Annotated in this window: 106 protein-coding genes and 4 pseudogenes (2 of these 110 cut by a window edge); 44 read left to right on the plus strand and 66 right to left on the minus strand. The window is 55.7% G+C overall.

From position 1 onward, the window contains the following. Positions 1 to 59, minus strand: partial view of a PepSY-associated TM helix domain-containing protein gene (locus tag ACVWXD_RS13820; protein ID WP_183701858.1) — the beginning only. It extends 1,330 nt beyond the left edge of the window; the window shows 59 of its 1,389 coding nt (coding positions 1–59); its start codon is at positions 57 to 59; its stop codon lies off the left edge, out of view. 779 nt (positions 60 to 838) lie between these two features. Next, positions 839 to 1,678: an IclR family transcriptional regulator gene (locus ACVWXD_RS13825; protein ID WP_183701860.1), complete on the minus strand. Its 840-nt coding sequence runs from the start codon at positions 1,676 to 1,678 to the stop codon at positions 839 to 841. A gap of 1,052 nt (positions 1,679 to 2,730) precedes the next feature. Between ACVWXD_RS13825 and ACVWXD_RS13830 the strand changes: the two genes are divergently transcribed. The 3 genes from ACVWXD_RS13830 to ACVWXD_RS13840 all read left to right on the plus strand — a co-directional run bounded on the left by ACVWXD_RS13830 (position 2,731) and on the right by ACVWXD_RS13840 (position 6,628). After that, positions 2,731 to 4,122: an MFS transporter gene (locus ACVWXD_RS13830; protein ID WP_068580949.1), complete on the plus strand. Its 1,392-nt coding sequence runs from the start codon at positions 2,731 to 2,733 to the stop codon at positions 4,120 to 4,122. Positions 4,123 to 4,246: 124 nt separating this feature from the next. Beyond that, positions 4,247 to 5,176, plus strand: a complete 930-nt coding sequence (locus tag ACVWXD_RS13835) for a dihydrodipicolinate synthase family protein (protein ID WP_183701862.1) — start codon at positions 4,247 to 4,249, stop codon at positions 5,174 to 5,176. 210 nt (positions 5,177 to 5,386) lie between these two features. Then, entirely contained in the window at positions 5,387 to 6,628 is a 1,242-nt protein-coding gene (locus ACVWXD_RS13840; RefSeq protein WP_183701864.1) for an OprD family porin, read from the plus strand. Between the two features lie 159 nt (positions 6,629 to 6,787). Here ACVWXD_RS13840 and ACVWXD_RS13845 read toward each other — a convergent pair. Then, positions 6,788 to 7,063 (minus strand): annotated as a pseudogene (locus ACVWXD_RS13845) (methyl-accepting chemotaxis protein); the annotation flags it as partial. Positions 7,064 to 7,116: 53 nt separating this feature from the next. Between ACVWXD_RS13845 and ACVWXD_RS13850 the strand changes: the two are divergent. The 4 genes and pseudogenes from ACVWXD_RS13850 (at position 7,117) to ACVWXD_RS13865 (ending at position 12,857) form a co-directional block, all read left to right on the plus strand. After that, positions 7,117 to 7,278, plus strand: a complete 162-nt coding sequence (locus ACVWXD_RS13850; protein WP_241526806.1) for an aldehyde dehydrogenase family protein — start codon at positions 7,117 to 7,119, stop codon at positions 7,276 to 7,278. Positions 7,279 to 8,508: 1,230 nt separating this feature from the next. Beyond that, entirely contained in the window at positions 8,509 to 9,942 is a 1,434-nt protein-coding gene (locus ACVWXD_RS13855) for an APC family permease (protein WP_183701866.1), read from the plus strand. A gap of 1,049 nt (positions 9,943 to 10,991) precedes the next feature. Continuing rightward, a pseudogene (locus tag ACVWXD_RS13860) lies at positions 10,992 to 11,999 on the plus strand (PDC sensor domain-containing protein); the annotation flags it as partial. Between the two features lie 102 nt (positions 12,000 to 12,101). Then, positions 12,102 to 12,857, plus strand: a complete 756-nt coding sequence (locus tag ACVWXD_RS13865) for a methyl-accepting chemotaxis protein (protein ID WP_416220681.1) — start codon at positions 12,102 to 12,104, stop codon at positions 12,855 to 12,857. A 75-nt stretch (positions 12,858 to 12,932) separates the two neighbouring features. Here the strand turns inward: ACVWXD_RS13865 and ACVWXD_RS13870 are convergent, their stop codons facing one another. Both ACVWXD_RS13870 and ACVWXD_RS13875 read right to left on the minus strand, forming a co-directional pair. Then, positions 12,933 to 13,073 (minus strand): transposase, encoded by a 141-nt coding sequence (locus ACVWXD_RS13870; protein ID WP_183701872.1) that lies wholly within the window; start codon positions 13,071 to 13,073, stop codon positions 12,933 to 12,935. Positions 13,074 to 13,279: 206 nt separating this feature from the next. Then, positions 13,280 to 13,468 carry a hypothetical protein gene (locus ACVWXD_RS13875; protein ID WP_221214865.1) on the minus strand — a complete coding sequence of 63 codons (189 nt, stop codon included), beginning with the start codon at positions 13,466 to 13,468 and terminating at the stop codon, positions 13,280 to 13,282. 1,076 nt (positions 13,469 to 14,544) lie between these two features. Here ACVWXD_RS13875 and ACVWXD_RS13880 point away from each other — a divergent pair. Then, positions 14,545 to 16,032 carry an aldehyde dehydrogenase family protein gene (locus ACVWXD_RS13880; protein WP_183701876.1) on the plus strand — a complete coding sequence of 496 codons (1,488 nt, stop codon included), beginning with the start codon at positions 14,545 to 14,547 and terminating at the stop codon, positions 16,030 to 16,032. A 148-nt stretch (positions 16,033 to 16,180) separates the two neighbouring features. On the opposite strand, the gene hpaR (ACVWXD_RS13885) is transcribed toward ACVWXD_RS13880, so the two are convergent. Together hpaR (ACVWXD_RS13885) and hpaA are read right to left on the minus strand one after the other, a co-directional pair. Beyond that, positions 16,181 to 16,603, minus strand: coding sequence for a homoprotocatechuate degradation operon regulator HpaR (gene hpaR, locus ACVWXD_RS13885; protein WP_183701878.1), 423 nt, complete (start codon positions 16,601 to 16,603; stop codon positions 16,181 to 16,183). Positions 16,604 to 16,853: 250 nt separating this feature from the next. Continuing rightward, the gene (gene hpaA, locus ACVWXD_RS13890) at positions 16,854 to 17,759 is read right to left on the minus strand and encodes a 4-hydroxyphenylacetate catabolism regulatory protein HpaA (protein WP_183701880.1); all 906 of its coding nucleotides are present in this window, start codon (positions 17,757 to 17,759) and stop codon (positions 16,854 to 16,856) included. A gap of 176 nt (positions 17,760 to 17,935) precedes the next feature. Between hpaA and ACVWXD_RS13895 the strand changes: the two genes are divergently transcribed. The 9 genes and pseudogenes from ACVWXD_RS13895 (at position 17,936) to ACVWXD_RS13935 (ending at position 26,707) form a co-directional block, all read left to right on the plus strand. After that, positions 17,936 to 18,595 (plus strand): fumarylacetoacetate hydrolase family protein, encoded by a 660-nt coding sequence (locus ACVWXD_RS13895; protein WP_183701882.1) that lies wholly within the window; start codon positions 17,936 to 17,938, stop codon positions 18,593 to 18,595. Positions 18,596 to 18,606: 11 nt separating this feature from the next. Beyond that, entirely contained in the window at positions 18,607 to 19,377 is a 771-nt protein-coding gene (locus tag ACVWXD_RS13900) for a fumarylacetoacetate hydrolase family protein (protein WP_183701884.1), read from the plus strand. 5 nt (positions 19,378 to 19,382) lie between these two features. Continuing rightward, the gene (gene hpaE, locus ACVWXD_RS13905; RefSeq protein WP_068579007.1) at positions 19,383 to 20,843 is read left to right on the plus strand and encodes a 5-carboxymethyl-2-hydroxymuconate semialdehyde dehydrogenase; all 1,461 of its coding nucleotides are present in this window, start codon (positions 19,383 to 19,385) and stop codon (positions 20,841 to 20,843) included. A gap of 104 nt (positions 20,844 to 20,947) precedes the next feature. Then, positions 20,948 to 21,806 (plus strand): annotated as a pseudogene (gene hpaD, locus ACVWXD_RS13910) (3,4-dihydroxyphenylacetate 2,3-dioxygenase). A 45-nt stretch (positions 21,807 to 21,851) separates the two neighbouring features. Then, a complete protein-coding gene (locus tag ACVWXD_RS13915; RefSeq protein WP_183701889.1) occupies positions 21,852 to 22,244 on the plus strand; it encodes a 5-carboxymethyl-2-hydroxymuconate Delta-isomerase in 393 nt (130 codons plus the stop codon). Between the two features lie 50 nt (positions 22,245 to 22,294). Further along, positions 22,295 to 23,599 (plus strand): MFS transporter, encoded by a 1,305-nt coding sequence (locus ACVWXD_RS13920; protein WP_183701892.1) that lies wholly within the window; start codon positions 22,295 to 22,297, stop codon positions 23,597 to 23,599. Positions 23,600 to 23,610: 11 nt separating this feature from the next. Next, on the plus strand, positions 23,611 to 24,414 hold the full coding sequence (gene hpaH, locus ACVWXD_RS13925; RefSeq protein WP_068578999.1) for a 2-oxo-hept-4-ene-1,7-dioate hydratase: 804 nt from the start codon (positions 23,611 to 23,613) through the stop codon (positions 24,412 to 24,414). A 15-nt stretch (positions 24,415 to 24,429) separates the two neighbouring features. After that, positions 24,430 to 25,230 (plus strand): 4-hydroxy-2-oxoheptanedioate aldolase, encoded by an 801-nt coding sequence (gene hpaI / locus ACVWXD_RS13930; protein ID WP_183701896.1) that lies wholly within the window; start codon positions 24,430 to 24,432, stop codon positions 25,228 to 25,230. Between the two features lie 16 nt (positions 25,231 to 25,246). Beyond that, on the plus strand, positions 25,247 to 26,707 hold the full coding sequence (locus ACVWXD_RS13935; protein WP_183701899.1) for an NAD-dependent succinate-semialdehyde dehydrogenase: 1,461 nt from the start codon (positions 25,247 to 25,249) through the stop codon (positions 26,705 to 26,707). A gap of 71 nt (positions 26,708 to 26,778) precedes the next feature. On the opposite strand, the gene hpaR (ACVWXD_RS13940) is transcribed toward ACVWXD_RS13935, so the two are convergent. The 3 genes from hpaR (ACVWXD_RS13940) to ACVWXD_RS13950 all read right to left on the minus strand — a co-directional run bounded on the left by hpaR (ACVWXD_RS13940) (position 26,779) and on the right by ACVWXD_RS13950 (position 29,558). Next, positions 26,779 to 27,201 carry a homoprotocatechuate degradation operon regulator HpaR gene (gene hpaR / locus ACVWXD_RS13940; RefSeq protein ID WP_068578992.1) on the minus strand — a complete coding sequence of 141 codons (423 nt, stop codon included), beginning with the start codon at positions 27,199 to 27,201 and terminating at the stop codon, positions 26,779 to 26,781. A gap of 169 nt (positions 27,202 to 27,370) precedes the next feature. Next, a complete protein-coding gene (locus tag ACVWXD_RS13945) occupies positions 27,371 to 28,312 on the minus strand; it encodes a p-hydroxyphenylacetate 3-hydroxylase reductase component (protein ID WP_183701902.1) in 942 nt (313 codons plus the stop codon). Between the two features lie 76 nt (positions 28,313 to 28,388). Next, a complete protein-coding gene (locus ACVWXD_RS13950; RefSeq protein WP_183701905.1) occupies positions 28,389 to 29,558 on the minus strand; it encodes a p-hydroxyphenylacetate 3-hydroxylase oxygenase component in 1,170 nt (389 codons plus the stop codon). A gap of 322 nt (positions 29,559 to 29,880) precedes the next feature. On the opposite strand from ACVWXD_RS13950, the gene ACVWXD_RS13955 reads away from it, so the two are divergent. Together ACVWXD_RS13955 and ACVWXD_RS13960 are read left to right on the plus strand one after the other, a co-directional pair. Then, a complete protein-coding gene (locus ACVWXD_RS13955; RefSeq protein WP_183701909.1) occupies positions 29,881 to 30,897 on the plus strand; it encodes an MsnO8 family LLM class oxidoreductase in 1,017 nt (338 codons plus the stop codon). 395 nt (positions 30,898 to 31,292) lie between these two features. Then, positions 31,293 to 32,111 (plus strand): molybdenum cofactor biosynthesis F family protein, encoded by an 819-nt coding sequence (locus ACVWXD_RS13960; protein ID WP_183701912.1) that lies wholly within the window; start codon positions 31,293 to 31,295, stop codon positions 32,109 to 32,111. 53 nt (positions 32,112 to 32,164) lie between these two features. Here the strand turns inward: ACVWXD_RS13960 and ACVWXD_RS13965 are convergent, their stop codons facing one another. The 3 genes from ACVWXD_RS13965 to ACVWXD_RS13975 all read right to left on the minus strand — a co-directional run bounded on the left by ACVWXD_RS13965 (position 32,165) and on the right by ACVWXD_RS13975 (position 34,573). Beyond that, positions 32,165 to 32,803: a PAS domain-containing protein gene (locus tag ACVWXD_RS13965; RefSeq protein ID WP_164823657.1), complete on the minus strand. Its 639-nt coding sequence runs from the start codon at positions 32,801 to 32,803 to the stop codon at positions 32,165 to 32,167. A 103-nt stretch (positions 32,804 to 32,906) separates the two neighbouring features. Then, a complete protein-coding gene (locus ACVWXD_RS13970) occupies positions 32,907 to 33,587 on the minus strand; it encodes a response regulator (protein WP_183701915.1) in 681 nt (226 codons plus the stop codon). Beyond that, positions 33,584 to 34,573, minus strand: coding sequence for an ATP-binding protein (locus ACVWXD_RS13975; protein ID WP_183701918.1), 990 nt, complete (start codon positions 34,571 to 34,573; stop codon positions 33,584 to 33,586). The genes ACVWXD_RS13970 and ACVWXD_RS13975 overlap by 4 nt, the downstream gene beginning before the upstream one ends. Positions 34,574 to 34,898: 325 nt before the next feature. Between ACVWXD_RS13975 and ACVWXD_RS13980 the strand changes: the two genes are divergently transcribed. The 5 genes from ACVWXD_RS13980 (at position 34,899) to purU (ACVWXD_RS14000) (ending at position 39,502) form a co-directional block, all read left to right on the plus strand. Next, complete coding sequence (locus ACVWXD_RS13980) at positions 34,899 to 35,447, plus strand: dimethylamine monooxygenase subunit DmmA family protein (protein ID WP_183701921.1); 549 nt, start codon at positions 34,899 to 34,901, stop codon at positions 35,445 to 35,447. Beyond that, on the plus strand, positions 35,444 to 36,382 hold the full coding sequence (locus ACVWXD_RS13985) for a PDR/VanB family oxidoreductase (RefSeq protein WP_183701924.1): 939 nt from the start codon (positions 35,444 to 35,446) through the stop codon (positions 36,380 to 36,382). Before ACVWXD_RS13980 ends, ACVWXD_RS13985 begins: the two co-directional genes overlap by 4 nt. Before the next feature lie 20 nt (positions 36,383 to 36,402). Further along, positions 36,403 to 37,419 carry a heme-dependent oxidative N-demethylase family protein gene (locus ACVWXD_RS13990; RefSeq protein WP_068578973.1) on the plus strand — a complete coding sequence of 339 codons (1,017 nt, stop codon included), beginning with the start codon at positions 36,403 to 36,405 and terminating at the stop codon, positions 37,417 to 37,419. A gap of 31 nt (positions 37,420 to 37,450) precedes the next feature. Continuing rightward, positions 37,451 to 38,581, plus strand: a complete 1,131-nt coding sequence (locus tag ACVWXD_RS13995) for an aminomethyltransferase family protein (RefSeq protein ID WP_183701927.1) — start codon at positions 37,451 to 37,453, stop codon at positions 38,579 to 38,581. A gap of 66 nt (positions 38,582 to 38,647) precedes the next feature. After that, positions 38,648 to 39,502, plus strand: a complete 855-nt coding sequence (gene purU, locus ACVWXD_RS14000; protein ID WP_183701930.1) for a formyltetrahydrofolate deformylase — start codon at positions 38,648 to 38,650, stop codon at positions 39,500 to 39,502. A gap of 166 nt (positions 39,503 to 39,668) precedes the next feature. On the opposite strand, the gene folK is transcribed toward purU (ACVWXD_RS14000), so the two are convergent. From folK to glnT, 5 genes are all read right to left on the minus strand, one after another. Beyond that, positions 39,669 to 40,172, minus strand: a complete 504-nt coding sequence (gene folK / locus ACVWXD_RS14005) for a 2-amino-4-hydroxy-6-hydroxymethyldihydropteridine diphosphokinase (RefSeq protein WP_183701933.1) — start codon at positions 40,170 to 40,172, stop codon at positions 39,669 to 39,671. Between the two features lie 65 nt (positions 40,173 to 40,237). Then, positions 40,238 to 41,560, minus strand: a complete 1,323-nt coding sequence (locus tag ACVWXD_RS14010) for an FMN-binding glutamate synthase family protein (protein ID WP_068578966.1) — start codon at positions 41,558 to 41,560, stop codon at positions 40,238 to 40,240. A gap of 20 nt (positions 41,561 to 41,580) precedes the next feature. Continuing rightward, a complete protein-coding gene (locus ACVWXD_RS14015) occupies positions 41,581 to 42,264 on the minus strand; it encodes a GltB/FmdC/FwdC-like GXGXG domain-containing protein (RefSeq protein WP_068578964.1) in 684 nt (227 codons plus the stop codon). 11 nt (positions 42,265 to 42,275) lie between these two features. Then, the gene (locus tag ACVWXD_RS14020; protein WP_183701935.1) at positions 42,276 to 43,181 is read right to left on the minus strand and encodes a class II glutamine amidotransferase; all 906 of its coding nucleotides are present in this window, start codon (positions 43,179 to 43,181) and stop codon (positions 42,276 to 42,278) included. A 64-nt stretch (positions 43,182 to 43,245) separates the two neighbouring features. After that, positions 43,246 to 44,580: a type III glutamate--ammonia ligase gene (glnT, locus tag ACVWXD_RS14025; protein ID WP_183701937.1), complete on the minus strand. Its 1,335-nt coding sequence runs from the start codon at positions 44,578 to 44,580 to the stop codon at positions 43,246 to 43,248. 339 nt (positions 44,581 to 44,919) lie between these two features. Here glnT and ACVWXD_RS14030 point away from each other — a divergent pair, with 339 nt between their 5' ends. From ACVWXD_RS14030 to ACVWXD_RS14065, 8 genes are all read left to right on the plus strand, one after another. Then, entirely contained in the window at positions 44,920 to 45,525 is a 606-nt protein-coding gene (locus tag ACVWXD_RS14030) for a helix-turn-helix domain-containing protein (RefSeq protein WP_183701939.1), read from the plus strand. Between the two features lie 232 nt (positions 45,526 to 45,757). Beyond that, the gene (purU, locus tag ACVWXD_RS14035) at positions 45,758 to 46,624 is read left to right on the plus strand and encodes a formyltetrahydrofolate deformylase (protein ID WP_183701942.1); all 867 of its coding nucleotides are present in this window, start codon (positions 45,758 to 45,760) and stop codon (positions 46,622 to 46,624) included. Further along, entirely contained in the window at positions 46,621 to 47,523 is a 903-nt protein-coding gene (gene folD, locus ACVWXD_RS14040) for a bifunctional methylenetetrahydrofolate dehydrogenase/methenyltetrahydrofolate cyclohydrolase FolD (protein ID WP_183701945.1), read from the plus strand. The genes purU (ACVWXD_RS14035) and folD overlap by 4 nt, the downstream gene beginning before the upstream one ends. Then, positions 47,505 to 48,746: an FAD-dependent oxidoreductase gene (locus tag ACVWXD_RS14045; RefSeq protein ID WP_183701948.1), complete on the plus strand. Its 1,242-nt coding sequence runs from the start codon at positions 47,505 to 47,507 to the stop codon at positions 48,744 to 48,746. The genes folD and ACVWXD_RS14045 overlap by 19 nt, the downstream gene beginning before the upstream one ends. 12 nt (positions 48,747 to 48,758) lie before the next feature. After that, entirely contained in the window at positions 48,759 to 49,061 is a 303-nt protein-coding gene (locus ACVWXD_RS14050; RefSeq protein WP_183701953.1) for a sarcosine oxidase subunit delta, read from the plus strand. Then, complete coding sequence (locus ACVWXD_RS14055) at positions 49,058 to 51,955, plus strand: 2Fe-2S iron-sulfur cluster-binding protein (RefSeq protein WP_183701956.1); 2,898 nt, start codon at positions 49,058 to 49,060, stop codon at positions 51,953 to 51,955. The genes ACVWXD_RS14050 and ACVWXD_RS14055 overlap by 4 nt, the downstream gene beginning before the upstream one ends. A 2-nt stretch (positions 51,956 to 51,957) precedes the next feature. Then, positions 51,958 to 52,560 (plus strand): sarcosine oxidase, encoded by a 603-nt coding sequence (locus ACVWXD_RS14060; RefSeq protein ID WP_183701957.1) that lies wholly within the window; start codon positions 51,958 to 51,960, stop codon positions 52,558 to 52,560. Positions 52,561 to 52,627: 67 nt separating this feature from the next. After that, a complete protein-coding gene (locus ACVWXD_RS14065) occupies positions 52,628 to 53,416 on the plus strand; it encodes an IclR family transcriptional regulator (protein WP_183701959.1) in 789 nt (262 codons plus the stop codon). Positions 53,417 to 53,579: 163 nt separating this feature from the next. On the opposite strand, the gene ACVWXD_RS14070 is transcribed toward ACVWXD_RS14065, so the two are convergent. From ACVWXD_RS14070 to ACVWXD_RS14085, 4 genes are all read right to left on the minus strand, one after another. After that, positions 53,580 to 54,809, minus strand: coding sequence for an ammonium transporter (locus tag ACVWXD_RS14070; RefSeq protein WP_457371592.1), 1,230 nt, complete (start codon positions 54,807 to 54,809; stop codon positions 53,580 to 53,582). 865 nt (positions 54,810 to 55,674) lie between these two features. Beyond that, on the minus strand, positions 55,675 to 56,898 hold the full coding sequence (locus tag ACVWXD_RS14075; RefSeq protein ID WP_183701963.1) for a multidrug effflux MFS transporter: 1,224 nt from the start codon (positions 56,896 to 56,898) through the stop codon (positions 55,675 to 55,677). A gap of 741 nt (positions 56,899 to 57,639) precedes the next feature. After that, complete coding sequence (locus ACVWXD_RS14080; protein ID WP_183701965.1) at positions 57,640 to 58,032, minus strand: nuclear transport factor 2 family protein; 393 nt, start codon at positions 58,030 to 58,032, stop codon at positions 57,640 to 57,642. Between the two features lie 38 nt (positions 58,033 to 58,070). Further along, positions 58,071 to 59,372, minus strand: coding sequence for an NAD(P)/FAD-dependent oxidoreductase (locus ACVWXD_RS14085; RefSeq protein WP_068578942.1), 1,302 nt, complete (start codon positions 59,370 to 59,372; stop codon positions 58,071 to 58,073). A gap of 692 nt (positions 59,373 to 60,064) precedes the next feature. Between ACVWXD_RS14085 and feaR (ACVWXD_RS14090) the strand changes: the two genes are divergently transcribed. Continuing rightward, positions 60,065 to 61,021, plus strand: a complete 957-nt coding sequence (gene feaR / locus ACVWXD_RS14090; RefSeq protein ID WP_183701967.1) for a transcriptional regulator FeaR — start codon at positions 60,065 to 60,067, stop codon at positions 61,019 to 61,021. 341 nt (positions 61,022 to 61,362) lie between these two features. Here feaR (ACVWXD_RS14090) and feaR (ACVWXD_RS14095) read toward each other — a convergent pair whose 3' ends face one another. Further along, positions 61,363 to 62,304 (minus strand): transcriptional regulator FeaR, encoded by a 942-nt coding sequence (feaR, locus tag ACVWXD_RS14095; protein ID WP_183701969.1) that lies wholly within the window; start codon positions 62,302 to 62,304, stop codon positions 61,363 to 61,365. Positions 62,305 to 62,493: 189 nt separating this feature from the next. Then, positions 62,494 to 63,933 (minus strand): APC family permease, encoded by a 1,440-nt coding sequence (locus tag ACVWXD_RS14100; RefSeq protein ID WP_183702315.1) that lies wholly within the window; start codon positions 63,931 to 63,933, stop codon positions 62,494 to 62,496. Between the two features lie 302 nt (positions 63,934 to 64,235). On the opposite strand from ACVWXD_RS14100, the gene ACVWXD_RS14105 reads away from it, so the two are divergent. After that, positions 64,236 to 65,558 (plus strand): hypothetical protein, encoded by a 1,323-nt coding sequence (locus ACVWXD_RS14105; protein ID WP_183702318.1) that lies wholly within the window; start codon positions 64,236 to 64,238, stop codon positions 65,556 to 65,558. A gap of 105 nt (positions 65,559 to 65,663) precedes the next feature. On the opposite strand, the gene ACVWXD_RS14110 is transcribed toward ACVWXD_RS14105, so the two are convergent. After that, a complete protein-coding gene (locus ACVWXD_RS14110) occupies positions 65,664 to 66,644 on the minus strand; it encodes a methyl-accepting chemotaxis protein (RefSeq protein WP_183701971.1) in 981 nt (326 codons plus the stop codon). 354 nt (positions 66,645 to 66,998) lie between these two features. On the opposite strand from ACVWXD_RS14110, the gene ACVWXD_RS14115 reads away from it, so the two are divergent. Next, positions 66,999 to 67,379, plus strand: coding sequence for an AraC-like ligand-binding domain-containing protein (locus ACVWXD_RS14115; RefSeq protein WP_183701973.1), 381 nt, complete (start codon positions 66,999 to 67,001; stop codon positions 67,377 to 67,379). 155 nt (positions 67,380 to 67,534) lie between these two features. Here ACVWXD_RS14115 and ACVWXD_RS14120 read toward each other — a convergent pair. Further along, positions 67,535 to 67,798 (minus strand): annotated as a pseudogene (locus tag ACVWXD_RS14120) (IS21 family transposase); the annotation flags it as partial. Between the two features lie 205 nt (positions 67,799 to 68,003). Then, positions 68,004 to 68,777 (minus strand): glucose 1-dehydrogenase, encoded by a 774-nt coding sequence (locus ACVWXD_RS14125; protein WP_183701975.1) that lies wholly within the window; start codon positions 68,775 to 68,777, stop codon positions 68,004 to 68,006. Between the two features lie 116 nt (positions 68,778 to 68,893). On the opposite strand from ACVWXD_RS14125, the gene ACVWXD_RS14130 reads away from it, so the two are divergent. From ACVWXD_RS14130 to ACVWXD_RS14145, 4 genes are all read left to right on the plus strand, one after another. Then, positions 68,894 to 69,625 (plus strand): IclR family transcriptional regulator, encoded by a 732-nt coding sequence (locus ACVWXD_RS14130; protein WP_457371129.1) that lies wholly within the window; start codon positions 68,894 to 68,896, stop codon positions 69,623 to 69,625. 64 nt (positions 69,626 to 69,689) lie between these two features. Then, on the plus strand, positions 69,690 to 70,604 hold the full coding sequence (locus ACVWXD_RS14135; protein WP_457371130.1) for an NmrA/HSCARG family protein: 915 nt from the start codon (positions 69,690 to 69,692) through the stop codon (positions 70,602 to 70,604). A gap of 48 nt (positions 70,605 to 70,652) precedes the next feature. Then, positions 70,653 to 71,453 carry an enoyl-CoA hydratase/isomerase family protein gene (locus ACVWXD_RS14140; protein WP_183701982.1) on the plus strand — a complete coding sequence of 267 codons (801 nt, stop codon included), beginning with the start codon at positions 70,653 to 70,655 and terminating at the stop codon, positions 71,451 to 71,453. A gap of 229 nt (positions 71,454 to 71,682) precedes the next feature. Continuing rightward, the gene (locus tag ACVWXD_RS14145; protein WP_183701984.1) at positions 71,683 to 72,663 is read left to right on the plus strand and encodes a nitronate monooxygenase; all 981 of its coding nucleotides are present in this window, start codon (positions 71,683 to 71,685) and stop codon (positions 72,661 to 72,663) included. Between the two features lie 199 nt (positions 72,664 to 72,862). Here the strand turns inward: ACVWXD_RS14145 and ACVWXD_RS14150 are convergent, their stop codons facing one another. The 5 genes from ACVWXD_RS14150 to ACVWXD_RS14170 form a co-directional block, all read right to left on the minus strand. Then, positions 72,863 to 73,555 (minus strand): SDR family NAD(P)-dependent oxidoreductase, encoded by a 693-nt coding sequence (locus tag ACVWXD_RS14150; protein ID WP_183701986.1) that lies wholly within the window; start codon positions 73,553 to 73,555, stop codon positions 72,863 to 72,865. Positions 73,556 to 73,585: 30 nt separating this feature from the next. Then, positions 73,586 to 74,383, minus strand: coding sequence for an enoyl-CoA hydratase-related protein (locus ACVWXD_RS14155; RefSeq protein ID WP_183701988.1), 798 nt, complete (start codon positions 74,381 to 74,383; stop codon positions 73,586 to 73,588). 63 nt (positions 74,384 to 74,446) lie between these two features. Next, positions 74,447 to 74,611, minus strand: a complete 165-nt coding sequence (locus ACVWXD_RS14160; protein WP_053136117.1) for a rubredoxin — start codon at positions 74,609 to 74,611, stop codon at positions 74,447 to 74,449. Positions 74,612 to 74,620: 9 nt separating this feature from the next. Further along, positions 74,621 to 75,820 carry a cytochrome P450 gene (locus ACVWXD_RS14165; protein ID WP_183701990.1) on the minus strand — a complete coding sequence of 400 codons (1,200 nt, stop codon included), beginning with the start codon at positions 75,818 to 75,820 and terminating at the stop codon, positions 74,621 to 74,623. A gap of 106 nt (positions 75,821 to 75,926) precedes the next feature. Continuing rightward, entirely contained in the window at positions 75,927 to 76,841 is a 915-nt protein-coding gene (locus tag ACVWXD_RS14170; protein ID WP_221214849.1) for an SDR family NAD(P)-dependent oxidoreductase, read from the minus strand. Positions 76,842 to 77,206: 365 nt separating this feature from the next. On the opposite strand from ACVWXD_RS14170, the gene ACVWXD_RS14175 reads away from it, so the two are divergent. Next, positions 77,207 to 77,983, plus strand: coding sequence for an IclR family transcriptional regulator (locus tag ACVWXD_RS14175; protein ID WP_457371131.1), 777 nt, complete (start codon positions 77,207 to 77,209; stop codon positions 77,981 to 77,983). 55 nt (positions 77,984 to 78,038) lie between these two features. On the opposite strand, the gene ACVWXD_RS14180 is transcribed toward ACVWXD_RS14175, so the two are convergent. The 7 genes from ACVWXD_RS14180 to ACVWXD_RS14210 form a co-directional block, all read right to left on the minus strand. Further along, positions 78,039 to 78,830, minus strand: a complete 792-nt coding sequence (locus tag ACVWXD_RS14180; RefSeq protein ID WP_183701994.1) for an HpcH/HpaI aldolase/citrate lyase family protein — start codon at positions 78,828 to 78,830, stop codon at positions 78,039 to 78,041. Between the two features lie 41 nt (positions 78,831 to 78,871). Further along, entirely contained in the window at positions 78,872 to 79,723 is an 852-nt protein-coding gene (locus ACVWXD_RS14185; RefSeq protein ID WP_183701996.1) for an FAS1-like dehydratase domain-containing protein, read from the minus strand. Beyond that, positions 79,724 to 80,881 (minus strand): serine hydrolase domain-containing protein, encoded by a 1,158-nt coding sequence (locus ACVWXD_RS14190; RefSeq protein ID WP_183701998.1) that lies wholly within the window; start codon positions 80,879 to 80,881, stop codon positions 79,724 to 79,726. A gap of 21 nt (positions 80,882 to 80,902) precedes the next feature. Beyond that, positions 80,903 to 81,664, minus strand: a complete 762-nt coding sequence (locus tag ACVWXD_RS14195; RefSeq protein WP_183702000.1) for an enoyl-CoA hydratase/isomerase family protein — start codon at positions 81,662 to 81,664, stop codon at positions 80,903 to 80,905. Continuing rightward, positions 81,661 to 83,262, minus strand: a complete 1,602-nt coding sequence (locus ACVWXD_RS14200; protein ID WP_183702002.1) for a GMC family oxidoreductase N-terminal domain-containing protein — start codon at positions 83,260 to 83,262, stop codon at positions 81,661 to 81,663. The genes ACVWXD_RS14195 and ACVWXD_RS14200 overlap by 4 nt, the downstream gene beginning before the upstream one ends. 73 nt (positions 83,263 to 83,335) lie before the next feature. Beyond that, entirely contained in the window at positions 83,336 to 84,583 is a 1,248-nt protein-coding gene (locus tag ACVWXD_RS14205) for a cytochrome P450 (RefSeq protein ID WP_183702004.1), read from the minus strand. A 242-nt stretch (positions 84,584 to 84,825) separates the two neighbouring features. After that, the gene (locus tag ACVWXD_RS14210; protein WP_221214850.1) at positions 84,826 to 85,605 is read right to left on the minus strand and encodes an SDR family oxidoreductase; all 780 of its coding nucleotides are present in this window, start codon (positions 85,603 to 85,605) and stop codon (positions 84,826 to 84,828) included. A 136-nt stretch (positions 85,606 to 85,741) separates the two neighbouring features. On the opposite strand from ACVWXD_RS14210, the gene ACVWXD_RS14215 reads away from it, so the two are divergent. The 3 genes from ACVWXD_RS14215 (at position 85,742) to ACVWXD_RS14225 (ending at position 88,409) form a co-directional block, all read left to right on the plus strand. Then, complete coding sequence (locus tag ACVWXD_RS14215; RefSeq protein ID WP_457371132.1) at positions 85,742 to 86,647, plus strand: LysR family transcriptional regulator; 906 nt, start codon at positions 85,742 to 85,744, stop codon at positions 86,645 to 86,647. Positions 86,648 to 86,806: 159 nt separating this feature from the next. Further along, positions 86,807 to 88,063, plus strand: a complete 1,257-nt coding sequence (locus tag ACVWXD_RS14220; RefSeq protein ID WP_183702010.1) for an FAD-dependent oxidoreductase — start codon at positions 86,807 to 86,809, stop codon at positions 88,061 to 88,063. A gap of 25 nt (positions 88,064 to 88,088) precedes the next feature. Continuing rightward, a complete protein-coding gene (locus ACVWXD_RS14225; RefSeq protein ID WP_183702012.1) occupies positions 88,089 to 88,409 on the plus strand; it encodes a 2Fe-2S iron-sulfur cluster-binding protein in 321 nt (106 codons plus the stop codon). A gap of 49 nt (positions 88,410 to 88,458) precedes the next feature. Here ACVWXD_RS14225 and ACVWXD_RS14230 read toward each other — a convergent pair whose 3' ends face one another. The 10 genes from ACVWXD_RS14230 to ACVWXD_RS14275 form a co-directional block, all read right to left on the minus strand. After that, entirely contained in the window at positions 88,459 to 88,878 is a 420-nt protein-coding gene (locus tag ACVWXD_RS14230) for a carboxymuconolactone decarboxylase family protein (protein WP_053136158.1), read from the minus strand. Positions 88,879 to 88,906: 28 nt separating this feature from the next. Continuing rightward, entirely contained in the window at positions 88,907 to 89,731 is an 825-nt protein-coding gene (locus tag ACVWXD_RS14235) for a glucose 1-dehydrogenase (RefSeq protein WP_183702015.1), read from the minus strand. Between the two features lie 10 nt (positions 89,732 to 89,741). Then, positions 89,742 to 90,758, minus strand: coding sequence for a phytanoyl-CoA dioxygenase family protein (locus tag ACVWXD_RS14240; RefSeq protein WP_183702018.1), 1,017 nt, complete (start codon positions 90,756 to 90,758; stop codon positions 89,742 to 89,744). 126 nt (positions 90,759 to 90,884) lie between these two features. Then, a complete protein-coding gene (locus ACVWXD_RS14245; RefSeq protein WP_183702020.1) occupies positions 90,885 to 91,637 on the minus strand; it encodes a pteridine reductase in 753 nt (250 codons plus the stop codon). 15 nt (positions 91,638 to 91,652) lie between these two features. Beyond that, positions 91,653 to 92,276, minus strand: a complete 624-nt coding sequence (gene folE / locus ACVWXD_RS14250; RefSeq protein WP_183702023.1) for a GTP cyclohydrolase I FolE — start codon at positions 92,274 to 92,276, stop codon at positions 91,653 to 91,655. 55 nt (positions 92,277 to 92,331) lie between these two features. Continuing rightward, on the minus strand, positions 92,332 to 93,504 hold the full coding sequence (locus ACVWXD_RS14255) for an NADH:flavin oxidoreductase (protein ID WP_183702026.1): 1,173 nt from the start codon (positions 93,502 to 93,504) through the stop codon (positions 92,332 to 92,334). A gap of 20 nt (positions 93,505 to 93,524) precedes the next feature. Beyond that, complete coding sequence (locus tag ACVWXD_RS14260) at positions 93,525 to 94,103, minus strand: nuclear transport factor 2 family protein (RefSeq protein ID WP_183702029.1); 579 nt, start codon at positions 94,101 to 94,103, stop codon at positions 93,525 to 93,527. A gap of 7 nt (positions 94,104 to 94,110) precedes the next feature. Then, the gene (locus ACVWXD_RS14265) at positions 94,111 to 94,923 is read right to left on the minus strand and encodes an SDR family oxidoreductase (protein WP_183702032.1); all 813 of its coding nucleotides are present in this window, start codon (positions 94,921 to 94,923) and stop codon (positions 94,111 to 94,113) included. An 18-nt stretch (positions 94,924 to 94,941) separates the two neighbouring features. Then, complete coding sequence (locus tag ACVWXD_RS14270) at positions 94,942 to 95,724, minus strand: SDR family oxidoreductase (protein ID WP_183702035.1); 783 nt, start codon at positions 95,722 to 95,724, stop codon at positions 94,942 to 94,944. Next, positions 95,721 to 96,473, minus strand: a complete 753-nt coding sequence (locus ACVWXD_RS14275; protein ID WP_457371133.1) for an SDR family oxidoreductase — start codon at positions 96,471 to 96,473, stop codon at positions 95,721 to 95,723. The genes ACVWXD_RS14270 and ACVWXD_RS14275 overlap by 4 nt, the downstream gene beginning before the upstream one ends. A gap of 172 nt (positions 96,474 to 96,645) precedes the next feature. Here ACVWXD_RS14275 and ACVWXD_RS14280 point away from each other — a divergent pair, with 172 nt between their 5' ends. Further along, positions 96,646 to 98,064 (plus strand): MFS transporter, encoded by a 1,419-nt coding sequence (locus ACVWXD_RS14280; RefSeq protein WP_183702042.1) that lies wholly within the window; start codon positions 96,646 to 96,648, stop codon positions 98,062 to 98,064. A gap of 71 nt (positions 98,065 to 98,135) precedes the next feature. On the opposite strand, the gene ACVWXD_RS14285 is transcribed toward ACVWXD_RS14280, so the two are convergent. From ACVWXD_RS14285 to ACVWXD_RS14365, 17 genes are all read right to left on the minus strand, one after another. After that, complete coding sequence (locus ACVWXD_RS14285; RefSeq protein ID WP_183702045.1) at positions 98,136 to 99,146, minus strand: zinc-dependent alcohol dehydrogenase family protein; 1,011 nt, start codon at positions 99,144 to 99,146, stop codon at positions 98,136 to 98,138. A gap of 33 nt (positions 99,147 to 99,179) precedes the next feature. Beyond that, entirely contained in the window at positions 99,180 to 99,722 is a 543-nt protein-coding gene (locus ACVWXD_RS14290) for a nuclear transport factor 2 family protein (RefSeq protein WP_183702048.1), read from the minus strand. A gap of 66 nt (positions 99,723 to 99,788) precedes the next feature. Then, positions 99,789 to 100,910: an acyl-CoA dehydrogenase family protein gene (locus ACVWXD_RS14295; protein ID WP_183702051.1), complete on the minus strand. Its 1,122-nt coding sequence runs from the start codon at positions 100,908 to 100,910 to the stop codon at positions 99,789 to 99,791. 9 nt (positions 100,911 to 100,919) lie between these two features. Next, positions 100,920 to 102,137: an acyl-CoA dehydrogenase family protein gene (locus ACVWXD_RS14300; protein ID WP_183702054.1), complete on the minus strand. Its 1,218-nt coding sequence runs from the start codon at positions 102,135 to 102,137 to the stop codon at positions 100,920 to 100,922. A 40-nt stretch (positions 102,138 to 102,177) separates the two neighbouring features. After that, on the minus strand, positions 102,178 to 102,957 hold the full coding sequence (locus ACVWXD_RS14305; RefSeq protein WP_053136202.1) for an enoyl-CoA hydratase/isomerase family protein: 780 nt from the start codon (positions 102,955 to 102,957) through the stop codon (positions 102,178 to 102,180). 16 nt (positions 102,958 to 102,973) lie between these two features. Continuing rightward, complete coding sequence (locus tag ACVWXD_RS14310; protein ID WP_183702057.1) at positions 102,974 to 103,864, minus strand: crotonase/enoyl-CoA hydratase family protein; 891 nt, start codon at positions 103,862 to 103,864, stop codon at positions 102,974 to 102,976. 21 nt (positions 103,865 to 103,885) lie between these two features. Continuing rightward, positions 103,886 to 105,421, minus strand: coding sequence for a long-chain-fatty-acid--CoA ligase (locus ACVWXD_RS14315; protein WP_183702060.1), 1,536 nt, complete (start codon positions 105,419 to 105,421; stop codon positions 103,886 to 103,888). A 111-nt stretch (positions 105,422 to 105,532) separates the two neighbouring features. Further along, positions 105,533 to 106,315 (minus strand): 2-oxo acid dehydrogenase subunit E2, encoded by a 783-nt coding sequence (locus ACVWXD_RS14320; RefSeq protein WP_183702063.1) that lies wholly within the window; start codon positions 106,313 to 106,315, stop codon positions 105,533 to 105,535. 29 nt (positions 106,316 to 106,344) lie between these two features. After that, the gene (locus ACVWXD_RS14325; protein WP_053136215.1) at positions 106,345 to 106,575 is read right to left on the minus strand and encodes a biotin/lipoyl-containing protein; all 231 of its coding nucleotides are present in this window, start codon (positions 106,573 to 106,575) and stop codon (positions 106,345 to 106,347) included. Between the two features lie 22 nt (positions 106,576 to 106,597). After that, entirely contained in the window at positions 106,598 to 107,593 is a 996-nt protein-coding gene (locus tag ACVWXD_RS14330) for an alpha-ketoacid dehydrogenase subunit beta (protein WP_183702066.1), read from the minus strand. Continuing rightward, positions 107,590 to 108,573: a thiamine pyrophosphate-dependent dehydrogenase E1 component subunit alpha gene (locus ACVWXD_RS14335; protein WP_183702069.1), complete on the minus strand. Its 984-nt coding sequence runs from the start codon at positions 108,571 to 108,573 to the stop codon at positions 107,590 to 107,592. The genes ACVWXD_RS14330 and ACVWXD_RS14335 overlap by 4 nt, the downstream gene beginning before the upstream one ends. A gap of 43 nt (positions 108,574 to 108,616) precedes the next feature. Next, positions 108,617 to 110,323, minus strand: coding sequence for an FAD-binding protein (locus tag ACVWXD_RS14340; RefSeq protein WP_183702071.1), 1,707 nt, complete (start codon positions 110,321 to 110,323; stop codon positions 108,617 to 108,619). Next, a complete protein-coding gene (locus ACVWXD_RS14345; RefSeq protein ID WP_183702074.1) occupies positions 110,320 to 111,681 on the minus strand; it encodes an aromatic ring-hydroxylating dioxygenase subunit alpha in 1,362 nt (453 codons plus the stop codon). The genes ACVWXD_RS14340 and ACVWXD_RS14345 overlap by 4 nt, the downstream gene beginning before the upstream one ends. Before the next feature lie 190 nt (positions 111,682 to 111,871). Beyond that, a complete protein-coding gene (locus ACVWXD_RS14350) occupies positions 111,872 to 113,413 on the minus strand; it encodes a long-chain-fatty-acid--CoA ligase (protein WP_183702077.1) in 1,542 nt (513 codons plus the stop codon). Between the two features lie 120 nt (positions 113,414 to 113,533). Continuing rightward, entirely contained in the window at positions 113,534 to 114,463 is a 930-nt protein-coding gene (locus ACVWXD_RS14355) for an FAD-binding protein (RefSeq protein WP_183702080.1), read from the minus strand. Between the two features lies 1 nt (position 114,464). Then, a complete protein-coding gene (locus ACVWXD_RS14360) occupies positions 114,465 to 115,214 on the minus strand; it encodes an electron transfer flavoprotein subunit beta/FixA family protein (RefSeq protein WP_457371134.1) in 750 nt (249 codons plus the stop codon). A gap of 82 nt (positions 115,215 to 115,296) precedes the next feature. Continuing rightward, a protein-coding gene (locus tag ACVWXD_RS14365; RefSeq protein ID WP_183702085.1) for an alpha/beta hydrolase crosses the window boundary here: on the minus strand, positions 115,297 to 115,343 show its 3' end. The gene runs 964 nt beyond the window's last position; 47 of the gene's 1,011 nt are visible here — the last part of the coding sequence; its start codon lies beyond the right edge, outside the window; it ends in the stop codon at positions 115,297 to 115,299.

Here is a 115,343-nt window from a genome sequence, read left to right on the forward strand (position 1 = left end):
AGAAAGGCGGCAAACGCCATGGACGGCTTTGGCTCCGGGCTTGAAGATGATGCAGACATAGGGACTCACCAACGTGTAAACGCGGCCGACCGGGATCACATCCCAGAAGACTATAAATTCAGTATTGGATGCTCTTGCGAGCGATACTCAAAGTTCCACGAAAGGCGTTAAGGGGCCTGTGGATTGAGTGCCGGGAGCGTGTGCCTTGATAACTTCCCGTGCCAGAGGCCAGGCAACACAAAACGGGGGCTGCGGGTCCGGATCAGCCAGCCCAGTGCAACGAAAAAAATCATTGCCAGCGTCAGTGTTCCGGCAAACGAACAGTCTCCCGACTGCGCCTTCATGCTTCCTGACGCGCCCATTTTTTTTGAAGATCCGTCCATGGGCATGTGCATCTCGTGATCACCTGCATGATGGCCTCGATGCATGTCCGACATCCCAAGGCCGTCGTGGGAACCTGAGGCCACAGCGTTACCGGTAAAAGCGGCCATCATCTGACCGTGACCGATACTGCACGCAAGACCATTGAACAAGATAACTGCGTACAGTATCCAGGCGATGGGCGAGCAGTGGGTTCGGAATAAATTCATGGCGAGTAATTTAGCATCTCTAACTGTGTCAAAACACAGCTGTGTGATGACCCGTATGAGAGTGGCAGCAAACCAACCAAAGATCTTCCGGCCCCAGCGACTGCTCGAGCTGGAAGTCGGTACTGCGCCGTCTGGCGCCGTATTGTTCGAACACACCATCAATCCCGTGACGTTGCAATTCGCAAAGCAAAAAGTAGTCTTTTCACGCCAAGGTGGCTTCGATGGAAAACCACCTCGTTTCGAGTTAATCACGGACTAGAATTCACGCTGCCACTAGCCAGGAGGGCTCGACCGATATTCTTCGCTGCTGTCAATGTGACGGACAACGCTCTGCGTTCGAGTTCCTCGGTTGTGCAGCGCACCGCAGGGGCTGCGATACTGATGGCGCCTACAGGATAACCATCGATATCCAATACCGGGACGGCCAAAATCCGTAGTCCCTCAGCGAAAAGTGAATCGGTAATGATGTATCCATCCGTTCGAATTTTCTCGAGTACCTCGGAAAGCGGTCGAGATAGTGCTTTGCTCTTAAAGGATGCGGATAAGGAAAGCGCCTCAATGCGCTCGACTTCGTGCTCAGGCAGAAACGCAAGGATCGATTGGCCAATTGCTGTTTGGCAAGCGGGGACGGTTGTACCGATACGGATATCTACTCCCAGGCGAGTGATGCCCGCCCTGACACGCTCAAGATAGAGCACATCGGCCCCTTGAAGAACGGCAAAGCTCGCAGCTTCGCTTATTTCGCTGACGAGCCCTTTAAGAACAGGACGAACCAGGCTGCGCAGATCTGTATGCGCAATTGCGTGGAAGCCTAGATTGAGAATCTTGAGTGTGAGGGAAAAACGCTTGCTTTCAGGGATACGAGAAACATATCCGAGATCCACCAACGTATTGAGCATACGGTAGGTTGTGCCAGGGTCGAGGTCGGCCTTGGCTGCGATCTGGCTCAATGTAAGCTCGTCTTTTTCCGCAGTGAAGGCCTCCAAGACTCGAAATCCTTTGGCAAGTGACTGAACAGTGCTGCGCTGGCTTTTGTCTTCGTCAGCAGAGTTCGTCGGTTCGCTTTTTGTTGAGTTTCTGGGAGCCATGGGCGATATCCATCTGGGGTAGTTCTTGTTTTCGGAATGCGAAAAACCGTTAAAAAGAATAGCACCTGGCGGTGCGTTGGCCTACTCGGTTATCCACCGCCCGGTTTCCGAGTTGCGAAATGATCACTTATTGCCTTCCCTCGTCTTCAGCTTTCCCGCCTCACTGGACGTACAGACTCAGGGATCCAGCGAAGAAGCCAACCGCAGATCCGCAATCTGAACGGCTAAAGCGAATTCGTCGAACTTTTGGATTTGCGGCTTCAAAAACTCATCCGTTTCCACCTCGCTTCAATGTGTCTGGTATAGCTTAAATCCAGAGAGTGTCAGGGTGGCGTGGATATTCAGCGCGTTCTTAAGTGCTCTACAACCCCCATGTGATCGGCGCAATAGATGGCACTTTGCAACCGTGGCCGGCCTAAATCTGCAAAGCCTTTATAAAACCTAATGGAATTTCATGGGCAGCAAACATGACATAAAAGAATAAAAAAGCAGTTGGATCGTCAAAAAAAGTGTGGGCCCTGCAAACTGATGGTGGTAGTCTGAATACAAGAAAGAAAAAACTTTCGCATTCCGAAAAACAAAAAAGGCGCGACGAAAGATGAAACAGACCGCTAACCAAGATGCCTACCCCGAACATTCCGTCGTCTATGACCAAGGCAATTGCATAAATGCCCGTCTTCCCGCGATTGGCTCATGCCGCCCGCATGCTGTGCCCGGTTTGCATACCAGGTCAGCCTTTATTCGCACTCAGTTCAACAGCGCCCGCTCTGTATATGACGTGCGCCGCTTCCGTAATAGTGTCGAAATACAATCAGTGCCGTCGACATCGCTCTCGAACGACACTTTCAGTACCTCAGCTAAAAAAGTCCTCGCGTTTTTTCCTTCGCCGTGAACACGGTCATGAAGTAGTAATTTCTGAAAAGCTGATCACCCAGCATTAGCCAGTAATGCTAAATAAGATTAGCTTGGGAATAAACTACACCACTGCACTGTGTTTACGACGGTAAGTTTTTTATCGCTCTGAAAAGCGCAAAAACAATAAAGGAAGTGCTATGTTGATGCATCACGTTGAAACTGAGCCCTTGCCAGAAAAAGTTAGAAGTCAGGCGAATATTAGTGCCAGGTTAGAAAGGCTTCCCATCACCAGACAAGTATTTTGGGCCAGGAATATTATTGGTGCCGCGACTTTCTTCGACGGTTATACAGTCATTGCCATTGCCTATGCGATGCCGGTTCTGGCCAAAGAGTGGAGCCTCAGCGGCACCCAAATCGGCATGATTCTCTCTGCCGGTTATCTGGGGCAGCTGTTCGGCGCATTGATCTTTGGATGGCTGGCCGAGAGAATTGGGCGTATGAAGGTGCTGACATTTACCATCCTGTTGTTCGTATCGATGGACGTCGCCTGCCTGTTTGCGTCCAGCGCAGCGATGATGATTGCTTTCAGGTTCATACAGGGCATCGGTACGGGAGGAGAAGTCCCGGTCGCGAGCGCCTATATCAACGAATTGATCGGCTCCAAAAAACGAGGAAAATTCTTCCTTCTGTACGAAGTCATGTTTCTGCTTGGTCTGGTAGGGGCCGGGATAATTGGCTACTTCCTCGTTCCGATCTACGGCTGGAAAGCAATGTTCGCAGTGGGGTTGGTACCCGCGATGCTGCTGATTCCCCTTCGTTTCTTCCTATTCGAATCGCCGCGTTGGCTTGCTTCCAAGGGGCGCCTTGAGGAGGCTGACCGGATTGTCACTCGCCTGGAAAATAGCGCGGTCAAAGCAGGCAAGACACTGCAACCTCCAGTAGAAGTGCCGCAGATGCATGCGATAAATAACAGAGGGGGTTGGAAAGAGCTTTTCAAAGGCATCTACTTTAAGCGCTCACTCGTTATTTGGGCCATGTGGTTTGGCTCCTACATGGTCGCTAATGGACTTATTACCTGGCTGCCGACACTTTATCGTCAACACTTCCATTTGCCGCTCGAAACCAGCCTGGCTTATGGTTTCATGACATCAGCAGCGGGTGTAGTTGCTGCAGTAATTTGTGCACTATTGATTGATAAGGTCGGTCGTCGCCGCTGGTACATGGGTGCCTTGTTTCTCGCCGCAATACCTCTCGCGATACTGGCCACCACAGGCGCAACGGCACCAATAAAGATACTGGTACTGGCCGGATTGGGATATGCGCTGGTCCAGACAGTTACTTTTTCGCTGTATTTGTACTCGGCGGAACTTTATCCCACTCGGCTACGCGCGTTAGGTACGGGTGTAGGTAGCGCCTGGCTAAGATTGGGTTCGGCATTGGGTCCAATAATTGTAGGTTTTACCGTCTCCGGCGTGGGTGTTCAATATGTGTTCGGTATTTTTGCGGCGGTGTTATTGATGACAGCCGTTATCACCGCATTATTCGCTATTGAAACCAAAGGCCGAATTCTGGAAGAGCTATCGCCATAAATTTCAACTGCATAAATTTCAAACCGCAACAACTGAATTAGTTTCAAACTCAGAGCACATAAGTATGTGTTTTGCGCCCGCGCATGCGTTATTTGCGAAATTTAACCAAACCAGAGGTAATGAAATGAGCACTAAAAACACTATCGACCTTAAAGGCCTCGTTCCTGCTCCTGTCACGCCGTTCACTCGTGAAGGTGAAGTTGATTATGCCGCTATCCAGAAACTGGGTGCCTGGCTCGGCAGCTTTGAAGGCGTGAAGGGACTGGTTGTTCTGGGCCACGCGGGTGAAGGTACCTTCCTGACTCAGGAGGAACAGGGTCGTGTGATCCAGGCTTTCAAGGAATCGGTAGGCGGCCGTCTGCCAATCATCGCTGGCATCACTGGCGAAGGGACTCAAGTAGCCGCTGAAGAGGCCAAGCGTGCCGTAGCTAATGGTGCAGCAGCAGGCCTGGTTTATCCATCCCACGGCTGGCTGCGTTTCGGCTATCAGAAAGGTGCTGCGCAGGACCGCTATAAGACGATCTACGAAGAAAGTGGCCTGCCACTGATCCTGTTCCAATACCCAGACGTGACCAAGGCGACCTACGACCTGGAAACTCAACTGGAAATTGCCAAGCAACCTGGCGTGTTCGCCATGAAAAACGGTGTTCGCAACATGCGTCGCTGGGACACCGAGATCCCGGTAGTCCGTCGTGAAGTTCCCGATCTGCAGATCCTGACCTGCCATGACGAATACCTGTTGCACACCATGTTCGACGTAGACGGCGCATTGGTCGGCTACGGCAGCCTGACCCCAGAGCCGCTGATTGAGCTGATCGCTGCTGGTAAGCGTCGCGACTACCCCGCTGCTCGCGCCATCCACGACAAACTGCTGCCAGTTACTCGCAACGTCTACCACCGCGGTTCCCACATGGAAGGCACAGTAGCCCTGAAACATGGTCTGGTTGCCCGTGGCATCTTGGACCATGCCACCGTGCGCTCGCCGCTACTGCCACTGGCAGAAGGCGCCGACAAGGAAATCGCAGACGCATTGCGCAGCGCTGGTCTGATCTGACCACGAGCCAAATTGATGCCGTACTCCAAAGGTGCGGCTTTGAGGTGAACCACATGCCAAAGGCCTGCACATCAGGCCCTTGGCATCACTCGATCCGGATACTTCTCCACCTACATTCGAGCCGTTTTCCCGGAAGTGCGGCGTTGAGCCCGCTCAACTGGTGATGACAGGCCGACATTGCCCTTCAATAAAAACAACAGGGGACAGGTCTTGAACATTCAGAATAATCGCGCAACTCGTGTGTTTTTCATTCCCGCTTTGGTTTTACCTTTCAACGCACTGGCTCAGGGTTTTGTGGATGACACAACCGCTACTCTGAACTTCAGAAATTTCTTCTTTGATCGCAACTTCACAGCGCCTGGTGTTGCACAAAGCCAGGCTCGTGAGTGGACGCAAGGTTTTATCTTCGACCTCAAATCCGGCTTTACCCAAGGCACCGTGGGAGTTGGGGTTGACGTGCTGGGGAAATACGCAGTGAAGCTCGATGGAGGCGCAGGAAGGTATGGTGCGCTGCTGTTGCCAAAGGACGCCGACGGGGAGCCTGCGGGGAGTTTTGGGAGACTCGGCGTCGCGGTCAAAGCAAAGTTCTCGAATACGGAGTTGAAGGTAGGCGAGTGGATGCCCAATTTCCCGATTGTTACAGCGGATGATTTTCGCGCCTTGCCGCAGACTTTTCGCGGTGCCCAGATTGCTTCGCAAGAACTCAAAAACTGGTCCTTCTATGCAGGCGACCTGAAAAAAACCAGTCTGCGCAATGACTCCTCGATGGAAGACCTCACCTTTGGCTCGGCTCGATCAGACTCTTTCGAGTTTCTCGGCGCCGACTATCGCTCCCCCTCCAAAAATACAACGGTCAGGCTTTGGTCTGGTGAGCTGAAAGACATCTATGAACAGCACTACCTCGGGCTGAACCAGAAATGGCAACTGACTGAAGGGGTATCGGTGAACTCCAACCTTGGTTTTTTCTGGGGTAAAGACTCAGGAAGTGCGAAAGCCGGTCAGTTGGATAACCGTACTGTGTCAGCGCTATTTAGCCTCAACATGGCTGAACATGCGATCAGCCTAGGACTGCAAAATGTCTCGGGGGATACCGGTTGGATGCGTATTGGAGGAACCGGCGGTATCTATTTGGCCAACAACACCTTTAACCATGCGTTCGACAATCCCCGGGAACGGTCCTGGCAAGTTCGCTATGACCTCAATTTCGCCGGCTACGGAATTCCTGGTTTGAATTTCATGACACGCTACGTTCACGGTGACAACGTGGAACTAAAAAATGTTGATGATGGTTCAGAGTGGGTACGAGAATCGGAGTTGGGCTACGTAGTCCAGAGCGGAAAGCTCAAATTTCTATCTGTTCGCTTGAGGAATTCAAGCATCAGGCGGAATTTCAACGCCAGTGATTACGATGAAAATCGGTTGATCGTCAGTTACCCGTTAGACGTTTTCTAATAGATAATTATCCAATTACGGATTAACACTAATAGTGTACGAATGATAGAACAGCAGGATCAAATATCGTCCAATTAGTCAAACTGGTCGCCGACGCTGCCACATGCCCGTAATCCAGGGGTGGGAGAACCAGTAAATGGAGCGTCCCCCAGTGTCGCCTTAAAGCTTAAAACGCGAAACGACAGTACGCATTTCACCCGCCAACAATGAAAGCTCTTCTGCCGTCAAAGCGTAACCTTCTATGCCCTCCATCAGCGAAAGGCTACCGTTGCGAATCTCGGTCACATTGCCGTTGATATCCTCAGAGACGGCGTGCTGCGTCGGTCGTCGCTAGTTGCAGCTCTTGGATAATCCGGCGGATCTCTTCAGTAGAGTTTTGTGTCCGCGAGGCGCGGGTTCGACCTCGTCCGCGACCACCGCGAAGCACCGACCCCGTTAAAAAAGTCCGCTCCATTCGCTGCGGGGACCCTGCGGACCCCACTAAGATAGTGGGCCCACTGATAAGCGCCAACCAGTGCGAATTCATCCGTGGCCAGATCGACGACGCCGTCGCAAAAGGTGCACGTCTGCTAACGGGTGGCGAATACCAGGGTAACCTGTTCCAACCCGCCGTCGTGACCGACGTCACGCCCCCCATGGCCCAATCTTAACCTCGCTTTCGAAAGCGATTTTAGACGCTATACGCGATGGTGAATTGCCGTATGGCTGCCTCGAGATTTCTGTTCCTTTAGGAAGCTATATAGAGCCCTATCAACTGACCATCCGCCATTCACGGATGAATTCGTCTGGCTTAAGCCTACTACTTTATAGTTGCCCGGACCGCACACCAACGGGAAAGGCGACCTTATCAAGCACGTCCCCCCGATGCCCAACGTAAGGAGACTGTAATTCAAGCAAAAAAAGCTGCCCTCCTCCTGCCGCCTGGCTTCCGGCGGGCGCGACCAATCTTGGTAGCTATCTCGCTGATGCTGATTGCGCACTCAGCATCTGCATTGCGCGTCAGACTGGTGTTGCGTGCCGACGCAGCGTGGCGGCCACCTGCCAGGGGGTAGCGCCAGCATACTCGAAGTCAAAGTTGCAATTGTGCTGCACGAAATTCAGTGCTTGGCCGCAATTGATCAGGTCGGTCTGCGCAGTGGAAAGGTGCGGAAAAGCATGGAGCGAGTTGCGCCGACGACTTATGCTCTTCGCCGAGCAGCAGAAGCTCTCTGATCAAGCACGGCTGATATTCGATTGCATCCCGAAGATGATTCGCTCAACGCGCGTACCGGGTAAGCCGACCTATTTGTTAGAGGACAGCGCGACGCACCGACACACACAACTGCGTCACGACTGGCGTCAGCGTCAACATCAACGCCGACGCGCAGGCAATACGTAAACTTGCTGTTCGCCGTCAGATCGAACGGAGGCATATTTCAGCGGTAGCAGTCTAACGGCGTAACATCGGAATGCCCGCACAAAAAATAGATGCGCAACATGGTCTCGAGGTTGGAGCTTCCTGCCGACGAGGCCTTAAGGTACAACCCGTCGTTTAGGCCCGGCAGACCAGTCCGGGATAACATCTGTCGAAACCTCCGCGGCGAGTTTGCTTGCACCCACGGTGTTTTCCAGAAAGACTCCTACCTACCGTGCTGGTCGACGTACAGTTGAATCTTGATGCCGTTCATCAAGACGATGTTTACGCTGAAATGTAGCCATTTTTTTAAATTATCCAGAGTCAATCTAGTTCTTTCTTAATACCAACATCTTTTGCGATGGCCGAACTGCATGAGTCGCAACAATGGCGCTGGTCAACAATAAGTGGTCACGGTGAGTCATGTACTGGACCCCGACGCTGTGTCGTAATTGACGTACCATTAAATTATCCAGGACTCCTGCCGATGGCCAATAATGAAAATAATGCCTCACACCTGTCCCAAACGCTTAGATGGACTGATGCGTTTGCCCTCTCCATGGCGGTATCGGGCTCCATATTCGCTTCTTTTGGATTCGCGCTAGGGGCGCTAGGTCCGATCGGAGCACTGCTTCTATGGGTAGGATCAGCAGCAATTGGTGCGTGTCAAAACTGGATATTTCTTGAAGTCAGCGCCATGTTCCCAAACAAACCAGGCGGCGTTGCAATGATAGCCACTGAAGGTTGGAGACGCCGTTGCGCTCTGGTGGGCCCGATCGCTTCTTTCGGTTACTGGTTGGGCTGGTCAGCAGTACTCGCAATTGTAGGCGTCAGCGCTGGTTCGCTGATTCAAGCACAATGGTTCCCAGAGCAGATCTGGAGCTACCAACTCGGATCAGTGAACATTGGACTTGCACAGTTTATCGGCGTAGGTCTGATAGTGCTTTTCTGGCAGTTCAACCGCTTGGGCGTACAGATGGCAGCGTCCGCCTCAAAATATATGGGCGCCCTGCTATTGGTTCCAATTTTAGTCCTAGCATTTGCTCCGCTCTACAGTGACGCTTGGAAGTTCGAACACTTTCAGAACGCTTGGAATAATTTGCCTGTTGCAGATTGGAATACAGGTCGTACCGCACTGATGTGGCTTTTCCTCATTGCGTGGAGTGCCTACGGCACAGAAATGTGCGCTGCGTTTGGCCCTGAATACCGCAGCAAGAAAGACATGCGTCTGGCCCTAATAACATCTGGTGGTTATACAGTTGCTGTGTTCGCTGCAGTGGCTTTCAGCCTCGGAGGCTTGGCCGATCAGCAGGCAGCAATTGACAATCCGAATGGTTTCTTTATCGGAGCTTTCGATGCAATCTTGGGTAGCGAATACAGCAGCTTCTTCATTAGCACGCTGCTAGTCGGACTATTCATGGGACTGAATGCCTCCCTCGCGGACGGATCGCGTGCCCTATATGGCATGGCACTTGACGGTTTGACGATTCGCCAACTGGGTGTGCTTAACAAGCATCAAGTACCGGGCCGGTGTATGGCTGTCGCAGTCGTAATTAACATTGCAATGGTCTTTCTGCTCTCCTCTCCTCTCGCCATCTTGGTGACTGCTAATATCGGCTATGTGGTATCGATTTTCTTTGCCCTTACTGGGTTTCTGTGGCTCAGGAAAGATGCTGCTGACATTGAAAGACCTGTAAAACTTAGAGCTGGGTGGATTCCGATCGCATGGGTCTTTAGCTTACTGACCGGCCTGATAGTGCTTGTGGGGGCAGCCTCAACGGAACTCGTAGGATACGGTGGGACGAAAGAGCTTTTGATGGGCATAGGTATTCTACTTCTTTCCGTAGTGCTTTATGGTTTACGGAAACTGCAAGACCGCTTTCAACCCGGTGATCCAAAAACTCATCAAAGCGGTCACTGACAATTATGGCATCCGACGGCCAGACCCACTGGCCTTCTCAATTCAAATTCTAGCGCCCGATTTTCGCGATACGGCCCTACTCATTGCTTATTTAAAACACTGAGTAAGCAACATTAGACTCCGCACATTGAGTTTTAGAGCCCCATCTATTCGAAACGAGGATGGGGCTCGTCAACGTGTACGAACCTTAGCTCTGACCGCCAGCAGTAACTGCCGGCACTATAAATACTGTCGAGTGTCATCGCGCTTTCCATTGGCCTGGTCGGCGCACTTTTCATTTACTTGATGCCAGGGCGCCGCCGCTACGTAAGCGTCCGGCCAATTCACCTACCGTATCAGTGGATGCCTGCCGATCGCTACAAGGTGTATTCGCTGGCATAACATAAATAGAACGATCCTTTTCTCATGGCGCTTGGCTCTATCTGACTCAGTGGGGTGGTGACGCTTAGACGCTTAAATGCATAAAGAAACGTTTCAGTCGGCGCGTCACGATGAGAATGACAAACCTTTTTATTTGTGTGTGGGTTTGGAGCACGAAGCACCAGATAATGCCAAAGAGACATTCTGGCGGAAAGAGCGATCATGAAGCGCAGCACTGCTGCCTGCTCGAGGTTAATTGACCGGGCAATCGATGTTGGTACGCATACAAAAACTCGTTACAGATCTGGCTTATTAAAATTGGATCTCGGCCGATGAAGGTACATACACAATAAGAAGTCAGTGGCTCAGGCCAACTGATGGTCAACCCGCACATTGCTCCCAAGCGAGATAACCCAATGCTCGACACTCTCTCCATCCGCTTAAAGATCACCCTTCTCTCCGGATTGTGCCTCTTGGGCGTGATTGGCCTGATCGTCAGCCTGAATCTCTACCAAAGCAGTCAGAACAATCTATTGATCAGTACGTCGAGCAGCAAGATGCTGACGGAAAGCGGGGACGACCTGCTGCAGGCCAAGGCCGCAGAGCAGGCGAGTAAGCTGCAAAGGGCCTTCGGCGATAGTCTGCTGATGCTCACCGTTCTTTCCGACCAAGCCTCCAACTTGCGCACTATGGCCACCCAGCGCGGATTGGCTGCCGCCACGCTGCGTGAAGAACTGACCCAGAGCCTCAAGACCACCTTTGATCACAATCCGCAGATATTGGGGCTTTGGGTGATTTACGAGCCCAATGCGCTGGAAGGTAAAGACAGTGAGTTCATCAACGACGCCGCGCGTGCCTCCAATGAAAAAGGACGTTTTACCAGCGGCTGGAATCGGGGGGCCGGTCAGTCGATCAATATCGTGATTCCCGAAGACGATTTGCAAAAGACCGAGCTGAGTATCAGCGGCGTCCCATATAACAGTTGGTACACCTGTCCGCGAGACACGCGACACACCTGCCTGATGGCACCCTTTATCGATACCCAGGCGGGAATGGCACAACTGATGACCACCCTCTCCATGCCCTTGATTGCCGATGGCAAGGTCATCGGCGTCATTGGCGTGGACCTCGCACTCGGGGCTTTGCAAGCGACCGCCAGTGATGCACAGCAGACGCTGTTCAACGGCTCGGGCCATATGCTGATTGTCTCCGACAGCGGTGTCCTCGCCGCTTACAGCAAGGATGCCAGTCAGATCGGCAAACACATCAGCGTCCCTTTGGGAGATGAAAGCAAGGCAGTGCTCAGCGCATTGCAACTCAAAAAGCCGGTGGTGTTGAGTCAGGACGAATTGATCCGCGCGGTCTACCCCGTTGCGCCCATCCCTGGCGCCGCGGCGTGGGGGGTGGTGATTGACCTGCCCAGGGACGTACTGCTGGCCGACTCATTGGAACTTCAAACATTGCTTAACCAGGCGCAAACCCGGGACACCCTGAAGTCGCTGCTGGTCGCAACAGGCGCTGGACTGCTGGGCCTGCTGCTCATCTGGTTCACCGCCTCTGGCGTAACGCGCCCCATCAACAGGGTCGCTCAGATGCTCAAGGCAATTGCCAGCGGCGACGGCGACCTTACACAGCGGCTGAACTACAGCAAGAAAGACGAACTGGGCGAGTTGGTGAAATGGTTCAACCGTTTCCTCGACAAACTGCAACCTACCATCGCACAGATCAAACAGAGCATTAATGACGCTCGCGGCACTGCCGACCAGTCCTCGGAAATCTCGAGGCAGACCAGTGAAGGGATGCAGGTGCAATTTCGCGAGATCGATCAGTTGGCAACAGCCTCTAACGAAATGAGCGCGACGGCCCATGAAGTCGCGCACAGCGCATCGAGCGCCGCCCAGGCTGCGCAAGGTGCCGACGAAGCGTCAAGAGAAGGCATTACCATCATCGAAAGAAGCACTCGCGACATCAACGCCTTGGCTAGCGAGGTCAGCAAGGCCGTCGCGGAAGTCGAAGCTTTGGCGGTCAACAGCGAGCAAATCGGCTCGGTACTCGAAGTCATCCGCAGCATTGCCGAACAAACCAACCTGTTGGCCCTCAATGCTGCGATTGAGGCGGCGCGGGCCGGGGAAAGCGGTCGTGGTTTTGCGGTGGTCGCCGATGAAGTGCGCAATCTTGCCAAAAGAACCCAGGACTCCGTCGAACAAATCCGACTGGTCATTGAGCGTATCCAGACTGGCACGCGTGGCGTGGTGGCAACCATGCATTCAAGCCAGACGCTGGCCCAGGAGAACGCAGAGCAGATCCAACAAGCAGTGCAGGCATTAGGCAAAATCAGCGATGCGGTGACAGTGATCAGCGATATGAACCTGCAGATTGCAAGTGCGGCGGAGGAACAAAGCTCTGTGGCCGAAGAGGTCAATCGCAATGTCTCAACCATCCGCGGCGTGACCGAAGCGCTGACTGAACAAGCGGCTGAGTCGGCGCAGGTCAGTAGTCAGCTCAATGCACGAGCCAATCAACAAATGAAGCTGATGGATCAGTTCCGCGTATGACGCAAACAGGCTTCGATTACGCGATACGGCCGCAAAAAGGATTTTTCGCAAGGCGTGCTCTGCGCACCGATTTGTTCAGAGCTGCATCCATTTATGTATGAAGTCGGCGTTGATGCCATGGCTCATGACAACACTGGACACGGTTGCGCTAGGTTGCAGGCATTCCTGAACGACCTGGGCCTTGAACAGTTTGGGATAAGAGCTTCGTTGGCGCATGGAAATTCCGGCGATAAGGGCGATCGCGTCCGCTTAAAAATACGCGGACACGATCGTCCTTAATGCTGGGATTTTGAAGGTGTGTTCGCCGGGCGCTTATGCCGCTACGAAACGTCAATCAAATGGACGCCTGTTTCCAAACCAACTGGCAGTGGTGCCAGACTGCACAGGCAGTAGGCCACGTAGTGGCAACGGGTATCAAGACGCTAGTTCAAGTCGAGACCTTCCTCAAGTATGGACTTCTGCACGGCTTCACGACTCTTCACACGCTCGTACCAACCAGCAGATGGGTCGCGGCGCAGGGCATAGAAACTCTGCGCTAATAGCTTCGGTGTGATGCGATGCAGCAATGCCATGAACTGCATGCCCTTGTTTCTGCGGGCTGCTTCACCCACACCTTCAAGCCCCATCGAAGCGCAAACAAGCAATCCTTGGTGTCAAAAGCCACCGTGCCGTAACTCTGCGGGCCGCGGAACTGCGCCATCCACCCAGCCGCTTGGCTCTCGGATATCGCCAAACCTGAGGTAGCTAGAAGGCTCACTGATATTAATTGCCGACTGGAGACTCACCGCCCTTATTGCAGTGTTAGACGTAGCGTCGAAATCCCCTGGGAAGACCTCAGTGGCGTGAACGTTTATTTTCTTCGGAATCGCGAACAAAAGAAGGCGCGAGCCGAATCGGTTTTCTGAAACGTTTCCAGCAGATGCCTATGACTAAGAACGTGATTGGAAGGTTTTGGACATCCAATCAGCCCAGAAATCAGTGGCGCGATATCGATCAGTGCCCTAGGGGATGATGTCGTTTTTCATTCCGGGTGAGCATTTGACTTGGCAAAACGGGTAAGGCCACCGAACAATTAGGTACTTGGCCGGCGAAGGGCTCGGTGACGATCCCCTCCAAAAGAGACAGCGCTACATGTGCAGCTGAGTTATCGTTCTGTCATTCGCCAGTATTCCCCAGGTGCGGGCGTCAATTTCAATAAAATAGAATATTGGGCGCTATACTAAATGCCTTTCGAAACGCATAACTGAAGTGGGAAGAGCCGGGAAAGCCAAACTCCAAGGCCACCTACGACACACCAAGTACCTGCGCTTTCTTAAGCCATTAAAATAAGTTTTTTCATCGTAAAACAACTCTCTTCTGTAAGCATCAATATAGAATTCTATTTAAACGCGAATAGTGAGCCGGTACGACGACGAATCGCATGCTTCCCATTACTCACAGCCCCCACCCAACAGTTACAGTATCGGTTAAGGTGGGAAGAACCATCTATAATGGTTTGTTCACTACCGTTCTTGATTGCCAGTGTACGGATAAGTCCGATGCAAATGGTTGGTGCCAGGGCGACGTCGGAAGCGAACCTTCAATAATCCTGGCAGGCACAGACATGTGCGCGGCAGCCACAGCCAAGCGAATTAATTCTGCAAGGAATACCCTCATCCCTTTCCCTTATTTGCGACTAGGAAAACCCATGAGCGATATTCCACTGCTGCCTCAAGTTGAGGCCTTTCTCAACCGGAGTCATGCGCTGTTCATCGACGGCGATTACGTTCAGAGCAATTCAAGTCAGACGCTGGATGTGATCAATCCAGCCACCGGCCAAGTCATCGCCCGCGTCGCGGATGCTGACTCTGCGGATATCGATGCAGCCGTGGAGTCGGCTAATCGCGGCTTCAAGCAATGGTCTCAGTCCACACCAGCGACTCGCGGCAATGTACTACTAAAATTGGCGGATCTGCTTGAGCAAAACCGCGAAGAGCTAGCGCAGATCGAAACCTGCCAGTCTGGCAAAATTATCCAGATATCCCGAGCTTTTGAAGTCGACCAAGCTGCGCACTTCCTTCGTTATTACGCTGGCTGGGCGACCAAGATCAGCGGCCAGACTATCACTCCGTCGCTGCCCTCCTTTGCTGGCGAACGCTACACCGCTTTCACTCTGCGCGAACCCGTCGGGGTGGTCGTCGGTATCGTGCCGTGGAACTTCTCGACCATGATCGCCATCTGGAAACTTGCTTCGGCGCTGGTGACCGGCTGCAGCATCATAATCAAACCTAGCGAATTCACGCCGCTGACCATCCTGCGCATCGCCGAGTTGGCCATTGACGCAGGACTCCCTGCTGGCGCGCTGAACGTGTTGACGGGTGGTGGACTGGTAGGCAAAGGACTGATCGAACACCCAGGCACGGACAAGGTTTCATTTACCGGTTCTGTACCTACCGGTATCGCCGTCGGCCAAAGTGCCATGGGCGCCGGCTTAACACGTGCCACGCTTGAATTGGGCGGGAAAAACTCTGCGGGTTTTCTGCGCGATGTGAACCTGGACAAAGCTGTCAACGGCATTATTGAAGCCGGCTTTCTGCACTCCGGACAAATCTGTGCCGCCGCCGAACGTTTCTTCTTTCATCGGTCACAAATCGAACCGGTCATGGATAAACTGGCTCAACGCCTAAGCAAACTAAACATTGGCTCGCCGTTGGATGAGCAGACTGAATTTGGTCCCGTCACCAACCGTCAGCATCAACGCAAACTTGGCGAGTTTTTCGCCAAGGCACGGGCAGAAAATAACACCATTATCTACGGCGGTAATCTGATTGACGGCCCAGGCTGTTACGTCGAACCGACGGTGATTCTTGCTAACACCGTTAACGACACGCTGCTCAATGAAGAAACCTTCGGCCCAATAGCAACTTTCTTTCCTTACGACACCGAAGAAGAATTACTGGAGCTGATGAACAATACACCTTACGGCTTGAGTGCCAGCCTCTGGACCAACGACCTGAGTAAAGCGCTGCGCATGGTCCCAGCCATCGAAGCCGGCACCGTATGGGTAAACATGCACACCATGCTCGATCCGGCGGTGCCTTTTGGCGGCAACAAATCCTCTGGCGTAGGCCGTGAATTTGGCGGGGCGTTTATTGACGATTACACCGAGTTGAAGTCGGTGATGATTCGTTACTGAAAACGATACGCGAACTTCGCGCGGCGTTTCTAAAACTCTGCTGAACAAGGAACAAACCGAACGCTATCCGCGCATCTGAAAAGGTGCGCGGGGACGTTGCAGTTAATTGCCCACCCGAAGCGTGGACACATATGTACCCTTCGAGCTTTCAGGGTTTGATATTTTTAAGCTCGTTAAGCAAAGACAACAACGTCTCCATCTTCTCCGCGCCAAACTGCTCCTGGATCCTTTGATAGTTGCGCTCCATACCTTCGCTCATCGAAACGAAGCATTGCTGGCCTTGCTCAGTCAGCGCCACGAAAACCCGCCGCTGATCCTGGGAAGACTTCTGCCGCCGCACCAGGCCATCGCGTTCCAGTCGAGTGAGCACCCCCGTCATGCTTGGCTTGAGAATGCAGGCTTGGAGCGCCAGCTGATGACTTTCAAGTTCGCCTTGCTGACGCAGTATTCGAATGACCCGCCACTGTTGTTCTGTCAGATCATGCTTGTTAAGCGCCGGGCGAAAAAATGCCATCGCGGCTTCGCGGGCTTGCAATAGGGTCAGCGTCAGTGAAGGTCTCGGATTAGCCATAGTCAAAAATACATGAATGGACGAGTCGGCAGCTTAGTGTTGCCAGCAGGCCGGTGCAAGCCACAGGGCAATGGTCGAATGTTCCTGGTCAACCGTCTACGAATGGCTAATAAACAACCGCACCACCGCGCAGAGACCCTGTGAAAAGTGCAATCGGTTCACCGTAAAAGCCATTCTGCCGTGCCAGTTCGGCGGCCATGATGATCACCACAAGATCAACAAAACCACAGCCAGTAAACCTATGCACTGCTCAACGCAAACCCGGCTGCCGCTGGCGGTACTCCCCCGGAGTGACCTGAGCGTAACGCTGGAAAAACCGACTGAAATAAGCCGGATCCTTAAACCCGAGCTGATAGCATATTTCGTTGGCCGAACTGCCGGTGAACAGCAGCAAGCGTTTGGCCTCCTGCATCAGGCGTTCCATGATCAGGCGTTTGGACGGCAGGTCGGCGATCCGTCGACAAACATCGTTGAGTCGTGCCTCCGTAACCCCGATACCGTCGGCGTAACGCGACAGCGGCCAATGCTGCAGATAGTGAGCTTCAATCAGCTCATTGAAACGGTGGAAGATTTTCAGATCTTCATGCCTAGCAGGCCTCGCCTTCAACGAGTTGGAGCACAAGCGCAACAGGCTGATCATGATCAGTCGCGTCAGGCTGTCCAAGGCAGCGCTACGGCCCGGATGATCGCTCACCACCTCTACGCTCAACTCCTCGAACAGATAATCAAGGCGACGCACCTCTCCCGCGTACTCCGGCCTCAGATGCGCCAACGCGACACACGCCGCCGGAAGTTGAGCGCCGGTGGGCACCAGGCTGGAATCTGCTTCGATCAACTGCCACACCAATTGCTGACGCACCGTCAGTACGTGCCCGTCACTATCGGCCTCTGTCACAAACGAGTGCGGGACGGTGGGCGGCGTGAGGAAGAACATCGGCCCCGACTCGACGTACTGCTGATCGTCCAGATACACCCGCACCGTTCCGCTCTTTACGTAGTGCACCTGGAAGAATCTGTCGTGGCGGTGTACGGGCATGTTCCGACCAAAAAAATCGGCCAGGTTACGGAGCTTGTCGTAATGGACTTCCGCATCGCTGTAGCGCTGGTCGTAGACCTGGCCAATGTTGATGTTGGGAATCGGTTGACGATCGATCATAGCGGTTTACTCAGTTTTTTTGCCTCAGGACCTGCGGTCGCTTTCATCCTGCACCTAATTTTAGATGGCAACCACTACCGGGTATACCGCCGCGCTTGACGGTCATTAACATATTAACTATAACTGTTAACACATTAACGATAAAAGAGCCTGCCAGCTCTGTCAGGAGAAATGCAATGAGCCGTGCCTTGCATGACGTCGCGACCGGCACCCTTTTGGGTGTCGCGCTCAACTACCAGGGTCTGTTGAAGCAGCACCTCGCCGAATTCGAACAACCGCCCTATCAAAAGCCGCCGGTCAAACCTGTGCTCTTCATCAAGACGCCCAACACGCGCAATGAGCATGACGCCGAGGTTGTGCATCCAGGCAACGGCCTGCGTTTACAACCCGGTCCGGCACTGGGTGTGGTGATCGGTAAAGACATCAGCAGGGTCAGCGCGGCCGAGGCACTCGATTACGTGGCCGGTTACACCATCGTCAATGAATTCAGCCTGCCGGAAGACAGCTATTACCGCCCCGCCGTCAAAGCCAAATGCCGTGATGGATTCTGTGCTGTCGGGCCTGAGCTGGTGCCGACCGCGCAGATCGCCAACCCGCACAGCCTCACCATCACGCTGTACGTCAATGGCGAGGTTCGTCAGCAAAACAGCACCGCCAACTTCGTTCGCGACGTTCCACGACTGATTGCCGAAATCAGCGAATTCATGACGCTGCATGCCGGCGATGTGCTGATCACGGGCACCCCTGAAGGCCGCGTCGACGTGGCACCAGGCGACCGCGTAGAAGTTGAAATCAGCGGCTTGGGCCGCCTCGTCAATCACATCGCGGCCCAGTAACAGGAGCTCCCATGAAACACGCACGTGTTCGTTTTGAAGGCGAAATCCACGCCGTCACCGTTGAAAACAATAATCAGGTCCGTCTGGCCGATGGCCGCCTGCTTGCCGAGCAGCAAGTGGAGTGGCTGCCACCGGTGACCGGCAACATGTTCGCGCTGGGCTTGAATTATGCCGACCACGCCGCCGAGCTGGCTTTCAAGCCACCGACCGAGCCGCTGGCCTTCATTAAATCCCCAGGGACTTACACCGGCCACAATCAGGTGACCTGGCGCCCGGATAACGTCGCCTACATGCACTACGAGTGCGAATTGGTGGCCGTCATCGGCAAGCTGGCACGCAACGTCAAACGTGAAGATGCCCTGGACTACCTTGCCGGCTACACGGTTTGCAACGACTACGCGATCCGCGACTACCTGGAAAATTACTACCGGCCCAATCTGCGCGTGAAGAACCGCGACGCCACGACGCCCGTCGGTCCGTGGTTGGTCGACGTCGCCGATGTGCCGGACCCAAGCAACCTGAAACTGCGCACCTGGATCAACGGTGAGTTGCGTCAGGAAGGCAGCACCAAGGACATGATTTTCGACATCCCTTACCTGATCGAATACCTGTCCGGCTTCATGACCCTGCAACCCGGCGACATGATTGCCACGGGCACGCCGGAAGGACTGGCCGATGTCGTGCCGGGCGATGAGGTCATTGTGGAGGTGGAAGGCGTAGGCCGCCTGGTTAATCGAATTGTCAGCGAAGCGGAATTCTTCTCCGCCCGAAAAGAGGCTTGAGTAGCATGATCAAACATTGGATCAACGGCCGTGAGGTCGAAAGCAAAGACGTGTTCGTCAACTACAACCCGGCCACCGGCGAAGCCATCGGTGAAGTCGCCAGTGGTGGCGCTGAAGAAGTCGCGCAGGCGGTGGCGGCGGCCAAGGAAGCTTTTCCGAAGTGGGCCGGCACACCAGCCAAGGAACGTGCACGCCTGATGCGCAAGCTCGGCGAGCTGATCGAACAGAACGTCCCGCGCCTGGCTGAACTCGAAACCCTGGACACGGGCCTGCCGATTCACCAGACCAAAAACGTGTTGATTCCACGCGCATCACACAACTTCGATTTCTTCGCCGAAGTCTGCACGCGCATGGACGGTCACAGCTATCCGGTCGACGACCAGATGCTCAATTACACCTTGTACCAACCGGTGGGCGTATGTGCGCTGGTGTCGCCATGGAACGTGCCGTTCATGACCGCCACCTGGAAGACCGCGCCATGCCTGGCGCTGGGCAATACCGCCGTGCTGAAAATGTCCGAGCTGTCGCCACTGACCGCCAACGAACTGGGTCGCCTGGCCGTCGAAGCCGGCATCCCCAACGGCGTGTTGAACGTGATCCAGGGTTACGGCGCCACTGCCGGCGATGCGCTGGTACGCCATCCGGACGTGCGCGCGATTTCCTTCACCGGTGGCACCGCAACCGGCAAGAAGATCATGCAGACCGCCGGCCTTAAAAAATACTCCATGGAACTGGGCGGTAAGTCGCCGGTGCTGATCTTCGAAGACGCCGACCTAGAGCGCGCCCTCGACGCGGCGCTGTTCACCATCTTCTCGCTCAACGGCGAACGCTGCACCGCCGGCAGCCGGATCTTTATCCAGGAAAGCGTTTACCCGCAGTTCGTCGCTGAGTTTGCCGCACGCGCCAAACGCCTGATTGTTGGCGACCCACAAGACCCGAAGACCCAGGTCGGCTCGATGATCACCCAGGCCCACTACGACAAGGTCACCGGCTACATCAAGATCGGCCTCGAAGAAGGCGCCACCCTCCTCGCCGGTGGCCTGGAGCGCCCGGCCAACCTGGCGGCGCACTTAAGCAAAGGGCAGTTCATCCAACCGACGGTATTTGCCGACGTGAACAACAACATGCGCATCGCCCAGGAAGAAATTTTTGGCCCGGTGGTGTGCCTGATTCCGTTCAAGGACGAGGCCGAAGCCCTGCAACTGGCCAACGATACCGAATACGGCCTGGCGTCCTACATCTGGACCCAGGACATCGGCAAGGCGCATCGTCTGGCCTATGGCATCGAAGCCGGAATGGTGTTCATCAACAGCCAGAACGTGCGCGATCTGCGCCAGCCGTTCGGCGGAGTGAAAGGTTCCGGTACCGGCCGTGAAGGCGGCCAGTACAGCTTCGAGGTGTTTGCCGAAATCAAGAACGTGTGCATCTCGATGGGCAGTCATCACATCCCTCGATGGGGTCTCTGAGCAGTCGCTAGGGGCTGTTGAAGGCTGCGATGTATCGCGCATCGGTACATCGCAGCCTTCGCTGTTCGCTAGCTGGAATCTACAACAACTTCAGGAGCATAATCATGGGCGAAGTCGTTCTGGCCGCAAAAATCTGCCATGTACCCTCAATGTATCTGTCGGAACTCCCCGGCAAGCACCACGGCTGCCGTGAAGCGGCGATTGCCGGCCACAAGGAAATCGGCCGGCGCGCCCGCGAACTCGGCGCCGACACCGCCGTGGTGTTCGATGTGCACTGCGCTGGTCAACAGCGCCTATCACGTCAACAGCGGCGAGCACTTCAAGGGCATCTACACCAGCAACGAGCTGCCGCACTTCATCAAGAATATGGAGTACGAGTATCCGGGCTGCCCGGAGCTGGGCGAGCTGATCGCGCTTGAGGCCAACGCGGCCGACGTGCGCACACTGGCTCACAACATTCCGAGCCTGGAGCTGGAATACGGCACCCTGGTGCCGATGCGCTACATGCACATGGACGTGCCGGACGATCAAAAACTCAACGTGGTATCGATTGCCGCCTGGTGCGCCTGGCATCGCCTGCAAGACAGCTTCACCTTCGGCGCCGCCGTGCGCCGCGCCATTGAAAAGAGCGACCGCAAAGTCGTGGTGCTGGCCTCGGGGTCGCTGTCGCACCGCTTCTCGGACGATCGCAACGCCGAAGCCAATATCCATAACTGGACGCGCGAGTTCGACAAACAGGTCGACCTGCATGTGGTGGAACTGTGGCGCCAAGGCCGCTGGAAAGAGTTCTGCGCCATGCTTCCCGACTACGCCGAGCACTGCTTTGGCGAAGGCAAGATGCACGACACTGCCATGCTCCTGGGTTTGCTCGGTGGACCGGACTACAACAAGCCCGCCGAGATCATCACCGACCCCTTCGGCAGCTCGGGCACCGGGCAGATCAACGCCATTTTCCCTGTTTGACAGTATGGCCGCACGGCATTCCCGCGCGGCCTGAAGGAGCCGTTCATGCCTCATTTCATTGCTGAATACACCGACAATATTGAACAGCAAGCCGACCTGCCTGGCCTGTTCAAAAAAATCCACCAGACACTGGGCGACAGCGGCGTGTTTCCCCTCGGAGGAATCCGCAGCCGAGGCGTGCGCCTGGATACCTGGCGCATGGCTGACGGCAAGCATGACTACGCCTTCGTGCACATGACCTTGAAGGTCGGCCATGGCCGCGACCTGGCCACCCGGCAGAAAGTCGCGGAGACGCTCTTCGACGTCATTACCCGGCATTTCGCCGACCTTCAGGCCCAGCGTCTGTTGGCCTTGTCGTTCGAAATGATCGAGCTGCACGAGCAACTCAACTTCAAGGAAAACAACGTTCACGCCTTTCTCAAGGCTCAGGCCAGTTAAGGCCCCTGCCCGTTCGTTTCATCGGCCTCTCAGACAAAAAGTATAAAACCATGAGCACAGCCAATACCGCCGACGCCCTCACCGCCGTCGCCCGCGACAAAACTCACAGCACCGTCACCTGGCGGCTGATGCCGTTGCTGTTGATCTGCTACCTCTTCGCCCACCTCGACAGGATCAACATCGGCTTCGCCAAGATGCAGATGAGCGCCGATTTGAATTTCAGCGACACTGTCTATGGCTTCGGTGCCGGGCTGTTCTTCATTGCCTACGCGCTGTTCGGGGTGCCGAGCAATATGGCGCTGGATCGCGTCGGCCCGCGGCGCTGGATCGCCACGCTGATGGTGGTGTGGGGCGCGCTGTCGGCGAGCATGTTCCTGGTCGACAGCGCGACCGGTTTCTACGTCTTGCGCTTTCTGCTGGGCGTCGCCGAGGCCGGTTTCTTCCCGGGCATTCTGGTGTTTCTGAATCGCTGGTACCCGGCCGGTCGCCGCGCACAGATCACCGCATTGTTTGCCATCGCGGTACCGATGGCGGGCGTGATTGGCGGCCCACTCTCCGGTGGCATCCTCGAAAGCTTGCATGATGTGGGTGGCCTGCGCGGTTGGCAGTGGATGTTCGTCATCGAGGGCGTGCCAGTAATCCTGCTAGGGCTGGTGGTGCTCAAGTGTCTGCCGGACAGCTTCGAAACAATCAACTGGCTGACATCGCAGCAGAAGCAACAGTTGCGCGAACAGTTGAACCACGAAGAACAGCGCAAATCGATCACCTCGTTCTCCGCGATCCTCAAGAACCCACAGATCTGGTTGCTGGTCGCGGTGTATTTCGCGGTGATGCTGGCGGTCAACACGCTGGCGTTCTGGATGCCGACGCTGATCCACGGTGCCGGTATCGGAAGTGACGGCAAGGTCGGCCTGCTCAGCGCCATCCCTTATCTGGCCGGTTGTTTTTTCATGATCGGCTGCGGGCGCTCGTCCGATCGGCTCCGTGAACGTCGCTGGCACCTTTGCGTTCCGCTACTGATGGCGGCTGTCGGCATTGCGATTGCCGGGCTCATACCCACCAACCCGACCATGGTTTTGGGCGGTCTGATCCTCGCCGGCATGGGCGCCAGTGCGGCGCTGCCGATGTTCTGGCAACTGCCTCCCGCGTTTTTGTCCAACGGCACCCAGGCTGCCGGGATTGCCCTGATCAGCTCCTTCGGCAGCATCGCCTCGTTCTTCGCGCCCTATCTGATTGGCTGGATGCGCGACACCACCCACAGCGCCAGCCTTGCCCTTTATGTCCTCGCACTGCTGATCGCGCTCGGCGGTTTTCTAGTACTGCGCACCCACGCCTCCATCGTCAACCCTCAATAGAGATCATTGTCATGCTTGATCCACAACTCATTCAGCAAGCCGCAGCCCGCCTCGACCACGCCGAGCGTTCACGCGAGCAAGTACGTCAGTTTTCCCTGGACCATCCAGAGATCACCATCGAGGACGCCTATGCCATTCAACGCGCCTGGGTGGAACAGAAAATCAAGGACGGCCGCAAGTTGGTCGGGCATAAAATCGGCTTGACCTCCCGGGCCATGCAAGTGTCATCGAACATCACCGAGCCGGATTTTGGCGCGCTGCTCGATGACATGTTTTTCGACGAAGGCACCGACATTCCGTTCGAACGTTTCATCGTGCCACGGGTTGAAGTCGAGCTCGCGTTCATCCTGGGCAAGCCTTTGAAAGGCCCGAACGTGACGATTTTTGACGTGCTGGACGCCACCGAATGGGTGATCCCGGCACTGGAAATCATCGATGCGCGCATCCAGCAGGTCGACCCGCACAGCAAAGCCACCCGCAAGGTGTTCGATACCATTTCCGACAACGCAGCCAACGCTGGCGTGGTCATGGGCGGCCGTGCCGTACGCCCGACGGAAATCGATCTGCGCAAGGTCCCCGCTGTGCTCTATCGCAATGGTGTGATCGAAGAATCCGGCGTCTCCGCAGCGGTGCTCAATCACCCGGCCAAAGGCGTGGCCTGGCTCGCGAATAAACTCGCGGCCTATGACGTCGGCCTGCTGCCAGGGCAAATCATTCTGGGTGGTTCTTTCACACGTCCTGTGGCGGCAAATCCTGGCGATACCTTCCATGTCGATTACGACATGCTCGGCTCCATCGCCTGTCGTTTCGTTTGATCGGAGGTCTTCCCCATGGATATGCCTGTTAACACCTTCAAGCTGCGTTTGAAAAGCGGTGAAGCACAGATCGGTCTATGGCTGGGTCTGGCCGATCCCTACTGCGCAGAACTGGCCGCCAACGCCGGCTTCGACTGGCTGCTGATCGACGGCGAACATGCACCCAATGATCTACGCGGGATGCTCGGTCAGCTCCAAGCCGTGGCGCCCTACCCGAGCCATCCGATCATTCGCCCGGTCATCGGCGACACGGCGCTGATCAAACAGGTACTGGATATCGGTGTGCAGACGTTGTTGGTGCCGATGGTGGAGAGCTCGGACCAGGCGCGGGAACTGGTGAAAGCCATCCACTACCCGCCCTACGGTGTTCGCGGTGTCGGCAGTGCGCTGGCACGTGCCTCGCGCTGGAACAGCATTCCCGGCTACCTCGACAAGGCCGATGAACAAATGTGCCTACTGGTGCAGATTGAGAACAGCGAAGGTCTGGCCAATCTGGATGCCATTGCAGCGGTCGACGGTGTGGACGGAGTCTTTATCGGGCCGGCGGATTTGAGTGCCTCAATGGGGCACCGCGGTAACCCGGGACACCCCGACGTGCAGGCGGCTATAGAGGATGCGATAGCACGCATTCAGAGAGCCGGCAAAGCGGCCGGCATTCTCAGCGCGGACCAAAAACTGGCCAGGCGCTACATCGAATTGGGCGCGGCATTCGTTGCCGTTGGCGTTGACACCACGGTCTTGATGCGCGGCCTTCAAACCCTCGCCGCGACCTTCAAAGATGCTCCGGCGCCCACCAGCTCCGGCGGCGTGTACTGATTTTTCGAGAAGTCCGATGAAACTCAATGATCTGAAACTGCTGCGCGAACAGGCTTACATCAATGGCCAATGGATCGAAGCCGATGACGGCAATCGTTTCCAGGTAACCAACCCAGCGAATGGAGAGGTCATTGCCGAAGTCAGTTCCCTCGGCCAGGCCGAGACCGCTCGTGCCATTGCCGCGGCCCAGGCTGCACTGCCCGCCTGGCGCGGAAAGACCGCCAAGGAGCGCAGCACCATCCTGCGCAAATGGTTTGACTTGATCATGGTCAACCAGGAGGACCTCGCCCGCTTGCTCAGCCTGGAGCAAGGCAAACCATTGGCCGAGAGCCGTGGCGAAATTGCCTACGGTGCGAGTTTCATTGAGTGGTTCGCCGAGGAAGCCAAGCGCATCTACGGTGACGTGATCCCGCATGACAAGCAGGGCCGACGTTTGGTGGTGATCAAGCAAGCCATCGGTGTGGTGGCAGCCATCACGCCGTGGAATTTCCCGAATGCAATGATCACTCGCAAAGTTGGCCCGGCACTGGCCGCCGGTTGTACCGTGGTGGTGAAGCCCGCGTCAGAAACGCCGCTATCAGCACTGGCCTTGGCTGAACTGGGTGAACGTGCAGGTATTCCCGCCGGCGTGCTGAACATCGTCACTGGCAACCGGGCCCGTGAAATCGGCGCCGAATTGACCGGCAATCCGAGTGTTCAAAAGGTTTCGTTCACCGGGTCTACCGGAATCGGAAAAATCTTAATGGCGCAGTGTGCCGAGACCATCAAGAAAGTCAGCCTGGAGCTGGGCGGTAATGCCCCCTTCATCGTGTTCGACGATGCCGACCTGGATGCAGCAGTAGAGGGGGCCATGGGTTCGAAGTTTCGCAACAGCGGGCAAACGTGCGTCTGCACCAATCGAATCTTGGTACAAAACAGCGTCTACGATGAATTCACACGACGCTTGGTGATCGCGGTCAACCAACTGAAAGTCGGCGCCGCTGACATGGATAACGCCCAGCAAGGGCCGCTGATCAATGACAAAGCTGTAGCCAAGATCGAGGAACATATCAGCGATGCATTGGCCAACGGTGCCACTCTGCTAGCAGGCGGTAAAACTCACGCACTGGGCGGCAACTTTTTCCAGCCGACGGTGCTCGGTGAAGTGACCTCTGAAATGTTGGTCGCCCGCGACGAAACATTCGGCCCATTGGCGCCGGTATTTCGCTTCGAGACCGAAGCCGAAGCAATTTCGATGGCCAACGACACCGAGTTCGGACTGGCGTCTTATCTCTATACACGCGACTTGGGGCGCGCGTGGCGCGTGAGCGAGGCGTTGGAGTACGGAATGGTCGGCGTCAACGAAGGATTGATCTCGACCGAAGTGGCGCCTTTCGGCGGGATCAAGCAATCGGGCCTGGGACGCGAGGGGTCGAAGTACGGCATTGATGATTACATCGAGCAGAAATACATGTGCGTGGGCATTGGTACGGCCTGACAGCGTCGTTACGATGGGCCAGAGGCTCTGGCTCATCGTTTTCTGAGACCCTAATGACTGGGATCAATCGATCAGCGCTTAAGCGTTTTCAAATCGTTGAGTAATGAAAGAAGTGTCTGCAGCTTCTCCTCTCCCAATTGCGCTTGAAGACGTAGATAGTTTTCCTCCATGTTCTGGCTCATCGAGCTGAAGCACGCCTCCCCTTTTTCCGCCAGTCGCACTAGAACCCGCCGCTGATCTTGCTCAACTTTGCGACGTACCACCATACCTGCAGCTTCCATACGTGCGAGTACACCGGTCATGCTCGGTTTAAGGATGCATGCGAGCTCGGCCAGGCGGTTGATCTCCAGTTCTCTATGTTGACTTAGAATTCTGATAACCCGCCATTGCTGCTCGGTCAATCCATGCTGATTCAGGGAGGGACGGAAAAACCCCATAGCCGCTTCGCGAGCTTGGAGCAGTGTCAGAGTCAGTGATTGGCGCGGCTGAAGCATAGGAAACCGTCGAGACCATGGTTAGTTAATTTATTAACTAAAATTCTATCATCGTAGTTCGTTTAATGCTCGCTTCATGATGTATTCGTTTACAACTGCTTCATCACCTGTCGCTACACGCAAAAACGGCACCTTATGGTGCCGTCACTGCATTCCAATAAGGCGCCGTTCAAGCCCCTTTAATAATTCCTTGTAGTACAACTTTGAAGTGATCGACCTGTTCGTCGCTGAACTGACCAAACACCTTTTCCTGCTGCTCTTTCGCGATCGACCACAACCCTTCCGTTTCCTCGACGCCTTTGACGGTGAGGCGCACGCGATCGCCGTCATCGTTGACTAGACCCTTGCGCTTTAGATTTGCGACCGCTTCTTCAATTTCACGCGCTGGCATCGCAACTTCTCGCTGCAAATCCGCAATGTTCAAACCTGCGTCATTCTCCAACACCATCAGCATTCGCGCTTCACTGGTGCGAAGGCCGGTGGACAATTGCCGTGGCTGATAACTGGCTTGGTAAATACGCAGAGCCTGAGTCATTAGGTAGTAAAGGTTGTGGCTAAGACGCCCCTGGAAATGACTGCTCGGCGCCTGGCCTTCTTCCCGTTTGGTCATGCGCGTATGCGGCAGCACCATCGAATAGGCGCCTTGGTGATACAGCAGCGGTGAACGTCCAAAATCATCAAATGCGACAACTTTACCGATCATGATCCAGTGATCACCTCCATCAACCTGCTGGAATTTTTCGCAATGAAAGCGTGCCGAGCAATCGGCGAACACCGGCGAACCGCCCTCGCCCGGGTCGTATTCGATACCGGCGAAGCGGTCATCCTTGGGGCGAGCAAAGTTATTGGACAGGTCAATCTGATCGGCCGCCAGCACGTTCACTGCGAAGTGACTCGCCTCTTCAAATACTTCATGGCTGCTGGAGCGTTTGTCGATGCTCCAAAGAACCAAAGGAGGGTCCAGAGACACCGAATTGAAGCTGTTGGCGGTCACACCCACTTTGCGCCCGCTGGCTGTGGCGGCGGTGACAACGGTCACCCCGGTGGCAAAGTTACCCAGTGCGCGGCGAAAGGCACGGGTGTCGAAGGTGGTTTCGAGTTCTGCGGACATGTGAATCTCCCGGGTCGCGCTGAACGGCAACCCTGATTGTTGTTATGTAAGTAGCGCGATGCTTTTTGAAGACCGATCAGACCATGGTCGGATCAGGTTCCAGGCCCATCAGCTCGCGGCCAAGGATTTGTGCGCAGACGTCGTAGTCGGTGTAGGCATGAGCGCCGGTCAAATGCGAATCACGGAACAAGCGCTGCAGCTCGTTGGTTTTAAACCAGGCACCACCGCCAGCCGCTTCCATCAGCCGATCGACAGCTTGGATACACATCTTGGTGGCATAGCCTTGGTTAGTGCGCCAGAACGCCAAGGTTTCAGAATTCGGATACACGTGCGCCTCGCTGTGCTCGGCGTGTTCCTGCCAGGTTTTTTCCAGGAACGCGCGCGCCGCAGCCACCTGATGAGTGGATTCCGCCAAGCGCATCAACGCCGGGGTGGCCGCGCCCACCGCCGCACCGGTGTATGCGCGAACGCGGTTTTTGGTCTTCTCGCGGAACACATCGAGCATGCGCTCAGCTACACCTAGGCTCACGGTGGCGAAACCACTGGCGAAATACGGACGGTACGGGGAGTAGAAAATTTGGCTGTCCGGGTACAAGCCGAACCCGGCGGACTTGCCCTCCATCATGTCCTTGGCTTTCTGGATACGGTGCTCTGGAACGAAGACCTTGTCGATGATCAGCGTTTTGCTGCCACTGCCGCACATACCGATGGCGTACCAGTCATCGCGGATCTCATAGTCGCTGCGAGGCAGCACTGCAAAACAGTAATCCTGAGTACCTTCAGCGTTTTTGCGACGAAAGCCCACGATCGCCCATTCGGCGTGATCGCAGCCACTGCTCCAACCCATCTCACCACTGAACGTGACACCGCCTTCGACCTCTTCTGTACGACCAAAGGGAGCAATGCTGCTGCTGGCGGTTGCATCCGGATCATCGCCCCAGATCTCATCCTGCAGCTGGGCAGAGAACATCGCGAGTTGGTGGCTATGGGTGCACAAAAGGCTCATGGCCCAAGCAGTACTTGCGCAAGAGCCCGCGAGCAAAGCAATGCAATCAGCGAACTGCGGCAAGGAGATTTCCATGCCACCAAATTTCTTCGGTTGAAAGGCGCGATGCATGCCGATAGTTTTCAACAGCGCGATATTTTCGGCCGGAACTTGGCGGTCCTCTTCCGCCTGGAAGGCGTTGGCGGCGATAGTCGGCAGAAGGGACTTGAGGTCTTCGAGCAAGGGATTAGGCTTTTTCATGGTTCGACTCTGCTTATTATTGGATGCGTTGCGGTCGTTCATGACAAACACAGGCGTGACGAACTGAGCAAGGTGAGCCCCTAGTCAACTTGGTATTGCAAGACAACCACTAAAAGAATACGAGCCCAGTATGAAAGCCAACGCCGATGAGAAAAATGCACCTTCCAGATGGAAGATTGCACTTTTCATAGTGTATGCCTCCAAAGCTTGCAGCGCTGAGTAACGCCTGTGAACATGCCGATCTCGAGAATGTCACGAAACGGCGCGGTGACGAACTTCACCTCACGCGAGTCATCCCAGTCTGGATAAAGAGGCAACAACCATGTCAGTGCAACTCACTGTGATCGACCAAACACCGATACATGGCGATCGCCCCCCAACCCATGCCCCGCACACTTCGCTGGAGCTAGCGAAAGCCTGTGACGCATTGGGCTACCATCGATATTGGCTCGCTGAACATCACAGCAGCATTCAGTTTGCCGGTCCGGCGCCCGAAATTCTTCTGACTCACATCGCCAGCCATACAAAACACATGCGCATAGGCAGTGGCGGAGTAATGCTGACTCATTACAGCCCTTACAAAGTCGCAGAAGTCTTCCGTCTTCTGACATCGCTTTTTCCTGGACGCATTGACCTTGGAGTTGGACGCGCGCCAGGAGGCAGTCAGTTGAGCAGTGCCGCCCTTGCATTCCCCGCGCATCTAAGTGACGTGGATCACTTTCCAGAGCAAGCAGCACAACTATGCGCGTACTTGAGAAACAGCTTTCCGGCCGCCCACCCTTTTTCGCAATTGCATTTTCCGCCCAATGACGGCGCGTGTCCTTCACTCTGGATGTTGGGATCCGGCGGAGGCAGCGCCGGCCTGGCCGGGCAGTTGGGAATGGGTTTGGCGTTGGCTCGGTTCATTGCCCCACAAACATGCACGCCGGCAATTTTTGATCATCACAATCAAGCGCTGGTCAACGCGGGGCATGATCAGAAGCCCCAGCGGCTACTGGCACTTGCGGTTGTCTGTGCTGAAACGGATGAACAAGCCCGATTCATCGCAGGCACGGCTGTTTATCGTAAACTGATGACTGGCCGCGGCCCGCGAGAACCGCTTTTAAGTCCAGAGGAAGTCGAGCGCCGCAGGCAGCGAATGACAGCAGCTTTGCGTGCCGAATTTGATGAGATGCTGGAGAGTATGATCGTCGGCTCGGCCTCATTTTGCCGTGCGGAAATCCTCCGACTCTGCAAATCATTTGGCACGCATGAAGCAGGAATTGTCACCGTGACCCATGGGTTTGAAGACAGGCTCGCCAGCTATGAACATCTCGCTCAAGCACTCCTTGCGAAATAGCGCTGTCGAGAACTGTGCGGGGCCTAAGCATGAACGAGTTGCTCTGTCAGCACCCCGCCCTTTCTAATTCTTCGCTGCCTTTAAAAACCTGCGCATCTGGCATCGCGAATAGTGATGGTTGAGAATCTGTCACGGGCTCGGAATAATTAATCTCCATGTTCCGTGATCGGTGGAGAAAGTGAGCACCTTTAAGCAACGGCCACCAACTTCAATTGTCTTGTTAAGAACACCTGCCCCCCCCCCTGCTCGGCGGCATAGGAATGCAACGGCGCGCCTGATTTCACGAGATTGTCACTAGCAGCCAAGCCATGGCATGGATATCCAAGACTTTATCGCGGCGTGTTCATAGCATCGAGTTTTCGAAAGCCTCCATCGTCTTAATCAGGAGACCCCCCATGAGTTATCAAATTGAAGAAGAACTCAAACTTCAGCGCTACGTGCCTGAAGAGCAATGGCCAACTCTAGCGGAAATGGCCGACGGTTTTGGCGAGCACAAATACCCGGCAACAGCTGCACTGGCGGGGAAAATCGTCAATTTGCAATTCGACAACGGTTGGGTGATTGAACATAATTTTGTTGATGCCACCACTTTGAAGTGGACCATTCTTGAAGGCGAAGGTACTGGTTTCACGTCGACCGACACGTATGAAGCGGTCGAAGTGCGCACCGGAATATTCTTCGTCGAATTCTTGAAACCGGCTTATCAAGAGTCGGCAACGCTCATTTGGAAACTTGAAACCGGCGATGTGCTCGCAGCCGTTTCATCTTTTTATGATCGAGAGGGCGAAAAGCGCACCCGTACTGATTTTGCGACGGCCGTAGTTCAGGGCCTACCTGGAGGCGCTCCGATTCTGCAGTCGTCCAGTTTAGTCGGCAAGCGCGTGCTGTACCGCTACAGCTCGGACGATTGGTACGAACATGTGTATTTCGGTCCCGAAACCATGGCTTGGCACTGTGTGAACGGCGCTGAAAAAGGTCTCGCGGATGTGGAAAAGTGTGCGTATTTCGACGTAGCTGAAGACCTCTACGTTTTGTTCTGGACCGAGACGATTATGCCAGTCGAGTCGGTGATCGCTGTGGACTTGAAACAAATGCGCTCGATCGGCCGTTTCTTTTGCTGGGATCCCAAGCCCGCCAAGCTGATTCACCTGATGTTCGGCTCCAAGGCGACGCCTCTTAATGCAACCCGGTATCCGACCGTTTTTGAAGAATGAAACAGAAGATCATGTGCATTATCCCGTCAGAGCCTTGAGGCGGAAAAACTCCTTCATTCTCTCGACCAAAGAGCGGATGAAGGGGGTGCAGTTTCAAGAATCAGGCCTTCTATCCCGAGTAGTTCGCCACTGTCAGTGAATATACCGGTTCCCTTCTCCAGTACCCACTTCACCTCCCCATTCTCGCAGCGGATTCTGTAGGTCAGAGCATAAGGCTCTTTTCGCATGAGGGCACTCTGTACACCTTCCCAAATATAATCCGCGTATTCAGGGAGGATAAGCTGACCATAGGTTCCGTTTATGCCGTCGCGAATAGACTGTGCGCTATACCCCGTCAGTGCCTCGCATCCGTTACTTGCGAATTCCATCGTCCACTCACGGTTGATTCTCCCTCGATACACCAGGGCAGGGAGACTATGAAGCAGGTCTGTGGCACTTCGATAGTCGGCCTGCATCTGGATGGCCTGCTGGCGGCTCGCTGTTCGATCAATAAAGGTCAGATAGAGCTGCCCCTCATGACACTGGCAGCTGACCTCGCCCCAAAGCAGCTTGCTCGCTCGGTCAATGAAACGAAGCTCGAGGGTCTGCGGTGCACCAGGCATAAGCCGAGCGCTCACTAGCAAGTCCAGCCACCTCCCCTTGTCTTCGTGGTGAACCGCCGATTCAAAAAAATCGCCAACGGTGCAGTGCATTCGCCCATTCCAATGACGGTTGTGACGCACTATTCGACCGTCCTCTCCCACCACTATCACAGGAACAGGGAGGGCATCCAACCACTCTGGCTCGCGCATAGATTCAGTGAGAGACATTGGGTTTTCCACCTGACGGAGGCGAGTTTTGGATCATCCAAGTTGCGAGCTCCAGACGGGAGCGCATTTTGAGTTTGCGCATCAGGCTTTTTACATAGACCTTCACCGTTGCTTCACTGATCTGCATATCGCGCGCAATCAGTTTATTGCTCCGGCCATGGGCGATTAGCATCAACGTCTGCCTTTCGCGATTAGTGAGTGACGAGTTCAGTTGCTCGACAGCATTAGTATCAACAGTACCCGTCTCAAAATTATGTTCGGCGACCAAAGCCACCAGACTTTCGCTCAAGGTAGCGTTGCCGGTAGCGCAAGAGCGAACGTATTCAAGCAAAATCTCCGGGTCGGTATCCTTCAATATGAATCCCTCAGCCCCCAGCCGAAGTGCACACAGAAGTTCAGTTCGATTGAGTTCCGCAGTCAGTACGATTATCTGGGCGGTAACCTTCAACCTTTTGAGCTCTTCCAACACGTGCAATCCATTCATGCCGGGCATGTGCAGATCCAGCAGCACAAAATCCGGCTTGAGCCTGAGCACCAGCTCAATGCCTTGTTGCCCATCCCCTGCTTGTCCAATCACATCGAGGTCGCAGGTGTCGGCAAACATTTCGGCCAGCCCTCGACGCAGCAGCGGATGATCATCGATGAGTACAATTGATGTCTGGCTCAATGGCTAGCTTCTTCTGCGTGAGTGGTGATTGGAAAGAACAGACGGATGCGTGTCCCGCCTTCCTCCCTGATGGCGATTGCGAAGTCAGCGCCAATCGAGGCAGCGCGCTCTTCCATGATGGTGATGCCGTAGTGTCCGGAGCCTTGCACGCTCGGCGGCAAACCCACGCCGTCATCCTCGACCTTGATGAGCACATAGCCGGGGGAGTTGGCGCGTAACTCAATGCTGACGGTCTTCGCGCGGGAATGGCGAATTGCATTGACAAGCGCCTCCCTAACGATGTGCATTAACTGTAGTTCCACCTCGGCACCCAAGAGGCCATCCGGAAGACGATTGTCCAGATTGAAGACTATGTCACTGCGCGGTGAAAGTTCGTGCACCAGTTCGCTGAGGGACTGTCGCAACGATTTTCCGCTAAGGCTTAATCGAGCATGGCTGATCAACTCTCTGACCCGCCGCTGAAGTCGGCTCAGCCCAGCCCTCAACTCTTCAGCGAGCGGCCTGGCCTTTTCAGGCTGGCGGATTTTGCGTACTAACAAGCCCATTTGCAGAGATAGGTAGGCAAGTTCCTGAGCAACTCCATCATGCAGGTCGCGAGCGATCATCGATGCCGGCGCCGACGTCGACGTTACCGCGGCCGATGCTGAGGCAAACCCATGCGCGGTCCCTAACGCCTTGTCTATAAACTGCGCTATTTCGATCAGCCACGGTCGGACATTCGGCAAATTAGCGCCCTTGGCTGCCAGGCTCAAAACACCGTTTCCAGAAAGCGGGATACGCACTGCGGTGTCCTCAGACTCTAGCGACTGATCGACGAACTCGAGCTCAAGTTCAATTGGCGGGATCAAGCCTGAAATGGCATCCACGAATGTCTGTACCGCGTCCAACGGGTCGACGCGATTCATCAACGCGAACAGCAACTCGATCTGTAACCGATATTGCGCCTGCTGATCCAGAGGGCAATCGTTCGCCATGCAAGTAGTCAAGCGCCCTCCTAAAAATTATCACGCGATCAAAGTTTTGGAAGAACAGAGCAATTTTCGTACCCCATCCGCGCCTCTACCTCTTTAGCGGTACTGCCAAGGAGTAGCTTGCAGGGCAATTCCTGGCAGGAAACTATATATCCCATCAGGAAATTTCATCGTGCGGAGTGATGACTGGTTGGCTCAGCATTTCAGGCAGCACCAATAGAAGGCGGCAAACGCCTCACACGTTCGATCACTGCACACTTTTAAGACTGCCCATGACGAAACCATAGCCGGAATGCGCGCCTTTCCTATTCCGGCGCAGAGTTGATCACGGAGAGCAGCTATGGCTGATTCAAATGTATGTCCTCATGCTCCATTCAAAAGCGTTCCGCTGTATTCCCCTGTGGTTTTTAACAGGTATGCCACACGACACGTATTCGTGAGTGATGGGACGGATAGCGATGTCCGCGACCGGATGATTATGGAAGTCGGCGCTGAAACCGATCTAATTTCGCTAAGCATCGGATCACCCGCCATTGCAGATAAGAACGAACTGCACCAAGCACTGTTCAATTTGCTACGAGATGCCAGGATCGGAATCCATCTTTACCTGTTCGGCGATGAATCATTCATATGGACGTTGCACGCGCTTGCGGTTGCCCAAGGGCTTTCAAATGAAGAAATAACCCTTGGCCATTCCGGAAGTAGAACCCATCAACTGATTTATTGCGTTCATTGCGCAGACCTTCAAACGCAGCCGGTACGACACACAGTGACCTGCCAAAACTGTGGAGTCGAACTCGAAGTGCGAGCGCACTTCTCACGCAGGTTAGGTGCTTATCTGGGTGTATGTCTGAACGCCGACGAGCCTTACGGGCGGGATGTTGCATGAACAATTTCATCAATGTCCGGGTCAATGATGTGCGCGTCATCACGCCGGTCATCCGTGAGTTCACTTTCGAACCCACAGAATCGAAACTACCGACTTACTCGGCGGGAAGTCACATCCAGGTGCACATTCCTCTGGAGGAAAGATCGCTTCGAAATGCTTACTCGCTCGTGGGCGATCCTGCCCAATGTGACACTTACCGCATCGCAGTTCGATTGCAGTCCCCCACTCGAGGTGGCTCAGCTTACATGCACAGCGAGGTGAAGGTGGGCGATATGCTTCGACTCACCAAGCCAGCCAACCTGTTTCCTATTCACTCACAAGGTAGACATCACGTCCTGATTGCTGGCGGCATCGGAATAACCCCGTTTCTATCCTACATCGAACATCTGCTAGCCCAGCACGCCTCCTTCGAGCTGCATTACGCCTACCGAAAAGGTCTTACGGATGCTTACCTGGATCATCTCCAAGGGCGCCTGGGTAACAAGCTGAATCTATATGAAAGCCTGGAACGCCCTCTCGATGTAGCGACCATCCTGCGCGACCGCCCACTGGGTTGTCACCTCTACACATGTGGTCCGGAGCGGCTTATCAACAGTGTTCAGGAACAGGCCAGCAACATCGGCTGGCCTTCTGGTCGGATCCATTGGGAGGCGTTCTCCAGCGCAGAAGCTGGCCAGCCCTTCAGTGTGAAGTTGGCCCGTGGGGGACAAATCCTGGAAGTGAAAGGTGACGAAAGTCTCCTCGAAGCGCTTGAAGCCCAAGGGTTTGAGATCCCCAACATGTGCCGCGGCGGCGTTTGCGGGCAATGCGTAACCCGTTTTCTAGACGGCGATGTTGATCATAGAGACAACTTCCTGACCTCCATCGAACGCAGCGGCAGCCTGATGCCCTGTGTCTCGCGCGGCTGTGGCAACTCACTCGTTATCGACCTCTGAACGGCAGTTGGAGCTTTACCATGACTTTGAAAATGAAACCCATCGAGACATTTCGAGGCGATTTCACTTACCGCAACAGTCCAGAGGCAATCGCTCGGTTTCCGTTCCCGTTTCCTGAAGACCAGTACATGTACTCAGTGAACATTGAGCCTGCCACGTCAAAGGATCCAGGCTCCGTTTACGAGCATTGGTTTGATATCGACGAGCACTACAGGTCTGAAATGTCCGAGCGTGCGCTCGTGCTGCAGAATGATCCGCGTCGCTATCTTGTGATGCCTCATATGCAAACCGCGGCGTGGGATGCCCTGCAGATGTACATGGAGCATTTGAGCAGTGACTACCCGCAATTGTTTACCCTCAACCAAACGGGTAATCGTTGGCATTGGCAAAACCATGTACTAGACATTGATCAGCATTTTACCTTCGGCGACGCGACGACTCTGCCCTATGAGCCACTCGAGTTCATTAGTCGCCAAGTGCAAGGCGATGTCGCCCTCTTGGACCAGCGTGACGGTGATCTGTTCATGGACGCAGGAATGATTACCTGCCCGGCCGACTGGTCGCTGGCATTCGACGCGGGCATGAGTTTCAAACAATGGCACACCCCGGTGCCGCTGGCCCACGATCTGGGTATTTTCGATCGAGCGCTCAAGTACCTGCTCAATATTCAAGTCGACAAGCCAGTACGGAGATTGAACTGGACACTGACTATCAACCCACGCATGGACACCTCACCCGAGACTTTCCACGAGTGGGGAAAGGATCGAAGCAGTGTCACGACTGAAAATGCTGGCGAGCTTGTGCATTTGCGCGTCGAACAGCAATTCATTGCAAGGCTGCCTCGTAGTAACGCAATGATGTTCGGGATCCGCACCTATCTGGCCAGTATGAACGAACTGACCACCAATCCGGCTTGGGCCACGCGACTGCATCGCGTTCTACGCGATCTGCCGCAGCCGATTGCCGAGTACAAGGGGATGAACAACTACCGCGAACCGCTCGTTGAGTGGTTGAGCCAGTTCGACGTCCAAGTTTGACCCTTCCCACCACTCTCTGAAGGAAACGATCATGGCAAACTCTTGGCGCATTAGCGCTCTTCGTGAGCGCCATCTGGCGCTCGGTTCAAATCTTGAAGATTGGAACGGCATGGGCACTGCCTGGACCTATGCAACGGATCTGGCTGACCATCACGAGGCGATCCGCACGCGTGCGGGCCTGATGGATGTGTCAGGCCTCAAGAAAGTCCACTACGTGGGGCCGCATGCAGAAAGCCTGCTGAGTTACGCCACCACTCGCGACATCAGCAAAGTCTATCCGGGTAAATCCGTCTATGCCTGCATGCTCAACGATGAAGGCAAGTTTGCCGACGACTGCGTGATCTACCGCACTGGACCCAACTCGTTCATGGTGGTACATGGCGCGGGGAATGGTCACGAAATCCTGGTTCGTCAGGCTCAAGGTCGTCAAGTCGCCGTACTGTTCGACGATGACCTCCACGACCTGTCCCTTCAAGGCCCGCTAGCCGTCGACTTCCTGGCTGAGCATGTGCCAGGTATCCGCGACTTGCCGTACTTTCATCACCTACAGACCAAGCTGTTCGATCGTCCGGTGATGATCTCGCGTACCGGCTATACGGGTGAGCGCGGTTATGAAATTTTCTGCAAGGCTGCCGATGCTCCGTTGATCTGGGACAGCATCCTTGAACAGGGCAAGGATCGAGGCATCATTCCCTGCGCATTTACCGCGTTGGACTGGCTGCGTACCGAAAGCTACTTGCTGTTTTTCCCCTACGACAACTCCGAAATGTATCCGTTTGCCGACCAGAAGGCGGGCGACACGCTGTGGGAATTGGGACTCGATTTCACCGTGTCGCCAGGCAAGCAGGATTTCCGCGGTGCGACGGAACACTATCGCTTGCAAAATCAGGAACGCTTCAAGATTTTTGGCGTATTACTCGACGCGGATGTTGCCGCTGAGCCTGGCGACACGTTATGGCAGGACGGGCAGTACGTCGGCGTGATCACTTGCCCCATGTACTCGCGTCTCACTAAACGCTCCTTGGCAATTGCACGAATGAATAAATCTGTAGCCGTGCATGGGTCACCGCTACGTGTGAAAGGCAGCCTCGAAGTCGGTGCCATCGCACACAACATGCCGTTCGATGATCCCGAAAAGAAAAAGCGTATCGCTAAAGGCTGATGACTCAGGGCGCCTCTCGCAGGCGCCTTGGATACCCTGTTAACCGTTCGTAAAGAAATCCAATCCATGACCCAATACATCTTGAAAATCAGCTGCCCAGCGCGTTCGGGCATCGTAGCCGCCGTTACCACTTACCTTGCTGAAAAACAGTGCTACATCAGCGAACTGTCTCAATTTGATGATGAGTTCACTGGCAACTTTTTCATGCGCGCCGTATTTCGCTTCAATGATGGCTGCGAGCCTAACATTGAAAGTGTGCGCGCGGGCTTCGATGAAAATGCCACTCCGTTTAACATGACTTGGGAGCTTTTTTCTTCGGATCAGCCACCCAAGGTGCTGATCATGGTCAGCAAGTTTGATCATTGCCTCGTCGACTTGTTGTATCGCCATCATAAAGGTGAGCTGGATATGCAAATCACGGCCATCGTCTCCAATCATCTGGATCTGCGTCCAATGGCGGAACGCCAAGGTATCCGCTTCGTTTATTTGCCGGTCACCAAAGACACCAAGGCGCAACAAGAAGCCGAACTGATGAAGATCGTCGACGATACTGGTACTGAGCTAGTTGTGCTGGCTCGCTACATGCAGATTCTGTCGGACGATCTGTGCAGGAAACTGTCGGGGCGCGCGATCAATATCCATCACTCCTTCTTGCCAGGATTCAAGGGCGCCAAGCCTTATCACCAAGCTTATGATCGAGGCGTGAAATTGATTGGCGCCACCGCCCACTATGTTACCAGCGACCTGGACGAAGGCCCGATCATCGAGCAGGAAGTACAACGTGTCGACCACGGATACCATCCTGATGCGCTTGTTGCAATTGGTCGCGATACCGAAACTATTGCCCTTTCCAAAGCCCTGAAATATCACTTGCAACACCGCGTATTCATCAACCGTGACAAGACTGTCATCTTCTCCTGACTCCACTCGGGAAAAGCGCCCCTGAATTGTTGGTACCAGACAACAATGTCTGATCAGGAGCGGCTTTGCGGGCTGAACTGTCGATGGTTCGGCCCGCTTTTTTATTGGATATCAAAATATCCCCACCGGCGCTCAAGACCTGAGCGTTCCGCCAGAGCAGGCCAATTCAGTCTTTGAGTTCAAATTCTGCCCACAGGCTTGCATAAGACAAACCAGTCAGCGGATGCAGCTTTTCCGGGACTAGTTGGGACATTGGTTTGAGCACATAAGCACGCGTTATCAGTTCATCACAAGGAAGCACCCGTCCATCAACGCATCCTTCCCGCTCACCGTAAATCAAAATGTCCACATCTAGCGTAACCACTGCAGGTGATTCCCTATTTCTTCCGTGTTTTAACTCAAGTTCCTTGAGCGCACGGCTGAGCTTCGGAAGCTGCAGGCACGTCGTGCCACGCACTACGAGGTTATGGAAGGCCGGAGCCTCTATACCAATCGCAGCACTTTCATAGACTGGAGAGCAACGGATGTCTCGCAGAATATGCTGTAGGTCGCAAATGGCTATACGCAGGTGACGTTGGCGCTGAGTATTACTCCCTACCCCTAAAAACACTTCCACCGCTGGCCGTGGGTCAGACATGTAAACATCGCGACTGTTCGTGGATGCGAGCATCTGCATTCCCCAAATAAAAACTCCGCCCGAGAACAGAGTTCTGGGGCGGAGCGTGATTCGATTACTCAGTATTGCTTGCCTGGAATCCAGTTAGTGCCCGCCAGAGGCACCCGGGCCATGGCCGCAGATTCAACTGTTAGTGCGACCAAGTCTTCAGGGTCAAGATTGTGCAGATGTGACTTACCGCAGGCGCGTGCCATGGTCTGGGCTTCCAGCACCAGCACCCGCAGGTAGTTAGCCAGACGTCGGCCGCCTTCCACCGGATCCAGACGCTTGGAGAGCTCTGGGTCTTGGGTGGTGATCCCGGCCGGATCGCGCCCATTCTGCCAGTCATCGTAGAAACCAGCCGCCGAGCCGATCTTCTTCAGCTCCTCGTCCAGTCGTGGGTGGTTGTCACCCAGAGCGATAAGGGCCGCCGTGCCAATAGCCACAGCGTCCGCGCCCAGCGCCATGGCCTTGGCCACATCAGCACCGTTGCGAATTCCACCGGATACAATCAGTTGCACCTTACGGTGCATACCCATCTCCTGCAGAGCCTGAACCGCCTGCGGGATGGCCGGCAGGATCGGAATCCCCACGTGTTCGATGAACACTTCTTGAGTCGCTGCGGTGCCACCTTGCATACCATCCAGAACGATCACGTCAGCGCCGGCCTTCACCGCCAGTTTGACGTCGTAGTAGGGACGGCTAGCGCCGATTTTCACGTAAATCGGTTTTTCCCAATCGGTGATTTCACGGATCTCTGCAATCTTGATCGCCAAGTCATCCGGACCGGTCCAATCCGGATGACGACAAGCGCTGCGCTGGTCGACACCGATCGGCAAAGTACGCATGCCCGCGACCCGCTCGGTGACTTTCATACCCAACAACATACCGCCGCCACCCGGTTTGGCGCCCTGTCCCAAGACGATTTCAATGGCGTCAGCCTTACGCAGGTCGTCCGGGTTCATGCCGTAACGCGATGGCAGATACTGATAGACCAAATGCTGAGACTGTCCGCGTTCTTCCGGGGTCATGCCGCCATCACCAGTGGTCGTGCTGGTGCCGGCGATGGTCGCACCGCGGCCCAGGGCTTCCTTGGCATTGGCTGACAACGCCCCAAAACTCATGCCGGCAATGGTCACCGGAATTTTCAGGTGAATCGGCTTCTTGGCGAAACGGTTGCCGAGGATTACATCAGTGCCGCACTTCTCCCTATAACCTTCGAGCGGGTAACGCGAAACACTGGCGCCGAGCAACAGCAAGTCATCGAAATGCGGCAGTTTGCGTTTGGTACCGCCACCGCGAATGTCGTAGATGCCGGTCTCGGCGGCACGCTGGATTTCCTGAATGGTCAGGCGGTCGAAGGTGGCCGACTCGCGCAGCACCGGAGGGGTCTTGTCACTCATATCTATTCTCCTCGCGCGGATCAGTACGCGGATGCGTTATCGACTTTGAAGTTGTACAACTGACGAGCGGAGCCGTAGCGCTTGAAGTCAGTAGCCTTGTGCTCGAATCCGGCTTTGTTGAGCAGTTCTTGCAACTCTTGGAGGTGTTCGGCGCGCATCTCTTTTTCGATGCAATCCGAACCGAGGGACTCGACGGTACCTTTGACGTAGATGTGGGTTTCATACAAGGAATCGCCCAAAGCGTCGCCGGCGTCACCGCATACCACCAGACGACCAGCCTGCCCCATGAAGCAACTCATGTGGCCGATGCTACCGCCAACCACAATGTCGATGCCCTTCATGGAAATTCCGCACCGTGCGCCCGCGTCACCTTCAATTACCAGCAAACCGCCATGAGCCGTGGCACCGGCCGCCTGCGAAGCACTGCCTTTGACCCGGACGTAGCCGGACATCATGTTCTCGGCGCAACCAACGCCGACGTTGCCATGGACGGTGATGCTCGCCTTCTGGTTCATGCCGGCGCAGTAATAGCCGGCATGGCCCTGAATATCGATGGACACGGTTTCGTTCACGCCGACGGCAAGGTTGTGCTTGCCGTCGGAATGGGTCACGACCCATTCGTGCTCTTGTACATTGCCGACTTGATCGTGCAGCGCTTGATTGAAGTCACGCACGGTAGTGGTGGATAGATCGATAGTTTTCATTTGTGCGTTCCTTAAGCTGACTCGCGTTCCCAGATGTACATAGTCGCCGGTGCCGGCTCCCAGACCCTGGCGTTTTCGATTCCGGGCAGGCTCGACAGCGCCTGATATTCGGAAGCCATTGCGACATAGTCGTCGGTCTCCGCGAGAATCGCGGGCTTGCAGGCGATAGGGTCGCGGATTACCGCAAAACCGTTCCGGGTGCCGATGGCGAAGGTGAAAAACCCGTCCAGATCCTCCAGCGAGTGGTCCAACGCTTCTTTCAGCGAATCGCCCTGTTGCAGGCGCCAGGTCAAGTAACCGGCCGCCACTTCGGTGTCGTTGTCAGTCTCAAAATGGATGCCGGCGCGCTTGAGTTCCTGTCGCAGGCGGAAGTGATTCGACAGTGAGCCGTTGTGCACCAGGCACAGGTCGGCACCGGTGGAAAATGGGTGACTGCCTTCCATGGTCACCGCACTTTCGGTGGCCATGCGGGTGTGACCAATGATGTGGCTACCCTTCATGCCGGCTAAGCCGAAACGCTGGGAAATTTCCTGCGGCAGACCCATGCCCTTGAGAATTTCGATACTCTGGCCGGCACTCATAATGCGAACACTCGGCGCCAGATCAGCCAGGGCTAATCGAACGGATGCCTCTTCAATTTGAATTTTCAGCACCGCCGCACTGGCGTTCTGGAACCAGTCAAGTGAACAACCCAAACGCCCTTCCAGTTCGCCCATAAGGGTTTTCCAGTCGAACCCTTCAGTTGTCGCCTGCAGGGTAAGCTTGACCCAGCCGTCGGCAACTTCATCACCATAGATTGCGAAGCCGGCACTGTCTGGACCACGATCCGTCATGGCTTGCAACATGGGTTCAAACAGCTTTCCGAGTTGGGATTCCAGCTTCGGGTTCTTTAGATAAAGACCTACAATTCCACACATATCGAGTCTCCCTGGGAGGCAGTGAGCGCCCGGCCCGATGCCTGGACGCTCTAAACGAAGTTGATTAGAAGAATTCTGTGTATCGCTGGATTTCCCAGTCAGAGACATGGCGGCTGTACTCCACCCACTCCATGCGCTTGAGCTTGATAAACTCGCCAACGATGTCTTTGCCCATCACTTCTGCAAACAAAGGATCGGCTTCAAGTGCATCGCATGCTTCTTTAAGCGACTGAGGCAATGTCTTGATGCCTCGGCCGGCGATTTCTTCAAGACTTAGGCTGTACAGGTTTTCATTGCAGATTTGATCTGGCTCAAGTTGACGGTCGATGCCGTCAAGACCAGCCGCGATGATTGCGGCGCTGACCAGGTAGGGATTGCAACCGGCGTCTGGCAGACGGAACTCCAACCGACCGTAGGGAACGCGAACCATGGCCGATCGGTTGTTGGCACCAAATGCGATAAAAGCAGGCGCCCATGTAGCACCTGAAAGAGAATTACCGACGACCAGACGTTTGTAGGAGTTAACCGTCGGCGCGGCAAAGGCACACAACGCTGGCCCATGGGCCAACAGCCCTGCGGCAAAGTGGTAAGCGAGTTTGGATAAACCCATGCCGTTCTTGTCACTGGCATCGAAGAACAGGTTTTTGCTTTCGGCACTGCTGATCGAGAGATGGAAGTGCATCCCGTTACCGGCACGTTTGGGATCTGGCTTGGGCATGAACGAGCAGATCATCCCCATATCGTTCGCAATCTCTCCGGCAGCCATGCGGAAGAACGTGAAGCGGTCTGCCGACTCCATGGCGTCGCTGTACGTATAGTTGATCTCGAATTGGCCGTTGGCGTCTTCGTGATCGATCTGATAGATCTCGAAGCCAACGGGCTGCAAGGCTTCAGTCAGGCGCTCCAGGAAAGCTCGTGAACGTGACAGCCCTTTGTAGTCGTAGCAGGGTTTGTCCAGGTTATCGCTGGGATCGACCAATTGAAGCTTTCCGCTTTCATCACGGCGCATCAGGTTGAACTCAGGCTCCAGTCCTGTGTTTAACGTCCAGCCCTTTTCTTGCAAACGACTCACCTGTTGCTGCAGAACATAACGACTATCAAAGGGGTGAGGTTTGCCATCCACGTGGCCGATACAAACCACTCGGCCGTAACCTGGCTGCCAAGGTACCGGAGTCAGGGTCGAGAGGTCGGCCTTAGCCATGAAGTCCGGACCATTGGGCTGCATACCCATCCCGCTGATAGCAAAACCGGCAAACCCTGCACCGGCTTCAGCTACAGTTTCCAATCCACAAATAGGCACCGACTTAGTCTTGGCGGCACCATGAATGTCCACGAACTGAGCCAGCACATACTTAATGCCGTGCTCTTCAATCAAACGTTGGGTTTCAAGTGGCAACATGGATCTGACTCCTGGTGAAGGCAACATCAGTGGCTGTGGTCTATGCAGCGAGGGCAGTTGCTGCCGATCGGCACATGTGTGATGAGCCTGATGTCGGAGCGTTGTACTGCATCGCTAAAATTCCCACAAGGAAATTTTCTTTCCCAATAGGAATGCAAACCGACTGCCAACTCTTGCCACCTACCCCAAAGGAGGTATAAAAAAGAGGACGTCTGACTACGATATATGGGAAAATTTATTTCCCTGCACGAATAAATTGACGGATGCAGCGACTGCAAATTTGTATTGATGCGCACTTTTAGTGCGATCAAATGACCAACGCGAGCAAAGGGTGCAAGCATGAACGAAGCAGTCGAACACCAACCTCGGCTCAAGCTGGAGCAATACTTGGGACTGCAGATAAAGCGTCAACGCCAAGCTCAAGATCTAAAACTGTCAGATGTCGCCCGTATTGCTGGAATCAGCCAAGGGATGGTGAGCAAGATAGAGAATGCTCAGGTCTCAACGAGCCTGGATACGCTCAGTCGGCTCTGCGATGTCTTGGGCATGCCAATGTCCAAACTCTTCAGTCAGTATGACCAACAGGGCAGCAATGCATTGCTGGTAAAACGCGATGAAGGCCTTGAGGTAGTGCGTCGCGGAACCGAGAAAGGCCACACTTATCATTTGCTCAACCACACTCGTGGACCGAACAAGAGCTTTGAGGCCTATATGGTCACAATGGATGACGCAAGTGAGGAGTTTCCAACCTTTGCCCATTCCGGCACTGAGTTTCTGCATTTGCTGGAGGGGGAGCTGCATTACCGCCACGGTAATCAGGTCTATAGAATGGAAGCCGGTGACAGCTTGACCTTCGACGGCGAGATCCCACACGGCCCTGAATTACTGGTGCAGGTGCCGATCCGACTATTGTCCATCGTGAACTATACAGCGACGGGTGAGTAAAACTCCCGTCCACCTACGTCCCCACCTTGCCAAGAGGCTCGTCTGAGACGAAACCTCTTTCCTGGCAGGAAATTAATTTTCACAAAACGCTAGACACCCCTCCCATCGTTCACCTATAAAAGCACCACAGGAATATATTATTCCCTGTGAGAATTTTTATTTGCCCGTAAAAAACTTTTCCACCCATAAATTTCCCGGTGATGACCTGCCCGTCACCTCCCGAGGATCCACCATGAACGATACAAATACCTACATTCTGAAGGTCAGTTGCCCGGCGACTTCAGGGATTGTGGCTGCCGTGACGTCTTATCTCGCAGACAGTCACTGCTACATAGGTGAAATGTCGCAGTTCGACGACGAGATCAATAACACCTTCTTTATGCGCGCGGTTTTCCGCTTCAACGTGGACCATCCAGGCGCAGACCTAGAACAGATCAGGGCAGGATTCACCGACGTTGCGAGCAAATTCAACATGTCTTGGGACCTGTTCGATAAGAGCAAACCGATGCGGGTGTTGTTAATGGTCAGCAAATTCGATCATTGCTTGAGCGACCTGCTTTATCGCCACAGTAAGGGCGAAATGGACATGAATATTACCGCAGTGGTTTCCAACCACCTCGATCTTCGTCCAATGGCCGAACGTGAAGGCATTCGTTTCATTTACTTGCCGGTTACCAAGGATACCAAGGCCAAACAAGAAGCGGAGCTGATGAAAATCGTCGACGAAACCCAGACAGACCTGGTGGTTCTCGCCCGCTATATGCAAATTCTGTCCAACGATTTGTGCAAACAATTATCGGGTCGGGCAATCAACATTCACCACTCGTTTTTGCCTGGTTTCAAAGGGGCCAAGCCATACCATCAGGCTTATGAACGCGGTGTAAAACTCATCGGGGCGACGGCTCATTATGTGACCAGCGATCTGGACGAAGGCCCGATTATTGAGCAAGAAGTACAACGAGTCGATCATGCCTATTTACCTGATGATCTTGTTGCCATTGGCAGGGATACGGAGACCGTAGCACTGTCCAAGGCCGTGAAGTATCACCTGCAACACCGCGTTTTTCTCAATAACGACCGCACGGTGATCTTCCGATGAATGCGCATAAGTTGATTGATGGCAAAGCGGCCGCCGGCCGCGTACTGGCACAGGTAAAAAAAGAAGTCGCAGACTTGGTCATCGACGGTATCAAGCCCTGCCTGGCTGTAATTCTTGTAGGTGAAGACCCGGCAAGCCAAGTCTACGTGCGCAATAAAGTGCTTCGCGCCGAAGAGTCCGGAATTTTGTCGATCGAACACAAATTGCCTGCCGACACCAGTGAAGCCAAGGTCTTGAATTTGATTCATGCCCTTAACTCCGACCCTGCTGTACACGGAATTCTGCTCCAATTGCCTTTGCCCAAACACGTCGAAGAGACACGAGCACTCCAGGCCATCGACCCACGCAAAGATGTCGATGGTTTTCACAGCGAAAACGTGGGTGGCCTGAGTCAAGGACGTGATGTTTTGACGCCATGCACTCCCACCGGCTGCATGTACCTACTGCGTGAAACGTTGGGTGATTTGCGCGGCAAACACGCGGTCGTAGTGGGTCGCTCCAACATCGTAGGCAAACCCATGGCCGCCTTGCTGTTGCAAGCCGATTGCACGGTGACAGTGTTGCACTCGCGCAGTCGCAATCCCCAAGACCTCGCACGCCAGGCCGATATTGTGATCGCGGCGGTAGGTCGCCCGCGGATGATCGACGCCAGTTGGCTAAAACCCGGCGCCGTCGTGATCGATGTTGGAATCAATCGTATTCAGGACGGTGATCGCAGTCGACTTGTCGGCGACGTAGACACCGATGATGTTCTGTCCTTGGTGTCGGCTGTAACGCCAGTTCCTGGCGGCGTAGGCCCCATGACCATCGCTTTCCTCATGAAAAACACCGTGATTGCTGCCCGGCAGCAATTCAAGGCTCAACAGCCTTCGGAGGCAGCATGCCTTTCAATCTCCTGAAATATGGGCTGAGCTCGGAATATCCGGTCGAAGTTGATCTTCCCGCCCCTAAAGAGCTCAAGTCCTCCTACGATGTGGTCATTATTGGCGGTGGGGGCCATGGGCTAGCGACGGCTTACTACTTATCCAAATACCACGGAATTACAAATATTGCGGTGTTGGAAAAGTCCTATCTGGGCGGTGGCAATACCGCCCGAAATACGGCAGTGATTCGCTCCAACTACCTCACCAGCGATGGCGTAAAGTTTTACGCGGAGTCAGTGCGGATGTTTGAAGGGCTGTCGAATGAATTCGACTTCAACATCATGTACTCACAACGTGGCCAACTCACCTTGGCACATACCGATGCTACCGTGCGCTCATTTCGCCAACGGGCGGAAGTGAACAAACATCACGGTGGCCGCTCCGAACTCATCGACCGCCAACAGATTCGCGAACTCGTACCCTCGCTTAATCTGGACCCAGGCCACATTCCGGTATTGGCAGGTCTGTGGCACTTGGATGGCGCCACCGCACGCCATGATGCCGTGGCCTGGGGCTACGCCAAACAAGCTGCAAAACGTGGCGTGGAAATCCATCAGCTCACTGAAGTACAAGATCTGGTCATTGAGAACGGCACCATCACGGCCGTCAAAACCAACCGCGGAACGATCAAATGCGGGTGCGTAGTGCAGGCTGTCGCGGGCATGAGTTCACAGCTCATGAAAAAAGCCGGCATACGCTCGCCCATTCAAACCTACCCGCTGCAAGCGATGGTGACACAACCGTTCAAACCCTTCCTGGATCCGCTGGTGAGCTCATCGGCCTTGCACTGTTATGTGCAGCAGACTAGCCGAGGCGAAGTGGTGTTTGGTGGCGGCTCCGACCCCTACCCTCTCTTCAACACCCGCTCCACTCTGGACCTCAAAGAAAGCCTGCTGGCTCATGCCATCGAGATGTTCCCATTTCTGGCCAACGCCAAACTGATGCGCCAGTGGGCCGGGATCACCGACATGACTCCGGATTACAGTCCAATCATGGGGCTGTCACCCGTAAAGAACTACTACCTGGATGCTGGCTGGGGAACCTGGGGCTTCAAGGCCACTCCGATCTGCGGCAAAACCATGGCCGAACTCGTAGCCAGTGGCGGCCAGGTCCCCGACTTGATCAAACCGTTTGGTCTGGAGCGCTTTTCGACCTTCCAGCAAGTTAACGAGATGGGCGCCACGGCAGCCAGCCATTAAGGAGAGCGGAACATGAAAGTGATGATATGCCCGCTCAACGGGCCGCGAAATATCAGCGAATTCACCTACGGCGGCGAGTTCAAAAACATGCCAAACCCGGCGACCTGTACCGACGCCGAGTGGGCCGACTACGTTTTCAACAGCGATGACGCCCTGGGTGTGGTTCGCGAATGGTGGATGCACACACCATCGAGTTACTGGTTCCTCGCCGAACGTCACACCGGCAGCGACGAGATCCTGCGCACCTTTGATCCAAAGGAACTGTTCACCGCTCGCATCGAATTTGCCACACCCACCAAGGAGTTAATAGGATGAGCCGCTTACCTGCTCCCATGGGCCTGCTGATCGATCGCGAGAAACCGCTCAATTTCAACTTCGACGGCGTGGCCTATCAAGGCTTCCAGGGCGACAGTATCGCCAGTGCGCTTATCGCTAACGGTCGCTTCCTGATTTCCCGCTCGTTCAAGTACCACCGCCCACGCGGAGTGCTGACTATGGCTGGCCAGGATGCGAATAGCCTGGTTCAACTTCCCCATGAGCCCAATGTGTTGGCAGATGCCTATGCATTAGAGGAAGGCCTCACCGTCACGGGACAAAACTTCAACGGCTCTTTGAACAATGACAAGGACGCCTATCTGGGCAAATTCTCAAAGTTCATGCCGGTGGGCTTTTACTATCGCTCCTTCTACAAGCCCAAGGGCATGTGGAAAGTGTGGGAGCCGATCATTCGCAAGAAGGCGGGGCTGGGCGTGCTGGATCTTGAGTTCCGGCCCGAGTATTACGACAAGGCTTATCTGTTCACCGATCTGGCAGTGATCGGTGCCGGGCCGGCCGGTCTGCAAGCCGCACTGACCGCCGCAAACGCGGGCGCCAAGGTTCTTTTGATAGAGCAGCAACCGCTATTAGGCGGTTCTCTGACCTATGCCCGTTTCGACATCGAAGGCGTACGTGCCAGCACCCTGCGTCAAGCGCTCGTCGGCGCAGTCGAAAGCCATGCCAATATCCGGATCCTCAAAGAAGCCACTTGCAACGCATGGTTCACCGACAACTACCTGCCTGCTATCCAAGGCAAGCGGATGTTCAAGGTACGTGCAACTCAATGCCTGATCGCCAGCGGTTCGTTCGATCAGCCGGTGATCTTTCGCAACAACGATTTACCAGGAATTATGCTCAGCAGTGCCGCCCTGCGACTGATGAAGCTCTACGCGGTCAAACCCGGCAAACGCGCTGTGGTTCTAACGGGCAATGACGATGGCTATCTCGCGGCGCTCGACCTTCATGACCAAGGGGTTAGCGTCGCAGCCGTCGTTGATATGCGTAACGGGCCAGACAACCGGGACTTGCTGAATGCCTTGACCGGGCGCTCAATCGCGCTGAAGGTCGCCACGACGGTCTACGAGGCGCTGCATGAAAAAGGCATGCGTCACATCAGCGGTGTCGAACTGCGCAAAATAACTGGTCAGGGGCAAGTCGCAACCGCCAGCGAGCAAATAGACTGCGACCTGCTGTGCATGTCGGCAGGCTATATGCCTGTGTACCAACTGCTCTGTCAGGCAGGAGGCAAGCTAAGCTATGACGATCAATTGGCTGAATTCACCCTCAGCGGGCAGCCAAAAAATCTGAGTTTCTGCGGCTCGGTGAACGGTCGCCACGCACTGGACAATGTACTCGCGGACGGCGCCAATTGTGCTGCCGATATCGTAACTTCGCTAGGGCTCGCGACGAGCGAAGCCCGAGCAGTCTTTCGCCCTGAAGCAAAAGTCAATTTCGCCTGGCCAATCTTCCCTCATCCAAAAGGCAAAGACTTCGTTGATTTTGATGAAGACCTGCAAGTGCGGGACATCGTTAACGCCACGAAGATCGGCTACCGCGATATACAACTGGTGAAGCGATACTCCACGGTCGGTATGGGGCCATCACAAGGCCGTCACTCCGCGCTGCCAACGGCTCGTCTGGTAGCGGCGTCGACGAACCGGAACATCAGCGAAACCGGCGTGACCACTGCACGGCCGCCCTTTGTCGCCGAGAAACTCGCTCACGTTGCAGGTCGTGCTTTCGATCCGTACCGTCAGACCCCGATGCATCGCCGCCACTTGGATGCAGGTGCCAAGATGATGCCCGCCGGGATCTGGCAACGGCCGGCGTACTACGGCAAAACAACCGAGCGGGATAAAGTCATGCAGGCCGAAGCGCTGCATGTACGAAACAAGGTCGGAATCATTGACGTATCGACATTAGGAGGCCTGGACATTCGTGGGCCGGATGCGGCGGAACTGCTGAATCGCATGTACACCTTTGCGTTCCTCAAGCAACCGATTGGACGGTCGCGTTATGCATTGATGACCAACGAACATGGCGTCGTGATTGATGATGGCGTATGCGCCCGGTTTGCTGAAAACCACTTCTACGTGACGGCGACCACCAGCGGTGTCGATCGCATTTATCAGCAAATGCTCAAGTGGAATGCGCAGTGGCGATTGGATGTCGACATCGCCAATGTCACCGCTGCGATCAGCGCTGTTAATGTCGCGGGACCCGATTCGCGCAAGGTGGTGGAAAAACTCTGTACCGATCTTGATATGTCGGCAGAGGGTTTCCCTTACCTAGGCGTCCGTACAGGAACGGTGGCGGGAATCAAGGCGCGCCTGCTACGTGTCGGTTTTGTGGGTGAACTGGGTTACGAAATCCACGTCCCCTCACGGCACGCCTTGGCGCTCTGGGATGCTCTGATGCAGGCCGGTGTTGAATACGATATCCGGCCATTCGGGGTCGAAACACAACGTCTGCTGCGTCTTGAAAAAGGTCATGTAATCATCAGTCAGGACACAGACGGCATGACTCATCCAGCAGAGATTGACATGGGCTGGGCAGTCAGTCGCACCAAACCTTTTTTCGTCGGCCGTCGTTCAGTGGACATCCTCGAAGCTCAGCCAATGAAACGCAAGTTAGTCGGCTTTAATTTGCCTAAAAACAGCCCACAGCCACTTGAGGGTCATCTGGTGCTCAATGGGCCTGACATCAGCGGTAGCGTGACGTCCTGCGAATACTCGCAAACGCTGGGAACCATCATCGGCCTGGCCTATGCGGACGCCTCACAAAGCGCGCCAGGGCAACAGATTCCCATACGCGTGGAAGGCGGCTTGGTGGTACACGCCACGGTAGTGAAGTTGCCGTTCTTTGACCCCAATAATAACCGTCAGGAGCTATAGCGATGAACAATTTACGAGCGGAAGATCTTATGGAGCAAAGCCCTCAGGCGGTTTTGCAGAACTGCGGTTTGGTCGATTTTTCTGACCTTGCGCGGGTAGGTTTTCGCGGTATGCAAAGTAGAGAATATCTTCAAAATCGTGGCTTTGAACTGCCGGAGCGGCCAAATCAGGCGGTGGTCCAAACAGATGGCAGCTGCGTGGTCAGACTTTCCGCGACGGAATATTTAATCCTGGGAAGTTTGCAGGACCGTGGACAACGCATCGCCGATGAGGAAGCGCGGTGGGAGTTGGATCATCAAGCCAACTATCTGCTGCCTCGTCATGACAGTCATGCGTGGCTGCAGCTTAGCGGCGTTCACATCGCCGAGATTATGGCCAAGCTGTGCGGCGTCGACCTGAGAACTCAGGCCTTCACAGTGGGTGATGTGGTACAGACTTCAGCTGCACGTATCAATGTGATCATCATCAACGTCGGGCTGGATAACGTTCCCTGTTTCCAAATCCTCTGTGACCGTGCCTCGAAAGAATATTTTACCGACGCGGTGATTGACGCAATGGCAGAGTACGGCGGAAAAGCCCTTTCATTCAGTACGATAATGCACTAACACGATTAACTTTACGCTCTGCACGTTCGGCACCTTCGGGTGCCGATGTCATTTCGGAGACATCGATATGGGCATCTTGCTGGAATCAATGGATAAAGAAACCGCAGATTACATGGTACCGGCCCTTCAGCGCGGCTTGAGTATCCTGAGCATGTTCGACGCCAATGTCCGCTCCCTTTCAATTAATGACATTGCCAGGCAACTGGGCATTACCCCCTCGTCGTGCTACAGAATCCTGTTCACCTTGACCGAGATGGGCTACTTGAATAAATCGGGGGCCTACTACGAGTTGGGTGCCAGTGTTATCAGCGCAGGCTTCAGCTATCTGGCCAGCCGCGACCTAGTCGATGTAGCCATGCCCTACCTGAATCGGTTACGCGATCACACTTCGCTTTCCAGCCATCTGAGCATCAGGGAGCAGACGGAGAGTCTTTACATTTACCGGGCATTCGCCGTGCAGCGACTTTCAGTGAACATCCCCATTGGAACTCGCATCGCTTGCCATTGCACAGCGATGGGGCGAGTGCTCCTCTCAGGCCTGAACGAAGCCGAGGTGGACTCGCTGTACCAGAACGTCCGCCTGGACGACTACCCTGCGCCCTCAGCACGCACGCTGACGGAGCTCCAAATCATGCTCGCAGGGGATCGTCATCGTGGCTGGGTGGTCCATCGATCTGACTACTCAACCTCGTTGGCGGCGGGGATCAAGGACCACACCGGTCACATCATCGCGGCAGCGAACCTCTCAGGTCCGGATGCAGTCATGGATACACCGGGCACTCAAGAGCACCTGTTGGAGAAATTGTTAAGCGCTACCCAAGCAATATCAACTGCCTTGGGCGCACCTCAAAAATGAAGGCCGATGGGTACTGTCATGACGAAGACCACCCGATGACGAACAACAAACGTCACGCTGGCCCCAAATACAAAACGCCCTCTGCGATTGCAGAGGGCGTTTTGTTCAGCTACGACATCGGGACAAAAACCGCGCCTGATTGCCAGCCCCTTTCAACGTTGTTTCAGTTCGAAAGCTTGTAACCCACTTCTCCATGGGACGACAAATCCAGGCCATCAATCTCTTGCTCTTCGTCGACTCTAAGGCCGCTACAGACAAGACTGGCGAGCTTATACGCGATCCAGCTGGTAATAGCGGAAAAGGCGATGCTGAATGACAGGACGCCACCATTGACCAGCATCTGATCGACCAAATTGCGCCCCCCTGTAAACCCTAGCCCGCCCAATGAGGTTAGGGCAAATACAGGCGTTAATACCCCCCCAATGATTCCACCGACCCCGTGTACGCCGAAAACATCGAATGCATCATCCAGTCCTAGGCGAGGCTTTAATTTCTCCACGGCCCACAGGCAAATCGGAGCGACGATAAAGCCCAGCATAATGGCACCCATCGGGCCGACAAAACCGCATGCTGGTGTGACGGCCACTAACCCTGCGATGGCCCCGGAAACTCCGCCTAGCATGCTCGGCTTGCCGCGATGCCGCCACTCGGCAAACAGCCAGCCTAGCGCTCCAGCGGCGCTGGCGAGCATGGTATTGACGATGACCAAGACCGCAAAACCGTTCGCCATCAGCGCGCAACCTCCGCAGAAACCCAACCAGCCAACCCATAGCATTGAGCCGCCCGTCATGGTCATAGTCATGTTGTGCGGTGCTAAAGCGGAAGTTCCAAAACCACGGCGTCGGCCGAGCAGGTAGGCCCCCACGAGGGAGGCAATCCCTACGTTGACGTGGACCACATTGCCGCCTGCGAAATCCTGAGCGCCAAGATCGAAAACCCATCCTCCCCCCCATGCTATATGAGCCATGGGGATGTAATTGATGGTGAGCCAGATGGCCATGAAGACTAATACCGCTGAAAATTTCATTCGCTCAGCGCTTCCTCCGACGATAATCGCCGGCGTGATTGCGGCAAATAGCATCATAAAAAGAAAGTAAAGCAGTTCAGGGATAGTGCCCTGCAGGGATTGCGGGCCAACGCCCCTCAGAAACAGCTTGTCGAATCCACCGATCCAGGCCTGCCATTCCCCACCGGAAGTAAACGTCAGGCTATAGCCATAGATTGCGAACAGCACGGACATCAATGACGCGACAGAAAAAACCTGCATCAAAACGGAGAGAACATTCTTGCTACGCGCCAAACCGCCATAAAAAAGCGCCAAGCCTGGCAAGGTCATCAGCAAAACGACTAATGAACATGTCACAACGAAAGCTGTGTCGCCGCTATTAAGCATCGGTGCATCCTCCGAAGCTCGTACTGCACCGGAGGACGAGGCAAACAAGATAAAGGTCAGCACTTTGGATCGTCGGAATGCAGAAATATCGAGCATAGATGGACTCCTTATATTGATTACTTTCGACGTCGACGACGTCTGACAAGTCGACTCAGCGAGATTGGCGGTACTTCCCGTTGGGAAATATTTTTTCTCACCAAGAAAGCAATCAGCCTGCCATCTACATCTCCTCTACCTCCAAGGAGGTATCGTTAGCCCCTAAACTTGCTACTGAACGGCGGTAACGCAATGTTAACGTGCGGAAGCTCGCAGCAACCCGTCTGACGAAATGAAACGAAATGGTGCATTTCTAGAACCAATATCACTATTCCAGGCGTACCTGTTACACAAGGCGGATGAGAGGCCCGTTAGCATCAATCGTAATATCGCGAGATGGACTCTAAATCACAACCGCTGTGTTAGGACGTCAATGGTTGGCAGCATCGGCTCAATTAACATCGCAATGCTACCCAGGTAGACACAATCTCTGGTTGGTTTAACTTTCCAGATCGTGATTCGTATACCGCTCAAGATCGATCAGCTGCATCAAGCTAATAAAAAAGATACAAGTGATCTCGATCCTTTTAAGTCGAATATGACTCTACAACGCACATACTGGTTTCTGAGCCGGCAATACCATCAAAACAGTCTCACTGAATCCGCAGTGAACGATAAGTAGGCCTGTGAACAATGCTCAAAACTGATATCAATCCATTTCCGATTAGTAACCCACACAATAGGGCGCCAATCATTCGTGAATGGCAAACGTTACGTTATGGCACTTGGGACACGGTAGTCGCCAGTAGGAGTACGCGTTGACCCTCCTTTAGTCAGCTTGCGGGCAGTTAGAAGATCGCTCCCGCGATTTCCGGCGAGCACCGTGCACTTCCAAGCAGGCAGCCGCAGCACAAACTGTGAGGAACATTGCCATTATCCAAGGCTCATGGCTCGACAGCAGCCCTAATAAAACCCCAGCCAAGCCACCGACGGCATATTGCAAAACACCGAATAATGCAGAAGCCGCACCGTGACGCCCCTCGCCGTGCTCCATCGCCAGCGCAATCACGTTGCCCCAGACCAAACCTAGACTCCAAATTGCCCCACACAATGGAACAACTATTAAAAGGAATTTCTCCGACGTGAGGCATATAGCCAATAAGATTGCTGTCAATGCGAAGTGAACATGAAGCGTACGATGTAACACTGTTAAAGCAGAGTATTTGCGCAAAAGAAAAAAATTTATCATACCCGTGAGAAGCATCCCTAAACCGTTCAAAGCGAGAAACCAGCTGAATTCCTCGGGGCTGACGTGGAATGACTCAATAAAAACGAAAGGAGCGCTCCCTATATAGGAAAACAACCCGGCCGTAACGAACGCACTCGCCATTGTGAAGTTCATGTATTTTCGACAACGCAGCAAGCTGCAGTAGTCGCGAATGGTTTTGCTCATGACTCCCGTTGACCGGCCCTCAGGCACCAGTGTTTCGGGCACAAAAAAGAACACACAAACCAGACATATAAGTCCGAACACCAAAAGTACCCAAAACACACTTCTCCAGTCCCAATGCGTAAGCAACGCTGAACCTGCCAAGGGAGCAAATATCGGGGCCACACTCATTATATGCATAAGTATTGTGTAGATCTGCGCCGCGGAGTCACTAGAGTATCGATCCGCAACGATAGCGCGAGGCACCACCAGCCCTGCCGCAGCGCCAACAGCTTGTAAAAATCGACCGATTAGCAAGACTTCGATAAAGGGTGCCGTAAGGATGAGCAATGTACCTGCGACAAAAAGTGCCATACCGAGCATCAACGGCCATCGTCTTCCATAACGATCAGCCATAGGACCGACGCATGCTTGGCCTATAGCGAGCCCTATCAGAAAAATGGTAAGACTCGCCTGAACACGCCCCGCAGTAGTTCCAAAGTGCATCTGGATCGAGGGCATAGCTGGCAGGTACATATCAATCGCAATGGCGTCGATAGCAGTGAGCAATCCGAGGACTGCGATCAGGACTATAGAACGGATGCGGACTGTATCAAAGTACATAACGGGACACTCATTTCGTTGTTTGCACACGATTCTCTTGTGCAAGGGTGGGCCGAAAAAGCGACACTGATATATCGTGTGAAAATAGCAAGGGTAATCGCATTTGACCTACTGCTACTTCAAAGTAACAGCAAAAAACCAGTTCGGCTTGGCAATGTCTAGCTTGAACTCGTGCATCCCCGATAATTACCCAAGTGTTTTCGTACAGAACGTGTAGCATCCGTCCGAAACAACCACCGCGCGTCTTGCGGAATCGATGAAATTTAGTTGAGGGATTGCACGTGACGCTCGATTACGGTCAAACACAAACCTGATCCTTCGTCAATCAAGTTCATTTCGCTAAGCGTGAAGGACCCCTGCTAAACTGACCGGTAGCGGCTTGCGATCAATATCCCGTTAGAATAATGAATGAGCAGCGTCAATTCCGACACGATTCCAGGTTGCTCTTAGAATGCGTATTGTCTGCAAAGAAACCGTTGAGGCAGTCGGCTACTTGTGTCCTGGCGGTACGGTCGAAAATAGTGCCTTGTCCCTGGAACATCACTACCTTCGAAGTGCTTCTGGAGGGCACTGGAAACTATGCACTACGCTATCGGAACGACTCATTCACAAACCTAAAAATGATTGATCGAATCCATGTGTTCCCAATTGCTTCACGAGCGGACTCATTTATTGTGCGGAGTGTCAATGCGCAAAAGCTGACAAGAATGAGAGAGGGCTATAAAAGCCCTCTCAAGTAACTCAGCCAGGAATGACTCCTTCCGAGTACATGTCCGCTGCGATTCTCCAACCTTGAGATTCAAGCTTCCAAACGAAGAGGCTCTTCATGTTGAAAGCTTCACCATCCTTTGGCTGAACGCTCCAAGTCACCCATGTGTAAGCGACAGTGGGCACCAGTGCACGCAGTCGATCGATACGTATACTGGCCGAACGAGTGTCACCTAACATGCCGGCAACGAGCTCAGCTAAAGCGGTGCTTCCTGAGTAGAGCTCAGGGGTACCCGCTCCAGTGATTTCGGTGTCATTGGTGTAAAGTTCCTTCACGATTCCTGAAGCATCCTGTTCTTTCCAGAGCGCCTCAAGGACATCCAGACGCTCTCTGAGAGCAACGTTCAATTCATTCGACTGTTGCATTGTAAAAAACCTCTTCTTTTAAGATTAGAAATCAGGTATCAACGACGTCCGTTAAAATAACCGCCGAGTTGATGGGTGACCTTGCCGAAGGTACAAATCAGTGAACGAAATTGTTCCTTTCCATAAATTTGGGTACGAGGAATTGAGCTCATGACGTCGTAATGCTTCGACCCCCCCATGATCCCCTCAGCAAGCACCCGACTTACTACGTGGCTTGGCGTAACGCCAAAGCCTGAATAGCCCTGCACGTAGAATGCATTCGGTCGTCCAGGCAGCGTGCCGATTTGCGGAAAAAGGTTTGCCGAACACTCCATCGGCCCCCCCCATGCGAGATCGATTTTCACGTCTTTCAAGTAGGGAAAAATATTCAACATCAACTTCCGATTCCATTCCTTCAAGTTGTTAGGGATGTAATCGACGAGGTATGTCGCGGCACCGAAAAGCAGCCGATTTTCATTAGTGACCCGAAAGTAGTCGATCACCGGTCGGATATCACTGAATGCACCGCGAATCGGACTGATTTGCTCGATCAATGCATCGGAAAGAGGTTCGGTAACCAGTTGAAAGGCATATGTACTGATCATGGTCTTATGCAGCTCTGGCTCAAGACGATCAAGGAAAGCGCCGCAGGACCAAAGGATTTTCTTTGCTCGCACCGAGCCCTTAGCCGTACGGACCTTGATGGTATCCCCGTAGGTCACTTCCAAAACCGGAGTATTTTCAAATACGCGGCCACCGTGACTAACAAGCGCCTCAGCCTCGCCCAGCAACAAGTTCAAAGAGTGAATATGACCATTGCCCATATGCATCAACGCGCAGCTGTAGGCGTCCGAACCAATGATTTTCCTGACATCGGCGCCCTCCAGATAAGCAATTTCGCAATCTGGACTTAGTTCTTTATATTCTTTTTCCCAAGCTTGCAGCAGTTTGCCTTGGCGCTTATTAAAACCAAGGTAACCATAGCCATGACGAAAATCCGCATCGATACCGTATTTATTTATACGGCTTTTGATAATTGCGGCACCTTGGTCGCTGATCTCGAAAATGGCACGAAGACCATCTTCGCCGACATCTTTACGGATTTTTTCCAGGTCATGACCTATCCCTGCCATGACATGTCCGCCATTTCGTCCCGACCCTCCGAACCCTAAGTATCGTGCCTCCAGGACAACGACGTTCTTGACGCCTCGCTCCGCCAGTTCAAGTGCAGTATTGACACCGGAGAACCCGCCACCGATCACAACTACATCAGCCTCGATGTCCTGTTCAAGGTCGGGAAATTTCAGATCGTACTTACGAGTAGCCGTATAGTAAGTAGTTGGCGTTTCTACAGAGAGCATGATATTTCCTCACAACAGTACGTTGATCAAATCATCAATTAGGCGTCGGGACGGAATCAAGTTTTGTTCTTATTCGTCGATGACACCAAATCGGTCTCTTGTTTCAATGCCTACAGGGAGGGTGCTATGCGATATAACGAAACGCAAACCGCCCTCTGACCGGAGCCGACGGCACCAGGGCCGTACCCTATTCAAGGCCTGCGGCCGTCTGATCGAATCGGCAGCATCCAATAGAGCGCCCCATAGAAATTCAAGAGACACCCTTATTAAAACCCCGGTTTAGTCAATGCGCCATGAGCTACAGAGTCAATTAGTTGACCGAGACTGCCATGTGGGGTGAGCCAGCATAGAAATCCACTACGGACGACGCAGCCTAGATAGTTAACATGTTACCAAACGAACCAGGCGCTCTCGCCATGTGGGAATTTTCGGCCACTTTTCTGGCCTTTCTTCGGCAGCATCAGGTTGAAGAAGTCCGATTGACTCAACCTAATACGTAACTCATTGAAATTAAAGAAAAATAAATTAATATCAATTAACAAATATTAGGCCTGTTTTTTGCTTGGATAGCTTATGTGCAACCCGATCCACGCAAAATCGCTTCCGAGCAGCGCACTGGGTCGCTAGAAAAAGACGCGTAATACCGTCCAAGGTTTATTCAATTTGAGTGTTCGGGCTGGAAAGAGGTCGAAATGAACAACGTAATGCATACTGGCGAGCAGGGCTTTGAAGAGTGGAACCAATACCTGTCCACAAGCTGCGGAACCTTTCGAGCTGAACCACCATTAGAGCAGGGCTCGGCTACATTTGTAGGCAGCATCATCTCGTCCCCTAGCGTTAACGCACTTTGCCCTGGCTCAAGAATCATCAGTAACTGTCATCACATTCACCGACACCAGAGTGATATCCGCCGCGACGATCGGGATTTCTATTATCTGGTGATGCAAATGAATGGTTCTGGAGTAATGTGCCAGAATGATGGCCAGACGCTTCTGAAACAGAATGACCTCGTACTCCTGGACGTTAACAAACCGTGCGACTTCTATTTCACAGGTCTCTCGGACCAACTGTCACTGATCATTCCCCGTCGCTATATCGAGTCGCGATTCCGAAATCGCGAAATATTGCTCAATCACCGCATTGAGGCAAATTCCAGGCTGGGATCACTCATTGGAATGCTTGCTCAACAACTCTTCGACGTGGGAGAGGCCGAGACGGAGGAGTCGGAAGCGATACTTGACGCCCTGCTAACCCTGATGAAGCCTAGCGTGAGGGAAAGCACACCGCTCACACACATGTATCAGCAACAGACTCAGTCATTGATGCTTCAGAAAGCTAAAGTGTGCATCGAGAAAGAGTTAATTAATAACGCACTTTCTCCCTCAATGATTGCTGATCAGGTCGGAACGTCAGTTCGCAATCTTCATCGTTTATTCGCAAGCTGCGACACCACAATCGGTCGCTACATTCTGGAAAGAAGACTCGAACAGTGTGCAGACGATCTCAAGAACGAAGGTGCCCACGAAAAGGTTTCCAGTGTTGCGTACAATTGGGGTTTCAGTGACGTGAGCCATTTTTCCCGCTCCTTCAAGGCCAGATTCGGCATGTCACCGAGAGAGTTTCGCATGCGAAAAACCACCTACTCGTAACCTTTATCATCAGGGACTTTAGATCTGACGCTGCTCATTTTTTAATTGTGCAGCATGAGATCAAGACTGAAACATACTAAAGAAGAGCGCTCTCAAGTGGTCGAACCGCCAGCTTGCCCCTTAAGTTCCCCACAATTTAATTTCATAAAGCAGTAACCAATTTAAAAAACCAAAAACGAAGTTTTTAGCTTTGTTCTGCCGATATAAAACCTTCAAAATTGCGATTAACTAAAAACTTAAGTGCTGACTAAAACGCCTATATAAACTTTAAAGTGTGCTTTTTCAAAGTAAGCAGCGACTCAGTATAGCCTTCCCTAAAACAGGAAGCCGCCACTTGATGATCACGCAAAAACCAAGACGTCGCCTCGATAATCTCTGGGAGATCTCAAATACTGTTTCTTGAATATTTTGCTGAAATGTGCCGAGTCCGAAAACCCCCAGCGGTATGCAATTTCCGTAATACTTTCATGGCGCAGACAAGGATTAGCTAAATCTCGGGCACATCGTTGCAGCCGCTCTCTCTGAATAAAACGACAAACACTGTCTCCAGTATTTTCAAAAGAGCGGTATAAATGTCTGATCGATATTCCTAACTTATTAGCCATCCATTCTGGGCTTAAATCGAGCCGATGCAAGTGATCGCATACCATTCGTTCAATTTGGCGCCGAAAATCATTGGTTTGAAAAATTTCCTCAAGGCCGTTACCATTTGGGCGCTCCACTAATGTAGGCTGGACCAACGCAACTAAAGCATCCTGCATTCCTACCCCATCATCACTTGTGAAATATCTATCGTGATCAAATATAATCTGATTGACGAGTGAACGTAATAACCGCCCACTAGGACAATTAGTTTGTAATTTACCGGACAGTGCCCCATGGATTTTGAGAGACCGTACTCGATCACGCGAAACAGAAATTGACACTTGCTCAATAAGACCTTGCGGCTCGACGCTACACTCACCTGCCTGATCCATTATCGCCATCTCGCCAGGTGCCAGCTCCACTGACTGCCCATCCAGATGTAGCTGGCAAAATCCTTTGCGTTGCACAACCAGGAAGCAATATTGATCATCGGCATTGTCGACGCTTTGCCGAAATTTGGCAATTCGTCCAGCATTCGTGCGAAGCTCAGCAAAGCCAACGCCGCCAAGATCACGCTGGATCATCTCCCCTATAAACAAGGAGTGCTCACTTCGAGGGTAGGTAGTAAAGGAGCCGCATGCGCTTCGAATTGCTTTATCCCAGCGCACTGCTTCGGACTGCAGCCCATCTTGGCTCATGATTGGCTCTCTTAGCGGCTGTCATGCCGGCTTTTCTTGGATTTATAGCGATAGTTAACATGTTATTTAGTAGAAAATCAACTACCGCCCGCTTACCTATTTCCAAGCAAAAATCGTGACAACCCCATAAAAAAGCCGCGACCATTTCTGGATTGCGGCTTCGGGTCTGAGCTTTTTCAACGCAAATCGTCACACCTCATGAAGGATTCTTGACAGGTTGCGATACAGCTCTGGACGTGCCAATTTGAACCACCATGCAGTGAGCAATCCGACCACTCCCACGGCTAGCATTCCCAATGGGATTGCCTCGTTAAAAACTGACTCCCCTCCCGTTAAAAGAGGCATGTTAGTAACTATTACTATCAACCCGCACGCCAAAGATATCGCGCTCGCTGCCGGAGCCAGCAGGCGCTGCCAAAGATTAGTGCCATGGCTCTCACGATGGAAAAAGCGAATAACCGCCATTGAGGTTAACAATTGTACCGAGACAATCCCGATTGTTGCAGGCGCACTTGAAATGGGTAGCACCTGGGTCATCGGATCTACATGAAGGGCACCAAACACGACAAGAACCACAACACAGAAGAGCGTCTGGCAAGCGCTCGCTACGTAAGGCGTCTGATGAGCTTGATGGGTGCGTGCAAACCGGTGCCATAGAATACCTTCGCGCCCCATTGCAAACAGATATCTTGACAAGGAATTATGAAAGCTCAGCAGTACCGCGAACAAACTGGTAATTAGCAGGATGTTCATTGCATCAGCCAAGCCTGGCCCTACCAACTTGGTCGCCAGCGCAAACCAGATCCCACCCGCATCCTGAGTCACGCCTGCAACTATCTGGTCAGGCCCCACAGCTACTACGAGAAGCCAGGAAGAGACAGCGAAAAATCCCATGATAATCAGCAAAGCCACATAGGTCGCTCTCGGCAAAGTTCGAGCAGGATTTCGAGCTTCCTCAGCATAGATAGCCGTAGTTTCAAAACCCATGAACGCAGCTCCGACAAAAACCAGCGCAGCTCCAAACCCGGGCACGAACACATTACTTGGCTCGAATGACGCAACGCTATAACCGGATGGCCCTCCTCCGTGATAAACAACTGCTGCGTCGAAGACAATTATCACTGCCATCTCCGCGAGCATCAGGATTCCTAAAAACCTGCCATTAAACTCTACATTCCGAGTGCCAAAAAACTGTACCAGCACTGCGATCACGATAGACACCGCCCACCATGGTGCTGGCAGCCCTAAATGAGCTAACGATTCGGCACTAAAGAAACCTATCAATGCATAACAAGCGACCTGCATTCCGGCATACGCCACTATGGCCAAAAATGCTGAGGCGGTCCCTAACGGTCGCCCTAGCCCCGTCGAAACGTAGGCATAAAATGCTCCGGCATTTCGAATGTGACGCCCCATCGCGACAAAACCGACCGCGAAAAGCAGGTAGGCCAGGCCCACCACCAGAAAGGTGCCAGGTATTCCTATACCGTTCCCCATCTGAATGGCAGTTGGAACGGCTCCAATCAGACCCGTTAGCGGTCCATTGGTAGCTAGTACAAAGAAAACGATACTCCACATACCGACTGCATTTTTTCGTAATGCACCAGCATTGACACTTGGCGACTCCATAATCGGCCCCTCATTAAAACATTGGAAGGAATGCTGCCAGGAGACATTGCGCTGCAGTCTTCGCTCCGTCTTGTCCATACTGGTACGAGACTTGTTTTTTTCTGCCAGATCGATAAGCCAGCAGTGCCTTTGGCACTCTTAGACGTATGCATGTCAGGGATAACAAAGAATACAGAGCAGTCGTGGCCATAGCCTTTGAGTAGCACCGGGCAATATTTACCCGACTGCCTAGACCAGCTCGCGGCTTGCCGAGTGCCCCCTGTATATAGGTCCTGGAGATTATTATCGTGACACACCAACCAATGCACTCAACGCTGCTCTATCGATCCGTTTCACTGGCGGTACTCGTAGGATTGTCGCCGCTCGCAGGCGCCCTTCAACTCTATGCAGATGGGCAGACCCAGATTGACGCCAAACTGCAGGCAGCCGCCGGAGCGTTCTACAGTAGAGAGAATTACGCTCAATCTGGCACGCGTGCTAAAGGATCTAGCAGCTGGCAAGAATCAGCGTTTCAATATGGATTAGATCTCAAACACTCCTCCAATAGTTTTGGAAATTCTTATGCGGCGCTGAACTGGGTGTCCACAGGGACTTACGGCGATGGAGATCCAGCTGGCTGGTCAAATGGCTCGGAGCGTACAACCAAGATTGAAGACGCATACATAGGTTGGCGGTCTGCCGAACTGTTTCCCCAGCTAGGAACTGACGGGATCGACTTCTCCGTCGGTCGTCAGAATATCGTCATCGGTGACGGCTTCCTCGTATCAGGAGACGCCTTAAATCTTGGCCGCGAGGTCGCCGACGGAAGGCAGAATCGAGGAGGAGCTTATTACCTGACCTCTCGCAAAGCTTTCGACCAGACGGTAGTGCTGCGCCTTGGAGGTAAGCAAGGCTGGCGGAGTGACTTGATGTGGCTGAAGTCAGATAATCCGGGCCAGGCTAAACCAGAGGTAGCTGTAGGTACTCTTGAACACGTGAATGAGAAGGGCACGATAGGCCTGACATATTTAAAAGTGCTTGATACCGATAAGGAACTGGCGGACCTTTTCTTCCCCGAGCGGAAGGGCATGAAGCAATACAGCGTCAGAGCGCAAGGCAACGCAGGTGTTCCTAATCTGTTTTTAGCAGGTGAATACGCCAGGGAACACAAGAGTAGCGGCGAAGAAAATGCCTGGTATATGGAAGCAGGCTGGACGTTTAGCGACCTGCCACTCAAACCAGTTGTGAACTATCGCTACAGCCGTTTCTCTGAAGGTTACGATCCATTGTTTTATGGCAACGGTCGAGCGTTGGGCACCTGGTACCAAGGTGAAGTCGCTTCCAACTACGCAGGTCCATTCAATAGCAATACGCAAGTTCATCATGTCGGCATCAAAGTAGCCGCGGCTCCTTCGGTAAACGTGGGCGCGCTGCTTTATGATTTTTCAACACTCGACCGCAGTCGCAAAAACCTAGATGGGCGAGAGGCAGACCTGTACGCCGAATGGACGATAAATGAACACTTCACCCTATTGCCGCTAGTTGGCTTTTACAAACCCGAAAAAAGCGATGCCAGCGGCGGCACCCAATTGGGTAGCAGCGACACCAACCTCTATGCTCAGGTAATTTTGGCAGCATCGTTCTAAACAATTCGACTTAAGTGCATGGAGGCACTTATGTCGAAACCAAGGCTAACTGGACAATTTATTGGCAGCTTAGCCTGCCCTTGAACTCTAAAGCGTGCAATAAAGTCAGTGCTGTTGCTGATGCAACATTGTCTGAATTTGGTGGGTGGCTTGACGGGTATTCTCAGCTAGCTTGCGCACTTCATCGGCAACTACGGAAAATCCTCGTCCCACATCGCCAGCTCGGGCAGCTTCTATCGCCGCGTTCAAGGCAAGCAAATTGGTCTGATCGGCAATTCCCTTAATTACACCAACCACTGCTGCGATCTGCTCGTACGTTGCCCGGTTCTGTTCGAGCATTTGCTTATGAGTTTCCTGCGCCGAGCGCTCGTCGGTAATGTCCCTAACAGCACCAATGACGCGACTCAATTTCCCCTGCTCATTCTGCACCGCACGCCCACGCTCTCGACACCAAATGTACTCGCGAGTCTTATGACGCATCCGGTATTCATACACGTATTCTCCGCTGCCATTAGGGCTCAGGATTTCACGCTCAAAAACGGCCTGGATCGATGACTGGTCGTCCGGGTGGGTGATACTGAGCTGTGTATCCCAACCATCGGGCAACTCTTGTGGGCCATACCCCATCAACACGCGGAACTGGTTGGAGAACCGCATGCGGCTGCCGGGGTCCTCGATCCGCCCATTCATCACGGTGACGTCCCAACACCCTTCAGTTAGGGTCGACTGCAGAAGCTCCCAAACTTTTGCCTCGCTTTCATGATGGCGAGTGCTCTCATTTAACTGCAGGATTAGCGAGTCCATCTCCTTGATGCGGTGATTTGCTTTTTCGAGTTCCTCACGCAAGCGTTCACCCTTCTGCTCGAACATCTCTAACTGATAAGCCTGACGCGCCACAACCTCTTGAATCTCAAGCAACCCTCGTTCTGTTTTGCACTTTTCTATTTCGAGCTGCTCAAGACTTTGTACCAGCTCACAGTGGGGCTTTATCGATAGCGAATGACGCACTTCAGATACCTGCCCACGCAAGATTCGGTCCAATACTTCAGTTAGCTCACTCACCAGATTACTTTTGTTAAAGAACATGTGTGCACCGTTTGCCATTGAGCCCTTGATTGACGAATCTGAACCCAAGCTCCGATAAATTTCTTGTCCGCTTGCGCCAGTGAAATTGTTCGCTAACGCCAAAAAGACGCAGGTCGAAGCAATTCTTCTTTGGCACTCACCGCCTGGTTCATGGCCGAGAGAGCAAAGTTAAATCTTGACTTTTCCCATAGACTAGTAAAAACCTGATGCATTGATGCTGCACAGGTGCTACGAAAGTATAATGCACAATTCGTCAGGAAACTGATTTCCGATATTCATCAGGCAGTTTTCGAGCATCAATTGCGAATGAAGGCTACCTAAGCCTTGACTCACGGAATCAATATCGGTCGAGATATGAAAGAGATTCGTACGGACAATGATGACTGTTATTTTCTCGTTCACCAATTGCAAGGTTCAGCGACTCTCAACATTGCGGAGTGTGCCGCACAACTTGAGCCTGGCGATATGATTGTACTGAAGGCTGCGAAAAAATCCGAATGTAATTTCCTAAGCTCGCCCTACCAAATATCCATTTGCTTACCGCGCCAGCTTGTCGAAAAAGCTTATTCCGCTCACCCAAAAATCGTGGGCAAAACAATTTCAGGAAGGTCCAACTTAGGCTCGGTTATCGGACCATTCGTGCAAGAACTCTTCACCTTGCTAAACAGTCCGCAAAATGAAGTGGAGGCAATGCACAAAGCGCTATTAGCGTTACTCAGACCTTTCGACGAATAATCAAAGGCACGCTAGATGGGCAACTATGATATTGGCGACCTCAGTAGGCTCTACCGAAGTAGTAGTCAGCACTTCAACCCCAACTCCCCCGATGAGCACCTAGAACTCCGTCGCTGCGTGATGGACTTTAATCTATATGAGCGGTCAGTGTCGTCCTCGGCGTGGAAATGGGCCCAATCCGGCATCGGACGTTGATCACTGGGTACCGTCGGCGCTGGCGGAAATAGACATCGCTCCAGTTCGGCGTCCGACAACGGCGTGGGCCAAGTCAGCACGCAAGCGTTGAAGCGGTGTAGATAATTACCGGCACTGCCGCTGCTGCTGCTGCGCAGACTGGTGGCAATTTTGCGCACGGGCAGGCCGGCGTCGAACTTTAGACGTAGTACCTCTCGGATTTTACGAATGGATATACGCTTCACGACGACCTCTTCGCTTCGAGAAAAGAGGTCGATGGTAGTGAATAATCCTGCGTTGCTGCCTGCCTGAGCGCGGGTCGGATCAGTGAGAGACACTGTCCAGGTGCGCGTGGAATCCCCAGTGACGGCATATCCATCAGCAGAAAGGAGATGCCGCGTTGAGGTTTTACGGTCAAATTAGTGCGCGCTAGAACGAAGTTCCAAGCTTCTAGCGAAAGGAGACAGTGTGACCGCCGTCCACTGCGATGGTCTGGCCGTTGATGTACCCCCCCGATGGCGAAGCCAGCATCACGGCAAGCCCTGCAATTTCGTCAGCCTCACCAAAGCGCTTGGAGGGATTGCGCCCGTTGTACCACTTGACCATGTCAGGGTCCTCCCACTGGGAACGCGCCATCTCGGTCTTGAAAGTCCCCGGTGCGATGCAGTTGGCCGTCACGCCCCGGCTGGCAAATTCATTGGCCATGTTGCGCACCAGTTGCATGTCCGCAGCCTTGGTCAGCCCGTAAGTACCACTGACCGGATCACCCAGCAGGCCGACGATTGAGGCCACGACGATAAAACGTCCATAACCCCGCTCCAGCATGGCCGGCAGGGTCATTTGTGTCAGCCAGATGCTGCTTTGCACATTGACCTGCATGAATTTGTTGAAGGTTTCTTCCTGTAGATCCAGGACCGAGCCGCCCCAGGGATGGATGGCGGCATTGGCCATCACGATGTCGATCCTGCCCCAGGTTGCAAGGGTGGTATCCACCAGATTTTGCAGTTCATTCTTGCGACCAATGTTGCACGGTACGGCGATGGCCTCGCCTCCGGCATCGCGAATCGATTGAGCCGCCGCTTCACAGGCGTCCGCTTTACGGCCAGAAATCACCACCTTGGCGCCATGCTCTGCCATGCCTTTGGCGCTGGCGAATCCAAGGCCGCGGCTTGAGCCGGTAATGACAGCAACCTTGCCGTGGAGATCAAACAGACTGGAGGTCATCTTATTTTTATCCTATTAATTTATTTGCACAGCGAATATTGAATCTGCCATGCGAATCAATGTAGATTACTCGAACGTCGTTTACAATACCGAACTTCGTTCAGGATGATAGCTAGATGGATAAACCCGATAAAGACCGTCAGTACGTCACCGCCCTGGCGCGTGGCTTACAAATTCTGCGGTGTTTTACCTACGACAGGCCTGAACTGACCGCACGTGAACTGGTAGCCATGACGGGGCTGCCGCAACCCACGGTCTGGCGTCTGTGTTACACGCTTGAACGCGAAAGTTTTTTGGTCTGCGCTGGCGAGAACAGCAAGATAGCTTTGGGCCTACCGGCACTTGCGCTCGGTTACGCGGCACTGGTGCGTGCCGAACTGCCCAAGGTCGCCCAGCCCTATATGCAGTCGTTAACAGAGCGCTATCGGATGGGCGCTTCGTTGTCGGTTCGCGATGGCCTGGACATGCTCTATCTCCAACGCACTCACGGTGACTTCGTTTACTTCAATGACCCGGTCGGTGCGCGCCGCCCATTGGCAACCGCACCCACTGGCTGGGCGTGCCTGGCGGCTTATGAGGCTGAGGAACGTGAGGACGTCATGAAGGGCCTGAAAGCAGCAAATCCCAGTGATTGGCCCACGACCCAAGCCAACATCCGGCAGGCGATTGCAGACTACAAGACGTATGGATTCATCCTCAGCATTGGCGTCATGCACCCTCAATTCAACGCCGTGGCGGTACCCATTCGTACCCGGGACACCGGAAAAACATACGGCTTGTCTGCCTCTGGTTTGGCCTTGGATTGGCCGCGTAAAAAAATGCTGGCCATCGGCTCCGAACTGGTTTGAACTGGCGAAAAAACTGTCTCTCGTTTCCAACTGATCCCTTATGCATCGACCCAGGAGTATTGAAATGAACCACCGTAATTCACCGATCCTCGTCACTGGCGGTACAGGTGCCCAAGGCGGGGCAACCGCGCGGGCGCTGCTGGCGGCGGGATATCCCGTGCGGGTTTTGACGCGCTCTCCTGACTCTCCTGCAGCGCAGGCGCTGGTCAAACAAGGGGCAACGGTTGTGGCGGGCGATATGGACGATCCCGCGTCGCTGGTCAGTGCGCTGCAAGGTATTTATGGCGTATTTTCGGTACAGATCCCGGACAGTTCCAACACAGACAGCGAACGTAGGCAGGGCTTCGCGCTGGTGGAGGCTGCCCACCAGGCCGGCGTTCAACACTTCGTGCATACCTCGGTGTGCGAGGCCGGCAAACACACGAGTTTTGCACGCTGGGACAGTGGCTATTGGTGGCAGAAGTACTGGACCGATAAGTGGGACATCGAGGAGCGCGTTCGCCATGCCGGATTCCCATTCTGGACGGTGCTCAAGCCGGCCTTCATGCTAGACAACTTCACCCTGCCCAAAGCCCGGTACATGTTTCCACACCTGGTTGACGGCAAAATCATCACCGCATTCGATCCTCAGACCCGTATGCAATTGACCACGGCAGATGACGTCGGCGCCTTTGCACGAAAAGCGTTTGAATACCCTGAACGGTACAACGGCAAGAGCATCGATCTGGCCAATGAGGCGTTGTCAATGGATGAGGTTGCAGCACTGCTGAGCCGTGTGCTGCACAGAAACATCATCAGTGAGTCGGTCTCCCCCGACGAGGCTATCGCGGCAGGCTTATTTCCAGGTTGGGTGCGTTCGCAGGAGTGGACAAACGAAGTGGGGTATCGCGCTGACATTAACGCGCTGGCTGCCTACGAAGTGCCACTTACACCGCTGGAGCAGTGGGTAAAAAACCATATCAGTGAGTTTCCAGGCTGATTGTAGAGACGCCTGTCGGCGCACGCCCAAACGCTCAAGGAGCCATACATGCCTAATCTTTATGACTTGCCGCCAGAAATTCAGGTGACTGCCGAAGGCGGCCTGCGCTTGATCACCCTCAATCGGCCTGACGACCTCAACGCATCATCTACCGATATGTTATTCGCCTATCCAAAACTGTTTCGCGCCCTGGCCGAAGACAGTGAAGCACGTGTTGCCATCCTGACCGGTGCCGGCCGTGCCTTCAGCGCCGGTGGTGACTTTCAGCACTTCGTCAAGACGCTGGAAGATTCCAACTTTGCGCGGTCGGTGCAGGAAAATGCCCGGCGCACCATCCTCAGTTTCATTGATCTGCCCATTCCGATTATCGCCGCAGTGAATGGCCCGGCCGTGGGGTGGGGCGCGACCATGGCCACCCTGTGCGACATCGTGCTGATGTCGGAAAAATCGTTCATGGCCGAGCCGCACATCAATATAGGCCTGGTCGTGGGCGACGGCATTTCGGTGGCCTGGCCGCTTTACACCAGTTTGTTAAGAGCCAAGGAATTGATCTTCACGGGAGATCGCATCACGCCACAGCATGCCGTGGAGTACGGGCTGGCCAACCGCGTCGTGGCGCCGGAAAAACTCATGGAAGAAGCCCGCGCATTGGCCGAAAAGCTGCTCAAACAACCCAGCCAGGCACTGCGTGAAACCAAAAAAATCATGAACAGCTACCTGCATCGTAGCGCCGCACAAGTGCTCGACACTACTCTGGCGCGGCAGCTCGCAGCCACCTTGAGTGAAGAGCACCACAGCCTCGCGACGGCATTCATTGCCCAGCAAAAACGTACACAGAAGGAGCATTGATCACTTCTAGACCAACCAACTGGCTTTCTGGGAGGCTCAACAACGGGCTGATTTTTCGTCGTCTAACTCATTCAGCAATCCTACCTGGGGAGTTGTCACTCATAAAATATGAGCTATTACTGAACGATGTTCAGATATACACTTTGGTGAAGTCTGGCATCGGGTACCGCTCGTCCTGGTATTCGCCTCTGCCCTGAAAGTGCCCCCTCCATTGTTCAAGGATCGCGCCATGTTGCAAAATCGGATCACACAACTGTTCGGCATCAAATACCCCATCGTTCAAGGTGGCATGCGTTGGGTAGCCCGGCCTGAATTGGTGGCCGCCGTCGGCAATGCGGGGGGCATTGGTTTTCTGTCTGCGCACACCTCGCCTACAGGCGATGCCCTGCGACAGCAGATCGACAAGGTGCGTACTCTGACCGATAAGCCATTTGGCATAAACCTCACCCTTTTACCCCATGCACTTGATCTGGACTATGACGGTTATGTGCGCGCCATCGTCGACAGCCAGGTCAAGTTCGTCGAGACCTCCGGCAATAATCCCGCCCGCTACATCGATCAATTGAAGTCGGCCGGCGTGGCCGTCATTCACAAGTGCGTCACCGTTCGGCATGCGCTTAAAGCTGAAAGTCTTGGGGCGGACGCGGTCTGCATCGATGGTTTCGAGTGCGCAGGTCATCCTGGCGAAGAGGATGTACCGGGACTGGTGCTGATACCGGCTGCCGTACGTCGGTTGAAGATTCCGGTGTTGGCCGCCGGTGGCTTCCACGATGGCCGCGGCCTGGTCACCGCACTGGCACTTGGCGCCGAAGGGATCAAGATGGGCACCCGCTTTCTCATGACCCAGGAATCCCCCGTGCCTGCGAGCATCAAACAGAGCTTTCTGCAAGCCAGCGAGCGCGACACCCTGTTGGTCGGTCGCAGCCAGGGCGACAGCATTCGTGTCTGGCGCAACAGCATCAGTGAACAAGCCGTGGCATTGGAGAAGCAGGGCTCCCCTACTTTCGCCGAGCTGCAACTTCTGACCGGCGCCAAGCGCTGGATGACGGCGATGGAAAACGACGACATTAACGGCGGGGCACTGCCCATCGGCATGGTCGTCGGATTGATTGATGACCTGCCCACGTGCGCGCAGTTGATAGAACGTATCGTCCAGCAAGCCCGCGAGATTATCGGCTATCGATTGCCGTCATTGCTGGCGATGGATTGAGCCCCTAGCGTCGGCCATTGCCGGCGCTGTTGACATTGAATCGGGACCCCGGCAGTAGCGCTTTTCGATCCTCTCGATAAGCGTTTGGGTCGCCTCTACATCCAGGTCAATTGTGCCGAGTCCTACAGGAAAACCAGTCGTACGCGGCAACGCGGGCATACCATTGGCATGCCGCGCTGCACGTTCTGGATGGGGGAAATCAAACTCTGCCGTTGACCGCGATCGACGCGCCAGTGATTGCAGACGCTGCGTCAGACGCCAAAAACAGAATCACCTGGGCGATCTGTGAAGGCTGGACCCATCGTGTGAAGTCAGCATCTGCCATGTCTGTTCTGTTCTGCGGCGTATCGATAATCGACGGCAAGATCGCGTTGACGGTGACCCCTTGATCCTTCAGTTCTTCGGCCACCGCCTCGGTCAGTCGCATCACCCCGGCCTTGGACGCGGCATAAGCCCCCATGCCCAAGGCTGCCTTGCTGGCAGCACCGGCTGCAATGTTGACGATGCGCCCTGCTCCACTCGCCTTCAGATGGACAAGTGAGGCTTTGCAGGCCGTCGCGGCAGTACGCAGGTTCATCTGGTACAGCAGATCCCAGGTCGCCAGATCGCCGTCCTCCAGCGTTTCCCAGCGAAACCCGCCCGCGACGTTAATCAGCGCATCCACACGTCCAAAGTGCGCCTGGACCTTGGCCAAGGCACTGTTTGCCGCGGCCAGATTCGTCAGGTCCACATCGCCCAGCAACAACTGCCCGCTGAACTCGGCGCTGATCGCCGGCTGAGCCTGCGCCGCCCGATCTACCAGCGCCACCTGCCAGCCTGCCTGTACGAATGATCGGCCTACTGCAACACCCAGGCTGCCGAAGCCGCCCGTAATCACCGCGGTCTTACTCATATCAGATGCCCTTTTTCAATACAGTGAGTGTCAGCGGCCCTTGAATACCGGTTTACGTTTTTCCCGGAACGCATTGACTGCTTCCTGATGGTCTTCGGTCTGGTTGGACAAGGCCTCGTAGGCGAACGAGGCATCGATCACCGAGCTGACGATCTGCTTGAGGCTGATGTTGACGGCAAGCTTGGTCCACTGAATGGCTTTCGAGGCGCCCTGGGCCAGCTTGAGCGCCATCGCCTGAACGGTTTCGTCAAGCTCTTCGGCCGTGACGGCATGGTTGATCAAGCCGATACGGGCTGCCTCTTCGCCGGTCAATGCCTCGCCCGTCAGCAGATACTCCTTGGCCTTCGCATAACCGATCAGTTGCGGCCAGATGGCCGCGCCGCCATCACCGGCGACAAAGCCCACGCTGACATGAGGATCACCGATTTTGGCGGTTAACGTGGCGTAGGTCAGGTCACAGAAAAGCGCCAGGGTGGCGCCCAGGCCGATGGCATGACCGTTGATTTTGGCAATGATCGGTTTAGGGCAATCAAGCATCGAAAAGAGCAGTTGCTTGCCACGGCGCATGCCGTCGATGAATCGCTGGGGCTCATCAATGACCAGTTGCATTTCTTCAAGGTCGCCGCCCGCGCTGAAAGCACGGCCGGCACCGGTCAGGATCACCACGCGGGTCTGGTTGTCGTATCCGGCTTCGGTGAACACTCTGCCCAGTTCCTCATCCATGTCCGCATCAACGGCATTGAGTGAGTCAGGACGGTTGAAGGTGATCGTCAAAATACCGTTTTCATCGCGTTCCAGCTTGAGCGCTTTATAACTTGAAAAATCCATTCGGGTATCCTTTTGGCAGTAGGTTGACGCCCTGGACGTCTATCGCGTTAAGGTGCAGGGCAATCAGACTTCGACCATGGTGAAGTCCACTTTGGCGGCACCACATTCAGGGCACATCCAGTCTTCGGGAATATCTGCCCAGCGCGTCCCGGGGGCGATGCCCTCTTCGGGCAGACCCAAGGCTTCGTCATAAAAAAAACCGCAGAAAATGCATTGCCACTGTTTCATCTCGACTCCTTAGATAACGTCCCAGACCAGCGGCAAATGGAGCACCCCATTCACCGCCCCTGACGCCGTACGCGGTTGCTCGCCTGGCTTCACGCGAAAATCTGGAATGCGCTTGAGCCATTCCTGCAGGAACACCTTGATCTCGGTGCGGGCCAGAAACGACCCGGGGCAGCGGTGCGGACCATTGCCGAAGGCTGCGTGGATCACTGGCTTGCGTGTCAAGTCGACATCCATGGGATCGGCAAAGCGGCGTTCATCCAGACCGAAAAGCGCATTCGGAACCTGAATCTGATCGCCGTCTTTGAGCGGCACACCTTTGAAGTCGAAATCGCCGGTCACGACCCGCGCGGTATTGGTGACCCCGTGACGACGAATCAATTCGTCGACCGCGGTATTGATCAATTGGGGATCGTCAACCAATTGCTGCCTTTTAGTTGGGTGATCGGCCAGGAAGCGGCAGATAAAACTCATCATTGAAGCAACGGTGTCCAAGCCACCGAACAGCACCACAATCAGCATGCCAAACATGCGCTCGGGCCGAATCGGTTCACCGTCGATCTGCGCATTGACGATCAGGCTGATCACATCGTTGCCAGGCTTGAGCGTCCGTTCCTGAATCCATTTTCCAAGGTAGCGTTGCAGTAAAACCTGCGACTCGATGCGCTCTTGCAACGTGCCGCGTACGGCCATCTCCGCCATATCCAGCAACTCAAGGCGATCACTGCTGGGCAGGTCCACCAGGCGCAAAAAAATCAGTATCGGCAACATTTTGGCGAAGTCGTTGACGAACTCACACTGACCACTCGCCTGAAAACCTTCGATCAACTCGATGGTCAGCGCCCTGATATCGTCTTCCATCGAGGCAATGGCCTGCGGCAGGAAAGACGGTGTGATCAACGCTCGATAAGCCGTATGTTCCGGAACATCCAATTCCAGTGGAACCAGAGTGATTTGCGGCGTAGCCGGGATGTTTACGATGCGATGAGAGAAACGAGCACCATCTTTCTGAATGACTTCAATATCCTCTGCGCGGGTGGCGATCCAGTGCCCACCGTTATAAGGCGACCAGACAATGTCAGGGCCGTCATGCAGCACCTTCCAGGCGAGGTGCACGTCGGTCTCGGCTCCCACCGGGTGAAGGTAGTCGAAATCAATGACCAGATGGGGTGGGACATGCGCTGGCACTGTCCAGTGATCAGGATAAGTCACGTTACTTCCCTCCTCTGCCGCCTTGGGTCACAAAAGCGGCTGTTATTGTTGTTTTTATTAACGTCGTAAGCGACGAACTCGATTCCAATTACGGCTACTGCCAGCTTTAAACAGGGTCCCAGGTAAAGACATCGCCGGAGCGATCCACGGGAATGAAGGAGCCTTTCAACGCGGGCATACCGTGCTCAGCCAGGGTTTCAGGGGTCCAGCCTTCCGAGCGCTGTACCGATCGGATCGGTCGCGGCTGGCTCATCAAAAATATCTCGTTATTACGCACCGCAAAGACCTGAGCGTTGACCTCAGCAGCCTGGTCACTGGCCAGATACACGCAAATGGGGGCGATTTTTGCCGGCGTCATCTGTTTGATTTTTTCGACGCGGGCCTGCTGCTCTGGCGTATCGGTGGGTATGGCGCCAATCATGCGACTGAACGCGAAAGGCGCGACACAGTTCGACCGAACATTGAATTTTTGCATATCCAGGGCGATGGACTTGGACAACGCCATGATGCCCAACTTTGCGGCGTTGTAGTTGGCCTGACCCAGGTTGCCGATCAGGCCAGAGGTAGAAGTCATGTGCACGAAGCACCCCGACTCCTGCTCCTTGAAATAGTTGGCGGCAGCGCGGCTGACGTAGAAGGTGCCGTAGAGATGGACCTTGAGCACCGCGTCAAACTCTTCGGCTGTCATTTTGTGAAAAAAACGGTCACGCAGAATGCCTGCGTTGTTGACCACGACGTCGATCCGCCCATAGGTTTGCACCGCCTGCTCGATCAGCCTGGCCGCCGCCGCCGGGTCGGAAACACTGTCGGTATTGGCCACGGCATCGCCGCCGGCGGCCCTGATCTCATCCGCAACTTTCTGCGCGGGCCCGACATCCAGCCCCTCACCACTGACAGAGGCCCCCACATCGTTGACCACCACCTTGGCACCGTATTTCGCCATGAGCAGTGCAATGTCTCGCCCAATCCCGCCACCGGAGCCCGTGACGACCACCACCTTGCCCTTCACCATATCCGTCATGCCTGATCCCTCGATCGTGAATACGCATCACCTGTAATCCCGGACAGGCTCACAGCAGCGAGCAGATAGCCGCAATTTAAGGTGATCACTCGCTGCAGAATACTGAACAGCATTCACATATGCAAACAAATAAGCCGTTCAGAAAGCGCCAAAAAAAACTGCACACTGAGCAAATTCCTTCTATAAATACGCCATAGGCTCATAAAATCTTGGCTACAACGCAGCATTTACAGGGCGTTCAAGATCAAAGGGAATTGTTAAACGGTATTTGGTATGATGCACAACTACTTCAAGCAGTACCGTTGCATGCGATGGCCTAGACATCAGTACAACGATTTTGATCAATCATGGAAAAGGTAATACACGTGGATAGTGCTGAATCTCAAGTATCCATGGGCCCACGCTCTGTAACGCGGATCCTGGGCCTGTTCGAAACCCTGGCCAAGGCCGTCGACGGCCTTTCTCTGGCCGAATTGAGCGTGACTCTGGAATCCCCGAAAAGCAGTCTGTTAACGCTGCTGCGTCCGCTGGTCGCTGAAGGCTATCTCAGCCATGGCAGCAATCGTTACCGGCTTGGTCCGTTTATATACCGGCTGGCGGGAGACATCCTGGCCACCCGCAACTTCCCCAAGCTGATGCGCCCCTATCTCGAAGAGCTGGCCGTCAAGTCTGGCGAAAGCGTGTACCTGTCCGTGATCGATATGGAGTCACAGATGGTTACCCACATCGACGGTATCGACTCACAGAACCCGGTGCGTTACGTTTCGCCGCTGGGTGCTCCACGTCCCCTCCACTGCACAGCCCCTGGTCGTCTGTTGTTGGCTTATCAGGATGAGCGTAGCCAGGAAGCCTACCTCAAGTCCGCCAAGCTGAAGGCCATGACTTGGCGCACCATCACAGATCGCAGCACGTTGAAAAAGCAGCTGAAAGAGATTCGTGAAACCGGCGTCTCCATCAGCATCAGCGAGCTCAGTGAAGGCGCCGCCGGCATTGCAGTACCGGTCCACAACACCGACGGTACAGTCGCTGCAGCGTTGGTGATCGCAGCACCTGCCGAACGCATGCAGCACAAACTCAATGAGCTGCGCGAGCTACTGATCTCGGTAGGCACCGCCGCATCCGGTCTGCTCGGTCACGCATGAGCGACCGCTGAAACACCTGATTCGATTCCGTCCGAATTGGGTGTTGCACTACAACCTAGGCGGACTCGCCTTGAGCGATGATTTTTCGCGCTTTGAGCAGCACCGGTAGGTCGACCATTTCCCCGCGCACCTGCACTGCGCCGTCATTCGAGAGTGCGAAGGCCTGGACGACCTCCCTGGCCCAGGCCATCTCACGCTCGGAGGGGCTGAACACCTGATTGACCAGAGGCACCTGCCGCGGGTGGATACACATCTTGCCGGCGAAGCCGAGCGCCTTGCCGTGCGCGGCCTCATGCCTTATCGCATCCTGGTTATCGATGCTGACACTGACCCCATCGATCGGCCCTTCAATACGTGCCACCCGCGAGGCGACGACGATTTGCGAGCGCGCGTACAACAAGGCGTCATCACTGCCATCGCAGCCCACGTCCAATTGATAGTCCACTGAACCAAAAGCGATGCGCTGGACCCCAGGGGCTTGCGCCACGATCAGCACTTGATGGATACCCAGCGCGGTTTCCACTAAAGCGATAACCGGCGCCTGAGTCGCCCCGCGCAGGGCCAGGAATGGCTCCAAAGTCTCCGCCTTCGGCAGCATCACACTCTCGACGTTAGTGGACGACAACAGTGCCAGATCGTCAGCGAACCAGGGCGAACCGTAGGCGTTAATCCGCAGGCAGACATGCGCGCCGCCCGCCACGGCGGTGCGCACATGCTCACGCGCCTGAGGTTTATCGGCATCGGCCACCGCGTCCTCCAGATCAATGATCACGACGTCGGCGCCCGCTGCATAGGCTTTGGCAAACCGCTCAGGGCGATTACCGGGAACGAACAAATAGGAACGCATGGGTTCTCCTTGATGCTAAGTCACTGGATCGCGGCGCAGGGTCAAGCCAGCGTGGCGGTCGCTTCCATACCGATTTCCCCATCGGGCCCTTGAGCCCACAGCAGCACCGATGCCCCGTTGTCAGCGGGTAAGGCACACAGGGTGATCGGTGCCGTATCGAACAACGGCCGCATGGCACGGAAACTGAAGTGTTTGATCCTGACGCCCGGCATCTGCCGATGGAGTAGGTCCATAAGCAAGGTGGCAATCAGCGGGCCGTGTACCACCAACCCCGGATAACCCTCTACGGCCTGTGCGTAAGGTCGGTCGTAATGAATGCGGTGGCCGTTGAACGTCAGTGCCGAATACCGAAACAGCAGCACGGGGTCCGGGGTGATTTCCCGGCTCCACAACGGCTTGCGCTGCGTCGGTTCGGTAGCCTGTAAGGGCGCCCCTGGCTGCGGATGATCACGGTAAACCAGATCTTGCTCTTCGCGGATCAGCACGCCGCCTGAATCTGCGAGTTGGTGCTCCAACGTGACGAATACCAATTCACCGCTACGACCGCTCTTGTGGGTGACATTCAGAATCGTCGAAGTCCGCTCGACCGAACTGCCCACCAATGGACTGCGCAGAAACTCCAGACGCCCGCCGGCCCACATTCTGCGAGGCAGTTCGATGGGCGGCAGAAACCCGCCACGCCGCGGATGACCGTCATCGCCGATAGCCGACTGTTGTGCAAGCGGCAAAAAGTACAACCAGTGCCACAGCTCCGGCAGCGCATTTTCCAAGGCACACACCGGCTCATGCTCCAGCGTCGCGGCCAACGCTGTCATGGGCACCGGCGTGAGCCGGTCGCTCTGATGTTCTTGCCGACCGATCCAGGATTTCAAATGTTCGATGTCAATGCTCATTCAAATACCCAATGCCTCACGCACTGCCTGCGCGATGGGCAGCAACGGGTCTTCTTCCGGACTGGCCGGGTTGAACAGCTTGTTATGACAAATCGCAACCGCCAGATTGACATCCGGATCTGCCCAGCCAATCGAGTTGCCCTGGCCTGGATGGCAGATCGCGCGAGGGTTCTGCACGCAGGTCACAGGCGGGTAGTTGCCACCGAACCAGAAACCGCCGATGGTGATCGGAATCGGAAAGCCGAACATCACCGGGTCGGGCTCTTCACTGTTGGCCCGCGGCGTGTTCAGGGTCGCGACCAGTTCCCTGGAAAGCAGGCGTACCCCGTCAAGTTCGCCACCGTTGGCGAGGAACGCCCAGAACCGCGCCTCAGAGCGAGCGTTGAATATACCCCCTACCCCCGCGACCTCTGCCCGCCGCACGTCGGCCCGCTCGAAGACTTCGGGAACCAGCGCAACGGCGTCTGGCATCGAGGCGCTGAACAGCGGTGGCAGGTACTCGGCAGGCACCGACACCATGGCATTGGTTTGCCTGGCGACACGCGGCTCAACCTCATCGGTGATGCCGATCCACAGGTCGGTAATGCCCAGCGGCTCGGCGATTTCCTCGCGCACAAAACGGCCAAAGGAGCGCTGTTTGCTATCAACCCTGCGGACCAGTTCGCCGATGATCCAGCCGAAGGTCATCGACAGGTACAGGGTCTTGGTGCCAGGCGTCGCCAACGGTTCCAGGTCTGCGATGGCCTGAGTCATCCAGTCCCAGTCGCACATCAGTTCCGGGGTCACACCCTCGGGCATTTGCGGTACACAGGCGCGATGCGTCAGCACATCGCGAACGGTGGTCAATGCTTTGCCATTAGCGGCGTATTCGGGCCAGTAACGGCTGACCGGCGAGTCGTAATCGATCTGGCCTCGGTCGGCGAGAATATGCAGGGCGGTGGCCGCAACGGCCTTGGTCACCGAGTAGACATTAAACAGCGTATCGCCATCGACCGCTTGTGTCCGTGCTTCGTCCGTGTAACCACTCCAGGCGTCGATCACCAGCTTGCCATTGAGGTAGGCAGCCACCTGAACGCCGACTTCACCGCCTTGGGTGGTGGCCAGGTCCAGTGCTTTTTGCACGACAGCCTGAGCATGGGTATCTAAAACGTGAGTCATTGAAAAACCCTCTTGTGACCGTTATTGAGTCATGGCGATCGTGGCCAGACCTTCCATTGCCAGGCCGTAGCCCAACTCCTCCAGAAGCCGGCGCTTGATCGGTTGAGTGAAGGCGACACGGGTATAGCGCAGGGTATGCAGAGGCTTGCTCGCCAGTTGCCCAGCCAGTTCCCAGGCCCGCGCCAGCAGCTTGTCCGCGGGCAAGACTTCGGCGACGACGCCCAATGCCAGCGCTTGAGCGGCCCCCAGGCGCTGACCGGTCAGCAGGAAGTAACGCCCTCGATTGGCGCCCAGCAGCATCGGCCACACCACTTGCACGCCATCGCCTGGGACGACGCCGTGGACGAAGTGCGCCAGATCAGCCAGCTCCGTGGTTTCGCTCGCCAGTACGATGTCCGACAGCACCGGGATTTCGGCGTGGATGTGCGCCGGACCATTGATGGCACCAATGACCGGGACTTCAATGTCCAGCAGGTTCATCAGCAAATCCTTTCCTTCACGCTGTAAGCGGTGCCAACCTTGAGACATGGGCTCGCTGGGCATTTCGGCCATGTTCATCGCTGCGCAAAACGCATCACCGGTGCCGGTAATAATCAACACGCGAACTTCAGGGTCGCGGGAAATCTCACGAAAGCAATCACCCAATTGGGTGTGGATGCTGCCCTCCAACGCCCCCCATTGCAGCGAGCCGCCGTCGCTATGCACCGACAACTGCACAATGCCGTCCTTGCGCTCCAAGTGAATGTTTGCGAAGCCCTGTGCGTAGTCCTCGAACCGACTCATGACGCGTCCTCCAGAATCAAATCGGCTGCATGCCATGCCATAGCCATCATTGGCCCGTTAGTGTTGCCTGACACCATCGTGGGGATTACCGACAAATCCATCACGCGCAATCCCTCAACGCCTCTGACACGCAGCCTCGGATCCAGGACGGCATCGTCATGCGAGCCCATGGCGCAGGTCGAACAGGCATGAAACCCCGACTGCCCACGCCGGCGAAACTCGGCGAGAATTTCTTCGTCGGTCTGCACTTTCGGTCCCGGATGCGTTTCTTCCAGGACCATGTGATTCATCGACGCGCTGTTGACGACTTTACGCATGAACCGAAACGCGGCCACCGATACCTCACGATCGTAAGGATCGGCCAGGTAATTGGTGATGATCTGTGCAGGCTGAGCCGGGTCCGCCGAGGTGATCTGTACGCTCCCCAGGCTGCGCGGACGCAAGGGATAGGCAAATAACTGCATACCCGGAAAGGTATCAAACCCATAGGATGGCGACGAAAAGTCCAGCGAATAGGGGGCCATCATCAATTGCGCGTCGGGGCGATCAAGCCCGGGACGGCTTTTGAAAAAGCCACCGACTTGATAAGAACCCAGTGCCATGAGGCCGGTTTTCGTCAGAAAGTAACGCAAGGCATTTTTGATCAACCGTACACCGCTGAACTCGCGGTTCTGGCTGTCACGCCAATGGCGCAGGCGCACCTGCAGGAAATACAGCAGGTGTTCACGCATGTTGCGACCGACGTTCGGACTATGCGCAACCACCGGGATTCCCAGCGTCGTCAGGTGTGCGCTGTCGCCGACGCCGGACAGTTGCAAGAGACGTGGAGTTTCCAGCGTCCCCGCACTGAGTATGACCTCACAACGCGCAGTGTAAGACACCAACGTCCCGCCCTTTATGCACTCGACACCTATTGCGCGCGTGCCTTCGAATAACACCCGCTGCACTTGGGTATCAGTGACGACGGTGAGGTTCTTTCGCTGACGGACCGGGCCAAGAAACGCTTTCGCCGCACTCTGCCGGACACCGCCGCTGATGGTGTACGTCAGGTAGGCCACGCCTTCGTGATCGAGTCCGTTGATATCGTCGCGCAGCTTCAACCCCAGGCCCTTGCAGGCATTGACCACTGCATCCCCCAGCGCATTACGGTCGCTATAGGTGGACAGCTTCAAGGGGCCTTTACCGCCGCGCAGCTCACTTTCACCCAGCGCGTGGTTCTCGATACTGCGGAACGCCTTGGCCATGGTCTTCCAACCCCAGCCGGTGGCGCCGTTGGCTTCCCAGTCATCATAATCCTGTGGATGGCCGCGCATGTAGACCATGCCGTTGATGGCGCTGGAGCCGCCCAGCATCTTGCCGCGAGCCCAAATCTCCGTGGTGCGACCGGTGCCTTGCTCTGTCGTCACCGGAAGAAACCAGGCGTGTTTCGGGTCCGACAGTAACTTGCCGAACCCTTTGGGCATGTGGATCAGCGGGTTACGGTCTTCAGGCCCTGCTTCGATCAGCAGGACGTTATTGCGTGCATGCTCAGAGAGGCGGTTGGCCAATACGCAGCCGGCCGAACCCGCACCGACGATGATGTAATCGAAATCTTTCATTGGGCTTAACTCATCAAAAGCCCGTCATGGCCGCATTGACCATGACGGAGCTGCATCCTGTGCGTGGAGGCTATCAACCAAACTTCACGTGAATCGAATGCGGCACCCGCATCATCGTTCCACGCACTTGGGGAGCCGGCTTGTCCGGATCAAGGCGCAGGTTTGGCAAACCGTCGAGAATCGCCGTCAAGGCGCGAGTCATTTCAACTCGGGCCAGGTGTTGACCGATACAGACATGAGGACCAAAGGAAAACGCAAAATGCCGGTGCTGAGGCTTGCGGAAAATATCGAAGGCATCCGGGTCGGGGAATTTACTCTCGTCACGATTGGCCGATCCCGCCACCACATCGATAAAGGTACCCGCCGGGATATTGACCCCTCCCAAGACCGCATCAGCACGCGCGTAACGGCTCTGCATCAGTACCGGCCCATCCCAACGCAATGCCTCTTCGATTGCCTGAGGAATCAGCGAGCGATCATTGCGAATAGCCTCCAGTTGCTCTGGATTGGTCAACAGCCCCGTCAGCAACACACTGGTGCCGCGATAGGTGGTATCGCCTGCAGCATTGACCAGTTGGCGCAAGAACGAAATCAGCACATTTTCCGGCAGGTATTCGCCATCGACTTCTGCCAATGCCAGAGAACTGACCAGGTCATCCCCCGGATTGGCGCGGCGTTCGGCCACCAGCTTGGTGAAGTAGTCGCCCAGTTTGCGCGACGCTTCCGTGCCGTGTTCGATGTCCACCGACACCAGGGTCTGGGCAATCGCCAGCTTATGGAAAATCTTCGCGTCTTCAGGCGGCAACGCCAATTGGCGATAGATGATGTGGAAGGGATAATGCAGGGTGAATTCCTGCACCAGGTCCGCTTCGCCTCGGCCTTCGAACGTGCTCATTAAGTCCCTTAACACCGGGTCGACTAACGTCTCACCCCAGGCGGCGACTGTTTGCGGCAAAAAGGCTTTCTGGAAAATCCGGCGAAACCGTGGATGCTCCGGAGCATCCATGGTCGAAATGCTCTGGCCGAAGCTGATGCCAATGTTGTAGTCGTAGGCATGATTGCCGTAGGTGGCCGGGTCGCCCAATACCTGAGCCACCTCGTCATAGCCGAAGACGCTGTAATACTGCGCATCCGCTGGCTTGGTGATGTCTGCGTACAAGCCCATCAACGTCCGATACTCGCCTTTGTGCAACGCCCCCTGGCGACGCATTTCGGCAATTTTGGCGTAGGGATCAAGGTGATCGCCAAACATCAACGCGTCTTCCAGGAACGGGTCAAAGGAAGGGTCGTCGAAGTCTTCAATATTCAGTTTTGCACCCATTATTATTATCTCCGCATAGCGTCAGGTATCGGTGTGCGCTGGCCACAACATCGCCGAAGTCGACCTGAAGCCGCTTCAGAGGGCGCACCTCCAACATACACGAACATTGTTCATATATGCGAACCTCGTTCACTATAATCACGGAATCCCAAGGCGGCAAGCAGCTCCTCGAATAAAGTTGATCCGCGCCAAATAGGCGCAAGTCATCACAGAAGACATCCCAGGATAGAGCTGTAACAGCCCTAACTGACCAGAAAGCCGCCGTCCACGGCCAGCAATTGCCCGGTCACGTATCGAGACGCCGGACTGGCGAAGAACAGCACGGCATTGGCGATGTCTTGCGGGTCTCCCATGCCACCCAGCGGAACCCGCCCTTGACCCAGAATGGGCCCTTTAATCTCGATCGCTGCCGATGCGGCTTTTGCGCCGGAGGTCATCACGCCACCTGGCAGTACGGCATTGACCCGGATGCCGTCGGCGGCGAACTCAAGCGCCGTGGTCCGGGTCAAGGCGTTCACTCCGGCCTTGGAGGCGTTATAGGTTGCGTTGTGATAGACCACCGCCTGCAACGATGACACCGATGAGATATTCACAATGGATCCGCCGCCCAGGGTTTTCATATGCTTGATCGATTCGCGCAAGCATAGGAAGGTGCCTCTCAAGTTGACCGATTGCAGCCTGTCCCAGAACGCCGTATCGATGTCCAGAAATGGCCGTTTCGGAAAAATCGCCGCGTTATTGATCAAAATGTCCAGACGCCCGAAGTCGGCCACCACCCGGTCAAACAATGCGACGACATCGGCCTCATCAGAAACATCCACTTTCAACGCAGTCGCCCTGCCCCCATCCGCTTCGATACGTTGGGCGACAGCGCACGCGGCCTCAAGGTTGATATCGGCAACGATGACCTGCGCCCCCACGCGGGCAAACAACTCGGCAATGCTTTGGCCAATGCCTGAGCCCGCGCCAGTCACAACGGCAGTCTTGTCGTCCAGGCGAAACACAGTTTGATCGTTACTCAAGAGGGGCATCCTTAGCTGAACGCTGTGCAATCACATGAATTTATGTGATCTTCACCGCTAGATACACCTGCAGAACCCGAATTAATCTTTCAATTATCTTGAAGAATCAGCAGGGCCTATGGATAAGTTGCGCTGTATGGAAGTCTTTCTTGCCGTGGTCGACCGCGGCACCCTGAGCGCAGCAGCGGCGAGCCTGGGGCTGTCCCCGTCGATGGTGTCGACTCACCTGAGCAACCTGGAATCAGACCTCGGCGTCAGGCTGCTCAATCGCACCACACGGAGCTTGAGCCTGACGGATGAAGGCGTGACCTATCATGTGCACTGCCAACAGATTCTCGATCAAATCAGCGGTGTCGAAGCCGAGCTGGCGGGCAAAGGCGGCACGCCACGTGGGCGGCTGCGGCTGGACATCCCCAGTACCATCGCCCAGCACCTGATCATGCCCCTGCTCCCGGAATTTCGACGGCGTTATCCGGCTATACACCTGGATTTTTCCGACTCGGAGCAGATCCTCGAAACCGTGGAAAACCAGTACGACGTGATGATACGACTGGGCCTGCTCCGAGACTCTGGGATGATCGCCAGACCGCTTGGCCATTCAGCCCTGCTGAGTGTTGCCTCACCGCATTACCTGGCCCAGCGGGGAATTCCGCTGACGCCTGACGACCTGCATGGACATGAGTGCATCAACTACCTGATAGAGCGTACCGGCCGTCTACTGCCCTGGTCCTTCCAACGGAATGGGCAACCGATCGAGCTGCAAACCCTGGGAGGATTGTCGATCAGCCAGGGCAACACGCGAATCGAAGCCTCCTTGAATGGCCTGGGCATTGTTCAGGGAATGGCTTTTCATTTGAAAGATCTATTGGCGTCGGGGCACTTGCAACAAGTGTTGCCCGACTGGGTTGCGATGGCGCCCACACTGGAAGTTCTCTATCCGCGAGGCCGCAGGGAATCACGCAAGGTCCATGCATTTGTCGATTTTCTGATTGAGCATTATCCCGCAGGGCGAGAAATCATAGCGCCCGCTCGTTGCCATTGAAAATAGGCCCAGACCCGGTTACGCCGACCATCTCTGGCATGAAGTGGTTTGACAGTCATCACACCAATAGTTCAGCATATGAAACAGCGTTCACAACAAACCCCATAACAACAATCATAACGGCTGCGCTCAAAGCCCTCATAACAGGCCAGGTGAACAATGACTGAAAACACCCATCGCACGGCTGTGATCGTTGGCGCCGGGCATGCCGCCGGGGAGCTGGTCACCAGCTTGCGTGACAACGGTTGGATTGGACGAATCGTCTTGATCGGTGACGAACCCCATTTGCCCTATCACCGCCCGCCTCTTTCCAAGGCCTACTTGTCCGGTGCGGCCACAGCAGAAAGCCTGCTGATCAAATCTCCTGCCACCTATATCAAAGCCAACGTCGAGATCATCAATAACACGCGGGTCTTGCGCATCGATCGACAACGCAAATCTGTCGAATTGGCGAATGGCGAATGGATTGGCTACGACAAGCTCGTACTGACCACCGGTGGCCGCCCTCGCCCGCTGTCGGTACCAAAATCGAGCCTCGCGGAACAAACGGGCAATTTTCATTACTTACGCACCCTGGGTGACGTTGATGCCATGCGTCGTCAGTTTGAACCCGGCATGCGACTGGTCATCGTGGGGGGTGGTTATGTCGGTCTGGAAGTGGCGGCCGTGGCAGTCAAGGTGGGCCTCAAGGTCACCGTGCTGGAAGCCTTTCCTCGCGTACTGGCCAGGGTCACAGCGCCGGAACTTTCAACCGTCTATGAGCGCAAACACCGCGAAGCCGGCGTGGAAATTCGTACGGGCGTACAGGTCAGTGACGTAGAGATGGACCGTTCGGGCGACGCGGTATCAGCAGTGCTCTGCGCCGATGGCACTCGCGTACCGGCGGACCTGGTGGTGGTCGGTATCGGCCTGATCCCCAATACCGAGCTGGCGCAGGAGGCAGGCCTCGCCGTCGACAATGGCATTCTGGTCGATGAGCACGCACAAACCAGTGATCCCGATATCTACGCAGCCGGCGACTGCACCAATCATCCCAATGCATCGCTGGGGCGGCGCTTGCGCCTGGAGTCGGTCCCCAACGCTCTGGAGCAGGCCCGTACCGCAGCGGCGTCGATCTGCGGCAAGCAAAAGCCCTATAACGTCATCCCCTGGTTCTGGTCTGATCAATACGACCTGAAGCTGAAAATGGTCGGTTTGTCCCAAGGCTACGATCAGTTGGTGGTGCGCGGTTCGCTGGACAGCGATTCGTTCAGCGCCTTTTATCTCAAGGACGGCCTGGTGCTGGCGGCCGATACCGTCAATCGTCCGCCCGAATTCATGCTCGCCAAACGTATCATCGCCGAGCGCCTGCGACTGGCCCCTGAACAGTTGGCAGACGACAGCATCCCCCTGAAAAACCTGTTACCGACCCCTTGATTTCCTTGGCCTGAGAATAATAAAGATGCCGAAGCTTACGTTTATCCAGCACGATGGCACGCAACAAACCGTGCAGGCCGAAGTCGGTCAATCGGTGATGCAGCTTGCCGTGAATAATCAGATTTCAGGGATTCTCGGAGACTGTGGCGGGAGTTGCAGTTGCGCAACCTGCCATGGCTATGTCGAACCTGAATGGGCCGCGCACATGCCAGCGGCCGCCTCCTATGAAGTCGACATGCTCAGTTGCGCCATGGACGTGGATGACAGAAGTCGACTGACTTGCCAGATCAATATGACCCCCGAACTCGATGGCTTGATTATCCGCTTGCCCGCGTCGCAGACCTGAGCGCCCCAGCAGCCCGTCGCACCTCACTGTGCGACGGGCGATTGTGGAACTATAACAAGCCGCTTTCGTCGGCCTTTTTCACCCCACCGTCCAACCCGCGCTCGCGCAACACTTCAATCGTCACCGTCAACGCACTGGAAATAGCCGGAAAGCCCACGTACGGCAGTGTCTGAATGATGATTTCCTGCAGCTCCAACACCGTCAGACCATTGTTCAGGCCGAAGCGCAGATGGTTCTTCAGTTCGGCTGGCTGGTGTTGAGCAATCAGCGCGCCAATGACCACCGCGCTTCGGTACTTGAGTTCCAATCCGGGACGTGACCACACGCTGCCAAACGCATGCTCGATGGCCATGCGCGCGACATCGGCGGCAAAACCACCTGAGGTTGCCCCCGCCTCTATCGCCTTGGCGAACTCAGGCCCCATCATCTGGACCATCAACTCATGCCCTGCTTGCCAGTTCTCGTTCATTGTTATTGTTCTCGTCGTGAAGAAGGGGTCAGATTTCAGATTGAACCTGGCCATAGGCAGTCAGCGGTGCAACCTGCGTCACGCCGCCATCCACAGGCAAACAGATCCCGGTGATGAACCGTGCCTCGTCGCTGGCCAAAAACAGGCATGCAGCGGCGACATCCCAGGCATCACCCTCAATGTTCAAGGGGGCAATACCGCGGCGCAGGGTACGCATGCTTTCGTTAAGCAGACCGTCCACCAACGGCGTAAAGATGTGCCCTGGCGCGACGGTGTTGGCGCGCAGCCCCTGGCGGCCATACATCACCGCCAGCTCACGGGTCATTTGCACCATCGCCGCTTTGGATGGCCCATAGGCGACCGAGCCGTGGCCTTGCAAACCGGCCGTCGAGGCGATGTTGAGCACCGCCGAACCGGGCTTTGCCAAGAGGTGAGGCAAGGCGTGCCGACTCATCAAAAAAGCACTTTTGAGGTTAACCTCCATCACCTGCTGCCACAGGTCGAGGGGATGCTGTTCAAAACGCTGCGGGCCGGTGGCGATGCCGACGTTATTGACCAAAATATGCAGCGCCCCGTAACGCGCGACCGTGTCGCTGACGAAACGCTGGCAGTCCTCATCGGAGGTGACATCTCCGGCGCAAACAAACGCATCGCCGCCCGCCTCGAGAATCATCGCCAGGGTTTCTTCCGCGCGCTCGGGGTGTTGATCTACCAGGCAGACCCTCGCGCCTTCCCGTGCAAACTGGTAAGCGATGGCCTTTCCGGTGCCCACGCCTTTGCCCTGGGAGCCCGCGCCGGTAACGATGGCCACTTTGCCGGCCAGCCGTGTATTAAAAACAGTGGGTAATGGCATCGAAGGCTCCTCAGTGCGGCGGACGAATAAGGGTGGCGTGGCCGTCGCTGAAAGCAACAATCGCAGAATCACCGGCCTTCATGCGCTGGGGAATTTCATCCAGCGGGACCTTCTTGCCGTCGATACCACGGCAATAGGTTTGCGTATCGACGACGAATGTCCCTGTGCGCCCATCGTCACCGACCACGCTGACCGAACTGCTGGATAACGCGGTCAAGGTGCCGATAATCGGGGTGTGCCCCGAGGCGCCCATGATGCGAATGTCCATCGACAAACGAAAACGGTCCGAGTAGTTGGCCAGCCCGCTGTGCGGGGTGTTGATATGCATCAGCAGCACATCGCCGGGGCGGTAGGTGGTTCGCCGCCAGGCGTGATCAGGGACTGAGCCATTGGGGATCGGAAACAATGGCGGCGTGTTCACATCGTGCAAATACGGCCCTTTGTGCATGCCCTCGGCCAGGACCAGGCCACCAATCTCATCACTGATCACTGACAACGGAATCCAGCAAATCAGGAACGGAATACCCACGTTGTAGAAACCATCCTGATGCAAGTAATCCAGACGGCTGGGTTTGCGCTCTGCGGTGGGTGGCGTGGCCCGGTACTCCACGGTTGGAATCCAGAACGGTTGGTCATCCAGCAAGCGCTGGAAGAACGCGTGGATCAGCGGCTCCTGGACAAAAGGGCGCCAGATTTCACGCTCGACCAAAGGCTCCATGCGGAACGGGAATCCGTCGAGACTTTTGCCGCTGTAAAGCGCCTCGGCGTCGTCCTTTTGAGTAACCCCCAGCTGATCCAGTAAATCCATGTAGACGCCGCGTAAACGGGACACCGATGCCTGGTCAAGAACATCACGGAAGAACCAATAGCCATCGCGTTCCCAGGCTGCGTTCAGTGCCTGGCGGTCATCGAGCAAGTCGTTGGAAACATTCAACTCTCGCATCGGCGGTTGGTTTGATATAGGCGAAGAAATATTCATCAACTGCAGCCCTTTCTTGTTGTCGTTGTCGAGCATGGGCACCCGCATCAGCACCCCAGCACTGGACTGATACTACCGAGAAGGCGACGCCGGATAATCCGCCTTACCACCAAAACACCCTTCAGTTTTATTGATTAATCACTCGAGATACCGCAGCCAGGTCAACGGATAATGTCAAAGGTGGGCTGACCGACCGCCATCCACCGCAAGAATTTGGCCGCTGATATAAGGTGCGTCCGCCAGCAGAAACAACACGGTGCGAGCGATGTCATGGGGTTCGCCCGTGCGTTTGAGCAATGTGGAGTCGATCATCGTCTGCCGCGTTGCCGCATCGAATAAGCCATCCGAAGGCCACTCTATGGCGCCCGGTGAAATGCCATTGACCCGTACGTGGGGGCCCATCTCGACGGCCAGCGCTTTGGTCAGCCCCAATAGCCCGGCCTTGGCCGCACAGTAGGTCGAAAAGCCTGCGATGGGTCTCTGCGCATTGATGTCGATGATATTGATGATGGCGCCACCGGTTTCCTTCAGGTGTGGCCATGCCGCTTGAGACAGAAACAGCGGTGCCTTGAAGTTGCTGCCGGTCAGGTCGGTCCAGACCTGTTCGTCAATACTGCCCAACGGGGTCGGGTAGAAACTGGAGGCGTTGTTGATCAGCCCGTCAAGACGGCCAAAGCTTTCAACCGCACACTCGACCAATCCTGCGAGCGCCTGCGTGTCCAGCAGGTCGGCTTGCAATAAGGTGACAGAGCCCGGACGCTCCCAGTTCAGCCGTTCGGCCAGTTCGTTGGCATCCCCGGCGCTGCGGCGGTAATGCAGAATGATCGAGGCGCCGGCATCGTGCAGGGCTCTGACAATGGCTGCACCGACGCGTTTTGCACCACCCGTGACCAGAATCGCCTTGCCGTGGAGGGACGAATTGGACATTGCGTATCTCCTTACTCAGCTGTTGGCAAACCGTGGGTGAGCGGCAAGGCCGATGATCGCCAGCAGTTCGCGGCGGGTTTCGCCATGATCGCGGAACGCGCCGACCATCCGGCTGGTGACCATCGAGACGCCCGCCTTGTGCACGCCACGGGTGGTCATGCACTGGTGAGAGGCCTCGATGACCACGGCCACGCCGAGCGGTTGCAGCACGTCACTGAGTGTATCGGCGATCTGCACGGTCATTTTTTCCTGAATCTGCAGACGCTTGGCGTAGACCTCGACCAAACGCGCAAGCTTGGAAATCCCCACCACGCGCTTGTCTGGCAGATAGGCCACGTGGACCTTGCCAATGATCGGCACCATGTGGTGTTCGCAGTGACTTTCGAAACGGATATCGGTCAGCACGATCATCTCGTCGTAGCCGTCGACTTCTTCGAAGGTGCGCGACAGAATTTCTCGTGGGTCCTCAAGATAACCCGCGAAAAATTCGTCATACGATTTGACCACCCGTCGTGGCGTATCGAGCAGGCCCTCACGATCGGGATCGTCGCCGGCCCAACGAATCAGGGTACGCACCGCCTCTTCGGCTTCGTCACGGGTGGGCCGTGCCTGGATTTGAAACTGTTCTTTGACCGTCATCACATCACTCTTCTTCATGCTTTACGGAGGCATCCCGTGGGAACCCAATGCTTGATCAGGTCAATACACTCAGGGATTCATTGCTAAAGGGTTCAAACACCTGGCCCTGGCGGGCCTTGCTGGCCCAATTGGGGTCCTGCAACAGGGACCGACCGACACCGACCAGGTCGAACTCACCCCGCTCATAACGCGCCATGAGCAATTGCAGGTTGTTACTGGAGTGGGCCCCACCCTGTTTATTGCTGTCGTACATACCGTTTTCCAACCCGACACCGCCGACCGTCATGCTCATGCAGCCGGTGACTTTCTTGGCCCAGCCCGCCAGATTCAACTCACCGTCGCTCCCTTTGATGTCCGCAAACTCGGCGCGATTGAAATAGCGCACGCTGGCATCGAAAACATTGACGCCGGCCTCGGCAATCGGCAGCAGAACGTCCTGCAACTCTTCAGGCGTCGCCGCCAGCCGAGCCTTGAAGTCCTGCTGCTTCCATTGGGAAAAACGGAACAGGATCGGCAGCTCCGGACCGACCGCCGTACGAATGGCCTTCACTACCTCGACGGCAAAGCGGCTGCGCGCCTTGCGGTCACCGCCCCAGGCATCGGTGCGCGCGTTGGTCACGCTCCACAAAAAGGTATCGATCAAATAACCGTGAGCGCCGTGGATCGCGATCCCATCGAAACCGAGCGCCTTGGCATGAGCGGCACTGCGCGCATAGCCCGCAATGACATCGGCGATGTCTTCTTCGCTCATCGCCGTGGTCGGCACCAACTGTGCCGCCACGTAGTCGGCGGGCGATGACGTAAGCCCCGCAGGTGGTCCCCATATCCCGGAAGGACGCGAGGACGGTATAAGCGGGTTAGGGCCGGTCCCCTGCAAACGCATCACCCCTTGGTGCCACAGTTGCGGAAAAATACGCCCACCCACGGCATGCACCTGTTCAACCACCCGACGCCAACCGGCTAACGCCGCTTCACCGTAGAGATGCGGCAGGTCGCTTTCGCCGATGCCCGCCTCGCCCAAGGCCGAGGGATGATCGACGCCGACACCTTCGGTGATGATCAGACCGGTTTCGCCTAGTGCCCTGCGACTGTAGTAGCCCGCGACGTCTTCACCTGGCACGCCACCTGGGGAGAAGTTGCGGGTCATGGGCGCCATCACGATACGGTTGTTCAAGCGCAGCGATCCGAGCTGCAAGGGTTCAAATAAAGGTGCGACAAGGTTGGACATGGAGTGCTCCTCGCAGGCAGTCATGGTTGCTTCGTCAGGCGTTGGCGCAACTCACTGGAACTGCGCGACCAAAAGGTGTCCCAATGCGGGAAGCTGCTCGGCAAGCGCGGTTCAAATCGCGGTTCAGTGTATTTGCCCGGCCAGTGCTGCCATTGCGGAACCCCTGGGCGTTGCTGCCAGTCGGTGGAGTACCAATGACGTTCGTCACGGCGTTCAAAGAACCATTCCCCGTCACGCCGCACATAGCTGTCGAAGTAACAGATGGCCATGACCACCCAGTGTTCACCGTCTTCATGTTCGGCGCGGCAGTACACGGTGCCGGTCGCATGGTCGGCATCCTGCAAGTCGATGGTGTGACCGCAGATCTGGTGCACGCTGCGGTAGAACGCCTGGAGAATCGATTCCGAAGCGTAAAACTCCTTGAGCGCCGCACGCCCCTTGCCCCTGCGGCCACAGTCCACATCGTCGGTAAACAGCGCGACCAGCGCATCGAGGTCACGACCGTCGACACTCAGGGCATAACGCGATGGAAGTTGCTGAATAGCCAGTTGCGCCTCAACCCTTTCAAGGCGCTGTTCAAGGGTTTGAACTTGACTCATCGAATGGTTACTCCTGAGCAATGGCCATGGCGCGGCGCTCATCGGCGTAATAGGGCTGATGCGCCAGAAGCCCGCCGTCCACGTTGATCACTTGGCCGGTCACGAACGCCGCTTCGTCCGAGGCCAGATACAAGGCTGCGCTGGCGATGTCCTCCACCGAACCCAGGCGTGGCGTGAGGTGATGTTCAAGCATCATTTGGCCGGCAGGGCCAGCGTAGCCCTGCTCGGTGGCGGGCGTCACGATCAAACCGGGTGAGATGGCATTGCAACGAATGCCTTCTTTGCCGTGCTGGGTCGCGATGTACCGAGTCAAGGCTTCAATCCCGGCCTTGGACACTGCGTAGGCGCTGTACCCGAGTGCGCCGGCCTGGGCGGAGTCGGAACTGGTGTTAATGATCGAGCCACCGCCCCCCTGACGCATCGGCGCGATCGCCATGCGGCTGGCGAGCATGCACCCGCGCAGGTTGATGCGCAGGGTGTCATCCCAAACCTGAGTATCCATCTGCTCGACGGGTGAGTCCTTGAACTGGGACAAATGGGTTGCAGCCGCGTTGTTGAACAGCACGTCCAGACCGCCAAAGGTCTTGAGGGTAAAATCGATCATGGCGCGGATCGACGTTTCATCGCCCAAGTCCACGGTGACGGCAACCGCCTGCGCCCCGGCCGCACACAGGCTGTCCGCTTCTCGGCGTGCACCTTCGCCATTAAGGTCGGCCAACACCACCCGCGCGCCCTCTTGCGCAAAACGCCTGGCAGCGCCCAGGCCGATACCTGACGCCGCCCCTGTAACGATGGCGACTTTGCCTTGTAGTCGGTTCATTGATAGCACTCCTGAACGTTAAACCGCGGTATAGAGGCCGCCGTCGACCTGGATGATTTGTCCTGTCACATAACTCAGGTTGGGGTTGCACAAGGCCGTAATGGCACGCCCCACATCCTCCCGCTCACGCCCCATGTATCCCAGCGGGAAGTTGGCGATGTACTGATCGCGCAGAACCGGGTTAATGGCGAAAAAAGCCTCGGCCGACGGGGTCAGTGCTGCTGGAGAAACCGCATTGACGGTAATGCCGAACGGCCCCCATTCCCGCGCCAGGGCCTTGGTCAGGCCGCGAATCGCGCCTTTACTGGCGGCATAACCCGGATTGAGCGCCGCGCCGTGCAAACCGAACGCCGAACACAGCAGAATCAGGCGGCCACACCCCGTGGCATGCAAAGCGTCGAACGCGGCGACGGCGCAGTTGTGGGCACCGACCAGGTCCACCGCCAGTTGGTTATCCCAATCATCATCTGCAAAGTCCTCCAGGTTTTTCGGGTGGCCTGAGGCACCGTGAGTGGCGTTGTGCACCAAAATATCCAGGCCGCCAAAATGGCTGACGGCAGCGGTGACTGCCTGGCGCATGCCTTCCAGTGAGGTGACATCGGTCTCGATGGCCAACGCCTCGCCACCCTCCTCGCGGATCAGTTGCGCAGTTTCTTCACCGGTATTGCCTCGACGCGCGGCGATCACCACCCGGGCACCGACTTCAGCCATCGCCAGCGCGATGCCTCGGCCAAGCCCGCCTCCTGCACCGGTGACCAACACCGTTTCACCGTCGAGCATTCGCATCATTTGATTACTCATGGGACCATCCACAAACCACCGTCCACGGGAAGCGAAACCCCGGTCAATGCGCTAGCAGCGACTAGCATCGCGATCGATTCAGCCACACCCTTGTCCAGCGTCGGGATGTAGCCCAAGGCAGGAGGCGGTGGCCCCATTTCCGGGCTTAACGGGATGGGCACATCCTGAAGCGATGGCACGAAGGTCACCGAGTCGACGCCTACCCAGTTCACGCGGATCCCCCTGCTGCCCCACTGCCTGGCGGCAGATTTCATCAGCGCACGCTGCCCTTCGCTGAAGGCGGAAAATGCGCTCAGGCCAGCGCTGCCCGTCAGTGAAAGATTCGCCCCCAGCAGCACCACACTGCCGGGCCTTCCGGCAAACAGCACGAATGCCTCCTGCAAACAGTGGCGCGCCAAACGCAAGGGCGTCACGCAAGCGCTTTGCCAGTCCTCGGAAGACATCGAAGTAATGGGGCGGACAACCAGCGAGGCCGCCGGGGTCAAGGCCACAACCACGGCATCAATCTCGCCCAATTGCTGGACGGCCTGCCGAAGCGCCAATGCCAGCCCCGATTGGGAGCTGAACTCGCTTTCGCACACCGCATTCAAGGTGCTCGCGTGCACCGCATCGGTGACCAGGCTAACGCTGGCGCCCTGCGCGATTAGCCCCTGCACCAGGCTGTCTACGGCACCGAAGCCCATGGCGATGACAACGATTTTTTTATCCTTGGCGCATTGCAACGCTCCGGATATTGGGTTGACGGTCATGCACACACTCCCGTTTTTGTTGTTTTTCGGAGTCGCGATCTTAAGGCTTGCAGGTATTGCGGAGAGCTCTATATATTCATCTATGTAAACAGCGTTCATATTTACTGTCAAGCCAAGCGTCTACTGGGAACGCCAGTGCCCGCTAATAAAAACAATAACTGGAGGGAAACCGATGCAGCCCGCGCAACGCCGCAACCGAATGGGGCTTTACACTGCACTGATGCTATTAAGCATCGTGTCCTCGGCAGGTATCACGGTGATCTACAGCATGCTGTCGGTGCTGTACCGACACTTCCCGGACGCCTCCGCCATCGGTTGGGTGGTGACCATTTACTGGCTGGTGTCGGCCATCGCAGCCGCGCTATGCGGGCGACTTGGCGACCTGATGGGCCGACGCAAAATAACGCTGTGGGTCTTGGGTTTGTGCATGACCGGTGCGTTGATTGCGGCCTTGGCCACAAGCCTTGAATGGATGATCGCCGGTTGCGCCATACAAGGCCTGGCGAGTGCATTGACCCCGCTGGCCTTCGGCATTCTGCGCGAAAACCTGGACGCCAAATCCATACCGTTTGCAGTAGGTCTATTGAGCGCGGTGGGAATGATCAGTGCTGGCGTGATCTATTTGTCGGCCGGCGTTGTCATTGATCACTACTCATGGCAGGGCGGCTTCTGGTTCAAACTGATACTCGCCTTGGCGGCGATGCTGGCCGTCTACCTCGCGGTGCATCACTCCGAGCCCAAGGCCGGACAACGAGTCTCTCTATTTTCCGGTCTATTGTTCGCTCCGGGTCTGGCTGCGTTGCTGGTGGTGGTGCAAAAGGGCGCTGCATGGGGCTGGGATGCCTATACCTGGGGCTTGTTGGCGGCTGGCGTGGGCGTTCTGCTGGTCTGGGGGCGCCAACAGTGGCAACAACCGGCACCCTTAATCGATTTGCGCCTATTGGCTAACCGCCAAGTCATTCGCGCCAACCTCTGCATGGTGTGTATTGGCATGGGCTGCGTTCAGATCGGGCAAGTCATGTCGCTTTATTTGCAGCAACCTGGCGGCACGCTGGGCAGCTTTGGCTTGAGTGCCACGGGTGCTGGCCTTTCCATGTTGTGCATCAACCTGTTTTCACTCATTGGGGGACCGCTCAGTGGCCGTATTGCTGCCCGCAGAGGTGCTCGTTCTGCGGCCATCATTGGTCTGTCGATAGCTTCAGCGGCATGGGCCGCGATGTTGTTCTTGCATGCGACGCTAGCTGCCACCCTGGCGTGCGCAGTCCTCTCGACCATCGGATTCGCGTTCGCTCACCCAGCCGTCTACAACCTGATCATTGAAGCCACGCCTGCCGAACGGACCTCGGAAACCACAGGCGTCACCTATGTGTTCTTCGCCTGCGCCTTCGCCCTCGGCGCGCAAATGATTTTCACGCTGCTGGCATCCGACCACGCCCCCCCCATGGCCAATGCGCTGAGCTTACCGAGCGACCTGGCTTACATGCGGGTGTTTGGCTATGTGCTGGTAATGACACTGGCAGGGCTGGCGGTGGCGTTTACCTTGCCCAAGAGGCCGGCAAAGGAAAAAGTGGAGCTTGCGTTGGTTGAATAGAAGAAGGGACTTGGCGGCGCCATGCTTGGCGCCACCGAGTCCCTTTCAAGCCGCGCCCCAGGGCAAGTACCTCAATCGATACGAATCACCACCTTTCCAACGTGCTTGCGTTGTTTCAGATGGGTAAACGCTTCAGGGACCTGTTCAAAACTGAACACCCGGTCGATAACCGGCTTGATTCGGTGCAAGGCAATGGCGCGATTCATCTGCTCGAACTGCTCGCGACTTCCGACGCCGATGGTATTGACGCTCAAGCCTCGGTAGAAGAATCCCTCACTGAGTGCGGGGCTCCCGGATAACAACCCGACGACACTGATACGCCCGCCAATACGCGTCGATTGCACCGAGCGCTCGATGGTTTCGCCACCACCGACTTCCACCGTAACGTCCACTCCCTCCCCTTCGGTGCAGTCCAGGACCTGCCGATGCCAATCCTCATGGACGCGATAATCGATCAGGTGATCGGCGCCCAATAAGCGTAAATGTTCAAGCCTCTCGGCGCTGGATGACAACGCGACGACCTCAGCCCCAAACAGCATGGCCAGTTGCAGCGCGAACACCGAAACCCCGCCACTGCCCTGCACCAACACGCGCTGTCCGGGGAGCAGCACACCTTGCGCGCAGAGCGCCGACCAGGCGGTGAGTGCGGCACACGGCAAGGTCGCGGCTTCCTCAAAGGATAGATGCGCAGGCACCTTGACCAGCTCCTCTTCGGACACACAGGCATATTCAGACAAGGTGCCGTCCACAGAGCCCCCACGCCCTAGAATAGCCCGCCCCAGAGGCCTCTCACCGGCAATCCAGTGAGGATGAAACGTCAGGGCAACATGGTCACCGACACACACCCGTTGCACCCCCTCACCTACCGCTACCACTTCTCCCGCGCCATCAGAGCAAGGCACGAGATCCGGTTTGCACAGCTGTTGGTATCCGCCGGCGAGGATTATCAGGTCACGAAAATTCAGCGAAACGGCCCGCAGCCGCACCAGCACCTGACCCGTTGCCGGCTCTGGCGCCGCGTCGGTTTCACGAAGGCGTAAGCCATCGACTCCGCCATAGTGCGAAATGACATAGGAACGCATGGTTGCCTCCAGAAGCTTGATGGCCGACCAGACTCAGACGGGTTGGCGTACGTTCAGCGGGCGCATCCAGGACACGTCGTCTTTCGATCGGGCGCTGGTGGCGTTACCCATCTGCAGCTGTCGAAACACCTCTGGTATCTCGGCGGGCGTCAGTTCGTTGATGCTTTCCGTGACGCACACCCGTGCCGCAATGGCCCAATGACCGTCACGCTTTTCGAAACGATCAACGTAGCGCCCCACCGCGACCGTGTCGGGCTTGGTGCGATTTTCACCGAAGAACAGCCAGTAGGTTTCGGCGTGTGCGGTATCGCCCTCGATCTCGGCCATATGGTTAGTGATGATGTGATGGTGTGAAATCTGGTATTCGTTGTGGTAGGCGAAAGCCCAGTCGATGAAGGCTTCGCGCCCCCCGCAAAATGCACCATGATCGTCAGTGGCGTCCTCGTGATAAACCGTGCGCAGCAGGTCGCGGTCAAATCGGTCTACAGCCCTGCAATAACGGATGACGCAGTCGGAAATGGCCTGGCGATCGAGCAACAGCCGAACATTGGCCAGCAGTTCTTCGGTGACGTTCATGAGCAAGACTTCCTTTTTTATTATCGGGAGGCTCTCGGGTCTGCGGACAGACCCGAGTGACAAAGGTCAACTGTTGGCGGCAAAGCGGGCCAGGTGGTAGTCGATATCGCCGAACTGTTTTTCCAGCAAGGTCATCAGGCGGAAGTAATGGCCCACCTGATACTCCTCGGTCAGGCCGATACCACCGTGCAACTGCACCCCCTGGGCACAGACGAACCGACCGGATTTGCTCGCGGCGGCTTTGGCGGCCGAGATAGCCTTGCTGCGCTCTTGGGGCGGTTTCTCCAAGTACGCCATACCCCGGAACAGTATCGAGCGGGTGTGCGTGGCTTCGACGAACATCTCGGACATTCGATGTTGCAGAGCCTGAAACTTGCCAATGGGCTGGCCGAATTGCACACGGGTCTTGATGTATTCAGCCGTCAAGTCCATGACACCGTGCATCACCCCAAGGATCTGTGCGACCACCGCCAGTGCCCCTCGATCATGAGCCTCCTCCAGCACCTTCTGGCTGGCCGAGGGCGCAAGCAATAAGGCAGACGCCGGTAACTGAACAGCGTCAAACCGTACGTCGGCTGCCCGAGTACCATCGATCAACGTGTAACTATCGAGGCTGACGCCCGGCGCATTGCGGTCAACCACAAACACCGCCGGATCGCTGAAGTCGTCCAGGCTGGCGGTCACCAGCAGTATGTCCGCCGAAGCCGCAGCCATAACCAGGGTTTTGAGACCGCTGAGGGTATAACCCTGGGCAGTTTTCACCGCAAACGTCTCGGCGCAGCACCCGACCGCAAAACGTGAACCGTTTTCACTGTCGGCCAGGCTCAATAACAGACGCCCTTCGATCAGCGCCGGGAGCAAGTCATGTCGATGGTGGTCGTTACCGGATTGGTCGATGATCCGTGCGCACAACACCGCGCTGTTGATATAAGGCTCAAGCACCATGCCACGCCCAAAGGACTCCAGAACGATAGCGGTTTCAGCGAATGAACAGTCCAGGCCGCCCACGTCCTCCGGCAGGTTCAAGGCCAGCCAGCCCAGGTCGGCAAATTGCTGCCAATGTTCGCGACTGAAACCTTCGGCGCTCACAGCATGGTGACGGCGCTCCTCAAACCCGTAAGCATCTTTGATATAACGCTCTACGCCATCGCGCAGCATCGTCTGCTCTTCAGATAGATTGAAATCCATGGTACGTCCTCAGAGGCCGAAGGCCAGCTTGGCGATAATGTTTTTCTGTACTTCGCGGGCTCCGCCATAAATGGTCGAGGCGCGCTGGAAAAAGTACATATTGCTGCGCCCTGGTATATAGGCTGGCCAGAGCTCGTCGGCGGCGCTCGGTTCATGGGCTTTGCGATTGGGTCCATGGTCGTAGAACCGCAGGGCCCGAGGCCCCAATGCGTCGACCTGCAGCTCGGTGACCTGCTGCTGCAATTCCGAGCCTCGGACCTTCAGGGTCGAGACCACCGCATCGATGTTGTCGCGCAAGGTCTCCTTGCTCAGGATGCGCAGCACCGACCACTCCAACCCGAGAATATCCACCTCTATCGCCGCAAGCCGGCGACTGAAGGCCGGTGTATCAATCAACGCAACGCCGTCAATTTTTTCGAGACGGGCGATGGCTTTGGCCTTCTCCAATTCACGCTTGTTGAAGTAGATGAAGGCACTGGATGTGCGTTCTTTTTCCAGCAGGTATTTGGCATAGGTCCAACCCATCCCCGGCTCGCCGACCAAGTGCTCCTTGGGTACCCGCACATTCTCCAGAAACACTTCGGCGAGCCCGTCGCCACCATCGATGGAGATAATTGGCCGCACGGTGATGCCTGGGCTTTTCATGTCGATCAGCAGAAACGAGATACCACGCTGAGGCTTGACCGTCGCGTCGGTCCGTACCAGGAAAAACCCCCAATCCGCAATCTTCGCGTCACTGGTCCAAATCTTCTGGCCATTGACAATGTAATGGGTGCCCGCCTCGTCCAGTTCGGCACGGGTGCGCAGGCTGGCCAAGTCGGAACCGGCATTGGGTTCGGAGAAGCCCTGGCACCAGAACGTGTCGCCCGCCAACACCGGTGGCAGAAATGTCTCTTGCTGCCAGGTATTGCCAAAGGCGATCACCACCGGCGCCATCATGTGCGTGCCTTGCCAGCCATAGTCCAGGCCGTCGGCATTCACCAGCTCTTCCAGAAAGATGTGCTTGCGCAGCGGCGACCAATCGGTACCGCCAAACGCCTCAGGCCAGTGCGGTGCCCCCCAACCACGGGCATGCAGGACTTTTTGCCACTGACGCAACACCTCACGGGGCGGCGGATGGCAGCCCTCAAAACTGGAGCGCGCGACCTCGGGGCTTACGTTTTCCTTGAAGAACTGCCGGACTTCCTGGCGAAATGCTTCATCTTCGGGGCTGAATTCGAAATGCATGGTCTGACCTCTGTCAGGTGAAACGTCGAGGACGTCGGGCCTACTGCCCTTGGAATTCGGGTTTGCGTTTGTCGCGAAAGGCCTGACGGCCTTCTGAGGCGTCGGCGGAGTTGACCGCCAACGCCACGGCATTCAATTCAAGCGCCAGGTACGCCTCGAAATTGCCGGACGTTGCGCGAAACAGTTGTTTGGTCAATCCGATGGAAAAGGTCGGCGCTTCGGCCAGTTCCTGGGCAAGTGCTTGTGCGGTCACCATCAATTGATCGTCCGTCACCACCTTGCTTGCCAGACCGATGTCAAAGGCCTCACGACCGCTGAGTGTGCGGTTCAGGTACATGATTTCCTTGGCCCGAAACTCACCGCAATGGCGTGCCAACAGGTGCAGCATGCCGCCCTCCGGCACAGTCGCCCGGGCCAGAAACGCCGGAATGAACTTGGTGGTTTCGGAGGCAACCAGTTGATCGGCGCACATCGCGAACGACCAGGCGATGCCCACCGTCGCGCCACGAACCGCCGCGACCACGGGTTTATTCAGGTTGTAGAGTTTCAGTGCCACTTGCTGATAAGGCACCAACGAACGCCGAGCATGGCTGACGCTCATGCGTACCGGCGCCGAGCCCGAACCCTTGACGTCAGCACCCGCGCAGAATGCGCGACCGGCCCCGGTCAAAATCAAGGCGCGGATTTGCGGGTCGCTTTCCACGCGGTCCAGGTGCTCGATAATCAATTCCAGCATCTGTGGCGTCAGTGCGTTCAGGCTGTCCGGGCGATTCAGGATAAGCGTTGCCACCGAACCGTTGACTGTCAGTTCAACATCCATTAATGCGCTCTCCAATTCACTCTTCGCCACGGGCGTAGAGCTTGATCATTCCGTCACCGAACGGTTCGTCGCGGCGTTTAAGGGCATCTTTCAAGCCCAGGTTCTGCATGTCTTCCTTGAACTGGGTGCGGCGGGGGCCTTGGCATTGATGGGCCCGGGAGTCGTTCTCCACGGCCAGCCGTTGCAAGGTTTTCGAGCCTGACAACTCAAGCGCCAAATTGACGATGCGTTTGTTGGCCGACAGAAGATCGGCGTCGACGAACGATAAACGCCGTGCCAACTCATCGACCGCCTCGTCAAGCTGCTCGGGCGGCACGGCATCCAGCACCAGGCCCAGCTTGGCGGCATCACGCCCCCACAGTGAGTCACCACTGAGCAGCATGCGTTTGGCCCACTGCGGCCCGAGGTGGTAGAACCACATATGCGCCGGTGGCGATCCATTGGCCCTTGTGGCCGGAAAACCGATCCTGGCAGTGTCGGCAGCCAACACCATGTCACAGGCCAGCGCCAGGTCAGTCCCACCGGCCAGACAATTGCCATGCACCCGAGCGATGATCGGTTTGTGGATCTCGGCGAACAGGTTGATGGTTTCGTTCTGCCGCTCCATCGACCAGCAATCGTCATCGAAGTTTTTCTGCGTGCCGCGATAGTCCGTCGGGTTGACGTCAGCAAGGTCGCCATAGGTGGTGACTAGGTCATAACCCGCGCAGAAGTCCTTGCCCGCGCCCTGGAGCACAATGACGTTGACCGATTTGAGGTCATCCGCTTCAAGCAGCGCCTGTTTCAATTCACGTAACAGCACGTTGTTAATGGCGTTGCGTTTTTCCGGGCGGTTGAGTGTGATCCGGGCAACGCGATCAGCCACTTCAAAGGTCACGCACTCATTCGACTGCAGCCACTTAGACATATAGTTCTCCGCTCAATACGTTTAGACGCTGCGTTGACGCTCACGCAGAACGACTTTATTGATCTTGCCCGTGGCCATGCGCGGCAGCTCATCAATGAACTCCACGGTTTTTGGGCACTTGTAACTGGCGAGCACCGCCTTGCAATGTGCGATCAGCTCTTGTTCGCCGAGGCCTGCGCCGGGACTCAAGACCACGATGGCTTTTACCGACTCACCCCAACGCGGATCGGCCACGCCAATGACCGCGGACTCGACCACCAGCGGGTGCAGTTCCAGCGCGACTTCAACTTCGCGGCTGTAAATATTTTCGCCACCCGAAATGATCATGTCTTTCTTGCGATCAACCAGGAACACATAGCCTTGCGCGTCCTGGTAGCCCATGTCGCCGGTGTGATACCAGCCGTTGCGCAAGGCCTCGACAGTCGCGACCGAATTGTTCCAGTAGCCGCTCAGTTGTGTGTCGGAGCGCAACAGCACTTCGCCGGGCGTGCCCACAGGGCAATCTTGACTGTGCTCATCGACGATTCTCAGCTCGATACCCGGGCACGCATGGCCGACCGACTCCAGTCGGTGAAGTTGTTCCGGCGTGCCCTCGGCGACCACTTCATGGCGTTGCATGACACAGGCATTACTTTCAGTCATGCCGTACTGGATAGAGAAGATTGGCCCCAGAAGGTCCATCGCCCGTTTGAGCAGCGGCACAGGAATCGGTGCGGCGGCGGTGACCACATGTTCAAGCGAGCGCAGGTTGTAATCCGCTACACCCGGTAGATCCAGCAACGCTTGCAACATCGCCGCGACCATGAAGGTGAAGGTCACGCCCTCCTCCTGGACGGCCAGCACCACGGCGCGCGGATCAAACCCTTGGTGGATGATGGTCGTTCCACCCAACCAGGCAGCCGAGTTGACGAATCCGACACCACCGATATGGAACGCCGGCGTGGTTTGCAGCACCCGCGTTGAACCTTTGAATTCGGTCATCAAGGCACAGCTGTCTGCCGTGACGCACATCGCATGATGAGTGCGGACCACACCTTTGGGTCGACCCGTCGTTCCGCTGGTGTACATCAAATAGGCGTAATCATCGGGGTTGGAGCGCATGGGCGGGCCTTGCACCACACCTTGGTCCATCGCACGTTCAAAGGACTGCGCCCAGGCTGGCCCATCGCCAATACAAATGAAATGCTCGATGCCAGGCAAGTCCCGCCTCAGTTCTCCCACCACCTCGGCGTATTGGGCTTCAAACACCAGCGCCTTGGGTGAGGCATCCTGCAGGATGTAGAGAATTTCCCGTGGCGCCAGGCGAAAGTTCACCGTCGCGGCAATGAAGCCCGCCCATTCGCAAGCACGATACGTTTCAAAGTACTCAAGATTGTTCATCGACAGAATGGCAACCCGGTCCTGTCGCCGCAGGCCCTGGTTATACAGATGACTCGACAGGCGCTTGGCACGCTCGGCGAGCTGGTGGTTAGTGATCCTGCGGGAAGCCGAAACGAAGGCGTCCTTATCAGGAAAATACCGAGCATTCCGCTCGATTATCTCACCCAGTGTTTTCATCGAAATCCCGTCTTTATTATGTTGTTGAACGGTTCGAAAGGCCCCGACGGAAAACGGTCTCTTTTAGGCGAGGGTTTTCCGGTCGGTTCAGGTATTGATAACACGCCGTGTTCAGGACTCCAGTGCAGCGACGTCAGCGAGTAAATCAGCCAGTTTTGCCGTAAAGCGAGCGGCGTCGGCACCATTGATGACTCGATGGTCATAGCTCAACGAAAGCGGCAACGTAAGCCGCCAATCGATGGCGTCATTGGCGCCGCGTCGAGGCTTATCCCCGGCGCGAGTCACGCCCAGGATGGCGACTTCCGGCGCGTTGACAATCGGGGTGAATGAGGTGCCCCCGAAGCTTCCCAGTGAACTGATGGTGAAACAGCCACCCGACATTTGCGCCATGCTCAGGCCCTTGTCCCGTGCCTGGGTGGAGATGCTCTGCAGCTCGGCCGCAATCTGCGCGAGGCTTTTCTTGTCGCAGTCACGCAGCACCGGGACCAATAATCCGAAGCGCGTATCGACCGCCACGCCGATGTGAAAATACTTCTTCAGCACCAGGTTTTTACCGCTGCCGTCCAGTGATGCATTGAACTGTGGAAACGCCTTGAGTGCGCCGACAACGGCCTTGATCAGGTAGGGTAGCAAGGTCAGTTTGGTCGCTTCGCCGGCCGCATTACGCGCCTTGCGTTGCAACTCCAGACCCGTGATGTCTGCCTCGTCGTTGTGGGTCACGTGCGGAATCATCACCCAGTTACGCGACATGTATTGCGCGGTCAGCTTTTGCACCCGCGACAGCGGCTTGCTCTCGACTTCACCAAACTCGCTGAAGTCAACCTGGGGCCAAAGCGGTAAATCACTGCCAAAGGCTGCGGGCTTCGGGACATCTACCACGGTTTCAGCGCTCATCAGACTCCCCCTTGCGTGCCGATACCGGCTTAAACGATCTCCGCCAGCACGGCGCCGACTTCGTAGACTTCGCCTACCTGGGCCAGGATCTTCAGCGTGCCGCTGGCCGGCGCCTCGATTTCCTGAACTGACTTGTCGCTTTCAAGCGCGTACAGCGCTTGCCCTTCAGTGACCGTCGCACCGTCGTCAATCAGCCACTCACTGATGGTCCCTTCATTCATCGAGAAACCCAGCTTGGGCATAAGTACTTGTGTCGTCATCGCAATGTATTCCTTCGGTTGATCACTTCAGCGTGGCGCGAATCGCCGCCTCGATTTGGTCCAGACCCGGGACATAGGCGTCTTCGAGCGGTTTGGAGAACGGCACGGGCGAGAAATGCGAGCCCACCCGTTGCACGGGCGCCTTGAGTTGAGCAAACAGTGATTCGTAGATGCGCGAGGCAATCTCGGCACCGACTCCGAAGGGTTTTACCGCCTCGTGTACGATCACCGCGCGGCCAGTCTTGGCCACCGAGGCCAGAATGGTGTCGGTGTCCATCGGCGCGATGGTGCGCAAATCAATCAGCTCGACCGAAATGCCTTCCTCAGCCAGTTTCTGAACCACAGCGCTGGCTTCGAGTACACGACGACTATAGGTGATCAGCGTCACGTCCTTACCTTCGCGAAGAATATTGGCCTTGCCCAACGGGATTTTTTTGCCGCGCTCAGGGGCATCGCCGGGCGTCCAGTACGTCGGCATGTTTTCAATGAACAGCACGGGATCATCGTCCTCGATGGCCGAGAGCATCAGCCCGTACGCATCCGCAGGGCTGGAAGGAGCCACTACCTTGATCCCGGCGGTATGAGCGAACCAGGCTTCCAGATAATCAGCGTGTTGGCCGCCCGTACCAAAGCCGGCACCGGTCATGGTTCGAATAACCATCGGGACATGGGTCTGGCCACCGGACATGAAGCGCAGTTTGGCCGCATGGTTGACGATCATGTCCATGGCCACGGTGGTGAAGTTCATCAGCATGATTTCGGCCACCGGCCGCATGCCGACAATCGCCGCGCCAATCGCCGCACCAATGATCGCCTGCTCGGAAATAGGCGTAGAGCGCACACGGGAGTCGCCATATTTGGTCGACAAACCACGGGTGACGCCCACAATGCCGCCCTCCTCTTTATCGCCGACGTCTTCGCCGAGAATAATCACATTCTCGTCCGCGGCCATGGCGTCATCCAGGGCCAGGTTGACGGCCTGGATCGTATTGAGCTTGGTCTCTACTTTCTGGTTCATGCGCTCACCTGATCCTTGTAGATATCGCGATCAAGTTCGGCGAGATCCGGATATGGGCTGGAAAGTGTGAATTCGACGGCCTCATCGATATCGCGTTCGATGCCGGCTTCAAGGGCGGCCAGTTGGTCTTCGCTGGCGTTGCCGGTCGCGATCAACCAGGTGCGAAACAGCGGCACCGGGTCTTTGGCGATCCAGGCGTCCTTTTCACCCTTGTCCATGTACGCATCGACATCGCCGAACACGTGGCCATGAAAACGGAAGGTCTTGGCCTCGATCAGCGTGGGTCCGCCACCCTTGCGAGCGCGCTCAATGGCGTCTTTAGCCGTGTTGTACATGGCAATCGGGTCATTGCCGTCGACCGTGATACCGGGCATGCCATACCCGGCAGCCCGCATCGAAATGTTCGCCACCGAGGTGCTGTAGGCGTATTTGGTGTGCTCGCCATAGCCGTTGTTTTGGCACACGAACACCACCGGCAGCTTCCAGACCGACGCCAGGTTCAACGATTCGTGGAACGCGCCGATGTTGCTGGCGCCATCACCGAAATAGGCAATCGCCACGCGTTTCTCGCCGCGAATCTGCGCCGCCAGGGCCAGCCCGTTGGCAATCGGCATGGAGCTGCCGACGATGCCCGTGGTGACCATCACGCCTGTGGCCGGGTGTGTCACGTGCATCGGGCCGCCCTTGCCTTTGCAAGTACCGGTGGCACGGCCACCGAACTCCGCCCACAGGTCTTTGAGCGGGATGCCCTTGGCGATCATGTCATGTACGCCACGGTAGATCGTGCAGATGTAATCGTCATCGGTCAGGTTCGCCGACACCGCTGACGGAATGACTTCCTGTCCACGGGGCGAGTAGTACGGCATGACTAACTTGCCGGACTTGATCACAGCACGAAAGCGGTCATCGTTCTGTTTGATACGGGTCATGCGTTGGTAGATGTCGACCAGCGTGCCGCTGTCTGGAAGTGTGCCTGCCATGAGGTGAATCTCCGTTAAAACCGTCACGAATGGATTCGAGGGGTTACCAGATCTTTTCCACACCGGCCGAATGCTGCGCGGCGATGTAGGCAAAAATGAACGAGGCCGCAATGCTGGTGCCCGCACCTGGATAGCACCGCCCGGTGACACCTGCCGTCGAGTTGCCGGTGGCATAGAGTCCTTCGATGGTGCAGCCGTCCTCTTTAAGGACTCGGGCATACTCGTCGGTGACCAAACCACCGGCGGTGCCCACGTCGCCCGGGTACATACGCACCGCGTAAAACGGCCCTTCTTCAATGCTGCCCAGGTTCGGATTCGGCTTGACCGTTGGGTCGCCGTGGCAGCGGTCGAAAGCGCGGGAACCGCGACCAAAATCCTCATCGACTCCGCTTTGGCAGAAACCGTTGAAGCGCGTCACCGTCGCAGCCAAACCCTGGCGATCAATACTACATTTGCGCGCCAGTTCGTCGAGGCTGTCGGCCTTGATCATGTAGCCGCTATCCAGCCACTGCTGGGGAATCTGCCCAGGCATGGCGGTGCCCCAGGGGTAGAACTTGCGCTGACGACTGTCCATGACGACCCACGCAGGCACCGCCTTGCCGGTCTCGGCCTGACGTTTGTACATGCGCTGGCCGATTTCCATATAGGCACCGGCTTCGTCACAGAAACGCTGGCCGTCCTGATCGACCATGATCGAGTACGGCAGCGACAAATCCAGGTGATGCATGAAGGGCAATGGCTTGCCTTCCGGCGTCAGCGCGCCTTCCGGGAAGCTTTCGTTCGGGCCCAGGGACGTCACGACCCACCAGGATTCGTCCATGCAATCCACGGCGGCCCCCAGCTTCATCGCGGCCTGAATAATCTCGCCGGTATCGCCCAGGTTGGCGTTGGTCCAATCGGCCGACGACGGCTGTGGCTGGTACTGCTTGCGCATGGCTTCATTCCGCGAGAAGCCACCAACATTGATCAGCACACCCTCACGCGCTTGAATGCGAACGGATTTGCCCTCGCGCTGCGCCAGCACGCCGACGACACGACCGTCTTCGACGACAAGATCAGTGACCGGGGTTTCGGTCCAGATAGGCAATTTGTTCCGCAGCGCGATTTGTAACATGCGCCCTTGAATCGCTGCGCCACCGCCCAGCAACTCCTGTTTCAGCAACTTCTGCTTGAGGATGCGCAGGCCCAGTTTCATCGCCATGCGCTTACCGGCCCAGGTGCGCTTCATCAGAAACAACGTCGGGTATTCGTTGGTAGTGGCTGGAATACCGGCTCCGCGGTAGCGCGAGAGCTTCTGGGTCCATGCTCCCAGTTCATTGATATTGAATAGCTTGGCGATTAACGAGCGACCGCGAGGTTCGCCGCCGGGACGCTCGTCGTAATAGTCTGACCAACCATCGGCGTACTCGAACGCCATGCCTTTGCGCTCGAGAAAATCGACCATGAGCGGACCGCTCTTGAGGAACGCCTCACGGCGGATCGGCGACGTCGACGGACCGTCATAGGTGACAGTGCTGTCCATGTATTGCCGCGCGCGTTCATAGGAGTCCTGTACGCCATGCCGTTTCATCACGGCATTGTTGGGTACCCACCACACGCCCCCGGAATACCCGGTCGAGCCGCCGACCTTGTCTTGCTTCTCGATGATCAGGGCTTTCTTGCCCAGTTGCTGCGCCATGAGCGCAGCGCACATCGAACCGCCGCCACTGCCGATGATCACCAGGTCATAACTCTCCTGCCAATCGCTCATCGAGTGGTCCCCTTACCATTGATGTACTCGGACAGCTCGCGATGGAAGTTGGAGATCGCTGTTTCCTGCAGCGGGTTGGTTCGCGCACCGGCAAAACCACGGGACTTCATGCCTTGCTGCACTTGCCCCATGTTCATGAAGTCCTGGCTGAGGATCACGCCAAAGTTTTCCGCCGTGTCGACTTTCCAGTCATCCACGCCGTGATAAAACTCACGGTTGAGTTTTGGCTCCTTGCCCGGCGCATAACGTTTGAGCGACCAGATATCAAAGATGCACGAGTCCGGGTTATCGCCGTCCGGGCGGGAGCGGTAGAACAATGCGCCATCCGGGTACAGCAGGAACACCAGGTTCGGAAATACGTGCCAATCCGTGCCGGCGCGCCCCATTTGTTCGAAGGAAATATCCGGCCAACCGGCGCCATCGGCAATGGCCGCTTCGCGCTGAAACTCCATGGCTTTGGAAAGTACCAGAAACTGGTCCTGAGTCGGCTCAAGCTCCGTCATCAGGCGCTTGGTGGCTTCGTTGTCACGGTCAGTGAAGATGGCCTTCAACTGATCTTCCATCAGTTGGTAGAACTTGACCATGCCCGGGCGAATGTCTTCTGGAATCGGCTTGCCCGTGCGCGAAGACGGTGTGCCTGGCATGCGCACCGCAGTCGAATAGCCGAACATGCCGTGCTTGCCGAAGGCGAAGCTGCGGGTCACGTCGTCACCCTGGGTATCGAGGATCTGCGGGTGAGTGGCCGCCACGTGGTAGCCCTCGCTGAACGCTTCCTGGGCGACTTTCCAGTTGCACGGCAGCTTCACCGACTTGTACCAGCGGTAGCGCATTTTCTCGAATTCGTAGCAATCGGTAATTTCCGGTACCGGCGCCAGGTACTGGGCCAACGGCTCGGCTTGTGGGTCCATATTGATAAACACGAAGCCGCCCCAGGTGTCGACCAGCACCTCCTTGAGCGCAAGGTCTTCCCTGTTCATGTTGGGACAGCCGGCCCAATCGCTCTCGTCAAGAATGCGCAGCACGCTGCCATCCAGGTTCCATTGCCAGCCGTGGTAGTTGCAGTGGAACTTGGTGGCATGGCCGCAGCCCGTGGTCAAACGCCGGCCCCGGTGCTGGCACACGTTGTAGTAGGCCTTGATTTTGTCGCCGGTCAAACGAGTGATGATGATTGAGTCACCGATGACATCAAAGGTCACGTAATCGCCGACGTTCGGGATTTCCTCAAGCCGGCAGGCGACTTGCCAGACTTTCGGCCACATCCGTTCGTTTTCAAGTTGCAGGAACTTGGGAGAGATATACCCGTCACGCGGGACGAAGTCTTCTCGAATCGGCTGAGGAGCCTCTTCATGAACAGTCATCAGAAATCCTCCGGTATCTGGCAGCGAACTGCCTTTTATTGTTTTCGGTACAGGACTATCTATTTGAACCACATGGAACTGTGTAAATGGAATTTTTTATGAACGATGTTCAAAAATATAAACGGCAAGCAAATGGGTGTCAATGTACTTCGTTAGCTAATCATTGGTGCAATCGCCTGGCTTAGTACGCTTAGCTGGAAGCCGTGCGATAGCGCTCGCGCAGAACCATCTTATTCACCTTTCCACTCGGCAGCCTCGGCAGCTCGTCTACCCAGTCGACACTCGCAGGCTTCTTGTAACGGGCGATACGCGTGGTACAGAACTCGATCAGTTCAGCTTCGGTGACAGACATGCCGGGGGTGCGTACAGCCACCGCCTTCACCGCCTCTCCCCATTTCTCATGGGGGACGCCAATGACCGCAACATCGACCACGCCAGGATGATGCATGAGGGCCTGCTCAACCTCCTGGCAGTAGATGTTCTCGCCACCGGAAATAATCATGTCTTTCTTGCGATCGACCAGGAACAGGAAGCCAGCCTCATCTATCCAGGCCATATCGCCGGTGCGCAGCCAACCGTCACGCAACGTCTCGATGGTGGCTGCGCTATTGTTCCAGTAATACGCCATGTTGGCAGGCGAACGGATCCAAATTTCCCCCGGCGTACCGCAGGGGCAGTCCTGGTCCTGCTCATCAACCACCCGGATGTCGCAATAGGTCATGGCCTGGCCGATCGAGCCCAGGCGACGCACCTCTTCGGCACTGCCTTCGAGCTTGTGCAGATGGCGCGGCAACACGGTCCCGCTGGTTTCGGTCATGCCCCAGGAGTTGACGAATATTTGTCCGAGCAGCTCGACGCCACGCTTGAGAACAGCCACCGGCATGGGGGCTGCGGCGTAAAGGATGGTTTCCAGACTCGACAGATCGAAATCACCGATGTTCGGCAAGCCGAGCACTTGCTGAACGATGGTGGGTGCCATATGGACGGTTTCGATACGCTCGCGCTCGATGGTCCGCAGTACTTCCTCGGGCTCGAACTTGCGATGCAAGACCACGCAGCCGGCGTGCCAGAACTCCGACAGCATCATCGAGATACCACCGGCGTGAAACATGGGCATCATCACCAGCATACGGCCGTTGGTGCGAATATCCATGGTTGCGGACTGGTTCTGAGCCAGCGCAAGGTCGCCCTGCTGCGAGCGTGCCGCACCTTTGGGCCGGCCGGTGGTGCCGCTGGTGTATATCAGATGGACGATATCCTCCGGCAGCGCGCGCAGCCCTGGCCCCGCCGGATCGCCCGTTGCCAGGCTTAGCTCGTAAGGTTGTGCCCAGGCCGGGCATTCGCCGATGCACAGGTAGTGCTCAATGTCAGGCAAGCCGGGGCGCAACGCATTAACCAATTCAGCGTACTGCGCTTCAAAGATCAACACCGACGGTGCGCTGTCGCTCAGGATGTGCTGCAACTCCGGGGCCGCCAGTCGAAAGTTGACCGTGGCACAAATAAACCCGGTCATCTGGCAGGCGGCAAACACATCAAAATACTCGTTACAGTTCATCGTCAGGACCGCCACGCGATCCTGATGCCGCATGCCCATGCGATGCAGGCTCGAAGCCAGGCGCAAACCGCGCTCCAGCAACTGGCCATAGGTGATGCGTCGATCCTGATACACCACGGCTTCCTGCTCTGGAAACAGACGAGCGTTGCGCTCCAGCAGTTCTGCAAGCGTTTTCAAAATAGCTCCCCCAACATGAGCATCCGTTTCCTGCCTTTTATAGTTATGAGCCAAGAGTCCGCTATACCCTCGGCGTTTGGCAACACACCATGGCAGCTTTCCCGGCACTGGCGGTTGACACTAGCCGAGCGCGTCGGCCATTTCGGGTACTGCCTCGAACAAATCCGCCACCAGCCCGTAATCCGCGACCTGAAAAATGGGTGCGTCAGGGTCTTTGTTGATCGCAACGATGACCTTGGAATCCTTCATACCCGCCAGATGCTGAATCGCGCCCGAAATACCCACAGCAATATAGAGTTCAGGGGCCACGATCTTGCCGGTCTGCCCAACCTGATAGTCGTTGGGCATGAAACCTGCATCCACGGCCGCGCGCGAGGCACCGACCGCGCCCCCCAAGTTGTCGGCCAGGTTTTCCAGGAGTTTGAAGTTGTCCGCGCTACCCATGCCGCGACCACCGGAGACCACAATGGAAGCAGCCGTCAGTTCCGGGCGATCCGAGCGGGTCAGCTGTTGGCTGATAAAGCGCGAAAACGCAAAGTCCACCACCACCGGAATCGCTTCGATAACGGCCTGCCCACCCGTCACGGCGGGATCAAAACCCGTGGTGCGAATGGTCACCACGGTGATGGGGTCGCAGGTCTGGACAGTCGCCAGGGCGTTGCCGGCATAAATCGGTTGAACGAAGGTGTCGCTCGCCACGACCGCAATCACATCCGACACCTGGGAACTGTCGAGCAGAGCCGCGACACGCGGCATAAAGCTTTTGCCTACCGCGCTGGCCGCCGTGACGATGTGACTGTAGTCACGCGCCCGCTCAAGCACCTGAGCCGCCAGGTTTTCCGCCTGCGCATAAGCGTGCTCGATACCATCGGCCTGCAACACGTGACTCACACCGGCGATGCTCGCAGCCTCTTTGGCTGCATCTGAACATTGGTGTCCGGCGACCAGCACGTGCACGTCGCTGCCCATCTGCAAAGCCGCTGTCACCGTATTGAACGTCGCGCTCTTGAGCGAACGGTTGTCGTGTTCCGCAATTACCAGGACAGCCATATCAAATCACCTTTGCTTCCAAACGAAGTTTATCAATCAGCGCCTTCACATCAGCGACCAGTACCCCGCCTTCACGCGCCATGGGTTCACGCACGCTGACTGTTTTGAGACGGGGTGCAAGATCGACTGAGAGCTCTGCCGCACTGAGGGTTTCCAGGGTTTTTTTCTTGGCTTTCATAATGTTGGGCAGTGAGGCATAACGCGGGGTGTTGAGGCGCAGGTCTGTGGTGACGACCGCAGGCAGGGACAACGCCCGGGTCTCCAAACCGCCATCCACCTCGCGGGTAACCAAGACAGTGTCTGCCGACAGTTCGACGTTTGAAGCAAATGTCGCTTGTGGCCAGCCCAACAGCGCGGCGACCGCTTGGCCGGTCTGGCAGGCGTCATCGTCGATGGCCTGCTTGCCAAGAATCAACAGGCTTGGCTGCTCACGTTCACAGATCGCCTTCAGCGCCTTGGCTACGCCCAGCGGCTGCACCTGAATGTCGGTTTGCACCAGGATCGCCCGGTCCGCTCCCAGGGCCAAACCGGTCCGCAGCACGTCCTGACAAGCCTGGGTGCCGATGGAGACCAGCACCACTTCGCTGGCGATACCAGCCTCCTTGAGCGCGACCGCTTCTTCCACGGCAATTTCATCGAAAGGGTTCATCGACATTTTTACGTTGCTCAGATCAATACCCGAACCATCAGGTTTGACGCGCGGCTTGGCGTTGTAATCAATGACCCTCTTGACGGCGACCAGCACTTTCATAACGGACCTGCCCGATAACCTGAATGATGTTCAGTATACTGAACTTCGTTCAGGTTATCTGTCAATCCTGAAAACGTTCGGCTCACACGTCAGGGGTGACCATCATGGCCCAGCAGTTGATCCTGGCCC

This window comes from Pseudomonas sp. TE3911, from assembly GCF_054062775.1.

Coding starts and splice junctions, on each gene's coding strand:
- ACVWXD_RS13825 (WP_183701860.1), bottom strand. CDS start 1,678: ATGGCTCCCAGAAACTCAACAAAAAGCGAACCGACGAACTCTGCTGAC.
- ACVWXD_RS13830 (WP_068580949.1), top strand. CDS start 2,731: ATGTTGATGCATCACGTTGAAACTGAGCCCTTGCCAGAAAAAGTTAGA.
- ACVWXD_RS13835 (WP_183701862.1), top strand. CDS start 4,247: ATGAGCACTAAAAACACTATCGACCTTAAAGGCCTCGTTCCTGCTCCT.
- ACVWXD_RS13855 (WP_183701866.1), top strand. CDS start 8,509: ATGGCCAATAATGAAAATAATGCCTCACACCTGTCCCAAACGCTTAGA.
- ACVWXD_RS13865 (WP_416220681.1), top strand. CDS start 12,102: ATGCAGGTGCAATTTCGCGAGATCGATCAGTTGGCAACAGCCTCTAAC.
- ACVWXD_RS13870 (WP_183701872.1), bottom strand. CDS start 13,073: ATGCGCCAACGAAGCTCTTATCCCAAACTGTTCAAGGCCCAGGTCGTT.
- ACVWXD_RS13880 (WP_183701876.1), top strand. CDS start 14,545: ATGAGCGATATTCCACTGCTGCCTCAAGTTGAGGCCTTTCTCAACCGG.
- hpaR (WP_183701878.1), bottom strand. CDS start 16,603: ATGGCTAATCCGAGACCTTCACTGACGCTGACCCTATTGCAAGCCCGC.
- hpaA (WP_183701880.1), bottom strand. CDS start 17,759: ATGATCGATCGTCAACCGATTCCCAACATCAACATTGGCCAGGTCTAC.
- ACVWXD_RS13895 (WP_183701882.1), top strand. CDS start 17,936: ATGAGCCGTGCCTTGCATGACGTCGCGACCGGCACCCTTTTGGGTGTC.
- ACVWXD_RS13900 (WP_183701884.1), top strand. CDS start 18,607: ATGAAACACGCACGTGTTCGTTTTGAAGGCGAAATCCACGCCGTCACC.
- hpaE (WP_068579007.1), top strand. CDS start 19,383: ATGATCAAACATTGGATCAACGGCCGTGAGGTCGAAAGCAAAGACGTG.
- ACVWXD_RS13915 (WP_183701889.1), top strand. CDS start 21,852: ATGCCTCATTTCATTGCTGAATACACCGACAATATTGAACAGCAAGCC.
- ACVWXD_RS13920 (WP_183701892.1), top strand. CDS start 22,295: ATGAGCACAGCCAATACCGCCGACGCCCTCACCGCCGTCGCCCGCGAC.
- hpaH (WP_068578999.1), top strand. CDS start 23,611: ATGCTTGATCCACAACTCATTCAGCAAGCCGCAGCCCGCCTCGACCAC.
- hpaI (WP_183701896.1), top strand. CDS start 24,430: ATGGATATGCCTGTTAACACCTTCAAGCTGCGTTTGAAAAGCGGTGAA.
- ACVWXD_RS13935 (WP_183701899.1), top strand. CDS start 25,247: ATGAAACTCAATGATCTGAAACTGCTGCGCGAACAGGCTTACATCAAT.
- hpaR (WP_068578992.1), bottom strand. CDS start 27,201: ATGCTTCAGCCGCGCCAATCACTGACTCTGACACTGCTCCAAGCTCGC.
- ACVWXD_RS13945 (WP_183701902.1), bottom strand. CDS start 28,312: ATGTCCGCAGAACTCGAAACCACCTTCGACACCCGTGCCTTTCGCCGC.
- ACVWXD_RS13950 (WP_183701905.1), bottom strand. CDS start 29,558: ATGAAAAAGCCTAATCCCTTGCTCGAAGACCTCAAGTCCCTTCTGCCG.
- ACVWXD_RS13955 (WP_183701909.1), top strand. CDS start 29,881: ATGTCAGTGCAACTCACTGTGATCGACCAAACACCGATACATGGCGAT.
- ACVWXD_RS13960 (WP_183701912.1), top strand. CDS start 31,293: ATGAGTTATCAAATTGAAGAAGAACTCAAACTTCAGCGCTACGTGCCT.
- ACVWXD_RS13965 (WP_164823657.1), bottom strand. CDS start 32,803: ATGCACTGCACCGTTGGCGATTTTTTTGAATCGGCGGTTCACCACGAA.
- ACVWXD_RS13980 (WP_183701921.1), top strand. CDS start 34,899: ATGGCTGATTCAAATGTATGTCCTCATGCTCCATTCAAAAGCGTTCCG.
- ACVWXD_RS13985 (WP_183701924.1), top strand. CDS start 35,444: ATGAACAATTTCATCAATGTCCGGGTCAATGATGTGCGCGTCATCACG.
- ACVWXD_RS13990 (WP_068578973.1), top strand. CDS start 36,403: ATGACTTTGAAAATGAAACCCATCGAGACATTTCGAGGCGATTTCACT.
- ACVWXD_RS13995 (WP_183701927.1), top strand. CDS start 37,451: ATGGCAAACTCTTGGCGCATTAGCGCTCTTCGTGAGCGCCATCTGGCG.
- purU (WP_183701930.1), top strand. CDS start 38,648: ATGACCCAATACATCTTGAAAATCAGCTGCCCAGCGCGTTCGGGCATC.
- folK (WP_183701933.1), bottom strand. CDS start 40,172: ATGCTCGCATCCACGAACAGTCGCGATGTTTACATGTCTGACCCACGG.
- ACVWXD_RS14010 (WP_068578966.1), bottom strand. CDS start 41,560: ATGAGTGACAAGACCCCTCCGGTGCTGCGCGAGTCGGCCACCTTCGAC.
- ACVWXD_RS14015 (WP_068578964.1), bottom strand. CDS start 42,264: ATGAAAACTATCGATCTATCCACCACTACCGTGCGTGACTTCAATCAA.
- ACVWXD_RS14020 (WP_183701935.1), bottom strand. CDS start 43,181: ATGTGTGGAATTGTAGGTCTTTATCTAAAGAACCCGAAGCTGGAATCC.
- glnT (WP_183701937.1), bottom strand. CDS start 44,580: ATGTTGCCACTTGAAACCCAACGTTTGATTGAAGAGCACGGCATTAAG.
- ACVWXD_RS14030 (WP_183701939.1), top strand. CDS start 44,920: ATGAACGAAGCAGTCGAACACCAACCTCGGCTCAAGCTGGAGCAATAC.
- purU (WP_183701942.1), top strand. CDS start 45,758: ATGAACGATACAAATACCTACATTCTGAAGGTCAGTTGCCCGGCGACT.
- folD (WP_183701945.1), top strand. CDS start 46,621: ATGAATGCGCATAAGTTGATTGATGGCAAAGCGGCCGCCGGCCGCGTA.
- ACVWXD_RS14045 (WP_183701948.1), top strand. CDS start 47,505: ATGCCTTTCAATCTCCTGAAATATGGGCTGAGCTCGGAATATCCGGTC.
- ACVWXD_RS14050 (WP_183701953.1), top strand. CDS start 48,759: ATGAAAGTGATGATATGCCCGCTCAACGGGCCGCGAAATATCAGCGAA.
- ACVWXD_RS14055 (WP_183701956.1), top strand. CDS start 49,058: ATGAGCCGCTTACCTGCTCCCATGGGCCTGCTGATCGATCGCGAGAAA.
- ACVWXD_RS14060 (WP_183701957.1), top strand. CDS start 51,958: ATGAACAATTTACGAGCGGAAGATCTTATGGAGCAAAGCCCTCAGGCG.
- ACVWXD_RS14065 (WP_183701959.1), top strand. CDS start 52,628: ATGGGCATCTTGCTGGAATCAATGGATAAAGAAACCGCAGATTACATG.
- ACVWXD_RS14070 (WP_457371592.1), bottom strand. CDS start 54,809: ATGCTTAATAGCGGCGACACAGCTTTCGTTGTGACATGTTCATTAGTC.
- ACVWXD_RS14075 (WP_183701963.1), bottom strand. CDS start 56,898: ATGTACTTTGATACAGTCCGCATCCGTTCTATAGTCCTGATCGCAGTC.
- ACVWXD_RS14080 (WP_183701965.1), bottom strand. CDS start 58,032: ATGCAACAGTCGAATGAATTGAACGTTGCTCTCAGAGAGCGTCTGGAT.
- ACVWXD_RS14085 (WP_068578942.1), bottom strand. CDS start 59,372: ATGCTCTCTGTAGAAACGCCAACTACTTACTATACGGCTACTCGTAAG.
- feaR (WP_183701967.1), top strand. CDS start 60,065: ATGAACAACGTAATGCATACTGGCGAGCAGGGCTTTGAAGAGTGGAAC.
- feaR (WP_183701969.1), bottom strand. CDS start 62,304: ATGAGCCAAGATGGGCTGCAGTCCGAAGCAGTGCGCTGGGATAAAGCA.
- ACVWXD_RS14100 (WP_183702315.1), bottom strand. CDS start 63,933: ATGGAGTCGCCAAGTGTCAATGCTGGTGCATTACGAAAAAATGCAGTC.
- ACVWXD_RS14105 (WP_183702318.1), top strand. CDS start 64,236: ATGCACTCAACGCTGCTCTATCGATCCGTTTCACTGGCGGTACTCGTA.
- ACVWXD_RS14110 (WP_183701971.1), bottom strand. CDS start 66,644: ATGTTCTTTAACAAAAGTAATCTGGTGAGTGAGCTAACTGAAGTATTG.
- ACVWXD_RS14115 (WP_183701973.1), top strand. CDS start 66,999: ATGAAAGAGATTCGTACGGACAATGATGACTGTTATTTTCTCGTTCAC.
- ACVWXD_RS14125 (WP_183701975.1), bottom strand. CDS start 68,777: ATGACCTCCAGTCTGTTTGATCTCCACGGCAAGGTTGCTGTCATTACC.
- ACVWXD_RS14130 (WP_457371129.1), top strand. CDS start 68,894: ATGGATAAACCCGATAAAGACCGTCAGTACGTCACCGCCCTGGCGCGT.
- ACVWXD_RS14135 (WP_457371130.1), top strand. CDS start 69,690: ATGAACCACCGTAATTCACCGATCCTCGTCACTGGCGGTACAGGTGCC.
- ACVWXD_RS14140 (WP_183701982.1), top strand. CDS start 70,653: ATGCCTAATCTTTATGACTTGCCGCCAGAAATTCAGGTGACTGCCGAA.
- ACVWXD_RS14145 (WP_183701984.1), top strand. CDS start 71,683: ATGTTGCAAAATCGGATCACACAACTGTTCGGCATCAAATACCCCATC.
- ACVWXD_RS14150 (WP_183701986.1), bottom strand. CDS start 73,555: ATGAGTAAGACCGCGGTGATTACGGGCGGCTTCGGCAGCCTGGGTGTT.
- ACVWXD_RS14155 (WP_183701988.1), bottom strand. CDS start 74,383: ATGGATTTTTCAAGTTATAAAGCGCTCAAGCTGGAACGCGATGAAAAC.
- ACVWXD_RS14160 (WP_053136117.1), bottom strand. CDS start 74,611: ATGAAACAGTGGCAATGCATTTTCTGCGGTTTTTTTTATGACGAAGCC.
- ACVWXD_RS14170 (WP_221214849.1), bottom strand. CDS start 76,841: ATGACGGATATGGTGAAGGGCAAGGTGGTGGTCGTCACGGGCTCCGGT.
- ACVWXD_RS14180 (WP_183701994.1), bottom strand. CDS start 78,830: ATGCGTTCCTATTTGTTCGTTCCCGGTAATCGCCCTGAGCGGTTTGCC.
- ACVWXD_RS14185 (WP_183701996.1), bottom strand. CDS start 79,723: ATGAGCATTGACATCGAACATTTGAAATCCTGGATCGGTCGGCAAGAA.
- ACVWXD_RS14190 (WP_183701998.1), bottom strand. CDS start 80,881: ATGACTCACGTTTTAGATACCCATGCTCAGGCTGTCGTGCAAAAAGCA.
- ACVWXD_RS14195 (WP_183702000.1), bottom strand. CDS start 81,664: ATGAGTCGGTTCGAGGACTACGCACAGGGCTTCGCAAACATTCACTTG.
- ACVWXD_RS14200 (WP_183702002.1), bottom strand. CDS start 83,262: ATGAAAGATTTCGATTACATCATCGTCGGTGCGGGTTCGGCCGGCTGC.
- ACVWXD_RS14205 (WP_183702004.1), bottom strand. CDS start 84,583: ATGGGTGCAAAACTGAATATTGAAGACTTCGACGACCCTTCCTTTGAC.
- ACVWXD_RS14215 (WP_457371132.1), top strand. CDS start 85,742: ATGGAAGTCTTTCTTGCCGTGGTCGACCGCGGCACCCTGAGCGCAGCA.
- ACVWXD_RS14220 (WP_183702010.1), top strand. CDS start 86,807: ATGACTGAAAACACCCATCGCACGGCTGTGATCGTTGGCGCCGGGCAT.
- ACVWXD_RS14225 (WP_183702012.1), top strand. CDS start 88,089: ATGCCGAAGCTTACGTTTATCCAGCACGATGGCACGCAACAAACCGTG.
- ACVWXD_RS14230 (WP_053136158.1), bottom strand. CDS start 88,878: ATGAACGAGAACTGGCAAGCAGGGCATGAGTTGATGGTCCAGATGATG.
- ACVWXD_RS14235 (WP_183702015.1), bottom strand. CDS start 89,731: ATGCCATTACCCACTGTTTTTAATACACGGCTGGCCGGCAAAGTGGCC.
- ACVWXD_RS14240 (WP_183702018.1), bottom strand. CDS start 90,758: ATGCGGGTGCCCATGCTCGACAACGACAACAAGAAAGGGCTGCAGTTG.
- ACVWXD_RS14245 (WP_183702020.1), bottom strand. CDS start 91,637: ATGTCCAATTCGTCCCTCCACGGCAAGGCGATTCTGGTCACGGGTGGT.
- folE (WP_183702023.1), bottom strand. CDS start 92,276: ATGACGGTCAAAGAACAGTTTCAAATCCAGGCACGGCCCACCCGTGAC.
- ACVWXD_RS14255 (WP_183702026.1), bottom strand. CDS start 93,504: ATGTCCAACCTTGTCGCACCTTTATTTGAACCCTTGCAGCTCGGATCG.
- ACVWXD_RS14260 (WP_183702029.1), bottom strand. CDS start 94,103: ATGAGTCAAGTTCAAACCCTTGAACAGCGCCTTGAAAGGGTTGAGGCG.
- ACVWXD_RS14265 (WP_183702032.1), bottom strand. CDS start 94,923: ATGAACCGACTACAAGGCAAAGTCGCCATCGTTACAGGGGCGGCGTCA.
- ACVWXD_RS14270 (WP_183702035.1), bottom strand. CDS start 95,724: ATGAGTAATCAAATGATGCGAATGCTCGACGGTGAAACGGTGTTGGTC.
- ACVWXD_RS14275 (WP_457371133.1), bottom strand. CDS start 96,473: ATGACCGTCAACCCAATATCCGGAGCGTTGCAATGCGCCAAGGATAAA.
- ACVWXD_RS14280 (WP_183702042.1), top strand. CDS start 96,646: ATGCAGCCCGCGCAACGCCGCAACCGAATGGGGCTTTACACTGCACTG.
- ACVWXD_RS14285 (WP_183702045.1), bottom strand. CDS start 99,146: ATGCGTTCCTATGTCATTTCGCACTATGGCGGAGTCGATGGCTTACGC.
- ACVWXD_RS14290 (WP_183702048.1), bottom strand. CDS start 99,722: ATGAACGTCACCGAAGAACTGCTGGCCAATGTTCGGCTGTTGCTCGAT.
- ACVWXD_RS14295 (WP_183702051.1), bottom strand. CDS start 100,910: ATGGATTTCAATCTATCTGAAGAGCAGACGATGCTGCGCGATGGCGTA.
- ACVWXD_RS14300 (WP_183702054.1), bottom strand. CDS start 102,137: ATGCATTTCGAATTCAGCCCCGAAGATGAAGCATTTCGCCAGGAAGTC.
- ACVWXD_RS14305 (WP_053136202.1), bottom strand. CDS start 102,957: ATGGATGTTGAACTGACAGTCAACGGTTCGGTGGCAACGCTTATCCTG.
- ACVWXD_RS14310 (WP_183702057.1), bottom strand. CDS start 103,864: ATGTCTAAGTGGCTGCAGTCGAATGAGTGCGTGACCTTTGAAGTGGCT.
- ACVWXD_RS14315 (WP_183702060.1), bottom strand. CDS start 105,421: ATGAAAACACTGGGTGAGATAATCGAGCGGAATGCTCGGTATTTTCCT.
- ACVWXD_RS14320 (WP_183702063.1), bottom strand. CDS start 106,315: ATGAGCGCTGAAACCGTGGTAGATGTCCCGAAGCCCGCAGCCTTTGGC.
- ACVWXD_RS14325 (WP_053136215.1), bottom strand. CDS start 106,575: ATGACGACACAAGTACTTATGCCCAAGCTGGGTTTCTCGATGAATGAA.
- ACVWXD_RS14330 (WP_183702066.1), bottom strand. CDS start 107,593: ATGAACCAGAAAGTAGAGACCAAGCTCAATACGATCCAGGCCGTCAAC.
- ACVWXD_RS14335 (WP_183702069.1), bottom strand. CDS start 108,573: ATGGCAGGCACACTTCCAGACAGCGGCACGCTGGTCGACATCTACCAA.
- ACVWXD_RS14340 (WP_183702071.1), bottom strand. CDS start 110,323: ATGAGCGATTGGCAGGAGAGTTATGACCTGGTGATCATCGGCAGTGGC.
- ACVWXD_RS14345 (WP_183702074.1), bottom strand. CDS start 111,681: ATGACTGTTCATGAAGAGGCTCCTCAGCCGATTCGAGAAGACTTCGTC.
- ACVWXD_RS14355 (WP_183702080.1), bottom strand. CDS start 114,463: ATGGCTGTCCTGGTAATTGCGGAACACGACAACCGTTCGCTCAAGAGC.
- ACVWXD_RS14360 (WP_457371134.1), bottom strand. CDS start 115,214: ATGAAAGTGCTGGTCGCCGTCAAGAGGGTCATTGATTACAACGCCAAG.